Source organism: Erythrobacter sp. W36, from assembly GCF_057364935.1.
In genome coordinates this window covers 1,439,855-1,552,296 of the sequence record NZ_CP200281.1, presented here as the reverse complement: position 1 = coordinate 1,552,296, position 112,442 = coordinate 1,439,855, and the positions used below count along the sequence as shown (strand labels likewise).

105 protein-coding genes, 1 tRNA gene and 9 pseudogenes (2 of these 115 running past the window's edge) are annotated in these 112,442 nt (G+C 59.6%); 54 read left to right on the top strand and 61 right to left on the bottom strand.

The window, feature by feature from the left end:
• The 3 genes from apaG to AC0V6U_RS07580 form a co-directional block, all read left to right on the top strand.
• Window positions 1-140: the final stretch of a Co2+/Mg2+ efflux protein ApaG gene (gene apaG / locus AC0V6U_RS07590; protein ID WP_472638450.1), read on the top strand. Its footprint begins 265 nt before the window's first position; the window shows 140 of its 405 coding nt (coding positions 266-405); the start codon falls outside the window, past its left edge; the stop codon is at window positions 138-140.
• Between the two features lie 60 nt (window positions 141-200).
• Window positions 201-989, top strand: a complete 789-nt coding sequence (locus AC0V6U_RS07585) for a LysR family transcriptional regulator (RefSeq protein ID WP_472645557.1) — start codon at window positions 201-203, stop codon at window positions 987-989.
• Between the two features lie 63 nt (window positions 990-1,052).
• A complete protein-coding gene (locus AC0V6U_RS07580; protein ID WP_472645556.1) occupies window positions 1,053-1,571 on the top strand; it encodes a GNAT family N-acetyltransferase in 519 nt (172 codons plus the stop codon).
• A 136-nt stretch (window positions 1,572-1,707) separates the two neighbouring features.
• Here the strand turns inward: AC0V6U_RS07580 and AC0V6U_RS07575 are convergent, their stop codons facing one another.
• On the bottom strand, window positions 1,708-2,526 hold the full coding sequence (locus AC0V6U_RS07575) for a zinc-dependent alcohol dehydrogenase (protein WP_472645555.1): 819 nt from the start codon (window positions 2,524-2,526) through the stop codon (window positions 1,708-1,710).
• Window positions 2,423-2,758, bottom strand: coding sequence for an alcohol dehydrogenase catalytic domain-containing protein (locus AC0V6U_RS07570; protein WP_472645554.1), 336 nt, complete (start codon window positions 2,756-2,758; stop codon window positions 2,423-2,425). Before AC0V6U_RS07570 ends, AC0V6U_RS07575 begins: the two co-directional genes overlap by 104 nt.
• Before the next feature lie 249 nt (window positions 2,759-3,007).
• Here AC0V6U_RS07570 and AC0V6U_RS07565 point away from each other — a divergent pair, with 249 nt between their 5' ends.
• Both AC0V6U_RS07565 and AC0V6U_RS07560 read left to right on the top strand, forming a co-directional pair.
• Window positions 3,008-4,837, top strand: a complete 1,830-nt coding sequence (locus AC0V6U_RS07565; protein ID WP_486169418.1) for an SLC13 family permease — start codon at window positions 3,008-3,010, stop codon at window positions 4,835-4,837.
• A gap of 227 nt (window positions 4,838-5,064) precedes the next feature.
• Window positions 5,065-6,405, top strand: coding sequence for an amidohydrolase (locus tag AC0V6U_RS07560; protein ID WP_472645552.1), 1,341 nt, complete (start codon window positions 5,065-5,067; stop codon window positions 6,403-6,405).
• 137 nt (window positions 6,406-6,542) lie between these two features.
• On the opposite strand, the gene AC0V6U_RS07555 is transcribed toward AC0V6U_RS07560, so the two are convergent.
• Complete coding sequence (locus AC0V6U_RS07555) at window positions 6,543-6,722, bottom strand: hypothetical protein (RefSeq protein ID WP_472645551.1); 180 nt, start codon at window positions 6,720-6,722, stop codon at window positions 6,543-6,545.
• 134 nt (window positions 6,723-6,856) lie between these two features.
• A pseudogene (locus AC0V6U_RS07550) lies at window positions 6,857-8,456 on the bottom strand (isocitrate lyase).
• A 155-nt stretch (window positions 8,457-8,611) separates the two neighbouring features.
• Between AC0V6U_RS07550 and AC0V6U_RS07545 the strand changes: the two are divergent.
• The 6 genes and pseudogenes from AC0V6U_RS07545 to AC0V6U_RS07520 all read left to right on the top strand — a co-directional run.
• On the top strand, window positions 8,612-9,949 hold the full coding sequence (locus tag AC0V6U_RS07545) for a helix-turn-helix domain-containing protein (protein WP_472645550.1): 1,338 nt from the start codon (window positions 8,612-8,614) through the stop codon (window positions 9,947-9,949).
• A 167-nt stretch (window positions 9,950-10,116) separates the two neighbouring features.
• Window positions 10,117-11,502: a TIGR03013 family XrtA/PEP-CTERM system glycosyltransferase gene (locus AC0V6U_RS07540; protein ID WP_472645549.1), complete on the top strand. Its 1,386-nt coding sequence runs from the start codon at window positions 10,117-10,119 to the stop codon at window positions 11,500-11,502.
• Window positions 11,503-11,547: 45 nt separating this feature from the next.
• Complete coding sequence (gene prsK / locus AC0V6U_RS07535; protein ID WP_486169417.1) at window positions 11,548-13,635, top strand: XrtA/PEP-CTERM system histidine kinase PrsK; 2,088 nt, start codon at window positions 11,548-11,550, stop codon at window positions 13,633-13,635.
• Window positions 13,635-15,000 (top strand): annotated as a pseudogene (prsR, locus tag AC0V6U_RS07530) (PEP-CTERM-box response regulator transcription factor). The gene prsK and the pseudogene prsR overlap by 1 nt, the downstream one beginning before the upstream one ends.
• On the top strand, window positions 14,984-16,513 hold the full coding sequence (locus AC0V6U_RS07525) for a tetratricopeptide repeat protein (protein ID WP_472645547.1): 1,530 nt from the start codon (window positions 14,984-14,986) through the stop codon (window positions 16,511-16,513). Before prsR ends, AC0V6U_RS07525 begins: the two are co-directional and overlap by 17 nt.
• Window positions 16,464-17,372: pseudogene (locus AC0V6U_RS07520) on the top strand (bile acid:sodium symporter); the annotation flags it as partial. The gene AC0V6U_RS07525 and the pseudogene AC0V6U_RS07520, both read left to right, overlap by 50 nt.
• Window positions 17,373-17,534: 162 nt before the next feature.
• Here the strand turns inward: AC0V6U_RS07520 and panB are convergent.
• Entirely contained in the window at window positions 17,535-18,407 is an 873-nt protein-coding gene (panB, locus tag AC0V6U_RS07515) for a 3-methyl-2-oxobutanoate hydroxymethyltransferase (RefSeq protein WP_472645546.1), read from the bottom strand.
• Window positions 18,408-18,418: 11 nt separating this feature from the next.
• A complete protein-coding gene (locus AC0V6U_RS07510) occupies window positions 18,419-18,550 on the bottom strand; it encodes a hypothetical protein (protein WP_486169416.1) in 132 nt (43 codons plus the stop codon).
• 2 nt (window positions 18,551-18,552) lie between these two features.
• Here AC0V6U_RS07510 and AC0V6U_RS07505 point away from each other — a divergent pair, with 2 nt between their 5' ends.
• From AC0V6U_RS07505 to AC0V6U_RS07485, 5 genes are all read left to right on the top strand, one after another.
• A complete protein-coding gene (locus AC0V6U_RS07505; protein WP_472645545.1) occupies window positions 18,553-19,041 on the top strand; it encodes a hypothetical protein in 489 nt (162 codons plus the stop codon).
• Window positions 19,041-19,961 (top strand): sodium-dependent transporter, encoded by a 921-nt coding sequence (locus AC0V6U_RS07500; protein ID WP_472645544.1) that lies wholly within the window; start codon window positions 19,041-19,043, stop codon window positions 19,959-19,961. Before AC0V6U_RS07505 ends, AC0V6U_RS07500 begins: the two co-directional genes overlap by 1 nt.
• Before the next feature lie 120 nt (window positions 19,962-20,081).
• Complete coding sequence (locus AC0V6U_RS07495) at window positions 20,082-20,957, top strand: recA-like protein (RefSeq protein ID WP_472645543.1); 876 nt, start codon at window positions 20,082-20,084, stop codon at window positions 20,955-20,957.
• Window positions 20,851-22,497, top strand: a complete 1,647-nt coding sequence (locus tag AC0V6U_RS07490; protein WP_472645542.1) for a DUF6504 family protein — start codon at window positions 20,851-20,853, stop codon at window positions 22,495-22,497. Before AC0V6U_RS07495 ends, AC0V6U_RS07490 begins: the two co-directional genes overlap by 107 nt.
• A gap of 116 nt (window positions 22,498-22,613) precedes the next feature.
• The gene (locus tag AC0V6U_RS07485) at window positions 22,614-22,937 is read left to right on the top strand and encodes a PilZ domain-containing protein (RefSeq protein WP_472645541.1); all 324 of its coding nucleotides are present in this window, start codon (window positions 22,614-22,616) and stop codon (window positions 22,935-22,937) included.
• Between the two features lie 89 nt (window positions 22,938-23,026).
• On the opposite strand, the gene AC0V6U_RS07480 is transcribed toward AC0V6U_RS07485, so the two are convergent.
• Window positions 23,027-23,596 carry a phosphoribosyl-AMP cyclohydrolase gene (locus AC0V6U_RS07480; RefSeq protein WP_472645540.1) on the bottom strand — a complete coding sequence of 190 codons (570 nt, stop codon included), beginning with the start codon at window positions 23,594-23,596 and terminating at the stop codon, window positions 23,027-23,029.
• A gap of 293 nt (window positions 23,597-23,889) precedes the next feature.
• On the opposite strand from AC0V6U_RS07480, the gene AC0V6U_RS07475 reads away from it, so the two are divergent.
• The 5 genes from AC0V6U_RS07475 (at window position 23,890) to AC0V6U_RS07455 (ending at window position 31,152) form a co-directional block, all read left to right on the top strand.
• Entirely contained in the window at window positions 23,890-25,134 is a 1,245-nt protein-coding gene (locus AC0V6U_RS07475) for a putative DNA modification/repair radical SAM protein (protein WP_472645539.1), read from the top strand.
• Window positions 25,131-26,609, top strand: coding sequence for a UdgX family uracil-DNA binding protein (locus AC0V6U_RS07470; RefSeq protein ID WP_472645538.1), 1,479 nt, complete (start codon window positions 25,131-25,133; stop codon window positions 26,607-26,609). Before AC0V6U_RS07475 ends, AC0V6U_RS07470 begins: the two co-directional genes overlap by 4 nt.
• 90 nt (window positions 26,610-26,699) lie before the next feature.
• Window positions 26,700-30,401, top strand: a complete 3,702-nt coding sequence (locus AC0V6U_RS07465; RefSeq protein ID WP_472645537.1) for an error-prone DNA polymerase — start codon at window positions 26,700-26,702, stop codon at window positions 30,399-30,401.
• Between the two features lie 9 nt (window positions 30,402-30,410).
• Complete coding sequence (locus AC0V6U_RS07460) at window positions 30,411-30,944, top strand: extensin family protein (RefSeq protein ID WP_472645536.1); 534 nt, start codon at window positions 30,411-30,413, stop codon at window positions 30,942-30,944.
• Entirely contained in the window at window positions 30,889-31,152 is a 264-nt protein-coding gene (locus AC0V6U_RS07455) for an extensin-like domain-containing protein (RefSeq protein ID WP_472645535.1), read from the top strand. The genes AC0V6U_RS07460 and AC0V6U_RS07455 overlap by 56 nt, the downstream gene beginning before the upstream one ends.
• Here the strand turns inward: AC0V6U_RS07455 and phoB are convergent.
• From phoB to recJ, 8 genes and pseudogenes are all read right to left on the bottom strand, one after another.
• Window positions 31,149-31,838, bottom strand: a complete 690-nt coding sequence (gene phoB / locus AC0V6U_RS07450) for a phosphate regulon transcriptional regulator PhoB (protein ID WP_472645534.1) — start codon at window positions 31,836-31,838, stop codon at window positions 31,149-31,151. The two genes, AC0V6U_RS07455 and phoB, sit on opposite strands and share 4 nt — an antisense overlap.
• A gap of 100 nt (window positions 31,839-31,938) precedes the next feature.
• A complete protein-coding gene (gene phoU, locus AC0V6U_RS07445) occupies window positions 31,939-32,607 on the bottom strand; it encodes a phosphate signaling complex protein PhoU (RefSeq protein ID WP_472645533.1) in 669 nt (222 codons plus the stop codon).
• Window positions 32,608-33,354 carry a phosphate ABC transporter ATP-binding protein PstB gene (gene pstB, locus AC0V6U_RS07440; RefSeq protein WP_472645721.1) on the bottom strand — a complete coding sequence of 249 codons (747 nt, stop codon included), beginning with the start codon at window positions 33,352-33,354 and terminating at the stop codon, window positions 32,608-32,610.
• A 38-nt stretch (window positions 33,355-33,392) separates the two neighbouring features.
• Window positions 33,393-34,660, bottom strand: a pseudogene (gene pstA, locus AC0V6U_RS07435) (phosphate ABC transporter permease PstA).
• Entirely contained in the window at window positions 34,653-36,038 is a 1,386-nt protein-coding gene (gene pstC / locus AC0V6U_RS07430) for a phosphate ABC transporter permease subunit PstC (protein ID WP_472645532.1), read from the bottom strand. The pseudogene pstA and the gene pstC overlap by 8 nt, the downstream one beginning before the upstream one ends.
• Window positions 36,039-36,127: 89 nt before the next feature.
• Window positions 36,128-37,396, bottom strand: a complete 1,269-nt coding sequence (locus AC0V6U_RS07425) for a sensor histidine kinase (RefSeq protein ID WP_486169415.1) — start codon at window positions 37,394-37,396, stop codon at window positions 36,128-36,130.
• Window positions 37,397-37,493: 97 nt separating this feature from the next.
• Window positions 37,494-37,568: transfer RNA gene (locus AC0V6U_RS07420), tRNA-Glu, on the bottom strand.
• Window positions 37,569-37,663: 95 nt separating this feature from the next.
• On the bottom strand, window positions 37,664-39,451 hold the full coding sequence (recJ, locus tag AC0V6U_RS07415; RefSeq protein WP_472645530.1) for a single-stranded-DNA-specific exonuclease RecJ: 1,788 nt from the start codon (window positions 39,449-39,451) through the stop codon (window positions 37,664-37,666).
• A gap of 82 nt (window positions 39,452-39,533) precedes the next feature.
• Between recJ and AC0V6U_RS07410 the strand changes: the two genes are divergently transcribed.
• The 3 genes from AC0V6U_RS07410 to AC0V6U_RS07400 all read left to right on the top strand — a co-directional run bounded on the left by AC0V6U_RS07410 (window position 39,534) and on the right by AC0V6U_RS07400 (window position 41,528).
• Window positions 39,534-40,022, top strand: a complete 489-nt coding sequence (locus AC0V6U_RS07410) for a flavodoxin family protein (protein WP_472645529.1) — start codon at window positions 39,534-39,536, stop codon at window positions 40,020-40,022.
• A 201-nt stretch (window positions 40,023-40,223) separates the two neighbouring features.
• Window positions 40,224-40,967 carry a hypothetical protein gene (locus AC0V6U_RS07405; RefSeq protein ID WP_472645528.1) on the top strand — a complete coding sequence of 248 codons (744 nt, stop codon included), beginning with the start codon at window positions 40,224-40,226 and terminating at the stop codon, window positions 40,965-40,967.
• A 21-nt stretch (window positions 40,968-40,988) separates the two neighbouring features.
• Window positions 40,989-41,528, top strand: coding sequence for an AHH domain-containing protein (locus AC0V6U_RS07400; RefSeq protein ID WP_472645527.1), 540 nt, complete (start codon window positions 40,989-40,991; stop codon window positions 41,526-41,528).
• 12 nt (window positions 41,529-41,540) lie between these two features.
• Here AC0V6U_RS07400 and AC0V6U_RS07395 read toward each other — a convergent pair whose 3' ends face one another.
• The 3 genes from AC0V6U_RS07395 to AC0V6U_RS07385 all read right to left on the bottom strand — a co-directional run bounded on the left by AC0V6U_RS07395 (window position 41,541) and on the right by AC0V6U_RS07385 (window position 44,330).
• Entirely contained in the window at window positions 41,541-42,527 is a 987-nt protein-coding gene (locus tag AC0V6U_RS07395; RefSeq protein ID WP_472645526.1) for an NAD(P)H-dependent flavin oxidoreductase, read from the bottom strand.
• Window positions 42,528-42,672: 145 nt separating this feature from the next.
• Window positions 42,673-43,731 (bottom strand): amidohydrolase family protein, encoded by a 1,059-nt coding sequence (locus AC0V6U_RS07390; protein WP_472645525.1) that lies wholly within the window; start codon window positions 43,729-43,731, stop codon window positions 42,673-42,675.
• A gap of 269 nt (window positions 43,732-44,000) precedes the next feature.
• Window positions 44,001-44,330, bottom strand: coding sequence for a hypothetical protein (locus tag AC0V6U_RS07385; RefSeq protein WP_472645524.1), 330 nt, complete (start codon window positions 44,328-44,330; stop codon window positions 44,001-44,003).
• 173 nt (window positions 44,331-44,503) lie between these two features.
• Between AC0V6U_RS07385 and AC0V6U_RS07380 the strand changes: the two genes are divergently transcribed.
• Both AC0V6U_RS07380 and AC0V6U_RS07375 read left to right on the top strand, forming a co-directional pair.
• The gene (locus AC0V6U_RS07380) at window positions 44,504-45,685 is read left to right on the top strand and encodes a helix-turn-helix domain-containing protein (RefSeq protein WP_472645523.1); all 1,182 of its coding nucleotides are present in this window, start codon (window positions 44,504-44,506) and stop codon (window positions 45,683-45,685) included.
• Window positions 45,686-45,785: 100 nt separating this feature from the next.
• Window positions 45,786-47,174: a methyl-accepting chemotaxis protein gene (locus AC0V6U_RS07375; RefSeq protein WP_472645522.1), complete on the top strand. Its 1,389-nt coding sequence runs from the start codon at window positions 45,786-45,788 to the stop codon at window positions 47,172-47,174.
• A 12-nt stretch (window positions 47,175-47,186) separates the two neighbouring features.
• Here AC0V6U_RS07375 and AC0V6U_RS07370 read toward each other — a convergent pair whose 3' ends face one another.
• Both AC0V6U_RS07370 and leuA read right to left on the bottom strand, forming a co-directional pair.
• On the bottom strand, window positions 47,187-48,365 hold the full coding sequence (locus AC0V6U_RS07370) for a serine hydrolase domain-containing protein (RefSeq protein ID WP_472645521.1): 1,179 nt from the start codon (window positions 48,363-48,365) through the stop codon (window positions 47,187-47,189).
• A 27-nt stretch (window positions 48,366-48,392) separates the two neighbouring features.
• Window positions 48,393-50,066, bottom strand: a complete 1,674-nt coding sequence (gene leuA / locus AC0V6U_RS07365) for a 2-isopropylmalate synthase (RefSeq protein WP_472645520.1) — start codon at window positions 50,064-50,066, stop codon at window positions 48,393-48,395.
• Window positions 50,067-50,370: 304 nt separating this feature from the next.
• On the opposite strand from leuA, the gene AC0V6U_RS07360 reads away from it, so the two are divergent.
• Complete coding sequence (locus tag AC0V6U_RS07360; RefSeq protein ID WP_486169414.1) at window positions 50,371-50,916, top strand: YHS domain-containing (seleno)protein; 546 nt, start codon at window positions 50,371-50,373, stop codon at window positions 50,914-50,916.
• Between the two features lie 233 nt (window positions 50,917-51,149).
• Here AC0V6U_RS07360 and AC0V6U_RS07355 read toward each other — a convergent pair whose 3' ends face one another.
• The 3 genes from AC0V6U_RS07355 to AC0V6U_RS07345 all read right to left on the bottom strand — a co-directional run bounded on the left by AC0V6U_RS07355 (window position 51,150) and on the right by AC0V6U_RS07345 (window position 53,506).
• Window positions 51,150-51,662 carry a hypothetical protein gene (locus tag AC0V6U_RS07355; RefSeq protein ID WP_472645518.1) on the bottom strand — a complete coding sequence of 171 codons (513 nt, stop codon included), beginning with the start codon at window positions 51,660-51,662 and terminating at the stop codon, window positions 51,150-51,152.
• 96 nt (window positions 51,663-51,758) lie between these two features.
• Window positions 51,759-52,907 (bottom strand): alpha-hydroxy acid oxidase, encoded by a 1,149-nt coding sequence (locus tag AC0V6U_RS07350; protein ID WP_472645517.1) that lies wholly within the window; start codon window positions 52,905-52,907, stop codon window positions 51,759-51,761.
• Window positions 52,907-53,506, bottom strand: coding sequence for a DUF4329 domain-containing protein (locus tag AC0V6U_RS07345; RefSeq protein ID WP_472645516.1), 600 nt, complete (start codon window positions 53,504-53,506; stop codon window positions 52,907-52,909). Before AC0V6U_RS07345 ends, AC0V6U_RS07350 begins: the two co-directional genes overlap by 1 nt.
• Before the next feature lie 301 nt (window positions 53,507-53,807).
• On the opposite strand from AC0V6U_RS07345, the gene AC0V6U_RS07340 reads away from it, so the two are divergent.
• Both AC0V6U_RS07340 and AC0V6U_RS07335 read left to right on the top strand, forming a co-directional pair.
• Complete coding sequence (locus AC0V6U_RS07340; RefSeq protein ID WP_472645515.1) at window positions 53,808-54,284, top strand: YHS domain-containing (seleno)protein; 477 nt, start codon at window positions 53,808-53,810, stop codon at window positions 54,282-54,284.
• 521 nt (window positions 54,285-54,805) lie between these two features.
• Complete coding sequence (locus tag AC0V6U_RS07335) at window positions 54,806-55,468, top strand: DUF6969 family protein (RefSeq protein ID WP_472645514.1); 663 nt, start codon at window positions 54,806-54,808, stop codon at window positions 55,466-55,468.
• Between the two features lie 42 nt (window positions 55,469-55,510).
• On the opposite strand, the gene ilvC is transcribed toward AC0V6U_RS07335, so the two are convergent.
• The 4 genes and pseudogenes from ilvC to miaA all read right to left on the bottom strand — a co-directional run bounded on the left by ilvC (window position 55,511) and on the right by miaA (window position 60,193).
• Window positions 55,511-56,545 carry a ketol-acid reductoisomerase gene (gene ilvC, locus AC0V6U_RS07330; RefSeq protein ID WP_472645513.1) on the bottom strand — a complete coding sequence of 345 codons (1,035 nt, stop codon included), beginning with the start codon at window positions 56,543-56,545 and terminating at the stop codon, window positions 55,511-55,513.
• 121 nt (window positions 56,546-56,666) lie between these two features.
• The gene (gene ilvN / locus AC0V6U_RS07325; protein WP_472645512.1) at window positions 56,667-57,182 is read right to left on the bottom strand and encodes an acetolactate synthase small subunit; all 516 of its coding nucleotides are present in this window, start codon (window positions 57,180-57,182) and stop codon (window positions 56,667-56,669) included.
• A gap of 97 nt (window positions 57,183-57,279) precedes the next feature.
• Window positions 57,280-59,068: pseudogene (ilvB, locus tag AC0V6U_RS07320) on the bottom strand (biosynthetic-type acetolactate synthase large subunit).
• 177 nt (window positions 59,069-59,245) lie between these two features.
• A complete protein-coding gene (gene miaA / locus AC0V6U_RS07315) occupies window positions 59,246-60,193 on the bottom strand; it encodes a tRNA (adenosine(37)-N6)-dimethylallyltransferase MiaA (protein ID WP_472645511.1) in 948 nt (315 codons plus the stop codon).
• Here miaA and serB point away from each other — a divergent pair.
• Entirely contained in the window at window positions 60,186-61,064 is an 879-nt protein-coding gene (gene serB, locus AC0V6U_RS07310; protein ID WP_486169413.1) for a phosphoserine phosphatase SerB, read from the top strand. The two genes, miaA and serB, sit on opposite strands and share 8 nt — an antisense overlap.
• Before the next feature lie 159 nt (window positions 61,065-61,223).
• A complete protein-coding gene (locus AC0V6U_RS07305) occupies window positions 61,224-62,045 on the top strand; it encodes a Coq4 family protein (protein WP_472645509.1) in 822 nt (273 codons plus the stop codon).
• Between the two features lie 80 nt (window positions 62,046-62,125).
• Here the strand turns inward: AC0V6U_RS07305 and AC0V6U_RS07300 are convergent, their stop codons facing one another.
• Window positions 62,126-62,812, bottom strand: a complete 687-nt coding sequence (locus tag AC0V6U_RS07300; protein ID WP_472645508.1) for a nitroreductase family protein — start codon at window positions 62,810-62,812, stop codon at window positions 62,126-62,128.
• 132 nt (window positions 62,813-62,944) lie between these two features.
• On the opposite strand from AC0V6U_RS07300, the gene AC0V6U_RS07295 reads away from it, so the two are divergent.
• Window positions 62,945-63,742, top strand: a complete 798-nt coding sequence (locus AC0V6U_RS07295; RefSeq protein ID WP_472645507.1) for a Coq4 family protein — start codon at window positions 62,945-62,947, stop codon at window positions 63,740-63,742.
• On the opposite strand, the gene AC0V6U_RS07290 is transcribed toward AC0V6U_RS07295, so the two are convergent.
• From AC0V6U_RS07290 to AC0V6U_RS07265, 6 genes are all read right to left on the bottom strand, one after another.
• Window positions 63,739-64,980 (bottom strand): TCR/Tet family MFS transporter, encoded by a 1,242-nt coding sequence (locus tag AC0V6U_RS07290; protein WP_472645506.1) that lies wholly within the window; start codon window positions 64,978-64,980, stop codon window positions 63,739-63,741. The two genes, AC0V6U_RS07295 and AC0V6U_RS07290, sit on opposite strands and share 4 nt — an antisense overlap.
• Window positions 64,981-65,067: 87 nt before the next feature.
• Window positions 65,068-65,385 (bottom strand): hypothetical protein, encoded by a 318-nt coding sequence (locus AC0V6U_RS07285; protein ID WP_472645505.1) that lies wholly within the window; start codon window positions 65,383-65,385, stop codon window positions 65,068-65,070.
• 1 nt (window position 65,386) lies between these two features.
• The gene (locus AC0V6U_RS07280) at window positions 65,387-65,719 is read right to left on the bottom strand and encodes a DUF6122 family protein (RefSeq protein ID WP_472645504.1); all 333 of its coding nucleotides are present in this window, start codon (window positions 65,717-65,719) and stop codon (window positions 65,387-65,389) included.
• Between the two features lie 366 nt (window positions 65,720-66,085).
• Window positions 66,086-68,335: a phosphoribosylformylglycinamidine synthase subunit PurL gene (gene purL, locus AC0V6U_RS07275; RefSeq protein ID WP_472645503.1), complete on the bottom strand. Its 2,250-nt coding sequence runs from the start codon at window positions 68,333-68,335 to the stop codon at window positions 66,086-66,088.
• 15 nt (window positions 68,336-68,350) lie between these two features.
• The gene (locus AC0V6U_RS07270) at window positions 68,351-68,953 is read right to left on the bottom strand and encodes a metal-dependent hydrolase (protein ID WP_472645502.1); all 603 of its coding nucleotides are present in this window, start codon (window positions 68,951-68,953) and stop codon (window positions 68,351-68,353) included.
• Window positions 68,954-69,046: 93 nt separating this feature from the next.
• Window positions 69,047-69,460: a DUF2177 family protein gene (locus tag AC0V6U_RS07265; protein ID WP_472645501.1), complete on the bottom strand. Its 414-nt coding sequence runs from the start codon at window positions 69,458-69,460 to the stop codon at window positions 69,047-69,049.
• A gap of 51 nt (window positions 69,461-69,511) precedes the next feature.
• Between AC0V6U_RS07265 and AC0V6U_RS07260 the strand changes: the two genes are divergently transcribed.
• From AC0V6U_RS07260 to AC0V6U_RS07220, 9 genes and pseudogenes are all read left to right on the top strand, one after another.
• Window positions 69,512-69,832 carry an exodeoxyribonuclease VII small subunit gene (locus AC0V6U_RS07260; RefSeq protein WP_472645500.1) on the top strand — a complete coding sequence of 107 codons (321 nt, stop codon included), beginning with the start codon at window positions 69,512-69,514 and terminating at the stop codon, window positions 69,830-69,832.
• 12 nt (window positions 69,833-69,844) lie between these two features.
• Complete coding sequence (locus AC0V6U_RS07255) at window positions 69,845-70,750, top strand: polyprenyl synthetase family protein (protein ID WP_472645499.1); 906 nt, start codon at window positions 69,845-69,847, stop codon at window positions 70,748-70,750.
• 2 nt (window positions 70,751-70,752) lie between these two features.
• Window positions 70,753-71,265, top strand: coding sequence for a pantetheine-phosphate adenylyltransferase (coaD, locus tag AC0V6U_RS07250; protein WP_472645498.1), 513 nt, complete (start codon window positions 70,753-70,755; stop codon window positions 71,263-71,265).
• A 124-nt stretch (window positions 71,266-71,389) separates the two neighbouring features.
• Entirely contained in the window at window positions 71,390-72,106 is a 717-nt protein-coding gene (locus AC0V6U_RS07245; RefSeq protein ID WP_472645497.1) for a peptidylprolyl isomerase, read from the top strand.
• A gap of 56 nt (window positions 72,107-72,162) precedes the next feature.
• Window positions 72,163-73,198 (top strand): annotated as a pseudogene (gene queA / locus AC0V6U_RS07240) (tRNA preQ1(34) S-adenosylmethionine ribosyltransferase-isomerase QueA).
• Window positions 73,199-73,207: 9 nt separating this feature from the next.
• Window positions 73,208-74,152 (top strand): ABC transporter ATP-binding protein, encoded by a 945-nt coding sequence (locus tag AC0V6U_RS07235; RefSeq protein ID WP_472645496.1) that lies wholly within the window; start codon window positions 73,208-73,210, stop codon window positions 74,150-74,152.
• A complete protein-coding gene (locus AC0V6U_RS07230) occupies window positions 74,149-74,919 on the top strand; it encodes an ABC transporter permease (protein ID WP_472645495.1) in 771 nt (256 codons plus the stop codon). Before AC0V6U_RS07235 ends, AC0V6U_RS07230 begins: the two co-directional genes overlap by 4 nt.
• Before the next feature lie 22 nt (window positions 74,920-74,941).
• Window positions 74,942-76,075, top strand: a complete 1,134-nt coding sequence (gene tgt / locus AC0V6U_RS07225) for a tRNA guanosine(34) transglycosylase Tgt (RefSeq protein ID WP_472645494.1) — start codon at window positions 74,942-74,944, stop codon at window positions 76,073-76,075.
• Entirely contained in the window at window positions 76,075-76,392 is a 318-nt protein-coding gene (locus AC0V6U_RS07220) for a chorismate mutase (RefSeq protein WP_472645493.1), read from the top strand. Before tgt ends, AC0V6U_RS07220 begins: the two co-directional genes overlap by 1 nt.
• Here the strand turns inward: AC0V6U_RS07220 and AC0V6U_RS07215 are convergent.
• The 7 genes and pseudogenes from AC0V6U_RS07215 to rpiB all read right to left on the bottom strand — a co-directional run bounded on the left by AC0V6U_RS07215 (window position 76,389) and on the right by rpiB (window position 81,202).
• Entirely contained in the window at window positions 76,389-77,024 is a 636-nt protein-coding gene (locus tag AC0V6U_RS07215; protein WP_472645492.1) for an NAD(P)H-dependent oxidoreductase, read from the bottom strand. The two genes, AC0V6U_RS07220 and AC0V6U_RS07215, sit on opposite strands and share 4 nt — an antisense overlap.
• A 113-nt stretch (window positions 77,025-77,137) precedes the next feature.
• Window positions 77,138-77,752 (bottom strand): 30S ribosomal protein S4, encoded by a 615-nt coding sequence (gene rpsD, locus AC0V6U_RS07210; protein WP_472645491.1) that lies wholly within the window; start codon window positions 77,750-77,752, stop codon window positions 77,138-77,140.
• 199 nt (window positions 77,753-77,951) lie between these two features.
• Complete coding sequence (locus AC0V6U_RS07205) at window positions 77,952-78,689, bottom strand: RNA methyltransferase (protein ID WP_472645490.1); 738 nt, start codon at window positions 78,687-78,689, stop codon at window positions 77,952-77,954.
• Window positions 78,690-78,698: 9 nt separating this feature from the next.
• Window positions 78,699-79,176, bottom strand: a pseudogene (nrdR, locus tag AC0V6U_RS07200) (transcriptional regulator NrdR).
• Between the two features lie 9 nt (window positions 79,177-79,185).
• On the bottom strand, window positions 79,186-79,404 hold the full coding sequence (locus tag AC0V6U_RS07195) for a hypothetical protein (RefSeq protein WP_472645489.1): 219 nt from the start codon (window positions 79,402-79,404) through the stop codon (window positions 79,186-79,188).
• An 11-nt stretch (window positions 79,405-79,415) separates the two neighbouring features.
• Entirely contained in the window at window positions 79,416-80,726 is a 1,311-nt protein-coding gene (gene glyA / locus AC0V6U_RS07190) for a serine hydroxymethyltransferase (protein WP_472645488.1), read from the bottom strand.
• Entirely contained in the window at window positions 80,723-81,202 is a 480-nt protein-coding gene (gene rpiB / locus AC0V6U_RS07185) for a ribose 5-phosphate isomerase B (protein WP_472645487.1), read from the bottom strand. Before rpiB ends, glyA begins: the two co-directional genes overlap by 4 nt.
• A 165-nt stretch (window positions 81,203-81,367) precedes the next feature.
• On the opposite strand from rpiB, the gene AC0V6U_RS07180 reads away from it, so the two are divergent.
• The 3 genes from AC0V6U_RS07180 (at window position 81,368) to AC0V6U_RS07170 (ending at window position 85,025) form a co-directional block, all read left to right on the top strand.
• Window positions 81,368-82,276: a DUF1521 domain-containing protein gene (locus tag AC0V6U_RS07180; protein ID WP_472645486.1), complete on the top strand. Its 909-nt coding sequence runs from the start codon at window positions 81,368-81,370 to the stop codon at window positions 82,274-82,276.
• Window positions 82,277-82,430: 154 nt separating this feature from the next.
• Window positions 82,431-84,110 carry a M20/M25/M40 family metallo-hydrolase gene (locus tag AC0V6U_RS07175; protein WP_472645485.1) on the top strand — a complete coding sequence of 560 codons (1,680 nt, stop codon included), beginning with the start codon at window positions 82,431-82,433 and terminating at the stop codon, window positions 84,108-84,110.
• 117 nt (window positions 84,111-84,227) lie between these two features.
• On the top strand, window positions 84,228-85,025 hold the full coding sequence (locus AC0V6U_RS07170; RefSeq protein ID WP_472645484.1) for a hypothetical protein: 798 nt from the start codon (window positions 84,228-84,230) through the stop codon (window positions 85,023-85,025).
• A gap of 9 nt (window positions 85,026-85,034) precedes the next feature.
• Here the strand turns inward: AC0V6U_RS07170 and rpoD are convergent, their stop codons facing one another.
• The 3 genes from rpoD to AC0V6U_RS07155 form a co-directional block, all read right to left on the bottom strand.
• Window positions 85,035-87,056, bottom strand: a complete 2,022-nt coding sequence (rpoD, locus tag AC0V6U_RS07165; RefSeq protein WP_472645483.1) for an RNA polymerase sigma factor RpoD — start codon at window positions 87,054-87,056, stop codon at window positions 85,035-85,037.
• Between the two features lie 9 nt (window positions 87,057-87,065).
• Complete coding sequence (gene dnaG, locus AC0V6U_RS07160) at window positions 87,066-88,982, bottom strand: DNA primase (protein WP_472645482.1); 1,917 nt, start codon at window positions 88,980-88,982, stop codon at window positions 87,066-87,068.
• A 124-nt stretch (window positions 88,983-89,106) separates the two neighbouring features.
• Window positions 89,107-89,559 (bottom strand): GatB/YqeY domain-containing protein, encoded by a 453-nt coding sequence (locus tag AC0V6U_RS07155; RefSeq protein ID WP_472645720.1) that lies wholly within the window; start codon window positions 89,557-89,559, stop codon window positions 89,107-89,109.
• A gap of 142 nt (window positions 89,560-89,701) precedes the next feature.
• On the opposite strand from AC0V6U_RS07155, the gene carA reads away from it, so the two are divergent.
• The 6 genes and pseudogenes from carA (at window position 89,702) to greA (ending at window position 96,119) form a co-directional block, all read left to right on the top strand.
• Window positions 89,702-90,883 carry a glutamine-hydrolyzing carbamoyl-phosphate synthase small subunit gene (gene carA, locus AC0V6U_RS07150; protein ID WP_472645481.1) on the top strand — a complete coding sequence of 394 codons (1,182 nt, stop codon included), beginning with the start codon at window positions 89,702-89,704 and terminating at the stop codon, window positions 90,881-90,883.
• Window positions 90,883-91,200, top strand: a complete 318-nt coding sequence (locus tag AC0V6U_RS07145) for a hypothetical protein (RefSeq protein ID WP_472645480.1) — start codon at window positions 90,883-90,885, stop codon at window positions 91,198-91,200. The genes carA and AC0V6U_RS07145 overlap by 1 nt, the downstream gene beginning before the upstream one ends.
• Window positions 91,200-91,709 (top strand): hypothetical protein, encoded by a 510-nt coding sequence (locus AC0V6U_RS07140; protein ID WP_472645479.1) that lies wholly within the window; start codon window positions 91,200-91,202, stop codon window positions 91,707-91,709. Before AC0V6U_RS07145 ends, AC0V6U_RS07140 begins: the two co-directional genes overlap by 1 nt.
• 82 nt (window positions 91,710-91,791) lie before the next feature.
• On the top strand, window positions 91,792-92,121 hold the full coding sequence (locus tag AC0V6U_RS07135; RefSeq protein ID WP_472645478.1) for a hypothetical protein: 330 nt from the start codon (window positions 91,792-91,794) through the stop codon (window positions 92,119-92,121).
• A gap of 56 nt (window positions 92,122-92,177) precedes the next feature.
• Window positions 92,178-95,529: pseudogene (gene carB / locus AC0V6U_RS07130) on the top strand (carbamoyl-phosphate synthase large subunit).
• A gap of 113 nt (window positions 95,530-95,642) precedes the next feature.
• Window positions 95,643-96,119, top strand: a complete 477-nt coding sequence (gene greA, locus AC0V6U_RS07125) for a transcription elongation factor GreA (RefSeq protein ID WP_472645477.1) — start codon at window positions 95,643-95,645, stop codon at window positions 96,117-96,119.
• Between the two features lie 20 nt (window positions 96,120-96,139).
• Here greA and AC0V6U_RS07120 read toward each other — a convergent pair whose 3' ends face one another.
• From AC0V6U_RS07120 to AC0V6U_RS07095, 6 genes are all read right to left on the bottom strand, one after another.
• Window positions 96,140-96,628, bottom strand: coding sequence for a GNAT family N-acetyltransferase (locus AC0V6U_RS07120; protein WP_472645476.1), 489 nt, complete (start codon window positions 96,626-96,628; stop codon window positions 96,140-96,142).
• Window positions 96,629-96,657: 29 nt separating this feature from the next.
• Window positions 96,658-96,888 (bottom strand): DUF4170 domain-containing protein, encoded by a 231-nt coding sequence (locus AC0V6U_RS07115; RefSeq protein WP_472645475.1) that lies wholly within the window; start codon window positions 96,886-96,888, stop codon window positions 96,658-96,660.
• A 102-nt stretch (window positions 96,889-96,990) separates the two neighbouring features.
• Complete coding sequence (locus AC0V6U_RS07110; RefSeq protein WP_472645474.1) at window positions 96,991-97,554, bottom strand: hypothetical protein; 564 nt, start codon at window positions 97,552-97,554, stop codon at window positions 96,991-96,993.
• A complete protein-coding gene (locus AC0V6U_RS07105; protein ID WP_472645473.1) occupies window positions 97,547-97,972 on the bottom strand; it encodes a hypothetical protein in 426 nt (141 codons plus the stop codon). Before AC0V6U_RS07105 ends, AC0V6U_RS07110 begins: the two co-directional genes overlap by 8 nt.
• Window positions 97,969-98,454, bottom strand: coding sequence for a phage holin family protein (locus tag AC0V6U_RS07100; RefSeq protein ID WP_472645472.1), 486 nt, complete (start codon window positions 98,452-98,454; stop codon window positions 97,969-97,971). Before AC0V6U_RS07100 ends, AC0V6U_RS07105 begins: the two co-directional genes overlap by 4 nt.
• A 23-nt stretch (window positions 98,455-98,477) precedes the next feature.
• Window positions 98,478-99,125, bottom strand: a complete 648-nt coding sequence (locus tag AC0V6U_RS07095; RefSeq protein ID WP_472645471.1) for a hypothetical protein — start codon at window positions 99,123-99,125, stop codon at window positions 98,478-98,480.
• Between the two features lie 170 nt (window positions 99,126-99,295).
• Here AC0V6U_RS07095 and eno point away from each other — a divergent pair, with 170 nt between their 5' ends.
• Window positions 99,296-100,582 carry a phosphopyruvate hydratase gene (eno, locus tag AC0V6U_RS07090; protein ID WP_472645470.1) on the top strand — a complete coding sequence of 429 codons (1,287 nt, stop codon included), beginning with the start codon at window positions 99,296-99,298 and terminating at the stop codon, window positions 100,580-100,582.
• 37 nt (window positions 100,583-100,619) lie between these two features.
• On the opposite strand, the gene AC0V6U_RS07085 is transcribed toward eno, so the two are convergent.
• The 4 genes from AC0V6U_RS07085 to ribB form a co-directional block, all read right to left on the bottom strand.
• Window positions 100,620-100,949 (bottom strand): hypothetical protein, encoded by a 330-nt coding sequence (locus AC0V6U_RS07085; protein WP_486169412.1) that lies wholly within the window; start codon window positions 100,947-100,949, stop codon window positions 100,620-100,622.
• Complete coding sequence (locus AC0V6U_RS07080; RefSeq protein WP_472645468.1) at window positions 100,930-101,304, bottom strand: hypothetical protein; 375 nt, start codon at window positions 101,302-101,304, stop codon at window positions 100,930-100,932. Before AC0V6U_RS07080 ends, AC0V6U_RS07085 begins: the two co-directional genes overlap by 20 nt.
• Window positions 101,305-101,872: 568 nt before the next feature.
• On the bottom strand, window positions 101,873-102,295 hold the full coding sequence (gene ribH, locus AC0V6U_RS07075; protein WP_472645466.1) for a 6,7-dimethyl-8-ribityllumazine synthase: 423 nt from the start codon (window positions 102,293-102,295) through the stop codon (window positions 101,873-101,875).
• A gap of 5 nt (window positions 102,296-102,300) precedes the next feature.
• Entirely contained in the window at window positions 102,301-103,551 is a 1,251-nt protein-coding gene (ribB, locus tag AC0V6U_RS07070) for a 3,4-dihydroxy-2-butanone-4-phosphate synthase (protein WP_472645465.1), read from the bottom strand.
• Window positions 103,552-104,090: 539 nt separating this feature from the next.
• Here ribB and AC0V6U_RS07065 point away from each other — a divergent pair.
• The 3 genes and pseudogenes from AC0V6U_RS07065 (at window position 104,091) to AC0V6U_RS07055 (ending at window position 107,064) form a co-directional block, all read left to right on the top strand.
• Window positions 104,091-104,522 (top strand): hypothetical protein, encoded by a 432-nt coding sequence (locus AC0V6U_RS07065; RefSeq protein WP_472645464.1) that lies wholly within the window; start codon window positions 104,091-104,093, stop codon window positions 104,520-104,522.
• Window positions 104,419-105,333, top strand: a pseudogene (locus AC0V6U_RS07060) (YadA family autotransporter adhesin); the annotation flags it as partial. The gene AC0V6U_RS07065 and the pseudogene AC0V6U_RS07060, both read left to right, overlap by 104 nt.
• Window positions 105,334-105,363: 30 nt before the next feature.
• A complete protein-coding gene (locus AC0V6U_RS07055; protein ID WP_472645719.1) occupies window positions 105,364-107,064 on the top strand; it encodes a hypothetical protein in 1,701 nt (566 codons plus the stop codon).
• Window positions 107,065-107,166: 102 nt separating this feature from the next.
• Here the strand turns inward: AC0V6U_RS07055 and AC0V6U_RS07050 are convergent, their stop codons facing one another.
• The 7 genes in view from AC0V6U_RS07050 to AC0V6U_RS07020 are tightly spaced (at most 33 nt apart) and all read right to left on the bottom strand, a layout consistent with a single transcriptional unit that may run on beyond the window.
• The gene (locus AC0V6U_RS07050) at window positions 107,167-107,781 is read right to left on the bottom strand and encodes a VOC family protein (protein ID WP_472645463.1); all 615 of its coding nucleotides are present in this window, start codon (window positions 107,779-107,781) and stop codon (window positions 107,167-107,169) included.
• The gene (locus AC0V6U_RS07045) at window positions 107,778-108,962 is read right to left on the bottom strand and encodes a CaiB/BaiF CoA transferase family protein (protein WP_472645462.1); all 1,185 of its coding nucleotides are present in this window, start codon (window positions 108,960-108,962) and stop codon (window positions 107,778-107,780) included. The genes AC0V6U_RS07050 and AC0V6U_RS07045 overlap by 4 nt, the downstream gene beginning before the upstream one ends.
• A complete protein-coding gene (locus AC0V6U_RS07040; protein ID WP_472645461.1) occupies window positions 108,959-109,879 on the bottom strand; it encodes a hydroxymethylglutaryl-CoA lyase in 921 nt (306 codons plus the stop codon). The genes AC0V6U_RS07045 and AC0V6U_RS07040 overlap by 4 nt, the downstream gene beginning before the upstream one ends.
• On the bottom strand, window positions 109,876-110,496 hold the full coding sequence (leuD, locus tag AC0V6U_RS07035; protein ID WP_472645460.1) for a 3-isopropylmalate dehydratase small subunit: 621 nt from the start codon (window positions 110,494-110,496) through the stop codon (window positions 109,876-109,878). Before leuD ends, AC0V6U_RS07040 begins: the two co-directional genes overlap by 4 nt.
• On the bottom strand, window positions 110,493-111,875 hold the full coding sequence (locus AC0V6U_RS07030; protein WP_472645459.1) for a 3-isopropylmalate dehydratase large subunit: 1,383 nt from the start codon (window positions 111,873-111,875) through the stop codon (window positions 110,493-110,495). Before AC0V6U_RS07030 ends, leuD begins: the two co-directional genes overlap by 4 nt.
• A 33-nt stretch (window positions 111,876-111,908) precedes the next feature.
• On the bottom strand, window positions 111,909-112,418 hold the full coding sequence (locus tag AC0V6U_RS07025; protein WP_472645458.1) for a DUF3598 domain-containing protein: 510 nt from the start codon (window positions 112,416-112,418) through the stop codon (window positions 111,909-111,911).
• Window positions 112,415-112,442: the end of an alpha/beta fold hydrolase gene (locus tag AC0V6U_RS07020; protein WP_472645457.1), read on the bottom strand. 1,346 nt of this gene lie beyond the right edge of the window; 28 of the gene's 1,374 nt are visible here — the last part of the coding sequence; its start codon lies beyond the right edge, outside the window — the gene reads right to left on this strand; it ends in the stop codon at window positions 112,415-112,417. The genes AC0V6U_RS07025 and AC0V6U_RS07020 overlap by 4 nt, the downstream gene beginning before the upstream one ends.

Genomic DNA, 112,442 nt, shown 5'->3' with positions numbered 1-112,442 from the left:
ATGTCTCTGGCTGCCCGCTGACGACGCCGCATGGCTCGATGGAGGGTTTCTACACCTTCCTGCGCGGCGATGGATCGCCGATCGAAGTGCGCATCCCGTTCTTCCCGCTGGCCGCGCCTGAAACGGCGGATCGTTCCTAAGCATTAAGTGCGACGCGGCGTAAGCTTGCGCAGCTGCAAGTGGCTGGCTAGATCGGCTGCGTGAAACGGACCCATCTTCCATTGAATGCGCTGCGCGTTTACGATGCAGCGGCGCGGCATCTCTCCTTTACCCGAGCGGCAGACGAACTGGCGGTGACGCCGGCGGCCGTTGGCCAGCAGATCCGCGCGCTGGAGGATCACCTCGGCGTGGTGCTGTTCCGCCGGACCAGCAAGGGCTTGGAGTTGACGCCGGAAGGTGAGGCGGGGCTCGATCCGCTGAGAGAAGGCTTTTTGCAATTTGAGCAAAGCGTTCAGGCGATGCAGGCGGGCCAGGCATCCGATCGCTATACAATTGCGGTCCCGCGCGAGTTCTATGCGCAGTGGCTCGCCCCGCGCTTGGCGGAATTTCAGGCCGGGACGGACGGGGTGCAATATATCCTCGTTTCCGATGAGAATGCCGATTTTACCGAGGCGAACCTCGATCTGGCGATCCGTCTGGTCGATGGGCCCGGTGATCTGGAGGGCGCGCAATTGGCTCCGGCTCAGCGGGTGACAGTGGCCGCGCCGAATTGCCGCGATGCCTGGATCGATTGGCCGGGCGCGTCTCTGCCGGAGGAGACAAAGGCCTGCATCAAGGCCGGCAATCCCGGCCAAGCGCTGAGCTCTGCGCTGGCGGGAATGGGCCGCACAGTTTTGCCGCTGCCGCTAGTGGCGGAGGCCCTGGGCGATGGGCGGCTAGAAGCATTGGAGGAACCAAGCGAAAGCCAGCGGGCCTATTGGCTGCTCGCGCCGCTGCCGCAATGGCGACAGAAGAAGGTGAAAGCGTTGGTCGCGCATTTGAGCTCTTAGCTTCGGTTCCGAGCCACCCGCGCCCTTGCGGTTCGTGCTGCGAACCGGGATAGAGCTTCTGCCATGACCAATATTCCAATCATCACCACAACCCGCTTCACCATGCGGCCCTTGCGCGAGGCGGATACCGCCGCGCTGTTCCCGACCTTCGCGGATCAGCAGCAGAACCTCTATATGTCCCGCGCGCACTTCACCTCTGAGGCGGAGCTTTGGGGTTGGCTGGCCGACCCCGATTGGAATGGCCGCACATGGATCGCTGAAGACGACGAAGGCGCAGTCTTGGGCCGGTTTGTCGCTATGCCTGCGCATGAGAACGGCGTGCAGGAAATCGGCTATGTCACGGTCAAGCACCGCCAAGGTGAGGGCATCGCGCGCGAGTGCTCGGAAGTGCTTGTGAAGCACTTGCTACATGAGGGCGCGCGCAAGCTGATCGCTGAGGTGGATGTCGATAACGAGCCGTCGATCAAGGTGCTAGAACGCCTCGGCTTCACCCGCGAGGCGCATCTGCGCGAGCATGAAACGACGCATATCGGCCTGCGTGATATCCTGCTTTATGGGTTATTGAGTTCAGAGTTTTCTTAGCGCCTCAAGCGCTAAGCGCTCACATCCGTTCGCTAGGCTATCCTCGCTCACGCGATCAAAGATCGCATCGCTGCGGGCGGGCGGTCGCCCTTGCGGCGCTTCGCGCCGAACCATTCCAAGCCGGAATTCTCGGCAATTACCCAACATCAATCCTGAGCTTCAGCACGCCATCATCGCGGCTGTCGAACAGTTTATAGGCCTCTGCGCCTTCGCTGAGCGCGAAATGGTGACTGAACAATCCGTCCGCTTTCATCCGGCCGGATTGCACAAGTGGTACGAGATGCGGCCACATGTTTGTCACATCGCAAATGCCGCCGCGCACGGTGATATTCTTGAACATAATCAGCGGCAAAGGCAGAACATCATCGGGCTCTGGAATGCCGACAAAGCTGGCGTTTCCGCCGCGCGCGGTCAGCGGCAGCACCGCATTGATTGCGCCCTTCGCGCCGCTTGCTTCAAACACTGACTGAGCGCCGCGGCCGCTCGTCGCCTCCATCACTTGCGCGTGCAGCTCTGGGCCCGGAGCAAAGGCGGTTGCACCCAGTTTCTCCGCCATCTCGCGGCGAGCGGGCACGGGATCGATCGCGATCACCTGGCTTGCGCCGAGTAAGAACGCGAGCTCCACGCCGATCAGGCCAATCGGGCCAAGGCCAACCACGGCGACACTGCCGCCGGGCTTCGGATCGGCGCGCATCAGGCCGAAATAGGCGGTCGCCATGCCATCGGTCAGCAGCAGCGCCTGCTCTGTCGTCAGCCCATCGGTGGAGAACAGGGTCGCATCGGCATTGGGCACATTCACATATTCTGCCTGGCCGCCCTGCAGCTCTGTGCTGAGGCCAAAGGCGGTCGCTTTACGGCACGATGCGGCATTGCCCGTGCGGCAGGCGGAGCAACTGCCGCAGCCTGTTCCGCGCGGCGGCCAGCACTTTGTCCCCGACCTTAAAGCCGTGGACATCGCCGCCCGCCTCAACAACCTCGCCGATGAATTCATGCCCGACGCAAAACTTAGGGATATTAGAGCCATATTCGGTGTTGCCGATATGCGCGCCGTGATACATGTGCAGATCGCTGCCGCAGATTGAGCAGCTTTCCACTTTTAGAATGACGCTGTTGTCGCTGCGCAACTGCGGGTCGGCATAGCTTTCATAGCGAATGTCTCGCGGTCCGTTGAACACCAGCGCTTGCATTGAATTGTCTCTCCCAGAAGTCCGTTGGCTCTACCCATTGCCGGATCACGGACTGACCGCAAGGAGGATCACACCCATCGGCGCGCAGCGCCGCAAGGGCGACCGCCCGCCCGCAGCGATGCGATCTATGATCGCGTGAGCGAGGATAGCCGAGGCTGCGGATGCAGCCGCTGGCGCCTGAAGTCAAAACAGATATAGCGATTTCGCTTGATATTCTGCGCCACCTTTGGGAATTCACGCGCAACGAACATGCTGTCGCTTCCAACATATCACGCCATGGCTGCCATGGCCCTTACGGTCATGATGTTCGTCGGCTTTGTCCGCGGACGTATGTCGATTGAAATCGTCTCGCTGCTGACGATCGCGGTGATTGCGGTTGGCCTGTATTTCTTCCCTATCCCAACAATCGACCCGGTTACGGGCCTTGTTGAAGCGGGGAGCCCCACTGATGGGCTTGTCCTCGCATTCGGAGGGTTCGGACACTACGCGCTGATCACGATTTGCGCATTGATGGTGATGGGCAGGGGCCTGGTTGTCACCGGAGCCTTGGAGCCTGCCGCACGCGTTTTGGAACGGGTCTTTAAGATCAACCTCCAACTCGGCCTGCTCGTCTCGCTGTTAATCGTTCTGTTCCTGTCGATGTTCGTCAACAACACCCCAGTGCTCGTGTTGATGATCCCGATTTTCGCGGCGCTCGCCGCGCGCGGGGCCTTGCCCACTTCCAAAACTCTCATGCCGCTGAACGCCGCCTCACTGATCGGCGGGCTGGCGACTACGATTGGCACATCGACCAATATTCTGGTGGTCTCCATCGCGGTTGATCTGGGCATGCGCGAGATGGGCGTGTTTGATTTTACGCCGATTGTGCTGGGCGCGGCGCTGATCGCGCTGCCTTATATGTGGCTGGTGATGCCGCGCCTGCTGAAAGACAATAAGGTTGCAGCGGATCAGAATGTGCGGCGGTTCCACACTCGCCTGAGGATTGCTGGCGATAGCGATCTGATTGGTCAGGATGTCTCCGACATTCTGCCCAAGCTGCCCGACGGGATCATTTTTCATGGCGAGCAAAAGGGGCCAATTCAGCCCCAACAGCGCATCCATATCTCTGGCACGCATGAGGCGCTGGAGGATGCGGTTCGCGAGCTCAAAGGAGAGCTTGCGCCAAACTGGGTGCTCGACCGGATTAAGCGCAGTTCAGCGGCGCTGGGCAGCGATATTCTTGTCTTTGAGATGACTGTGACGGCGGATTCCCGTCTGATCACGCGGACATTGCCATCCTCTGGCATTGCCGATCTGTATGGTGTTGCGGTGCTGGGCATTCACCGGCCAGCGCGCGTTTTGGGCGGGCCGGATCAATATTCCGATGGCGGCGATCTGCGCATTACAGAGGGCGACGTGCTGCTCGTGATGGGCATTCAGGAAGATCTGGAGGCGTTTTCACGCGCAGACAGCCTGTTGATGCTGGACGGCGCTCGCGAGATGCCGCGCCGCTCCAAGGCTTTGCTGGCCGCCGCGATCATGGGCTTTTCCGTGTTCACCGCCGCGGTGGGGATCTTCCCGATTGCGATTTCTGCTCTGGCAGGCGCGATTTTGATGTTCGTCACCGGCTGCGTGAAGTTTGACCGAGTGGGCCGGGCGCTGTCCGGCCAAGTGATCGTGCTGGTCGCGGCCAGTATCGCGATTGGCCGGATTATCGATGAAAGCGGCGCTGCCGCCTGGCTGGGCGAGGCCCTGTCTCTGGGGCTGGTGCTGTTGCCGCCTGCCTTGGTGCTGGCCGCGATCATGGCATTCGTGACCGTGCTGACGAACTTTGCCTCCAACGCGACCGCCGCCACGGTGGGCACGCCGATTGCCTTTAGCATTGCGGCTCAGCTTGGCCTGCCGCCAGAGCCGCTGGTGCTGGCCGTGCTGTTCGGGTGCAACCTGTGTTACGCGACCCCGATTGCCTATCAGACCAACATGCTGATCATGGCAGAGGGGAATTATGACTTCGCCGATTATGTCCGCACCGGCGTTCCGTTGGTGGTGTTGATGGTGGCGACGTTGTCGGTCCTGCTCGCGATCACCTATGGTCTGTAGGTTCGGCCGATTGGCGATTTCCTACTGCGGTGAAAATATGCGACACCGCGCAGCATGATTTTGATGAGCCACTTTGCCGCGCGATTGATCGCTTTTTTCGATCAAACAGGCATGGTTCAATCGGATGGATTTTTGGCCTTAGACTGTGTTCCAGCTGCTCCAAGCGTGCTTCACGTGCGGCGAACGGAGCGCGGCGATGTTAGGGCAATCACAACGGGAGTGAGACGATGGTTCGGGTAATTCGGAAAAGCACGGCGGCACTGGGGCTGGTATTGGGCGCGGTGGCGCTGGCCGTGCCGGCGCAGGCGGACGAGCTGCGTGATGCGGTGGGCGAGGACATGCCGGGCCTGATGGAGCTCTACAAGGACCTGCACGCCAATCCGGAGCTGTCGTTTCAGGAGTTCGAGACCGCCAAGAAGCTGGCAGCCCGCGCGCGTGACCTCGGCTTTGAGGTGACAGAGGGCGTTGGCCAGACCGGCGTCGTCGCGGTGATGCGCAATGGCGAGGGGCCGACCGTGATGCTGCGCGCGGATATGGACGGCCTGCCGGTGACGGAGCAAACCGGGCTGCCCTATGCCTCTAAGGCGAAAGGCGTGCCGGCCTCTGGCATCGAGAGCGGCCTGATGCATGCCTGCGGGCACGATACGCATATGGCGGCCTGGATTGGCGCGGCGCAGCTGCTCGCCGAGCGTAAAGACGAATGGCAGGGCACTTTGGTCATGATCCTGCAACCGGCCGAAGAGCTGGGGCTGGGTGCGCTGGCGATGCTGGAAGATGGCCTGTTCACCCGCTTTCCAAAACCTGACTATGTGCTGGGCTTCCACGATGCCGCAGGCGCGCCAGCGGGCGCGATTGGCTATGCGAAGGGCTATGCGCTGGCGAATGTGGACAGCGTCGACATTACGGTGAAGGGCGTGGGCGGACACGGCGCCTATCCGCACACCACAAAGGACCCGATCGTGGTCGCAAGCAGCATTGTGATGCGCTTGCAGACCCTCGTCAGCCGCGAGAAGAACCCGCTTGATCCCGCCGTGGTCACCGTCGGCAGCTTCCTCGCGGGTGCAAAGCACAACATCATCCCTGATGAGGCGAAACTGCAGTTGACGGTGCGCTCTTACGGCGCGGAATCGCGTGCGGCTCTGCTCGAGGGGATTGAGCGGATCGCCAAGGCCGAGGCAATGGCGGCGGGCATGCCAGAGGACCGGATGCCGGTGGTGAGCGTGCAGGACCCGTATCTGCCCTCGACCTACAACACGCCGGAGTTCACCGAGCAGGTGATGGCAGGCCTGTCGGAGCGCTTTGGCGAGCGTGTGTTCGAGACCCCGCCAGTGATGGGCGGCGAGGATTTCGGCCAGTTCTACCTGGCTGATCCGGAGAACATCGAATCGCTGATCTTCTGGGTCGGCGGCGTGCCGCAGGACCAATGGGCGAAATCAGAGGCTGGCGAGCTTGAGCTGCCGTCGCTGCACTCGCCGTTCTGGGCGCCCGATGCGGAAGCCGTGATCTCCACCGCGACCGAGGCAATGACAGCGGCAACGCTCGATCTGCTGCCGCGTAAAGGAGGGTGATCGGCGCGTTGGAGAACGCATCGGCCTGCAAGGCCTGAGGCCAAACCCACATGTTACGGCCGCCAAAGCATCGCTGCTCTGACGGCCGTATTCTCCTCCCCAGGAGACTGGTAAACTGGGTACGCTAAACCGCTTTCCTACTCAGGCGCTGGTGCGTAAGTCCCGAGACGGTGATGCAATGCGTTGATCTTGGCGAGTTCGTCGCGATCTTCGGTGCTGCGAGCATGGCTTTCCAGAGCACGGCGCAGCAGCTTCATGTCGGCGGTTGAAAGCAGCGCGCGGGCGCGGGCTGGTTCTGGGCTGGTAGTGTCGGTCATTGTCACTCTCCTAGGCTGATGAGACTAAAGCTCTCTAAGCCTGTGGTTGGTTCCCGGCGAGGCGGACAAATCCGCCTCGCTAGGTGCTCGCCGCTCAATCAGGGCGCGGCGAACGGGTCCCCACAGGCTGCTGCTCAAGCAGCCGCGAACTGGTTCATAGTGTTGTCTTTACCGCCCGCTTTCAGGGCAGCCTCACCGGCGAAGTATTCCTTGTGATCATCGCCAATGTCAGAGCTCAGCCATGTTCTGGTGCTTCACGCAAGCGATGCCTTGACGGATCTCTTCGCGCTGAACGTTCTTGACGTAACCGAGCATGGCTTGCTCACCGAAGTACTCACGAGCGAGGTTATCAGTCGACAGCGCCGCGGTGTGATAGGTCGGCAAAGTGATGAGGTGGTGGAAGATGCCAGCACGCTTCGCAGCGTCAGCTTGGAAGGTGCGGATCTTCTCATCAGCCTCAATCGCCAGCTCGGTCGTATCATAGTCGATACTCATCAGTTTCTCACGCTCATAAGCGGATACGTCTTTGCCTTCTTTAGACCAAATATCATAGACTTGCTGGCGGAAGTTAAGCGTCCAATTGAAGCTGGGGCTATTGTTGTAGACCAGCTTCGCATTGGGAACGACTTCGCGGATCCGGTCCACCATGCCAGCAATTTGCTCTACATGCGGCTTCTCAGTTTCGATCCAAAGAAGGTCAGCGCCAGCCTGCAATGAGGTGATCCCATCAAGCACGCAGCGATCTTCGCCGGTGCCAGCGCGGAATTGGAACAGGTTGGAGGGCAGGCGCTTTGGACGCAGCAGCTTACCGCCGCGGCTCAAGAAAACGTCGCCATTCTGGATGTTTGCTGGATCAACCTCTTCGCAGTCGAGGAAGGAATTGTACTGATCGCCGAGGTCGCCTTCTTCTTTGGTGTAGGCGATCTGCTTGGTCAGGCCAGCGCCAAGGCTGTCTGTGCGAGCAACGATGATGCCGTCTTCGACCCCCATCTCGAGGAAGGCGTGGCGACAGGCGCGGATCTTCTGAGCGAAGTCCTCGTGCGGGACGGTAACCTTGCCGTCCTGGTGGCCGCACTGCTTCTCGTCAGAGACCTGGTTCTCGATTTGCAGAGCGCATGCGCCCGCTTCGATCATCTTCTTGGCCAGCAGATAAGTCGCCTCGGCATTGCCGAAGCCCGCATCAATGTCTGCGATGATCGGAACGACGTGCGTTTCGTAATTGTCGATCGCATGCTCAAGGCGCTTGGCCTCTACCTCGTCACCAGCTTCGCGCGCTGCATCAAGAGCGCGGAACATGCCGCCCAGCTCGCGAGCATCGGCTTGTTTAAGGAAGGTGTAGAGCTCTTCGATCAGCGCCGGAACGCTGGTCTTCTCATGCATGCTCTGATCGGGAAGAGGGCCAAACTCGCTGCGCAAGGCGGCGACCATCCAACCTGAGAGGTAGAGGTAGCGCTGTTTCGTGCTGCCGAAGTGTTTCTTGATCGAAATCATCTTCTGCTGCGCAATGAACCCGTGCCAGCAACCGAGCGACTGAGTGTATTTCGCAGGGTCCGCGTCATAGGCGTCCATATCGGCGCGCATGATTTTCGCGGTGTATTTTGCGATATCAAGTCCGGTGGGGAAGCGGTTTTGGATCGCCATGCGGGCGGTCGCTTCTGCATCAATAGCGCCCCAGCTTGGGCCGTTGGCGTTGATGGTTTGCTGCATTTTCGCGGTGGTTGCTTGATAAGTCATGTCTGTTCTTTCGGCTTCGTTATGGGGAGGGTTACGCCATTCTATATGCCGGACAGAGCCGCGATTCTCCAGTAAACCTTACAGACAATCGTGTCTGTATCGGCTCGAAATCGGTAATTCTTGTGTGAAGCTGTAAAGTAATTTACAACGCTGTTATGGCTGATAACTCCCTTCTCGCCGGTCCTGCTTTGCGTCGTTTGCGCAAGCGCGAGGGCCTCACCCAAGCCGCTATGGCGACCTCGCTGGGCATTTCGCCAAGCTATCTAAACCTTATTGAGCGCAACCAACGTCCGCTGTCCGCGCGTGTGCTGGTGCAGGTGATCGAGCGGTTCGACTTCGATCCGCGCAGCCTTCGCGAAGACGAGGCGATTGGCGGGCTAGATGGTCTGGCGCGCCGTCTTTCTGATGAGCGTTTCAGCGATCTGGGTATTGACCGGGAAGAGGTGCAGGAATTCCTTGCGGCTGCTCCTCAGGCCGCGGCGGCCTTTGCGCGCCTGTTTGATGCAGGCGGGGTTGTGGCGGCGCGCGGTGATGATCCTCAGCGTCAGGCCCGCGAGGCGGTGGAGCGTTGGCAGAACCATTTCTCCGACCTGGATCATGCAGCTGAGGATCTTGCCGATCAGCTCAGGCTGTCGCGCGCCGAAATCAGCGTGGCCTTAAACGAGCGCTTGCGCGAGCGGCACCGTCTGTCAGTGCGCATTCTGCCCGCTGAGGTGATCCCCGGCCAAGTGGCTCGGCTCGATCTGCACGCGCGCCAGCTGCAATTGTCTGAAATGCTGCCCGGCGCAGCCCGGCGGTTTCAAATTGCGCGGCAAGTCGGCGTGCTGGAGCAGCGCGAAGCAATCGACGCGGTCGTCGAGGGTGCTGGGCTGACCAGCCGCGAGGCGCGCGATGCCATGCGCAGCGCGGTCAGTGACTATGTCGCGGGCGCCTTGCTGATGCCATACGGCCGGTTCCTGAGAGCCTGCGAGCAAACCGGCTATGATCTTACCGTGTTGCAGCGGCGCTTTGCGGTCAATTTTGCGCAAGTTGCCCAGCGGCTTACGACCTTGCAACGTGTGGGCGAACGCGGCCTGCCGTTCTTTTCTGCACGGCTGGATCGTTCAGGTGAGCTTGCCGGGTTCAGCGCCGGGGCGAGCGGGGCGATGTTCCCACTCGATGGAGCGCGCTGGCCCGCCTGGGCGCCGTATTCGGCGTTTGAGCGCCCGGGTACACTGCTCACCCAGCCAGTGCTGTTCAGCGAAGGTGAAGCGGCGCCAAAGCACTGGTTCACCATGGCGCGCACGGTCGATGGCGACGGTGTTACTTGCTCGGCGCGCCAAGCGATTGTGCTGGGGTTAGAGGCGAGGTTTGCAGGTGAATTGGCGGAGGCGCGCGGTGTGTCATTGGCACAGGAAGACGCGGTGCCCTTAGGCGCGAATTGCTCACGCTGCGGCAGGCCGGATTGCCTAACCCCGCAAACTGCGCGTTTGGCGGCTCAGGCACGGGTTTGAGCTGCCCGCAACTAGGCGCAAACACGTAGTGCGTTCTTCACAAGTCATTAACCTTGTAAATCGGCGCATGACGCGGCTTTGAGGAAGCTCTGTAAAATTTACCGACACTTAAGGTCTCGCGCGTAAAGCCAAACTCGCAATTGCAATTACTGCGAGCTTAGAACCTGATGATCCGCTTGTTTAAGCACTATATCCCTCATGCTGTGCTGCTGCTCGGCCTGCTGGACTTTGCGCTTTTGGTGCTGGCCAGTGAGCTTGCTTGGCAGCTGCGTGCCTCGCAGATTGGGATGGATCCAGACCCTGTTGCAGGGCGCTGGCTGCCGCTGACCGGCTCAGCCGCCGTGGTGTGGATCGCAATGATCTCCGTGGGCGTTTACGGGCCCTATGCGCTGCGCAGTCTGCGGTTTGCTGGTGCGAGGTTGCTAGTCGCAATCAGTCTTGGGATCATTGCGCTGGCTGTCATCGACTTTGTGCTCGCCGCTGACACGTTCTGGCGCTCCACCCTGTTTTACACCATGTGTTTCGCCATCGGATTGCTGGTCGTGGACCGGATGTTCCTCAACAGTTTCCTCGGCTCATCGGCCTTTCGTCGTCGGGTGATGGTGCTTGGTGCGGGCGATAGGGCGCAGCGTCTTCGTGAGCTCGGCGATAAGCCCGAAACCGGCTTTGCGATTGTCTCCTACATCGCGATGAACGAGCCGGAGCGCGTAGTCGAAGAAGCGATTGCTCGTGAGGCGATCCATGACCTTGGCCGGTTTGTCGAAAACCTCGGTGTGAGTGAAGTGGTGCTTGCCTTGCAGGAACGGCGCAATGCGCTGCCGCTGCCGGATCTCTTACGGATCAAAACCAAGGGCGTGCACGTCAATGATTTCTCAAGTTTCCTCGAACGTGAAACGGGCCGAGTCGATCTGGACACGGTCAATCCCAGCTGGTTGATTTTCTCTGATGGGTTTTCGTCGGGCCGCGTTATTTCAAGCGCATTCAAGCGTATATTCGACATTCTTGCTAGCCTGGTTCTGCTGCTGCTGACCTTCCCAATCATCGCGATATTCGCTTTGCTGGTAAAGCTCGACAGCAAAGGACCTGCGTTCTTCAAGCAGGAACGTGTGGGCCTCTACGGCGAGCCATTCTACCTTATCAAGCTGCGCTCAATGCGCACGGATGCGGAAAAGGACGGCGCCAAATGGGCAGAAGAAAACGACCCTCGGATCACTCGCCTTGGGCGCTTCATCCGCAAGGTTCGCATCGATGAGCTGCCGCAAACATGGAGCGTGCTGAAAGGCAATATGAGCTTTGTCGGGCCGCGCCCCGAAGTGCCGAAATTTGTCGATGATCTACAGGAAGAAATCCCGTTTTACGGCGAGCGGCATATGGTCAAGCCTGGCATCACCGGTTGGGCCCAGATCAATTACCCGTACGGCGCATCGACCGAAGACAGCCGCAAGAAACTCGAATATGATCTCTATTATGCGAAGAACTACACGCCGTTTCTTGATTTGGTGATCCTGCTGCAAACCGTGCGCGTGGTGCTCTGGCCAGAGGGCGCACGCTGATGGCTGAGAGCGAACTTCTCACATTGATCAGCTTCGCAGGCTATCTTGCCGAGCGCGGTGTGCTGCGCGGTGGCGGCCCTGTGGGCGACGCGCAATGGAGATCGTTCGCGCTCTGACCGGGCGGCGGCGCTCAGCGCCATCGCCTTAACCGGGATTTGGTGCGCATTGGCCGCTGCCCAGGGACCTCTGGAGCCACTTGTTCGGCTGGCCGAGACGGCCCGCAATCTGGCGTGGATATTCCTGATCTTCCGCCTCTTCGCCAATGACGGACGCGACGAGAGTCTTAGGCCGACTAGGCCCGTAATCATCACTTTGGCTCTCGTTCAATTGCTTCAGCCAGTCCTGCTCTTGATCGAGGCGCGCGCAGCTCCCGGATCGACGGCGATTGATGTGGCATTTGAAGTGAGCGCAGCGCTCAACATGCTGGTTGCGATTGGTGCCCTAGTGCTGCTGCACAACCTTTATGTCGGTGCATCGATGGCCGCGCGCCGGGTCTTGCGCTGGAGCGGCGTCGCGCTTGCATGTCTGTGGGGCTATGATCTCAACCTTTACACAATCGCCTATCTTAGCGGTCAAGAACCCGGCCTGCTGCTCGCTCTGCGCGGGGTATTGTCGGGCGTTATGATCGGAGTGCTTGTGCTTGGGGCCAATGCCCGTAGCGCAGAGCTTGAATTCAGACCTTCGCGTGCGGTCACTTTCCAGACTTTGTCGCTCTTGGTCATCGGCTCCTACCTCGTCCTGATGATCTTTGTGACCAAGTCGCTCTCGATGTTGGGCGGCGATCTGGGCCGCGCGACGCAGGTGATCTTCCTCGCCTTGGCAGGCATGGCAGCGGTTCTTTGGTTGCCCTCAGAACGGGCCCGCGCGTGGCTGAGGGTGATGGCGACGAAGCACTTGTTTCAGCACCGCTATGACTACCGCGAGGAATGGCTGCGTTTCACACGCACCGTTGGCAGCGCGTCTGTTGGCGCAGGCGCATCGGGCATGCCGAGCTTCCAAGAGCGCGCGATCAAGGCGATTGCCGACATCACCGACAGTCCTGCAGGCCTGCTGCTTGCGCCCAATGAAGAGGCGCAATTGGAGCTGGTTGCGCGCTCCAACTGGCCGACCATCGCAGTGCCAGCGATCGCGGCAGACTATGAGCTGTCGAGCCTACTGGAACAGCACAATCACATCCTCGATCTGGATGATGTGCGCGCGGGCAATGACCATTTTGGCGAGGTTGCTCTGGTGCCTGAATGGCTGATCGAGGCCGAAGACGTGTGGGCGCTCGTCCCGCTTGTCCACTTTGACCGATTGGTTGGCACGATTGTGCTGGCGCGTCCGCGGATCGAACGGCGTCTCGATTGGGAGGATTACGATCTGCTCAAAGTCGTGGGACAACAGCTAGCGAGCTATCTGGCTGAGCAGTCAGGCCAGCAGGCACTGATGGAGGCGAGCCGGTTTGACGAGTTCAATCGCCGGATCGCCTTTGTGATGCACGATATCAAAAATCTGGCGAGCCAATTGTCGTTGCTCGCCCGCAATGCCGAAAAGCACGCGGACAACCCAGAGTTTCGGGCCGATATGCTCGTCACTCTGCGCAATTCATCGGACAAGCTCACCAATCTGCTCGCCCGCCTTGGCCGCTATGGATCTGGCCAATCGCAAGAACGCCGCTCGGTTGATCTCGCCGCCATGGCAAAGGGCCTCGCAAAGCGCTTTGAGGTGACGCATCCGCTGCAATTGACACGGGCTGATGCTGCGGTTGTGATGGCTGACAATGAGGGCCTCGAGCAGGCGATCATGCACCTCATCCAAAACGCGATTGATGCAAGTGATCCAGAAACCCCGATCTATCTCGACGTGTCGAGCGATGGCCTCAATGGTCAGTTCGACATCATCGATACCGGCTCCGGCATGTCGCCCGGCTTCATCCGCAACGGCCTGTTCAAACCCTTTGTCTCTTCGAAAGACGGCGGTTTCGGCATTGGCGCATTCGAGGCGCGCGAAATCGTGAAAGCGATGGGCGGGCGCGTGAATGTGGAATCGCGCGAAGGGCTGGGCACACGGTTCAGCATCATATTGCCGCTGCGCGAGGCGGCTGAAATTCTCGCGAAAGAAGAACAACCCAAATCAGGCGAGGTCGCATAATGGCCGACAAGAAACCCACCCTATTGATCGTCGAGGACGACGAGGGCCTGCAGGCTCAGCTCAAATGGGCCTATGACGATTTTGAAGTCGTGATTGCGGGCAATCGTGAGGCCGCCATTACGGCGCTGCGCAGCGAAATGCCCGCGGTTGTGACGCTCGACCTCGGCTTACCGCCTGATCCGGATGGCACGAGCGAAGGCTTTGCTGTGCTCGATGCAATCATGGAGCTGAAGCCTGATACCAAGGTGATCGTGGCCAGCGGCCATGGCGCGCGGGAAAGCGCGCTGCAGGCGATTGAACGCGGCGCTTATGATTTTTATCAAAAGCCGGTTGATATCGAAGCGCTCGGCCTGATCGTTCGCCGCGCCTACAATTTGCATTTGATCGAACAGGAAAACCGCCGTCTGGTCGCTAGCGCTGGCGAGGAAAAGACGGTGCTTGGCCGTTTGATCACAGGCGCGCCTGAAATGGTGAAAGTGGCGCGCACGATTGAGCGCGTGGCGAGCACCAGCGTCTCTGTCATGCTGCTGGGCGCAAGCGGGACTGGCAAGGAGCTGCTCGCGCAAGGGCTGCATGATGCGAGTGACCGCGCGAACGGTCCGTTTGTCGCCATCAATTGCGCTGCGATCCCAGAGAACCTGCTCGAAAGTGAGCTGTTCGGGCACGAAAAGGGCGCGTTTACAGGCGCGGTCAAGACCACTGAAGGTAAGATCGAAAGCGCGGATGGCGGCACGCTGTTCCTCGACGAGGTTGGCGATATCCCGCTGCCTTTGCAGGTCAAATTGCTGCGGTTCTTGCAGGAGCGCACGATTGAGCGGATTGGCGGGCGCAAACAGATCGAGGTGAACACCCGGATCGTCTGCGCCACCCACCAAGACCTTGAGAACATGATTGGCGAGGGCACATTCCGCGAGGATCTGTTCTATCGTCTGGCAGAGATCGTTGTGCGTATCCCGAACCTGGCCGAGCGGCACGGGGATGCGATCTTGCTAGCCAAGGCTTTCCTCAAGCGCTTCTCTACCGAGATGAACCCAGCGGTCACGGGCTTTGGTCCTGATGCGCTGGCCTCGATTGACGCGCATGATTGGCCCGGCAATGTCCGCGAACTGGAAAACCGTGTGAAGCGCGCGGTCATCATGGCCGATGGCAAGCTGGTGAACGCTGAGGACCTCGATTTTGACAGCGGCGAAGAGGAAGATGCCGAAGTGCTGAACCTCAAGGCGGCGCGTGAGCAATCGGACCGCCGGGTTATCCGCCATGCATTGGCGCGCAGCGAGGGCAATATCTCAAGCACAGCCAAACTGCTCGGGATCAGTGCGGCCGACTTTGTACGACCTGCTCAAGCAATATGATTTGCAGGCCTAAATCTGGCCTTAGAACCCTTGCGCTGGGCTGGCTGCTGGCCGGGTGCGCACTGGCGCTGGGTGGCTGCTCGCTAACCAGCGAAGAGGACAGTGCGCCCGCTGAAGCCGCGATTGAAGGCAGCGATGAATTTGTCGCTTTGATCAAAGATGCGCGCGCAGCGATGCGTGACAGCGATCTGCCGCAAGTGGGCGGGTTGCTTGATCAGGCGTTCGCAATCGACGCGGAAAACCCCGCGCTGTGGGTTGCAATTGCCCGTCTGCGGTTTCGCGGCGGGGAGCATTTGCCCGCGTTGGAGGCAGCAGAGCGGGCGCTAGAGCTAGGTCCGCAATCATCACTGGCGCTGCATTTGCGCGCGCAAATGGTGCGCGATGCGCATGGCCTATCGGACGCATTGCCATGGTTTGAGGCCGCGCATGAAGCGGCACCTGAAGACGCAGAAATCCTAGCCGATCTGGCTGCGACCTTGGGGGATTTGGGCCGCAATCGCGACATGCTGGCGGCTGTTCGCAAGCTCGCCAAAGTGGATCCCAAGCATCCTAAGGTGCACTATCTTCAAGCGCTGTTGGCGGCGCGGGCTGACAAACCGATCCTCGCGCGCTCTTTGCTGGAACGCAGCGGGATGGTTAGCCGCAATGTCCCGGCGGCGCTGCTGCTCGATGGACTGATTGATCTCAATGAAAATGCCTATGACAGCGCGGCTTTGAAGCTGAGCGCCTTGGCAGAGCGGCAACCGGGCAATGTCCGGCTTCTAGAGCTGGCCGCGCTGGCTCTGCTTCGCGGAGAGCGTGAGGCTGAATTGGTTGAGCGCTTTGCCCCGCGCACGGCCTCGCTGGATGCATCGCCATACTTACTCAGCATAGTTGGGCGGGCATATGAGCGGCTGGGCGACCGAGAAGCGGCGGCACCGCTGCTGGAGCGGGCGGCAGAAGGGCGCGTTCGGGGACTCGTGGTGCTCGGCAGCACAGCAGGTGGCAGAGCGGTTTTGCCTGCGCCAACGCGGCAGCTGCGCGATATGATTGCGCAGAATGACCTCACCGGTGCCGCGCGGCTCGCCAACTCGCTGCGCCGTCAGTTTCCAGGATCGGCTGATGTGCATTCGCTGATTGGGGACGTTGGCCTTGCGGTGAATGATCCGGAGCAAGCGCTGGAGCTCTACCAAGTGGCCGCGCAAATTCGCAGGCCATGGCCACTAACCCAGCGGATTATTGCGGCCTACCGGATAACTGGCGACGATATTGCGGCAGACACGCTGCTGGTGCGCCACCTTGCTGGCGAGCCGAACAATGCGGAGGCGGTGCTGATGCTGGCAGAGCGCAGCGCAGCAGCAGAGGACTGGCTGAGAGTGGCAGTGTTGCTCGACTATGCGATTGATCTGGGTGCGGGTAACGACCCGCATTTGCTGGTCCTCCGGGCGGCGGCTGCGCGCGGGCTGGAGCGTGACAGCGAGAAGCGGGGCTTTGCGAATGCCGCGGAGAGCCTGCGTCCGGGCGCCTTTGCGCCGCCAGCAGAGTAAGAGCGTAGTCCCCTCGACAAAGGGCAAAGGGGCGGGCAGAGCGCGCGCGATGAAATCGCGACTATCCCTATTGGCCGATCCGATGATTGCCGTGCTGATCTTGACGACGGTTCTCGCTTTGGTGCTGCCAGCGGCTGGAGAGCTGCGCGAAACCGCTCAGACGGTGTCGAACACGGGTATCTTCATTCTGTTTCTGGTCAATGGAATGCGGATAGCCCGCGGCGAGATTGCGCGGGGACTGGCCAATTGGCGCTTCTTCGGCCCGCTGTTCCTCTGGGTGTTTGGGGCGATGGCGCTTTCGGGCCTTGGCTTTTCGCTGCTCGCGCAGTGGGCCTTGCCGCCGCTGGTCGCGCTGGGTTTCCTCTATCTCGGCACATTGCCATCCACCATCCAATCGGCGACCTCTTACACCAGCCTTGCAGGCGGAAATGTCGCTCTATCTGTGGTCGGTGCGGCGCTGATCAATATTGCCGGCGTCTTCCTCACCGCGCCATTGTTCGCGGCATTGGGAGGCGGCAGCGCGGCGGACATTGGCAGCGAGACGATTGTGCGCATCGGCCTGATCTTGATCCTGCCATTTATGATTGGTCAAGCGCTGCAAGGCTGGACAATCGGCTGGCTCAAAGAACGCAAGGCCCAAGTCGCCTGGCTCGACCGGATGGTGATCGGTATTGCGGTCTATGTCGCCTTTTCGGGTGCGGTTGAGCAAGGGCTGGCGACCATGTTTGGCTTTGCTGAATGGGCCGCATTGCTCGGCCTGGTCATTGCGTTCTTGATCGTCGGCACGGGCGGAGCATGGCTCACAGGCGGGCTATTGCGCTACCCCCGAGTAGACCGGATCGCGTTTCTGTTCGCCGGAGCGCAAAAGAGCGTCGCCATCGGCGCGCCGCTCGCCGCGATCCTGTTTCCGCCCAATGCCGCTCGGCTTCGTAATCGCGCCGCTGCTGCTGTATCATCTGCTGCAGCTGGTGTGGGCCGCGCCCTTGGCCAGCATGCTTGCAGGCCGTCAGGAAAGCGCGGCCTAGCTCTTCGGCTGGTACGTTTGCTCAGCGGTCGGGAAACTGCGCGCGCGCACTTCCTCGGCATAGGTCGCAACCGTCTTGTCGATCACTTCGGCAATGTTTTCATAGCGTTTTACAAAGCGCGGCACGCGTTCAAACATGCCCAGCATGTCTTCGGTGACCAACACTTGGCCATCGCATTGCGCCGAGGCTCCGATGCCGATCACGGGCACTTCGAGTGACTGGGTGAGCGATATGGCGATCGGCTCAATCACGCCTTCAACGACGACGGAGAAAGCACCGGCCTCCTCCAGCGCCTTGCCATCAGCGATAATCTTCTCATGCTCGTGCTGGCTGCGACCGCGCGCAGCATATCCGCCGAGAACATTGACCGCCTGCGGGGTCAGGCCCACATGGCCCATCACAGGCATTCCTCGGTTGGAGAGGAAAGCGACCGTCTCGGCCATCGCTTCGCCGCCTTCAAGCTTGACAGCGGCGCATCCTGTTTCGGCCATGATCCGGCTGGCTGTGTCGAAAGCTTGCTCTTTTGACCCCTCGTAAGAGCCAAACGGCATATCGACCACGACAACGCTGTGATAGCTGCCACGCACGACCGCTGCGCCATGCGCGATCATCATTTCTGGCGTCACTGGCAGGGTGGAATCGAGCCCGTAGATCACTTGGCCCAGCGAATCTCCGACCAGCAGCATGTCGCAATGCGTATCCAGCAATTGCGCCTGACGCGCGGTGTATGCGGTGAGCATCACCAGCGGTTCTTTGGTTGTGCCGTCCTTCTTGTGGTCGCGAATGCGCGGCACAGTGAGGCGTTTCCTCGGCTTAGGCGTGGGAGTGGCGCGGCTCGTGCTCGTATCAAGCTGAAATGTAGTCGACATGGCGCTAGTCTCTAGCCGCGCGATGCAGGCTTGGCAAAGCCCGCCGTGGAGCGTTTGTAAGAGGCGTTTACGCCGCCGCAATTTTCTTGCATGACTTGCGCATAACAATTTGCGCCGGATCGGCGCGTGAGAGGGTAATACATAAATGGTTGCTTCTTCCGGTTCGAGCGCGCGTGAGGGTTGGTCTTCGCGCACAGCCTTTATTCTGGCCGCAGTGGGGTCGGCCGTTGGCCTCGGAAACATGTGGCGCTTCCCCGCTGAGGCGGGCGAGAATGGCGGCGGGGCTTTTGTTCTTTTCTACATTTTCTGTGTGTTGCTGATCGGTCTACCTGTTTTGCTGTCTGAAGTGCTGGTTGGCCGCCATGGTCAGGCCTCTGCGCCAGAAAGCGTGCGACGTGTGGCGGCGGATTCCGGGGCTTCGAAGGGCTGGGGCATTATTGGCTCAATGGGCGTTTTTGCCGCCTTCCTGATCCTCAGTTTCTACTGCGTCGTGGGCGGATGGGTGCTGTATTATATCGGCGTCTTTGCGAGCGATCTGGTGCAAACAGGCCTTGCCGCAGCGGCGCTTTTGAAGGGCGCGCTGCGAGCGATATCGAAGGGCTGCTGCCCGGATTGTTCGGCAATGGCGGCCTAATGGTTGGGCTCAACCTTGGCTTTCTGGCGCTGACCCTGTTTTTCGTGGCGCGCGGTATTTCCAGCGGGATCGAGTGGGTGGCGGTGTATCTGATGCCGCTGTTCTTCGTGCTGTTCCTGGCGATCACGATCTACGGCGCATTCACCGGTGAGTTCAGCCAAGCGGTGAGCTACCTTTTCACTTTCGATTTCTCCAAATTGACCGGTGAAGTCATGCTGGCGGCGGTGGGCCAGGCGTTCTTCTCATTGTCGCTCGGTGTGGCTGGGATGATGACTTATGGCGCCTATGCCAGCCGCGAGACGAACCTGGGCAAAACCTCAGGGATCATCGCGGGCGCAGATACGGCGGTTGCTTTGCTCGCTGGTCTGGCGATTTTCCCAATTGTGTTCGCTGCTGGTCTTTCCGCCAGCGCCGGGCCGGGCCTGATGTTTGCGTCTCTGCCAGTTGCTTTTCAGCAGATGCCATTTGGTTCGCTGATCGGCCTATTGTTCTTCATCATGATCTTCTTTGCGGCGCTGACGAGCTCAGTTTCCTTGATGGAGGCACCGACCGCGTACACGCTTGAGAAATTCAAGCTGCCGCGTCCGGTTGCGACCGCAATTGTCGGCGTAGGTGCAGCGGTATTGGGTATCCTATCGGCATTGTCCTTCAATGAAATGGCTGATTTCCGGCCGCTGGCGTTCATCCCGATCTTTGCTGAGGCGAATTTCTTTGATGCGCTGGACGGTGTCACGGCGAAGCTGTTCATGCCGATTGGCGCGATCCTGACCTGTATCTTTGTTGGCTGGATCGCGGATGCGCGGTTGATCGATGATGAGAACGGGCTCGACGGGCTGCTCCACCAGATCTGGCGCATTCTCGTGCGCTTTGTTTGCCCGATCGTGCTGACCATCATTTTGGCGTTCGGCCTGTTTGGCTAGGCATTAGGGGGAGGGCGGCCTGACCGGCTGTTCTCCCCCATTGCAATCTTTTCGGCATTGTGGAACATAATAAGAACAGGCGAGTCGTTCTAAGCGACCCGCTTGGGCAAAGATGTTCCTATGACCAGTGCTGCAAACCCCTCCAGAGCGACCGCGCTCCATAGCCCTTCTGTGGGCACTGCCGTGTCCGGCGTCTCTTCGGCGCGCCTGTCGGTTGGGATGGCGGCCTGCGCCGCGCTCAAGCCCGTCCGGGCGAGCGATATCCTCGCACAATCGCGTCGCCGCGAGGCGCGCTGGCGGCCGGGTCTCTCGGCAGCATCTCATTCAGAGGTGTTCGCCAGCGCTCAGGATGCGAGCGGGGCGGGTGCGGCATTGGCGCTGGCCCGCGACGCTTTGGCGGCTCAGGCAAGGGCGCAGCGCAGCGACCCGCTGGCAGAGGTGGATGATCAGCGTCAGATCCTGTGGGTGCAAGACCGCGAGGCGATCCGCTTAACCGGGCGGCCCTATGCGCAGGGTCTGCCGCCTGATCTGCGCCGCCGGGTGATCCATGTGGCGGCAAAGAGCGCTCAAGATGCGCTGTTTGCGTTGGAGGAGGGGCTGCGCTGCCGCGATCTTGCATTTGTGATGGGAGAGATTGCCGGCAATCCGCGCGCGCTCGATTTCACCGCATCGCGCCGCCTTAGCCTCGCGGCGGAAAAGCATGGGGTGCCGCTGTGGCTGGTGCGGCTTGATGCGAGCGCTGACCTGTCCTCTGCGCGCATGCGCTGGCGAGTGGAGGCCGCGCCATCAGCTGCACCGCGCTGGAATGCGGACGCGCCCGGCGATTCAGCCTGGCAGGCGGAATTGTTCCGCGCCCGCATGCATCCCCCCGGAGAATGGATTTTGAGCGATGAGAAAGGAAACCTGCGAGCAACAGAGCCCCGCAAACACACCGCCGCGGCGGATATTGGCAATCTGGCTCGCCCAACTGTCGGTCGATCGCTGGCGGCGCTGTAACGCGATTGCGCGCGGGGAGGGCGCCGATGCAGTACCCACCGCTCTGATTACAGAAACCGCGCATGGCCCGCGCATTGATGCGGTCAATGATCTGGGGCGCGCCGCAGGGGCTGCTCCCGGCATGATGCTGGCTGATGCGCGCACATTGTGCCCGGATATCGCGGTTGCGCCGTCTGATCAGACGGGAGACCTCGACTTTCTGGAGAAGCTCGCCCTATGGGCTCAGCGTTGGGGGCCGTGGAGCGCGCTCGATCCGCCCGATGGAGTGCTGGTCGATGTGAGCGGGGCTGCTCATCTGTTTGGCGGAGAGGTCCGGCTGCTCGAAGATGTGCACACGGCCTGCGCAGCGCGGGGACTGGCCGCACGCGCTGCGATTGCTCCCACAGCGGGCGCAGCATGGGCGCTGGCGCATTTTGGAGCGAAAACGGGCAGTTCTGAGCTGATACTGGCGTGTCAGGACGATGCGATGCGGATACTCGCCGATCTGCCGGTTGCCGCTCTGCGTCTCGATCCGAATGTGCTCACCGTGCTTCGGCGTTTGGGGCTCAAATCTCTGGGGGATCTCGCCGCAATCGCCAAGGGCGGCTCTGGCTTTGATGGCAATGTCAGCGAAGCCTCTGGTCGGGATGCTTTGAAACGCCGTTTTCGCAGCAAGTCGCCCACTGCAAATCCCTTGATCCGGCTCGATCAATTGCTGGGCAAAGTGCCAGAGCCATTGCTGCCCGTGATCGCGCAGACCATGCCTCTGGTTCAGCGGCGCTTGATGGAGCCGATCCGTCATCGCAGCCTGCTCGATCAGGTGCTGTCCGATCTCGCCGCAGATATGGCGCGCGAGCTGGAGGGCAAAGGCGAAGGCGCGCGCAGGCTCGAGCTTGGGCTGTGGCGGGTCGATGGCGAAGTGTTGGTGCGAAAGCTGGAATTGGCGGCGGCCACCCGCGACGCGGCGCATATTACCCGGCTGTTCACCAACAAACTTGAGGATATTGACGCCGGTTTCGGGATTGAGATTGTGCGCCTGCGGGCTAGCTGGTCAGAACCGCTGGCATTGGGGCAGGGCGATATTGAAACCGCTGCTGAGCAGCACGGCACATCGCTGGCCGCCTGCATTGACCGGCTGAAGGTGCGGCTTGGCCCAGAGGCGGTGCGACGGCCGATCCCGCACGCCAGCCATATTCCCGAGCGCGCGCAGGTCTGGGTGCCCCCGCTTGAGCATCAGGCGGCTTCGCAAGATACATTAGAATTCTACCGCAGACCATTAAAAATGCTTGATAAAGCAGAGGTCATTTCTGTGCTTTACGCCTCGCCTGATGGCTATCCTCAGCGATTTCGCTGGCGCGGAAAAGTGCGCGAAGTGGTGCGCGTAGAGGGGCCTGAACGGATTGCGCCCGAGTGGTGGCGGGAGCGCTCCAGCGTGCGTTTACGCGATTATTACCGGATCGAAGATGCCAAGGGGCAGCGCTATTGGATCTATCGCCACGGCCTCGCTGATGATGGGCGCGGAGGTATGCCTGCATGGTATTTGCAGGGGCTGTGCGCCTAGCTCTCTGGCTACTCAGCGCCGCCTAAGCATGCGCGGCGTTAACTGTGTCTTGTGCGCTCCCTCAACGCCTCGGTTATTATTCGTTTACGGTTTTTGGCTACGTAGGCAGCATGAACATGCACAGCATCCCTCGTACGGCCGATAGAAAGCCGCTTAGCCTGATGGTCAAAAGCCGCGTTCGCTCGCGCGTGGTGTTTGTTGATCTGATCGACATCTCCGAAGGGGGCTGCAAGATCAAAGCCAAGTCTGGCTTTGCTAGCATCGGCGACCGAGTGGTGATGAAGGTTGATGGTATCAACGCGCCAATGGGAACAATCGCCTGGGTTGAAGGCGAGTTCGCTGGTGTTGCCTTTGAAGGCCAGATGCACGCAGCGATCATTGATCACCTATGCAAGCAGAACGGCGTCAGCCTGAGCGATTTCGATCCGGGCAAAAAGTAAGCCCGCGCTTCAAATCTCACCATCGCTAAACGCAAAAAGGGCCGATGCCGCTAGGCACCGACCCCATTCAGCGTGTCAATTTTGAGCGATTAGCTCGGATTGAAAGGCAGTGAGCTGTGGTGAAGAACGATCTTCAGCTCGCCATTTTCGTCTTTTTCATAGGCGAATGAATACTCAACTTTGGTCTCGTTTCCATCGGTGCCGGTGAAGAAGTAATTGCCCATGGCAACCGCCATATCGCCATCTTCGTCGATCACGGTGCCGTTATTTTCCCAGCGCACTGCGGTGTAAGGGGCGATCGCGAAACCGCCATCTTCAGTGCCTTCGGTGCCTACGAAATAGCTGAGCGCTTCATCGAAGCTCTCGCGGAACTGATCTTCAGCGGCCAAAGTCGGCTTGAACAGGATCGTCGCGTCATCGCCGTAAGCATAGTGGGTGTTGATGTGCTCTTCAGCGCGTGCGCGGAAATCGCCTTCTTCGGTGAAGGTCGCGCCGATGGCGACGATGCCTTCGCCCCATGCTTGCTGAGCGGCTTCTACTTCTGCTGCAGTGATTGGGTTGCTGTCGGAACCGTCGGCCGAAGCAGTCGCAGTCTCGCCGCAAGCTGCCAGTGTCAGAGCGCTTGCTCCGAGTACAGAAACACAAACAAACTTCTTCATTTCATACTCCCTTGCGGGGGAGCGTGGCGCCCCCGTCATAGATGCGCGGTCATGGCCGCATGTTACCGTCCGACATCACGAGCACGATTGCTCGCCAGAGGGGCCCGGACTTGTGCAAAATACTCACTACGGCTGAGGAGGTTCCCGTATCGGAGCGTTTTTGTCTGATTTCTTTTATGAGCGGCGGATATCGACCCTCAGTGAGGCATCGCTACTCGTTCGATTTGCGGTTGCAAATTCCGCACTATTACTGAGCTCAATTAGAACATATAAGGAACAAAAGGGATGTTCCGATGGCTCAAAAATCGCTCTTAGAAAAGCTCGAGATTCTCGCTGATGCGGCGAAATATGATGCCTCTTGCGCGTCTTCGGGGACGGCGAAAAAGAACTCGCTGGGCGGCAAAGGGATCGGATCGACCGAGGGGATGGGCATTTGCCACGCCTATGCGCCAGATGGCCGGTGCATTTCATTGCTCAAAATATTGCTGACCAATCACTGCATTTTCGATTGCCACTACTGCATCAACCGCAAAAGCTCGAATGTGCGGCGTGCGCGCTTCACCCCGCAAGAGGTTGCGGACCTGACGCTCAATTTTTACCGGCGCAATTATATCGAGGGACTGTTCCTCTCATCGGGCATTATCAAAAGCTCCAATTTCACGATGGAGCAGATGGTCGAGGCCGCTCGCATCCTGCGCGAGGAGTATGATTTTCGCGGCTACATTCACTTAAAGACCATTCCCGAGGCGGATCCGGAGCTGGTGCGCCAGGCGGGGCTGTATGCTGATCGGGTCTCCATCAATGTCGAATTGCCAACGACCAGCGGTCTGACCCGCCTCGCGCCTGATAAAGACGAGCGGCAGATCGAAGGCGCGATTGCCAAGACGAAGGACGACATCATCGAGGCAAAGGATGCGCGCAAACGCTTTCGCCACGCACCGCGCTTTGCCCCGGCGGGCCAATCGACCCAGATGATCGTCGGTGCGGACCGGGCGTCTGATGCGGATATCGTTGGCAAGGCGAGCCAGCTTTACGATTCCTTTGGTTTGCGCCGGGTCTATTACAGCGCCTTTTCGCCCATTCCCGATGCCAGCGCGGTTTTGCCGTTGCAACGCCCGCCCTTGCTGCGTGAGCACCGGCTGTATCAATCTGACTGGCTGATGCGGTTTTATGGCTATGCGCCGGGCGAGGTGTGCGAGGCGACGGATGCGGATGGCAATCTGCCGCTCGATATTGATCCGAAGCTTGCCTGGGCGCTCAAATTTCGCGGGACATTCCCGGTGGATGTGAACCGCGCGGGCAAAGAGATGCTGCTGCGCGTGCCAGGGTTGGGGCCGACAGCGGTGCGGCGCATCATTGCTGCACGGCGGCACCGGACCCTGCGGCTTGATGACGTGGCGCGGCTGACCCAATCGATCGCCAAGGTGCGCCCCTTTATTACCGCGCTTGATTGGCGCCCGACGACGCTGACAGACCGGGCGGATTTGCGCAGCCTGCTCGCGCCTAAGCAGGAACAGCTGGAGCTGTTTGCATCATGAGCGGGCAGGCCCTCTCAACACGGGCGCCGTCCATGGGCGCGCATTACGCTGTGCAATTGCCAGCTCCGGATGATTTTGCGTTTTGGCGGGACCAGGCGCGTGCGCTGGTCCAATGCGAAGTGCCTCCAGACAGAGTCTCTTGGATCGAGCCAGGTGGGACGGGCGATCTGTTTGCGCAAAACGGCGCTTCCGGGCTAGCCAAGCGTCTGCCCGTGCCAGATCGAGATTCCCGGCCTGCGCGGGCGAGCAAGCGGTTCCTGAGCCTAGCGCGCAATGCGGCGCTGCATTCCGATCCAGAACGCTTTGCGCTGCTCTACCGTCTGCTGTGGCGGCTTCAGAGCAATCCGCGCATGATGGAGGACAAGACCGACCTCGATGTGCGCCGGGTGGAGGAGCTCGACAAGTCGGTGCGCCGCGACAGCCACAAAATGCACGCCTTTGTCCGCTTTCGCCAAGTTGAGGATGGTGCGGGTGGCGAGCATTATGTCGCTTGGTTTGAGCCGGATCATCATATCGTGCGCGCCAATGCGGGCTTTTTCATGCGGCGCTTTGCCAACATGAATTGGTCGATCCTGACCCCGCGCGGCTGCCTCCATTGGGATGGTGAGACCATGCGGGAAAGCGGCCCCGCGCAGCGCAGCGATGCGCCGGATGGCGATCCAGTGGAGGAGCTGTGGAAGTCGTATTACGCATCGATCTTCAATCCGGCGCGGCTGAAAGTCGGTGCGATGCTGTCTGAAATGCCGAAGAAATACTGGAAGAACATGCCGGAGGCTGCACTCATTCCCGACCTGATCGCCGGGGCGCAGGCACGCGAGGCGAACATGGTGGCAGCCGGAACGCGCGAGGCGCGTGAACTCCCGGATAGCCTGGCTGAGCTGGCTGAGGCGGCCCGCAATTGCCGCGACTGCCCGATCGCCGATTGCGGGACGCGCGCGGTTATGGGCGAGGGCGCACAGCGCGCGCCGCTGATGATCGTTGGCGAGCAGCCGGGCGATCAGGAAGATCTGGCGGGCAGGCCGTTTGTGGGGCCAGCGGGCCAATTGCTGGATGCAGCTTTGGCGCAGGCCGGGATTGATCGCAGCGCCGCCTATGTCACCAATGCGGTGAAGCATTTCAAGTTCGTCCAGCGGGGCAAGCGGCGCATTCACCAGACCCCGACAGCCAAAGAGATCGACACCTGCCGTTGGTGGCTGGAGAGCGAACGGGCAATTGTGAAACCGCGCGTCATACTGGCCCTGGGCGCATCGGCGGCGCGCGGGTTGCTGGGCAAGACGGTGAGCCTGAAGGCTGCGCGCGGAGCTCCTATCATGCTCGAGGATAAAGCGGAGCTGTGGGTCACCGCGCATCCGGCCTATTTGCTGCGCTTGGACGGTGAGGCGCGCGCAGAGCAAGCAGCTTTGTTTGCCGCTGACCTGGCAGCAGTCAACGCGCGGTTAGAAGAGCTGGGGGAATTCCATTCCCGCTCGCCCTGAGCTTGCCCGAAGGGTTGTCTTTCTCTTCTGGCGTGGTGCTCGAAGAAGGCAGTCCTTCGGGCAAGCTCAGGACGAACGGAGTCCTGAGTTATGCCTGACGCCCCTCTCACCCCAGACAAACGGACAATTGAGCTCGACCCCGATCTGATCAGCGCGCCGGATCGCGCAGCATTCGTCGAACTCGGATTGGTCAGCTGTTTCAGCTTTCTGCGCGGTGCGTCCGATGCGGTGGACCTCACCATGACGGCCCGCACGCTCGGCTATGATGCCATCGGGATTGCGGATGTGAATTCTTTCGCCGGCGTGGTGCGGGTCCACAGCGAGGCGAAGACGCTCAAACTGCGGCCCGTCATCGGCACCCGCATCGAAACGGCCGAGGGTCTCGCGTTTCTGGCATACCCTAAAAACCGCGCGGCTTACGGGCGGCTATGCCGCCTGATCAGCGCCGGACGGATGCAGACACTCGGCGGTGAATGGCAGGACAAGGGCGTGTGCGAGATCGACCTTGCGATGCTGTCTCAGCATTCTGAGGATGTGCAATTGATCCTGCTGCCGCCGGGTGATTTGGCGAGCGAATTTACGATAAAGGTGATGAGCAACATCATCCCCTTTCGTCACCCCGGACTTGATCCGGGGTCCAGCTGCTTTTCCGAACAGGAAGCAGAAAAAGCGGGATCCCAGCTTGGAGGCCTGGATGACGAGGTAAGAGGGACTTTGCCTGAGCTTCTCCCTCATCTCATCACTCAGATTCCCACGCTCGGTCACATCGCAGCCAGCTATCTCTACCGCGGCGAGGACGTGGCACGGATTGACCGGTTGGACGCTCTGGCGCGGGCCAATGGCCTGATGCTGCTCGCCACCAATGATGTGCATTACCACGCGCCTCAGCGCCGACCCTTGCAAGATGTGATGACCGCGATCCGGCACAAGGTGAAGGTCGCCGAGGCGGGGCATTTGCTGCACGGCAATGGCGAGCGTTACCTTAAGCCGCCGCAAGAGATGCAGCGGCTGTTTGCCCGCTGGCCGCATGCCATTCGCGCCGCGCGCGAGGTGGCGGATGCTTGCGAGTTCAGCCTTGATGAACTGCGCTATGAATATCCGGAGGAGATCTATCCGCAGGGCATGACACCGCAGGCGTTCCTCGAAAGCGAGACGCAGCGCGGGGCAGAGCGGCGCTATCCATCCGGCGTGCCTGATGCTGTGCGCCAAACATTGGAGCGCGAGCTTGCACTGATCGGCAAGCTTGATCTGGCGCGCTATTTTCTCACTATCAAAGACATCGTCGATTACGCGCGCAGTGTTGACCCGCCGATCCTGTGCCAGGGGCGCGGCAGTGCAGCCAATTCGGCGGTCTGCTATTGCCTGGAAATCACCAGCGTTGACCCGGCAAAGCATCAGCTCTTGTTCGACCGCTTCATCTCTGAAGAGCGCAAGGAACCGCCTGATATCGACGTCGATTTCGAGCACGAACGGCGCGAGGAGGTGATCCAATATATCTATGAGAAATATGGCCGACACCGCGCTGGATTGACCGCGACGGTCATCCATTATCGCCCGCGCATGGCAATCCGCGAGGTTGGCAAAGCGATGGGTCTGTCAGAGGATGTCACCAGCGCGCTCGCCCGCACGGTGTGGGGCGGGCATGGGCGCGAGATTGGCGAGGCGCATGTCGAGGAGATCGGCATGAAGCTAGACGATCCGCATTTGCGCCGCGTGCTGGCGCTGACCGAGCAGATGATCGGCATGCCGCGCCATCTGTCGCAGCATGTCGGCGGCTTTATCCTCACCGAAGGCGCGCTGACGGAGACCGTCCCCATCGGTAATGGCGCGATGCCGGATCGCAGTTTCATCGAATGGGACAAGGACGATATCGAGGCGCTCGGCATTCTGAAGGTTGATGTGCTGGCGCTGGGGATGCTGACCTGCATCAAGAAATGCCTTGATCTGCTGGAGGATCACCATGGCCGTAGCCTGACGCTGGCCACGGTGCCGCGCGAGGATCCAGAAACCTATGCAATGCTGCGCAAGGGGGATTCGCTGGGCGTGTTTCAGGTCGAAAGCCGCGCGCAGATGAACATGCTGCCGCGCCTGCGCCCGCGCGAATTTTATGATCTTGTGATCCAGGTCGCGATTGTGCGCCCCGGCCCGATCCAGGGCGATATGGTGCACCCTTATTTGAAACGCCGCCGGGGCGCTGAGCCGGTACAAATCCCCGCTCCATCGCCCCAGCATGGCCCGCCGGATGAGCTTTCTTCTATTTTGGAGCGCACTTTGGGTGTGCCGATCTTTCAGGAGCAGGCGATGAAGATTGCGCTCGATGCAGCGAAGTTTTCATCCACTGAAGCCAATCGATTGCGCAAGGCGATGGCGACTTTTCGCAGCCGCGGCATGGTGCATGAGCTGGAGGATATGATGGTCGGGCGAATGGTCGAACGCGGCTATGATCCAGACTTTGCAGAACGCTGCTTCAATCAGATCAAGGGCTTTGGCGAATACGGCTTTCCAGAGAGTCATGCCGCCAGTTTTGCGCATTTGGTCTATGTCTCAAGCTGGCTCAAATGCCATTTCCCGGCGGCCTTTGCCTGCGGTCTGCTCAACTCGCAGCCGATGGGTTTCTATGCTCCAGCTCAGATCGTGCGCGATGCGCGTGAGCACGGCGTTGCGGTGCTGCCCGCTGATGTGAATGACAGCGAATGGGATTGCACGCTTGAGCTGCGTACGGGCTGCACATCCGTGCACCCCTCAGCCGAAGCCACCCGCTCCCTCCACCCTTCCACCCGGAGCCTACCGGGAGATCATCCGGGTGGAAGGGTGGAGGGAGCGGGCGGCTTCGGTGCGAGCGATAGCGAGCCGCAGAATAGGGGCCGTCTCGATAAGCATATCGCGCTGCGGCTTGGGCTGCGGCAGGTTGATGGTCTGCCCGAACATGTCGCGGCGAATTTGATCGCAGCACGAGAGCAGGGCGGGGCGTTCAAAGATGTCGCGGAATTGCAGGAGCGTGCGCACCTTTCGTCGGCGCATATTGAACGGCTTGCGAGCGCGGATTGCTTCACCTCACTTGGCCTTTCACGCAGGCAGGCCCTGTGGGATGCGCGCAGCCTTATTGCCGCGCCTGATCTCCCCCTGTTCAAGGCCGCTGCTGAGCGAGATGAGGGTGCAGAACGCAGCGCCACTCAATTGCCACAAATGCCGTTGTCAGAAGAAGTGGTGGCAGATTATCAGACCACGCGCCTCAGCCTAAAAGCGCATCCGATGTCGTTCCTGCGCCCCAGCTTGGCAGAGCGCGGGTTCGTGCGGGCCAGCGAGCTCAGAGACCGAAAGTTCCGCAGCATGGTTCAGGTCGCCGGCGTGGTCCTGATCCGGCAGCGACCGGGCAGCGCCAAGGGCGTGTGCTTTATCACGCTGGAGGATGAGACCGGCGTGGTGAACCTGGTCGTGTGGCCTGATCTTAAGGAAAAACAGCGCCGCGTGGTGATGGGCGCACGCTTGATGGAGGTGCGCGGGCGTGTCGAATATGATGATGAGGTGATCCATGTGATCGCGCACCATATGACTGACGCGACAGAGGCTTTGTACGGCCTATCAGACGATATGCTGAACGCTCCGGTCGCGCGGGCGGATCACGTGAACTCCCCACTGGTTAGCCGCAAACCGCCAGCGGAAAAGCCTGCGCTGAAAACGCGCGATATGATTGACGAATTGCCGCCCAGCACCGCGCTGGGGCAAACTCCAAACGTCACGGGCCATCCGCGAGGCCATCGGATATTGCCGAAGTCGCGCGACTTCCACTAAGACCTTGATATGCCTCGCAAGCGCAAACTCACCAAAATCAGCCGCCGTATCGGACAATTCCGCAGGGAACGGCGTTTCATTCTGCTCGCGATCATCGCGACCGTATTTTTCGCAGGATGGAGCTGGCTGAAAGCGCATCCACAGCATGATCCCACAGCACCACTTGATCTGCGCCACCCGATTGGCTGGGCAACGGCAGGAAAACTAGCGGCGCTGAAAGACGATGTGCCGCAGTGCCGCTCTGTGCTGGAGCGGAGCGCGGTCGCCTTTGATGCGCTGCCGACGACGGGTGAGGGGGCTTGTGCCCGGCCTGATCGTACCCAGTTGAGCACCTTTCCGCTAGCGCCCGATACGCCAGCCGTGACTTGCCCGGTGGCCACCGGCTTGGAGATGTGGCGTGAGCGCAGCGTAGAGCCTGCTGCGGCTGAAATACTAGACAGCGAGCTTGCTACAATCGAGCATCTGGGGGCATTCAATTGCCGCACGGATGCGCGGTGGCAGTTCAAACGCCTGGAGCGAACATGCAACCGCCAATGCGATTGATATTGCGGGATTTACTCTGGCGGATGGCCGAACAATCAGCGTGCTTCGCGATTGGCCAGAAGACAGCGATGAAGCACGCTTCCTGCGCGAGGTACGCGATGGCGCATGCGGGGTCTTCGCGACCGTCCTATCGCCGGATTACAACGCCGCCCATGCTGACCATTTCCATTTTGACCAGGCCTCGCGCTGGTCGGGCGTGTGCCGCTAGACCGCTTCCATCGCGTAGCCAGCAGAGCGGACTGTGCGGATCGGATCTTTTGCGCCCTCAACCTCGATGGCTTTGCGCAATCGGCGAATGTGCACATCAACCGTACGCAGTTCGATATCTGAGCCCGTGCCCCAAACGCCGTCGAGCAATTGTCCGCGGCTGAACACGCGGCCTGGGCTTTCCATAAAGAACTTCAGCAAGCGGTATTCGGTTGGGCCAAGTTGCAGTGACTGCCCGCCGCGCATGACCTTATGCGCGACCGGATCGAGCAGGATATCGCCGACCTCGACAGTCTCGTCGGCCAAGGCAGGGCGAATGCGCCGCATCACCGCAGCCACCCGGGCCAGCAATTCGCGCGGGCTGAATGGCTTGGTCAAATAGTCGTCCGCGCCCGTATCGAGGCCCCGCACGCGGTCGTCCTCGGCCTCTCGGGCGGTCAGCATGATGATTGGGACATGCGCGGTCTGCTTATCGCGGCGCAGCCTGCGGCAAACCTCAATCCCGCTGGTGCCCTCGATCATCCAGTCAAGGATTACAAGATCAGGCACATCCTCGCTCGCCAGCATCAATGCCTCGTCGCCGTCGCTGGTTGAGCGGACGTCATAGCCTTCGTTCTGGAAACGATATTCGAGCAGCTCCGACAAAGCCGGATCGTCTTCGACCAATAGCAGTTTAGTAGCAGACATGTCTGAGAACCCTCCCGTTCCCAAGGATGCGATACGGCGTACTATCTGTCACTTTCACTACAACTTCGCGTCATTTGTGAAAGAATTGTCAGCTTGCGTCCTACTGGTCGTCGTCCGGCGGATATTCGCCGGTCGCGGCGTAATGCACCATCTCAGCAACATTGGTGGCGTGATCGCCGATCCGCTCCAGATTGCGGGCTACGAATAGCAGCTGCGCCGCGCTGGAAATGGTCGCAGGGTTCTCCACCATGTGACTCACTAGGTTGCGGAAAATGCTGTTGTAAAATGCATCAACCTTAGCGTCGGTTGCGATCACTTCGCGGGCCAGATCTGGGTCGCGCGCAGCGTAAGCCGTCAGCACATCGTGCACCATTTCGCTTGCCACTTCGCCCATGGCGGGCAGCAGAGTGAGCGGTTCGAACCGGTCTTTGCCGTCAATCTCGCCCACGCGCTTTGCGATGTTTTTCGAATAGTCGCCAATGCGCTCAACCACGCCTGCGATTTTCAGCGCAGCAATCACTTCGCGCAAATCATCCGCCATCGGCGCGCGCAGGGCAATGATCCGCACTGAGAGCTTGTCGACTTCGGCTTCAAGCGCGTCGATCTTCTTGTCGTTCTTGACGACTTTCTTGGCGAGCTCTTGGTCGCCGCGTACCAGAGCATCGAGCGCGCCCTGAATGGCGACCTCTGCAAGACCGCCCATCTCAGCGATCAGACCGCGAAGCCGGGTGATGTCCTCGTCAAAGGCTTTGACTGTATGTTCTGCCATTTAACCGTACCGTCCCGTGATGTAGTCTTGAGTGCGCTTTTCTATCGGGTTGGTGAAAATATCGGAAGTCGGCCCGTATTCGACCATTTTGCCCAGGTGGAAAAAGGCGGTGCGCTGAGAAACGCGCGCGGCCTGCTGCATGGAGTGAGTGACGATCACGATCGCATAGCGACCGGATAGTTCGTCGATCAGTTCTTCGATTTTGGCGGTCGCGATGGGGTCGAGCGCAGAGCACGGCTCGTCCATCAGGATGACCTCTGGATCAACCGCAATGGCGCGCGCGATGCACAGGCGCTGCTGCTGACCGCCGGAAAGGGCGGTGCCAGATTCGTCGAGGCGGTCCTTTACCTCGTCCCACAAGCCAGCGCGGGTGAGGGACTTTTCGACCACTTCGTCAACGTCCGGCTTCTTTTCCGCCAGGCCATGAATTTTCGGGCCGTAAGCGATGTTTTCGTAAATCGATTTTGGAAACGGATTTGGTTTCTGGAACACCATGCCGACGCGCGCGCGCAGCTGAACCACGTCCATCGCATTGCCGTGAATGTCTTCATCTTCCAGCTCAATTGTGCCGGTAACCCGCGCAACCGGAATGGTGTCATTCATACGGTTGAAGCAGCGCAGGAAGGTCGATTTGCCGCAACCAGACGGCCCGATAAAGGCCGTGACATAGTCGGGTGAAATGTCGATCGACACCTCATCAATGGCTTTCTTGTCGCCATAAAAGACCGACACATCACGCGCGCGCATCTTTGCGTTCGTGTCTACCAATTTCTCGTGAATGACAGTCACCAGGTCTTCTCGAATTTGTTGCGGAGGTAAATGGCGAGGCCGTTCATCAACAGGAGGAACAGCAGAAGCACAATGATAGCCGCACTTGTCCGTTCGACAAAGCCGCGGTCGATTTCATCGGACCAGAGGAAGATTTGCACCGGCAAGACGGTCATGCCGGCGATGTGAAGCCATCCGGCGGTGTCGCCACGAAGGCGCGCATGCCGATCATCAGCAGCGGCGCTGTTTCACCCAAAGCGCGTGCCATGCCGATAATCGTACCGGTCAGCATGCCGGGCAGGGCCAGCGGGAGGACGTGATGGAACACCACCTGGACAGGTGAGGCACCAATGGCGAGCGCACCGTCGCGGATCGATGGCGGCACCGCCTTAATCGCGTTGCGGCCCGAAATGACGATCACTGGCATGGTCATCAGCGCCAAGGTCATACCGCCGATCAGCGGCGCGGACCTCAAGTTCGGAAATAAGGTGAGGAACACTGCTAGCCCGAGCAAGCCAAAGATGATTGAGGGCACGGCCGCGAGGTTGTTGATCGACACCTCAATAATGTCGGTCCATCGGTTCTTAGGCGCATATTCCTCTAAATAGAGCGCGGCGAGTACACCGATGGGAAACGCCAGCAGCAGCGTGATCGTCATCGTCAGGATTGAGCCTTTGAGCGCGCCCCAAATGCCCACTTGCTGCGGGCTGGTCGCATCGCTGCGGGTCATGAACCCGGCGTCCCAATTCTTGGACAGCTTGCCATCGCTCACCAGCTGCTGGGCGAGCGCCTGCATCTCGGCAGAGCCTTCACCCGATAGACCAGAGGCTAGATCAGAGGATGCGGGCAGGTCGAAGGTGTGAGAACCGCGGATCAATGAAGGGTTGCCGATCAGATCACTGGCGACATCGCGCCAGGCCTCATCACTGATTTCTGCTGCGCCAGCCTCACCGAGCTCTCGCTCAGCATAGAACTCCACCACCGCGCGCAGGCCCTGCGTTTCGAGCGACTGGAGTGCGCCCGGAGAGCTGAGCGATTGCGCATCGCCCGTCAAACCTGCCTCGGCAAAGTCAATCGGCACGGCCAGCTCTGCGCGCTGAAACCCGCCAATCCCATTCATCAGCATATTGCCGAGTAGGAAGATCAATACCGCAACGGAAAAGACAATCGCACTCAGCCCGAGCGCACGGAAACGCCGCTCAGAACGGTAGCGCTGCTCGATCCGCTTGGCGAATTCCGGTGTGCGGGTTGGGTGCACCAGTTCTGGATTGGCGGTATCAGTCATAGGCCTCTCGGAAGCGTTTGACGACGCGAAGAGCGATAAAGTTGAGCGCCAGCGTGACCATGAAGAGGACAAAACCAAGCGCAAAGGCGCTGAGCGTGGCCGGGTGATCAAAGCTGCCTTCTCCGGTCAGCATTTTGACGATCTGCACGGTGACGGTGGTCATTCGCTCGAGCGGATTGACTGTCAAATTGGCTGCGGTCGAGGCGGCCATCACCACGATCATTGTCTCACCAATCGCGCGGCTGACGGCCAGCATCACGCCCGCGACAATGCCGGGTAGGGCGGCAGGAAACAGCACGCGGCGAATGGTCTCTGATTGGGTTGCTCCCATCGCCAGGCTGCCATCGCGCATGGCGCTAGGCACGGCGGCAATCGAATCGTCGGCCATGGACGATACGAACGGTATGATCATCACGCCCATCACGACGCCAGCGGCCAGCGCGCTTTCTGTCGAAGCGCCGGAAATACCGACCGCGACCGCCATGTCGCGGATAGCCGGGGCAACTGTAAGCGCGGCGAAATAGCCATAGACCACTGTCGGGACGCCCGCGAGAATCTCAAGCGCAGGTTTTACCCATGCGCGCAGTTTCGGGTTGGCATATTGCGTGAGGTAAATCGCGCTCATCAGCCCCAGCGGGATCGCGACAATCATGGCGATGATCGCACCGATAAAGATTGTGCCCCAGAACAGCGGTATCGCACCGTAACGCGTGCCATCGGCCGCTTCGGGATTGCTCATCGGGTCCGGGCCCCAGAACGAGCCGAACAGGAAGTCGATGGGCGACACCATGCCGAAGAAACGCACTGTCTCGAATACGAGGCTCGCAAAAATGCCGAATGTCGTCAGGATCGCGACCAGCGAGGCGAGCAGCAATACGATCATCACCGTGCGCTCTACCCGGGTCCGGGCGCGGAAATCTGGTTTGACCCGCAGGAACGCATAGGCACCGCCAGCAAAGGCGATCATCACTGTGACCACCAGACCGATCAAATTGTAATGCGAAATCGCCTCGCGGAATGGCTCGATCAGAGCCTCCGCATCAGAATTGAACACGCCTTGCGCGCTGCCGGTGGCAACGGCGCGGGCCTCGGAAAGGATCGAATCGCGCTGGAACCCGAAGGAGGGTAGGCCTTCCGCACCGGGCGATGCCAGCACAGTTTGCATCACCAGCTGCGGGGCTAGGAAAGACCACAACGCGATGAACGCCAGCACGGGCAGAACAACCCAAACGGCAACATACCATGCATGATAGGTTGGGCGCGCGACCAGACGCACATTGGCGTCGGCCTTTTGGAAGCTCCACGCCTTCGCACGGCCCGCCAGCCACCCGGCAAGGCCGAGGCCAATAGCAATCAGGATAAGCGTAATCGGCGACATTTCTTAGCCCTGTTTACCCCTGAGAATCGCTACAGGTTCAGCACCAAATTGAGTGCCTGCGCCCGCGATGTTGAAGAAATAAGACAAATTCATGACAGCGAATTGGAGGCATCGGACTGGTCTGCTGAGCGCCCCTTGATATCGCTGTCTTTTGTGCCCTGCTCCGGTTGATTATTTTCTTGTGTTTCGAGCGGGATTCGCACGATCACCTGAGTGCCTTGACCCAATTCGCTCTCAATTTCGAGCCTTCCGCGGTGACGCTCCACAATATGTTTTACAATCGCGAGGCCCAGTCCCGTTCCGCCGGAGGCTCGGCTGCGTCCTGGATCGGTGCGGTAAAAGCGGCGGGTTAGGTGCGGCAAATGTTCGGGCGGGATGCCTTCGCCAGTGTTGGTAACTGTCAGTCGGGCCTGCTGCATGTCTTTGGAGCGGACGAGGTCTACGGCAACCGGCCCGTCCTCTGCGCCGTATTTCATCGCATTATCAACGAGGTTGCGCACCAATTGCTCGAGCTGCTGCATATCGCCGCGAATATGGACCGTCTCAAATTTGCCAAGCTGTAGCCGTTCGAGCCGCTCAGCGCCTGCCGCGTCGCGCGCCGCGCGGGCTACGATTGGTGCGAGTTCCATGAGCTCGCTCGGCCTATCGTGCTTTTCTGCCTCGATCCGAGAGAGCGACATCAAGTCGGACACCAATGCCTGCATGCGATTGGCCTCGCGTTGGATTGTGCCGAGAAACTTCTGCGGAATTGGCGAATCGAGCGTCTCTGTGCCTTCGCTGAGCGTTTCAGCGTAGCCAATGATGCCGGCCAGCGGGGTGCGCAGTTCGTGGCTGGCATTGGCGACGAAGTCGGTATGCGCGCGGCTAATGTCGGCCTCAGCTGTTTTGTTGATCAACTCGATCACCGCTAGGTTTTCGTCAATCGCCTGACGATTGATCTGCCAAATGTCGCGCCGCCTTACTAGGCCGCGCACAACCGCGCGTCCGCTGCGCCCCTTTGACAGCAGCGAAATCGCCTTTGGCTGGCGAAAGGCCATGCGCGCGTCCTGCCCGACGACATGCTGGCCCAGCATTTTGCGCGCGGTGCGATTGGCGATGGCGATAGTGTTGTTTTCTGTAACGAGCAGAGGCGTCGCCGAGTTCTCGATCAGATTGCGCATCGCGTCCTGGGTAATCGGCGCTTCAGTCCTCGTATTGGGCGGATCGGGCGCGTCTGAGGTGGCGAGCACCAAAGAGCCGAGCCATAAGAGCAAGGCCGCACAAGCAACGATCAGGTCCACGCCCAGCAGCAACAAAGCGACAAACGTCACCAGCGCCAAAAGCGCGCTCACCGGAGGGATTGAGTGTTGGCTGCCCATCGCGATTTCGCCTGTAACCCCAAGCGAGTAGCGTGGGAAGGGGACAGCACGATTTGCGCCGAAAATCGGCGTTTAAAACTCCGGTTCTGTAAGGAGGTGGTGACCCCTACGGGAATCGAACCCGTGTTTCAGCCGTGAAAGGGCCGCGTCCTAACCGCTAGACGAAGGGGCCACACTTGTGTGCGAGGCCGCGCATCTAGTGGGGTAGTGGTTGGCGGTCAAGCCTGTAATCGAAGAACTTTGGCGTTTCTGGGCGGTTTCTTACAATCAATCGGCAAAGGCAGCGTCTTCGAGGTGCAATTCTGCCGCAGGACGCGGCCCCCAATCATCAATCTTTGCGCGCCCAGCGAGATGGAATCGGCGCCCCTTTGATCGGTGGATCAGGGTCTGCGCCATTTCGGTTTCCGCTGCGCGAAAGGCGATGGCTTTAAACGATTTGCCATCTTCGCCCGCCGCGATCAGGCGAAGATGATCCTTGCCAACGATATCGGCTTTAATGATGCGCACCGGGCCCACCGCCAGACGCGGTGCGGGCCAGCCAACCCCGTAAGGGCCCGCCGCCTCCAGCGTCTCGACCAGCTCTGGCGTCAATCCGCCGGGCGCAACCGACAGATCGAGTTGCATGCGCTGGCCCAGGCGAGCGCGCTCAATATCCTTGGCGAGGCGAGTGTCGAGGAATTCTGCGAATGCGGCGAGCTTGTCATTATCGATCGTGAGACCGGCTGCCATGGCATGTCCGCCGCCCGCGACCAGCAGGCCTTCCTCACGCGCTGCAATGATCGCCGCGCCCAGATCAACGCCGCTGATTGACCGGCCCGAGCCTTTGCCTTGTCCCTCTGTTTCGTCGCGAGCGATGACGATCGCAGGGCGGCCGGTCTTTTCCTTTATGCGTCCGGCGACAATGCCGATCACGCCCGGATGCCAGCCATCTCCGGAAAGCACGTGGACCGCATGATTGTGCTGCCCCTCAAGCTGCCGCTCGGCTTCCTCCTGAACTTCGGCCTCAATGGCGCGGCGCTCTTCATTCAGCTGGCTTAGCTGTTCCGCGATGGCGCGCGCTTCCTCTGGGTCGCTTGTCGTCAGCAGTTTCACGCCCAATGTCGATTCGCCAATTCGCCCGCCTGCATTGATCCGAGGGCCAAGCGCAAAGCCCAGGTCGCTTGCTTGCGGCGCGCGTTTAAGGCGGCTCGCGTCCATTAGGGCTGCCATGCCGATCCGCTCACGGCGTGCGAGAACTTTGAGCCCTTGCGCAACGAAAGCGCGGTTGAGACCGTGCAGCGCGGCGACATCGGCCACAGTGCCCAGCGCCACCAGATCGAGCAGCGCAATCAGGTCGGGTTCTTTGCGGTCCTTGAAATAGCCCTCGCTGCGCAGGTTTCTGACCAGTGCAATCGCGAGCAGAAATGCGACCCCGACGGCGGCCAAATGTCCATGTGCAGCGGCAAGGTCGTTCTCGTCCAGCCTATTCGGGTTCACCAAAGCGGTGGTTGGCGGCAATTCGGCGCCGCATTTGTGATGATCGACGACAATCACATCCACGCCTTCATCGCGCGCCATGCCCAGCGCTTCATAGGCCATCGCGCCGCAATCGACCGTTATGATCAGGCTAGACCCCGAACGCGCCAGCTTGACCAAGGCTTCGCCGCTAGGGCCGTAACCCTCAAGCAAGCGGTCTGGGATGTAATATCCGGCCTCCACATCAAGATCGCGCAGCAGCTGAACCAGCAAGGCCGAGCTGGTAGCGCCATCGACGTCATAATCGCCGTAAATTGTGATCTGCTCTCCGCTGAGCACGGCTTTGGCGATCCGCGAGGCTGCGCTCTCCATGTCATTAAACTCGGATGGATCCGGCAGAAAATCGCGCATGGTGGGCTTTGCGTGGCGCGCCACATCCTCACGCGCGACGCCTCGGGTAAGTAGCAATTGCGTGAGGATATCATTCGTCAGCGTATTGGCCTCAGCGCCCAGCTCCATATTGCCGCCGCGCCACTGCCAGGCGCGCTCTGAGAGAGAAGACGCGACGCCCAAGACGTGAGAGATTGTGGGAGATGCCATGCTGCGATGCTTAGCCGATTGTTTCGCTGCGTGACAGCGCCACTGATTGACAATCGACAGCCCGCTCGCTTGGAGTGAGCCCATGGAAAACAACGCTCCGCTTCTCATCATCTGGCACAGCCGCACAGGGGCCAGCGAGGCCATGGCAAAAGCGGCGGCCAACGGAGCGGGCGAGGGCGGCGTGCTTTTGAGGGCGCAGGACGTGACGAGTGCCGATTTGCTTTCAGCAGGCGGTTACATCTTTGCCTGTCCAGAGAATCTCGCGGCGATGAGCGGGGCGATGAAAGAGATGTTCGACGCAAATTTTTATGACGTGCTCGGACAGATTGAAGGCAGGCCCTATGCCAGCATCATTGCCGCTGGATCGGACGGGGAAGGGGCGCAGCGCCAGCTGGATAGGATCGCAACTGGCTGGCGGCTGAAACGGGTCGCTGATCCGATGATTGTGAACTTCTCAGCCCAGACCCCGCAAGAAATTGCTGCAGTAAAACAAGTGCCAAAGGAAGTTCTGGAGCAATCACGCGCTTTGGGCGAGGCAATGTCCGAAGGACTGCAACTGGGGGTTTTCTGACCGGTTGTGTGGCTTTCCCCGATCAAAACCAAAACTAGACTCGACGATGACTAAGAAACAAGTCACTATCATGCTGCAAACGATCTGAAATTTCGCGCCGGGACGAGGAAGGGGGCCGGGATAGTCGATCAAGACCGACAAGCTGGCTCTCCGGGCCTGTATCTGCTGTTTGCGACGGGCAAGCGGCCGGATCGCGCCGCTATGAAGGAATTCTTCGCGGCGCAGAGCACTGTGCTGCTGTCCCACGATCCTTGCGATGCGACGCCGCTGCAATTGGTGGATGCCGATCATGTGCAGTCGGACAAGCCAGCCGATTTTGCCAATCCTGAGGCGCAAGAGCACGCCTGGATGGAGCTGCTGCGCGAAGGGCTGACCTTTGATCTGGAGGGCATTGCGCCTGGGCCAGCGTCTGAATTTCCTGAAATTGAGCATCGCTTTGATTTGGAGCAGGCGCCCAACGGTTTCCGCTTTGATGCGATGCGTATCGCCGTGGGGCAACATCTGTCGGGCGGGGAGCGCTCGCTGCCGATCATGCGCGGCATGGTGGGGCTTGCGCGTGATTTGACGCACCACTTTGACGATGTTGAGGCCGTTGTCTGGTCTCCATCGAAGAGCGCCATCGGGCGCCAATATTTCGAATCTGTTTCGACAGCATGGATTGAAGGTGGGTCTTTCCCAGCATTGGGCCTGACGGCTTTCCGCGAGACGATCGACGGGGCGCTGCAAACAGTGGGGCTCGACTATTGGATTGGTCAGGAATTGCGGATCGAACCGCCGCTCGCCGACGGCAAGGTTACTGCCACCAGGCTGGGTGTGCGGTTGGTCAATCAATTGATCTTGGTTGGCGGGCTGAATGAGAGTGAGCGGATTGTCGCGCCAGACGGCAGCCGCTTGATCATGCGCCCATCGAAGAACAGCAAATTTGTGAGGGTTTGGCGCGAATAGGACGCGGCTAGAGGGGGCTACATGCACGGCAATATCGGGCCAGCGCATGCGCCTGCGCTGGCGAAGCGACGCGCGGTCATCCCGTTCCGATCGGTCAATCGCCGCAGACAGCCGGGATATGATGCGGGTCTGCAGCGGCACCATTTGCTACCTCGCCAATTGCTGCGGCGTGACTGTTTTGGCCATCTGTTTGCCGAAGTAAGCCGCACAGCGATAGGCTTTGACGATTTCCGCGCGAACGGCCTGCTGCTGCCAGCCAATGAAGACGCGACGGTGCGCACGGGAATGCCGCTGCATCGCGGTCCGCATCGCCATTACAACGAGATGGTGATGGAGCGCGTTGGCCGGATTGAGCAAAGCTGGGCCGAGACCCGCCTTCACGATCCTGAGGCCGCTTTCATCGAGGCGCTGATGCGCCTGCAACTGCTGCAAAGCGCGCTGCGCACTTACCTGCTCAGTCAGAAGCGCAAGCTGCTGCTCAACCGCAAGGACCCACTAGGCAGCGGCTATGACTTCACAGAACTCGACATGATGGCCGAGCAGCTGTGGAAGGCGACCTAGCCAAGTGTCCCGTCAGTCAGCCCAGCGAGTATAGTCCGACTTGGTGAGCAGCGCCGCTTTTGCCGCGTGGTACTCAGCCTCGAACTTGCTCACCATGTCCTCAACCGAGTCGACAGCCTTGATTGCGCCGACGCCTTGTCCAGAACCCCAGATGTCTTTCCACGCCTTCGCTTTGGTGTTGCCGCCGCTGCCGAAATTCATCTTGGACGGATCGCTTTCCGGCAAGTTGTCCGGGTCAAGCCCGGCCTTTTCGATCGAGCTGCGCAGGTAGTTGCCGTGCACGCCGGTGAACAGGTTGGAGTAGACGATCCCGTCCGCTGATCCCTCAACGATGCCTTCCTTATAGGCTTGGTCGGCGTTTGCCTCTTTGGTCGCGATGAAGGCGCTACCCGCATAGCCGAAGTCTGCGCCCATCGCTTGAGCCGACAGGATCGAGGCGCCGTTTGCAATCGAGCCCGACAGCGCGACCAACCCGTCGAACCACTCGCGGATTTCTTGCATCAAGGCGAAGGGCGAGAGCGTACCAGCATGGCCGCCAGCGCCAGCGGCTACCGGGATCAGGCCATCTGCGCCTTTCTCGATAGCTTTATTGGCAAAGCGGTTGTTGATCACATCATGCATTGTGATGCCGCCCCAATTGCGCACAGCATCGAAGATCTCCGTACGCGCGCCGAGCGAGGTGATGACCAGCGGCACTTGCCATTTCTCACAGGTTGCCATGTCGGCCATGACGCGGTCGTTCGACTTGTGCACGATCTGGTTGACGGCAAACGGCGCGGCTGGCCGGTCCGGGTTCTCGCGGTTGTGCTTGGCCAGCTCTTCGGTGATCTGGTGCAGCCATTCGTCGAGCAGCGTCTGCGGACGCGCATTGAGCGCAGGGAAGCTGCCGATGATCCCGGCCTTACACTGAGCGATCACCAGTTCCGGGCCAGAGACGATGAACAGGGGCGAGCCGATCAGAGGCAAGCGCAGGCGATCAAAGGGAGCGGGAAGAGACATCAATTTCTCCGTCAATGCGGTCGTGGTTTCAGGCAGTTAGTCTGCGTTTCTACGCTCAGTCCATAGCGCCGGTTCCCGCCCTGTCGAGCGCCAAGCGCAGCCGGGCCGCGTCCAGCCCCCTTTGCCGTAGCGGAATGCGATGCAATCAAGCGCTAAGGACCTCTTCAATGCCATAGAAGCGCGCGGCATTTCCGGCATAAAGCGCGGCCTTCTCATCCGCGCTTGCGCCCGCTGTGATCCGCTTGAACGCGTTCCACAGCACCGGATAGGTCGCGCCCCAGCGATCGACCGGATAGTTGCTTTCAAACATGGCGCGCTGCGGCCCAAAGGCTTCAATGCAGGTCTCGATATAGGGCTTCCACATGGCCGCGAGCTCTTCCGACCCAACACCAGCGGCGGGGCCTTCCTCAGGCATCGCGCAATTGTGCATCGCCAGCCCGCCGAGCTTCACCATCACATTGGGGCATTTGCCAAGCTCGATGATGTTGCTGCGCCAGATATCGAAGCGCTCTTCCAGCTTGCCTGCGTAGCTCGCCGAGCCAAGCGGTGTGCCGCAATGGTCGAGGCAGATCGGTTGGTCTGGGAAGGCGCGCGCAAGGTCGATCACACCGGGCAATTGCGGCTCCAGGATCCACGCATCGAATGTGAGCCCGCGTTTCCCAAGTTCAGCGAAGCCTGCGCGGAAGCTCGCATTACGGTACAGCTCTGGAGGCGCGTGGAACGGAGGGCCGAGCACGTCCGGGTCCGCATCCCAAGCGCCCTGATGGCGGATGCCCTTGAACCGGCTGCTGTCGCGCGTCCCGCCCGCCTCGATCAGGGCATCGAGCACTGGGCCAGCGCCTTCACCCAGCAGCATGTTGGCATGGCCGATGATCCCAGCACAGGCGCGCAAGGGGCCGTAGAGCCCGCTCGCCGATTGCGCCGCAACGCCGTTCACATACTCAACCTCGCCGACCGGTTTCAGGTCTTCGCCAAGCGCCGCATTGTAGAACGCGCCGCATTCCATGAAGACGGTGGCGATGACGTTGTGCCCTGTTTGCACGTCTGCATGTAGCTGATCGAAGGTGTAATGCGCCGCATCCACCAGCGTTTCGATGAAGCGATGCCGCGGTTCTGGGAACATCGGCATCATCGGCCGCAGGTCCCACAGGTGATGATGCGGATCGATGATCGGCAGATCGGGCTCAAGTATCGCTTCACTCATTGCATTGTCTCTCCCTTGAGCCTTGGCCCCTTGAGCTCAGGCATAGCCACTCCGTTCGCCGCACGCAAAGCACGTTTGGAACGACTGGAACACAGTCTTGGGCCAAAAAAGCAATCGATCACAGCGCCGCCATTTGATCGGTTTTTCCGATTAGTCAGCGGCGTGCTCAGATTGCTCATCAGGCAGGCATAGCGGCCCGGGCAAGGGTAGGAAACGCTGCTCTATGTCACCCGCCCGTATTCGCAGCGCAGGAGAGACATGCACTTTGCCTATTTGTTGGCCACTCGCTGCTGCTGGCTTGCATATTTGAGCTCAATTTTCGCGAGCGTATCGGCCTTCAATTTGCGTGTGCAGGCCGAGATGTAATCGCGGCGTGAGACGGCCTGGCCAATGCTCCGATTGGCGAGAGCCGCGCAATGCGCGCGCGCCTCTTTGCTCAATCGCTTCATCATCGCCTCGCTGTTGTTGAGGTTCGTCATCGCCGCTGGATCAACGCGGAATGCGAATGCATCGCGGTTCTGCGGATCCGCTTGAGCCGACAGTTGGACACTGGATGTCAGCGCTAAAGCAGCAAGGGCAGTTTTGTAAAAAGTCTTCATTTTCAGCTCCTTTGTTAGGGGAGCCTCAAACAAGCGCACCGGAGCCATACGCGTCGTCTTTTCACGCAGGCACGGACGTTTTCGATGTCCTTGCCTAACGGTGTGGACATCGCCGCCTTTTGCTTTTCGCAACGGTTATTATGTGTGAAACGAACGTTCAGGAGGGTTCGGTTTTGAGCAAGACAGTGATCCTTGCATTGGCAGTGGCAACGCTCGCGCAAACGTTTTTCTGCATCTCGATCCTGATTGTGAAATCGATGGAATCGCGCAACCATTTGCTGCTTGCTGGCATCTTTGTCGCGATCTGCTTTTCGTCGGGCGGCCCGGTGGTAGAGGCGTTCGCGCCCAATTACCTGCACCTCTTTTACCATTTTACCCTGCCAGCCTATCTCTCGATCACGCCGATATTGTGGTTCTACACGTGCTGGCTGACGGCGGAGCAGGCCTGGTCATTTGAGCGCAAGCATCTTGTCCATCTGATCCCGGCGGCAATCGCTCTTTTCGTTGTGGCCATTCCGGTCGCCTTTGGATGGGTCGGAAACAATCCCGATCCGCATCAAATGGGTTTGGTTCCGCTGCTCTTTTACGGCTTTGTCGGCATCGTCTCCTACGGGCTGCTGTTTTTCTGGCCCATACAGTCGGCCATCTATGTGTTTCGCATTTACAAGCGGGTCGCAGCGTACCGGATCCGCTTGAAAGAGTACTTTGCCAGTGACGAGGGACGCGGGCTCAGCTGGCTGACCGCTTTCCTGGCGGTCTTTGGACTGGCTTGGCTGGCTGCGCTCGCCACGATCTTGCGCCAGAATGTGTTCGGCGCGGAAATCATGTCGCGTGAATTGGGCAGCGCTCTGTTCCTGGTTTTGGTCTGGACTCTGGGCCTGTGGGGCCTGTCGCAAAGGCCGGGATTTGAGGGAAACTACCTCGAAGATGAGCACGATGATGGGCAGGATCAGGGTGAGAGTGACGGCGCGGGAGAGGAGGGCGCTCAGCAAAAGTATAAGCGCTCTGCCTTGGACGAGGATCAGGCGAAGCGGATTGCGGGTAAGATTGAGGTCGCAATGGCAAAAGACAAAATCTATCTCGACCCCAGCCTGTCGCTCAACAAGCTCTCGCGGCACTTAATGGTGTCCCCCAATCACATTTCGCAAACGCTTAATGAAACGGTGGGTGAGTGCTTCTTCGACTATGTGAATGGCTGGCGGATCAGAGAGGCGCAGCCGCGCATTCTGGAGGGCAAGGACACGATCCTGGCGATTGCGCTGGATGTAGGCTTCAATGCTCGCTCGTCCTTCTACAAGGCGTTCAAGCGTGAGACCGGCAAGACGCCGAGTGACTATCGCAAAACAGCCGCGTGAACACAGCGCCTCAGGGGGAAACCATAGGGGGCCCCATCAAGACGCTTAATCAAACTTTGCGAAGGCTTGGCAGCGACGCAATCGAGCCAGGACCACAGCGATGTATCATACCAAGATTGACCCAGTGAATGCGCGGCTGGCGCGGCTGCAGGTTTATGAAATCAATGACCCTGATAAGCCTGTTTACCACCGGCTCAGCAACATCCTGAGCGAGACGGTGTCGCAAACCGCGGCAATCTATGTCGATCAATATGCAAAAATCATGGGCCTGGTCTTCAACAGCGAAGCCCGCGACTATTACATCAAGGATGTCACCCGGCATCTGCTCGTCAAATACCGCCCGCCTTATGACGAGGCATGGATCAGCCGCTGTGAAGACATTGCCGAGCTGGTCTACACCTCTCGCACCGATCCGGCGGCGCATCTGGGCGCGCTCAGCGTCTCGCAGCAGTTTGAATTGCGCACAGTATTCGAAGCGGCTGAGAGCCTGGAGGATGGCATATCGCTGGTGACGGAGCTCAGCCGGCTTTACACCTTGGATGCTGAGATCATGCTGACCAAAAACCAGCAATGCCGCGAGCGTCAGCATTACAAATGGGTCGCCAAACAGACGGAAATGTTTCGCGCAGCGGTTAGCGATGCGGTGGAGCGCGCGGCTGAACAGAGCGCGGAGAGCAATCGCAAAGCTGATCAGGCGAGCAATTTGATCCGCGACCTGCGCGCCTTAGCCGATGAAGTGTCCATTGCCTCGAGCGAGTCTGCCGCCGCCATGGGCGATGCGGCCAATACGGCGGGCAGCTTGCGCGTAACTCTGGACGATATGACCTGCGAACTGTCGCGCGCCTCGCAATCCTTGGGCGCCGCCACCCAGGTCGCGGAGGAAACGCACCAGACCGTTGATGATCTCACCACGCAAACCGCATCGATCCAATCGATCGCGCAGATGATCCAATCGATCACCTCGCAAACCAGTATTCTGGCCCTGAACGCCCGGATCGAAGCGGCAAGGGCGGGCGAGGCCGGGCGCGGGTTCTCTGTCGTCGCGAGCGAGATTAAAGGCCTGTCAGAGCAAACCGCCAAAGCGACCGAAGACATTGTTTCGCGATTGGGCGGGATCGAAAAGGCCAGCGACCGCGCGCTCGATGCGAACCGCACGATGCATGAGACATTCGGCACGGTGCGCGATTTGACTCAATCCGTCTGCAACGAGGTGACGCTGCAAGGCACAACGGTGACAAAGATCGCGGCGAGCGTCGATGAAACATCGCTGAGCGCGCGGTCATCGAGCGAAGCGGTTCAGCGCATTCGCGAGCTGGTCGATGGGATCGACAAAGAGATGACCGCCGCCACCAGTCTGACCAGCGATTTGAACGCGCAGATTTCAAACCTGCAAGCAGGCGCTGATGAGTTCTTGCAGAGCCTATCGCTCAACGCTGCGCAGGGCGCGATCGACAATCGGCGATACGACGCCACAAAAGTGCGCGCCTAAGCCGGCTTCAGGTCAGCGTTCTAGCAAGACCTTGCCAATCGCTCGGTTAAGCTCAGCTGCGTTGGCAGTGTTGCCTAGCGAGACGACAATACGGCGGGGCTTCTCCGCAGAAGCTGGGCGCGCCATGAAGAGCGCGCGATATCCTGCATTGGCGCCCGTGTGCCAGATGTCCGCGATGCCCCCATCTCCATCGGGAGTGAGCATGACGCCAAAGCCATAGTTCGTGCCCGGCATGAAATCCGTTTCGGCCTCTGGAGTGAGCATGGCCCTGGCAATCTCGGTTGGGATTGGGTTTTCTTCTCCGGCGGCGGCGTCAAGCAATGCTGCGGCGAAGCGGGCATAGTCCTCTGAAGTGGACCATAGGCCTGCGGCGGCTTTCTCTGGATAGACGTGCCAGCTGTTTTCGATGGCACTGAAAACCCCTTGCGTGGGCGCAAATCCGGAGTCAGCTCCAACCACGGTCAGCGGCGCGATATCTGCCTCGTCCAGGGGCTGAACAAATGTGCTTTGCGCCATGCCAAGCGGGCTGAGTAGCAGCTCATCAGCGATTGCCTCGAAGCTCTGGCCGGTGGTGTCTTCCGCCCACAATTGCGCGATCGTGTAGCCGCCGCCTGAATAGCGAAATTCGCCTGGGACGCCGTCAAACGCCAGTTGAGATTCGAAAATGCGCGGTGGCGCTTCAATGACATCAGCAGTGCTGAGCAGAGCGCTGTCACGCGGATAGCCGGGATAACCCGATTGCGATGCGCCGGTCGTGTGCGACAGAAGCTGGCGCAGGGTAACGGGTCTGCCGCCGCCCTCAAGGGAGGCAATGTCCACTGAGGTAATCTGTCCGCGTATGTCATCGTCTAGGCCGACGCCTTGCTGCTCAGCCAGGACCAGAATGACCGTGGCAGCGACCGCTTTGGAAAGGCTGGCGACCTGCATCAGCCCGCCTTGTCTGGCGCGTCCGAAATAGTGGCTTTGCGGTTCTTCGCCAGCATCAAGCACCGTCACGCTGAGCGCCGTTACGCCGAGGTTCTCCGCCTCTGCTGCGATGAGCTCTTGAATGCCTTCTGGCTCAGCATCAGTGAGTTTTTGCTCAAATGCAGGATCGAGTGAAGGCTCGAAAAGACTCGCGATGCCGAGGCCCGCAGCGGGCAAGAGGATGACTGCGAGCAATCCCGCAATCACGATCTTCCATTTCGACATTGCGTTCCCCCCGCGTGCTCGTGAGCCTTACTTCAACGCCGAATTCGCCGCGCTTAGAACAGCGCGCACGCTGGCGGTTGAGACGTCTTCGTCGATGCCAACGCCCCAAATGGTGCGTCCGCCGCTTTCGCATTGGAGGTAAGCGGCGGCGCGGGCATCGCGGCCAGAACCCAGCGCGTGCTCGGTGTAGTCGAGCACTTTGAGGTCCAGACCGAAGTTCTCCTCCAGCGTGGTGAGCACGCTGGAGATGAGGCCATTGCCGCGCCCGCTGACGCTTTGCTCTTGCCCGGCAACGGTGATCGTCCCGGCAAAGATCCGTGTGCCATCGCCGGTGCGGCTTTCCTCATAGCGAACCAGCTGAAAATGCTTGTTGGCGGTCTGAACATGATAGGCGGCTTTGAACGCCTCCCAAATGTCGGCTGCGTTGAGCTCGCGTCCCAATTCGTCGGCCATGTTTTGCACGTGACTGCTGAAATCGGCCTGCATTTTCTTGGGCAGTTTGAGGCCCTGGTCTTGTTCCAGCACCCAGGCGAACCCGCCTTTGCCGCTTTGCGAATTAACGCGGATAACGGCTTCGTAATTGCGGCCCAGATCAGCGGGATCGATTGGCAGATAAGGTACGCGCCAGCTTTCGTCGTTCTGGGTGCCGCGCGCCTCAAAGCCCTTCTTGATCGCGTCCTGATGGCTGCCAGAAAAGGCGGTGAAGACCAGTTCGCCGCCATAGGGATGGCGTTCGTGGACGGGCAGATCGTTGCAATATTCCACCGTCTCGATCACGCGGTCGATGTCAGAGAAATCGAGGCCGGGATCGATCCCCTGCGTGTACATATTGAGCGCGACGGTGACGAGGCAGCAATTGCCGGTTCGCTCGCCATTGCCGAACAGGCATCCCTCGACCCGGTCCGCGCCCGCCATCAATCCCAGCTCCGCCGCCGCGACGCCGGTGCCGCGGTCATTGTGAGTGTGCAGGCTGATCACTGCGCTGTCGCGGTTCGGCAGATTGCGGCAGAAATATTCGATCTGGTCGGCGTAGATATTGGGCGTTGCCGCCTCAACCGTGGCGGGCAGATTGAGGATGATCGGCTTGTCCGGAGTGGGCGAGAGCACACCCATCACCGCCTCACACACCTCAATGCTGAAATCCAATTCAGCGGTAGAGAATGTCTCGGGCGAATATTGGAAATGCCAGTCCGTATCGGGCCGCGCGCCAGCTTCGTCGCGCATCACCTTGGCCCCGGCGACGGCGATCTCGCGCACTTCGTCTTTCGACATGCGGAACACGATATCGCGCCATGCGGGCGAGACAGCGTTGTAGAGGTGGATAATCGCCGCGCGCGCTCCGGATAGGCTTTCAAACGAGGTGCGGATCAAATCCTCGCGGCTCTGCGTCAGCACCTGGACCAACACGTCTTCGGGAATGCGGTCTGACTTTACCAGGCCTGAGATAAAGTCGAACTCGGTCGCGCCCGCGCTGGGAAAGCCGACCTCAATCTCTTTCACCCCGATCTCAATCAGCAGATCGAAAAAGCGGTTCTTCTTCACCGCATCCATTGGATCGATGATCGACTGATTGCCATCGCGCAGATCGGTGGAAAGCCAGCGCGGCGGCGCGGTGATCTGCTGCGCGGGCCATTGCCGGTCGGGCAAGTTAATCTGCGGGAAGGGGCGGTATTTTCGCGAAGGCTGGTTGAGCATGGGCATGATGGCGCGGCTTTCGTGTGCTTGTGAGTGCCGTTGGGCAGCTGAATTTTACGACTGTTGGCGGGTTTGCTTGGCTTCCCTTGGGCGCTGCGCATGCCCGGCCGGGAGCATACGTCAGGTCACGCCCAAGGGCGCGTAAGTCGTAGGAGTAGCTGCGTGCGTGTTCGCGTCATGATTAACTGCATCGCGCAGAATGGCGCGCAAGGCAAGTATCAAGGAATTTTCACATAGCTGTAACCGATGGTTGCATGCGCGCGAACACAAGGGCATCGTGTCACGAAGGCACAAAATAGGAGAACCCCCAATGCGTAAATCACTATTTGCAATTGCTTTAATGGCCACCGTCGCAGCCTGCGGCGCGCCAGCAGAAGAAGCTCAAACCCCTGACGTTGCAGAAGCAACCGAGAACGCCAGCCTGTTCGCTGATCTCGGCGGTGAAGCAGCAAACCCAATCCACACTGCGGCCAAGGGCGATACCCTGGCTGTGAGCGGCTATGACACCGTCAGCTATTTCGAAGGCGACGGCGTTCCAGTTGAAGGCTCAGAAGAATTCACCGTGCGTTACGAAGGCTATGACTATCGTTTCGCCAGCGCAGAAAACGCTGAGAAGTTTCAGGCTGAGCCAGCCAAATATGCACCAGCATATGGCGGATATTGTGCCTGGGCGATCGGCGCGAACGATGCGCTCGCACCGGGTGACCCCAACGTCTATGAAATCGTTGATGGCAAGCTGTACTTGAACTTCAACGAGAGCGTTCAAGAGAATTGGCAAAAAGACATCCCAGGCTTTATCGAAGCTGGCGATGTGAACTACCCGACTCACTCAGCGGATGAACATTTCACCGACTAAGCGAGATTGTCTCGAACATTTCAAAACCCCGTCGGAGCGATCCGGCGGGGTTTTTGTTTGTGTTTCGCCGGGCCTTCGCCAGCCCGCACCCTCCACCCTTCCACCCGGATCGTATCCGAAACTATTCCGGGTGGAAGGGTGGAGGGTGCGGGCGGCTTGGTCGCATCAACAAAGGATGCCGGTCGCCCTTGCGGTCGCTGCGCGACCGAAATATTTTGGATTTCTGCTCGCCGCTATCCGCAGCGCGCGTCGCGGATCACCCCGGTGTTGTCGATCATTACATTGAGGCGCGATGAGGTGGGATCCGGATTGATGAAAGTAGAACCGGGGATCACAAAGCGCACTTCGTTTTGAGAGCCGACCGCGGCGACGATTTCAGCCCGCGTTGCTTGATCGGCGTTTCGTCCAAGGAATGGCGCGACCGCAGGCGCTCCGCAGATGGAGGCATTGGGATCGCTTGCGGTCCCCGGAACGGACGGTCCGCCGGTGGTGCTGACAGGCTCAGAATAGGTGATGCTCGGCCGGATCGATGCCTTTGCAGGTGCCGCGCCATTTTCGCCATCGGCCGCTGTACTGGCTTCTGGATCACCCGCTGTTTCATCACTCGCGGCGGGAGGGGCAGGCGGACCTTTGATCCGCGCCGCAAATTCATCGGCTTGGCTCGCGCCCTGATTTGGCTCCGACGCGCCGCACGCCGCAATCACCAGCGTGGATGCCGTCAGAATTGCAAACCTTAGCTTTGTCATGATCGGCCTTATTGATCTTACATATTCTCGCCCGAGCACAGGCGCGTTTGACGTTTCGGTTTCGTGACAGGCTGCAATGCGCCGGTCAATGCGCCGCTATCTCCAGCGCAGGCGATCCTCTGTCAACTGATCCACACTGGTCACACCCATCAGGCGCATGCCGCGCTCAATCTCGTCCTTTAGAATGCCGATCGCGCGCTCGGTCCCGTCCCGCCCGGCTGCCGCCAGCGCATAGAGGTACAGCCGCCCGCCAGATGCTGCACTCGCGCCTGCGCAAACGGCTTTTAACGCATGGGTTCCGCGCCGCACGCCGCCATCACAAATGATCTCAATCTCACCGCCAACCGCATCTACGATCTCGCGCAATTGATCGAAGGGGGCGCGGCTGCCGTCCAATTGCCGCCCGCCGTGGTTGGAGATCATGATCGCATCCGCGCCCATGTCGACCGCACGCTGGGCGTCGCCTGCGCTCATCACGCCTTTCAGCACAAATTTGCCGCCCCAATCGGCGCGGATGCTGGCCGCGGTGTCCCAATCCATTGAGGTGTCGAGCATGGTGTTGAAGTATTCTGCAATGCTCACCGCTTTGCTCGATCCCTCGCTCACATGCGTGTCGAGATTGGGCAGGGCAAACTTTTCGCGCAGCAGATAATCCAGCGTCCAGCGCGGACGCGTTGCATAGCTCCAAATGCTGGCCGGGGTGAAGCGGGGCGGGGTGGTGAAGCCGCTGCGCAGGCACCGCTCGCGCTTGCCCGATACGATCGTGTCCACCGTCAGCGCCAGCGCATCAAAACCGGAGGCCTGACAGCGCTGGATCATGCTGGCGTTAAGGCCTTTGTCCTTGTGGACGTAGAGCTGAAACAGCTTGGGTCCGCTGGTCAGCGCGGCGATGTCTTCAATGCTGCGCGTTGCCAGGCTGGAGATGCCAAACCACAGGCCATATTTCTCCGCCGCTTTCGCGACCGCCGTCTCGCCCTGCCAATGAAAGGCGCGCTGCACGGCGGTGGGCGACAGCATCAGCGGCAGCGCAGATTTGCGGCCCAGCAAAGTGCAGCTGGTGTCGATCGTCTCAACCCCGGCGAGCACATCAGGCACCAGATCGCAGGCATCATAGGCGCTGGTGTTGCGCGCCTTGGTCAGCTCATCATCAGCGGCGCCATCGATGTAATCGAACACAGGGAAGGGCAGACGCGCCTTCGCCAGCTTTCGAAAGTCCTCGATATTATGACAATCAGACAGCCGCATCAGCAATCAAAGCTCTCATAACTCTGCCGCCGATTAAGCTCCCACACGGTGTAGCTTTCCGCCGGTTGAGCCGCGTCGCAGCGGACATAGTTCGGATCGGCAGGCAGGCAGCTTTCACCGCAGATCATTTCGGTCGCCTCATCCTGCCAATCAATATGCCACATGCGGCCGCCCGGCGTCGAAACATAGCCATCGATGCGGTCAGCAATGTCGCCTTCCAGATCAATGGTGGAGGGCACCTCGCTGTCATACTCATCATTATAGCTGCCGTGGGTGTGGAACGATGCGACTGCGAATTTCTCTGGATTGGACACCCATTGGAAGCTGCAGGTTGCAGCATCGCCTTCAAAGATGTCGGATACGCTCAGTTGTCCGTCTTCATCCTCCAGCATCAATCCGCACAGCTCTCGCTTTTCTTCGAATGACCGGCGCTGCAGATTGGCGAGGGTGGATTTGGCCAGCGAGTCGAGTTGTTCCTGCGACGCGGTCGGCTCGCGAACGGCGTATGGCCCTCTGAAAGTATCTGTCGCTGTGCCGAAAACAACCACGACCCAGGCGATGCCGCATGCCGCATAGGCGAGGTGAAGGGGTTTTGGCATGCGCATTGTTACCCCCTCAGTGACGGCTCAACTTCTCTTTGTCTAGCAGGGCTTTGCTGCGCGCCTATACGCAATATTCTGTGCCCGCCGCACGGGCGGATTTCGAAAAATTTCAATTTTTTTTGCGGCCAGTGAAACCAAACCTCGCAAGCGCGCGAACTCCATTATGTGCGCGGCCACTGGGCCAAACATCAGATGTCAGAAAGCGAACCGGTCCCCCCTTACGGTTCAATTTTTGACCCTCCCTGTCCCTGGCTCTGAGCCCGGTGGCCGCGACACAAAGTTATTTTGGAGAACCCCGATGAAGTTTAAATTTCTAGCCATCGCAGCAGCATTCGCCGCTCCCCTCGCAATCGCAATTCCAGCCCAAGCAGACGGCGGCATCTTTGTCGGTGTCGAAGGTCAAAGCATCGCAGTCAGCGGCTATGACACGGTCAGCTATTTCCAAGGAAATGGTGTTCCAGTGAAGGGCGATGCGCGCTTCATGGTCAAGCATGACGGCGCAGAATGGCTCTTTTCCAGCCAAGCCAATGCCGACAAGTTTAAAGAAAACCCCGCCGCTTTCGCCCCGCAATATGGCGGCCACTGTGCCTGGGCGATGAGTCGCGGTTCGCTCGCACCAGGTGACCCCACGCTCTACAAAATTGAAGGCGGCAAGCTCTACCTCAACTTCAACCGCAATGTTCAGCAAACATGGTTGAGCGATATCACTGGCTTTATTGCCAAGTCTGATCCGGCTTGGGCCAAAATTCCCGAGGGCCAGCGCTTCGGCGATTGATCCGGCCGGGACACGCAATCTCCCACCCGCACTATAACTACTCCCTAAATACTCCCACGAAAGGAATATTCTACCATGTCTAACTCTAAGAACCTCGCCCGTATGTTGATGGTTGCAGGCGGCCTCGCCGTTGCATCGACCAGTGCGCCAGCGCTTGCTGATGCTCCATGTGGCCCACGCGCCAGCAGCTCTTCGAACTTCAGCAATTACAACCCATGCCGCGCTGCGAAGAAGTCTAAGAAGGCCCGCAAGACCAAGGCGTCTAAATCATGTGCGGCTAGCCCGTGCGCAGCAAATCCATGCGCGGCTGACCCGTGTGCCGCCAACCCGTGCGCAGCCAACCCATGCGCCGCTAATCCTTGTGCAGCAAACCCCTGCGCAGCCAACCCTTGCGCGCCTAAAGCCTAAGGCGTGCATATAGTGTGGCCGGGGACGCACCCTCCTAGCGAACCCGGTCACATTTGCTCTTGAGAGGTGCCGTCCCACTGCGGGGGCGGCATCTCGCCACTAGGACGATGATCATGACGGACCGCCTCACTCACACGCAATACGCCGACATGCTGCTCGCCAGCACAGAGGCGATGTTTGCTAGCGGCAAACCGCTCATGAGCCGAATTTTGCCGGAAGACGGCATTGCTGAGCTGTGGGAGCATTACCCAGAGGGCGATGTTGTGAACGGCCCGGCTGGCAGCCGCTATTTCTACCACTGCCACCCGCCCGGCGAACGCGCCGAAGGTGAGCATGGCCATTTCCACCTGTTTTTTGACCGATCAGCGATGCCCGGTGGCACTGTCCCGCTGATCGCTGCACCTGTGGACCCGCGTAGTGAGCCGCGCGCCGACGTGGTGCATATCGCCGCTTTGGCAATCTCTGAGCAAGGGCTGCCGCTGCAATGGTTCGGCACCAATCGCTGGGTCACCGACGAATGGCTCTATCCCGCCTATGCGGTGATCGCGATGTTGGATCAGTTTGACCTGCGCGGGCCCAATGGCGACCCGCTGGTGAATGAATGGCTGACTGCAATGGTCGGTCTGGCCCGCGAAGAGATCGCAGAGCTGCTGCACGCCCGCGACGACATGCTGCGCGAGGCGGATATGCACGGGCAAGTCCACGGCGAAGACCGCGCGGTTGAGATAACCAGCGCGGCCCCGATTTCGCTTGAGCGTTTGCTCGAACCTGCCTGAGGTAGCCAGGGCCGCGCATTCCCGCGCAGCCCCAAGCTGTGCTTAGTTCTTCGACTTATCGACCAGCTTGTTCGCGCTGATCCATGGCATCATCGCGCGCAGTTCCGCCCCGGTCTTCTCGATCAGATGCGCTTCTGCGGCCTTGCGGCTGGCCTTCAGCTCTGGCTGACCCGCGCGGTTATCCAGCACGAAGTCTTTTACAAACCGGCCTGACTGAATGTCAGCCAGCACGCGCTTCATTTCCGCCTTGGTCTCATCAGTGATGATACGCGGGCCGGTTTTGATGTCGCCATATTCGGCCGTGTTGCTGATCGAATAACGCATGTTGGCGATCCCGCCTTCATACAGCAGATCAACGATCAGTTTGGTTTCGTGCAGACACTCAAAATAGGCCATTTCTGGGGCGTATCCGGCCTCCGTCAGGGTTTCAAAACCGGCCTGGATCAAGTGCGTGATCCCGCCGCAAAGAACGGCTTGCTCACCGAACAGATCGGTCTCGCACTCTTCCTTGAAATTGGTTTCGATCACGCCGCTGCGGCCGCCGCCCATGGCGCTGGCATAGGACAAGGCGAGCGATTTCGCATAGCCGTTGCCGCCGCTGCTGGTGCCTTCCTGATGCACAGCGATCAGGCAGGGGACGCCGCCGCCGCGCTCATATTCGCTGCGCACGGTGTGACCCGGGCCCTTTGGCGCGATCATGATCACGTCGATGTCCGCTGGCGGCTCGATCAGACCAAAGTGAATGTTGAGACCGTGAGCAAAGGCGAGCGCGCTGCCCGGCTTCATGTGCCCGGCCATATCATCGGCCCAGATCGCGGCTTGATGCTCATCGGGTGCAAGAACCATCACGAGGTCAGCCCATTCAGCCGCCTCGGTGTTGTTCATCACCTTAAAGCCAGCGGCCTCTGCCTTGGCCCGCGTGGCGGAGCCTTCGCGCAGCGCCACGGCGACTTCTTTCACGCCGCTGTCGCGCAGGTTTTGCGCATGGGCATGGCCTTGGCTGCCATAGCCGAGGATCGCGACCTTCTTGTTCTGGATCAGATCAAGATCAGCGTCGGCGTCGTAATAGACTTTCATTGTTTCTCTTCTTCTTCCTACGTCATCCCAGCGAACGCTGGGATCTAGGGCCTTTTAAGCATGGCCCCGGTTGCCTGAGATGCCAGCTCTCGCTGGCATGACGAAAATTATATGTTGGCGGTCAGGAGCCTTCGGCTCCGCGTAGCATTCCCACAATCCCTGACCGGCCGACCTCGACCAGGCCGAGTTCGCGCATCAGGGCGATGAAACTGTTAATTTTGTCCGGTGCGCCAGTCAGCTCGAATACGAAGCTTTCTGTGGTGGTGTCGACCACGCTGGCGCGGAAGATATCGGCCACGCGCAAGGCCTCAACCCGCGCCTCGCCAGTGCCGGTGACCTTGATCAGCGCCAGCTCGCGCTCAACATGCGGACCAGCGGTGGTGAGGTCGACGACGCCGTGGACTGGCACGAGCCGATCCAACTGCGCTTCGATCTGATCGATCACTTGCGGCGGGCCGCCGGTCACAATCGTGATCCGGCTGATCGCGTGGTCAGCCGAGATATCGGCCACCGTCAGGCTGTCGATGTTATACCCGCGCGCGGTGAAAAGCCCGGTGATCTTTGCCAGAATACCGGGCTCATTATCGACCGTAACAGTGAGGACGTGCCGCTCGGCATTGTCGTGCGCAATTTTCATTTTGATACCTCATCCGTTCGCATCGAGCGAAGTCGAGATGCGGTGGCGCGGCGTGTCTCGACTGCGCTCGACACGAACGGCATTGCTGAGAATTCCATCAGACCAGCGCCTTCGCTTCGTCGTCCATGGTGCCTTCGTGCGCATCGCCATAGAGCAGCATTTCGGTGTGCGCCGCGCCCGATGGAATCATCGGCAAACAGTTCGCGTCTTTGGCAACCATGCAATCGACAATCACCGGACCATCGGCGGCCAGCATCGCCTCGATGCCCGCGTCCAATTCGCTTTCCTCGGTGATGCGAATGCCGGTCCAGCCATAGGCCTCTGCCAGCTTCACAAAGTCAGGCAGGCTGTCGGAATAGCTGTTGGAATAGCGGCTTTCATAGGTCAATTCCTGCCACTGGCGGACCATGCCCATATATTCATTGTTGAGGATGAAGATCTTGACCGGCAGGCGGTATTGGCTCGCCGTTCCAAGCTCTTGAATATTCATCTGAATGCTTGCCTCGCCGGCAATATCAATCACCAGCGCATCGGGGCAGCCCAGCTGCGCGCCAATCGCCGCTGGCATACCATAACCCATGGTGCCAAGCCCGCCGCTGGTGAGCCATTTGTTCGGCTGTTCAAATCCGAAATATTGCGCCGCCCACATCTGGTGCTGACCAACCTCGGTGGTGATGATCGGGTCGCGTTTGTGGGTGAGGGCGTGCAGCCGCTCGACCGCCTTTTGCGGCATGATCGCGCTTGGATCTTTGGCTGATTTTTCCGGATAGGCGAGGCATTCGCGCGCGCGCCATCCGGCAATGCGGGCCTTCCATTCGCCCAGGTCCTGCGGCTTTCGCGCGCCCCAGCTCTCGATCATTTGACCCAGCACAGTAGAACAATCGCCAACTATGCCGAGCTCAACTGGGACAACTTTATTGATCGAGCTGCGATCAATATCGATGTGTATCTTCTTGGAATCAGGCGAAAATGCATCGAGCCTGCCGGTGACGCGGTCATCAAAGCGCGCGCCGATGCAGACCATAACATCGGCCTTGTTCATCGCCAGATTGGCTTCATAGGTGCCGTGCATCCCGAGCATGCCGAGCCAGTCGGGATGCTCCGAAGGAAACGCGCCGAGCCCCATCAAAGTGGAGGTGACCGGCGCGCCGGTGATGTCCTGCAATTGGCGCAGCAGCCGGGTCGCCTCTGGCCCGGAATTGATAACTCCGCCGCCGGTGTAGAAAACTGGGCGTTCTGCCGCCGCAATCATCTCAACCGCTTCGATCACTTGTTCAGCAGGTGCCGCCATTTGCGGTGCATAGCGGTGCGATGCGGTAAGCTTGGCTGCGATCTTGCGCGAAGGCACGGCGATCTGAACATCCTTGGGGATGTCGACCACAACCGGGCCGGGACGCCCGGTGGTAGCGATGCGAAACGCCTCTTCCAAAACGGACTGAAGCTCTGCCGGATCTTTGACCAGATAATTGTGCTTTGTGCAGTGGCGCGTGATGCCGACGGTGTCCGCCTCTTGAAAGGCGTCGGTGCCGATCAGGCCGGTTGGAACCTGGCCGGTAATGACGACCATTGGGATCGAGATCCATATAGGCATCGGCAATCCCGGTAACGGCATTGGTCGCGCCGGGGCCCGAGGTGACCAAAACCACGCCCGGCTTGCCAGTGGCGCGGGCATAGCCCTCTGCTGCATGTGCAGCCCCGGCCTCGTGCCGGACAAGGATGTGGCGCAGCCGCTCATCGCCAAACAGCTCATCATAAATCGGCAGAACAGCGCCGCCGGGATAGCCGAATACGAACTCAACGCCTTGATCCACCAGGCATTGTGTCAGGATCGCAGCGCCTGATTGCTGGTCGGTTTTGAGATGGTCGGGGTGGGGATGGTCCGACACGTGTACTTCCTTCTCGGTCTTGCTTGGCTCAGGCGCGGTTTGCATGCCTGGCCGCATGGCTGAATTCACTCTGCTCGTTTTAACGCGCACTTGTATCAATAAACGAGGCCCGGCGCAGCGATAATGCGTCGGGCCTGATGAGAGCCTGCTATGAGTTATAATCTATCGTGTCAACGATTAAAAACGTAATAATGATGCAAATATCTCGCCTACATCAACATTTTTAGATTCGGAACGCACCCAATCTTGCGGCGATTGATTGCGGAACCACGTATATTGCCGCTTTGCGTAATTGCGGGTCGCCTGCGCGCCCGCGGCGATCACGTCGGGGATCATGATGTGGCCGTGGAGGTAATCGGAGATCTCTGGCACGCCAATCGCCCGCATCATCGGCAGTCCCAGATCAAGCTTACGCTTGAGCAGAACCTCGACCTCTTCAATCGCGCCGTGTTCCAGCATCAGGCCAAACCGGCGATCGCAGCGATCATAGAGCCATTCGCGCGGCGGCAGCATCACCAGCGGATGCAGAGTGATGTCCTCAGCAATCCCGCCGGTCTTGGCATTGTGCCAATCGCTTAAGGACGTGCCTGTGGATCGCACCACCTCCAGCGCGCGGGCGATGCGCTGGCTGTCACCCGGGGCCAGCATCAGCGCGCGCTCCGGGTCTTCGATCTTCAACGCGCTGTAGGCGCCTTCGGTCGGCAGGGCGCGCACATGGCGGCGGATTTCGGGATCAATTTCCGGGATCGGGGCAATGCCATCTAGCAGGATGTTCATATACATGCCGGTGCCGCCGACCAGGATCGGCACCGCACCCTTCGCATGGCAATCCGTGATTTCTGCGCGCGCTTTGCTGGCCCAATCGGCCGCCGAGCAGGCCTGCGATCCGTCCCATGTGCCGAAAAGGCGGTGCTCTATGCCTTCCATTTCCTCCTCGCTCGGGCGCGCGGATAGCACTTGCAGATCGGCATAGACCTGCGCGCTGTCGGCATTGATCACAATCCCGGTCTTGCCCGCCTCCGCCAGCGCCTTTGCAAGGGCAATTGCAACCGCGCTCTTGCCGCTGGCGGTCGGCCCTGCAATGAGCGCGACTGGATTCAAATCAGGAGTATCACTTTTGCTCATCGCCCGGCTGATAGCAGACAACGCGCAGCTTGAAACACGTCTTGTGGAGGGGCCAGAATGGCTCGCCGCTGCGGACGCGGAATTTTCGCTCACTCAGCTGGATGATGACCTGCACGAATTGGAGTGGGGATCCGAAAATGATCCCTCGCTGCTGCCGCGTGTGCTCGACGAGGTGCTGAAACCTGAGGCCGCGCTGATCAGCGACCAAGGCTTTGACCTGCCGGACGTGTTCGTCTCGGATATGGATTCGACCATGATTGGGCAGGAATGCATTGATGAGCTGGCGGATTACGCCGGGATCAAGCCGCAAATCGCCGGGATTACAGAGCGCGCGATGCAGGGCGAGCTCGATTTTGAAGACGCGCTGCGAGAGCGGGTGAAACTGCTCGCTGGGCTGGACGAAGGCGCAATCGCGCAGTGCCTGGCGGAGCGGATTACGCCGACACCGGGCGCTGCGACGTTGGTTGCGACCCTGCTGGAGCAGGATTGCCGCACCGTGCTGGTCACTGGAGGGTTTCACCATTTCGCCGATGCGGTGGCGGAGCAATTGGGCTTTGAGCGCGTGGTTGGCAATGTTCTGGAGGTGGAGGGCGGCAAGCTAACCGGGCGTCTCGCGGGGCCGGTCACCGATGCCGAGACCAAGGCGCGGGTGCTGCGCGAAGAGGTCGCCAAGGCGGGGCAGGGGGCGCTCAGCCTCGCCACGGGCGACGGGGCGAATGATATCCCGATGATCCAGGCCGCCACCTACGGGTTTGCCTACAGGGCGAAGCCAAAGGCGCGCGCCGCCGCGAATGGGCGGATCGATGGCGGTGACCTGACCGCCATTTTGACCCTGCTCGGCATACCGCAAGACGATTGGGTTGAGGGCTGAGCTTTCGCCGCCGGGCGCGATAGGGTGAGGCCAAAGCGGGCCGAGTAACACGTCTTTACAAATTTAGGTCTTGATTTGGGACTGACTTTACGTTATTTACACTAATGTAAGTAAGCATCGGTATCACCCCAATACCGCAACCGAATAAGGCCCGCACTGATGACCACCACCGCTCGTGAATATGCCGCAGACGGCACTGTCCTGCGTCACCCTGACCGTCCGCAGCCGAAATATTCATTGCCCAAGGCCATCGGACATTTCCGTAATTTGATGCGGGACAAGGAAAACACGAGCGAGGTCTTCAAGATTTTCGAGGCTCTCCCGCCGAAAGACTACGTTGAGCGCGTGCGGAATTTCGCGCTGAGTGAACGCGGCGAGGAATTGCGCGCGAGCGAGCCAAGTCTGCCAGAAATTCTCGATGATCATGCCGCGATCCGCAAAACGCCCAAGGGCAGCCTGGGGCATGCATACTGCGACTTTATGGAGCGCGAGGGGCTATCAGCCGCTGGATTGGTTGCAGAATTCGACAAGATGGGGCGGCCCAAATATGACGACCTCACGCATTGGTATCTGTCCCGTTCGCGCGATACGCATGATCTGTTTCACATCCTGACCGGCTACGGCCGCGATGCTTTGGGCGAGCAATGCGTCCTGCTGTTCACTCATGGTCAGAGCCCGAGCCACGGCCATCTGCTGATCGGTTATGCCGGGGCAATGAACATCAAAAAGCAGGTTTGGGGCAGCAAGGCGCCGGTCATTGGTGCGGTCAATCAGGCGCGCCGCACCGGCACGGGCGCTCCCAGACTGATCGAGCAATCGATCCGCGATCTGCTGGCGATGGACCTCAATGAAGTGCGCGCAATGCTCAAAATTCCAGAGCCGAGCGTCTACCGCGAATGCCACCGCATCTGGCGCGAAGAGGGCATTGATCCATACGACATGCTGGCCAGCGAAAACACGCCGGAAGCGGTTGCTGCATAGTCCTAGGTGAGTCCCCGCGAAGGCGGGGACCTCTCTTGAACCGAACGAGACTCCCGCCTGCGCGGGAGTTCACAATCAGCTCAGAGCCAGCTGGCGATCTGGCTCAGCGGCTTTTTCTTTAGCGCATGAGCGGGCACAGTGGCATCCGCGCTGGGCCGGCCGACGACCACAATCATCAGCGGCTTTTCCCATTCGGGGCGCTCGCACGCCTCGCGCAGGAAGCCCATCGGCGATGGCGTGTGGGTTAACGTCGAACAGCCACCTTCATGCAGCGCCGCGATCAGCATTCCGCAGGCAATCCCGACGCTTTCATTGACGTAGTAATTCTGCGTCTTGCCGTCCTCTTCGATCCCGCCTTTGCGCTGAGCAAAGACGACGATCAGGTACGGTGCGGTTTCGAGAAACGGCTTGTCGGCATCGGTTCCAAGGTCGCTTAGCGCATCGAGCCATTCGTCGCTTGCCTTGGGCTTATCGCCATCTTCGCCGTAGAACCGCTTTTCCTCTTCCTCCGCCGCCAAACGAATGGCGCGCTTCTTCTCTGGGGAGGTCACCACCGCGAAATGCCACGGTTGGTGATTGGCGCCATTGGGCGCAGTGCCAGCGGCCTCAATCGCGGCCTCGATCACTTCGCGCGGCACCGGCTCATCGGAGAAATAGCGGCAGGAACGGCGCTCTTTCAATCGGTCGCGGAGGCTCTGCGCGCGGGCAATTGCCTCATCGGCGGGGATGGCGGGCAGGTGATAGGGAACGGTATCGTGGTCTTTCATAATGAACCTATTGCGCGTTGGCGCGGCAAAGGAAAGAGGCGAGTGCAGACACTACTAACACCAATGTAGGTTGCATTTGATGAACCTATTTGTCATAAGGTGATTGCGACTCGAAAAAAGCGGAGCAAACTCATGAACTGGCTCGACCTTCCACTGCTGCACCCGGACCGTGATATTACAGGGTTTCGCCCGTTTAAGGCGCTGAGCCATTTCCGTAAGCTGGTGGCGGATAAGGAAGACACGAAGCAGGTTTTCCATATCATTGATGCGCTGAAAGGCCGCAAGGTTCAGGCTCAGGCAGAGGAGTTCCTCAAATCCCCCAATGCGCGTGGTTTCATGCTGCGCGAGAGCGTTCTGCCGGTCGCCGATATGCTGGATGATCACAGCCGCTGGGACGATTGCGGGCCAAACACCGTCGCGCAGCATTACATCCGCTTTATGAAGCGCGAGGGCCTGACCGCGAATGGTCTGGTGGAGGAAAGCTATGCCTGGCGCCCGCGTGAGGAACGCCCAGAGGATCAGGTTGAATGGTATATCAGCCGCCTGCGCGATACCCATGATCTGTTTCACATCCTCACCGGCTATGGCCGCGATGCCTTGGGTGAAGCAGCACTGCTTGGCTTTAGCTATGAGCAGAACCACAATCTCGGCGTGAAATTCATCGCCTATGCCGCCGCGCGCCAGATCAAGAAGGTGACGGAAACGAAGGCCCCGCTCTATGACGCGATCCGCGAGGGACGCGATCTGGGCAAGGCCGCCGCCACTCTGGCGCATATGGATGTCGAGGCGGTGATGCGCGAAGACATTGATGTGGTCCGCAAGATGCTGAGCATCGGTGAGCCGGTGATCTATCGCCAATGCCTGGCCCAGCTGGATGCGGAAGGTTTTGCAGAGCAAAACCTCGGCCTCTCAGAGGTGCAAGCGGCCTAAGACTGAGCGGCTTCAACATTCGGGTTGGGCGTTATCTTACGGATCGTCCAAGCCGCCAGCAGCACTCCGATCAGCAGTAATGCCGCCGCCACCAGATAGGGCGCGCCGGGGAAATAGACGCCTTGCCCGTCGGCAAAGGCTCCGAACACCCCGGTCATCAGGATCGGTCCGAAAATGCTGGTGATGCTCATGGTGCTGGCAACCGCGCCTTGCAGCTCCCCCTGTGCATCCTCATCGACCCGCTCGCTCATCATCTGTTGCAGCGCGGGGAAGGTGAGGCCGCCCAGGCCGCCGATGACTACGCCCAGCACCATGACCCAGCTGGCCGACGCAAAGGCGAACAGATAATAGGCCGGCATCGAGATGAAGAAGCCGAGCATTGCGGTGCGTTCCGGCCCGATCCGCGCGATCACTCGACCCGTCAGGCCGCCTTGAATGACCACCAGAATGACGCCGAACAGCGCGACGCTCAGCCCGATTTCGATCTCACTCCATTCGAACACCAATTTGGTGTGATAGGCCCAGACCGACATTTGCGATTGGCCCGCCATCTGGGTGAAGAAGATCACCAATAGAAAGCCCATAACCACCGGCAGGCGGCTCATCTGGATCAGCGTGCCGAGCGGGTTTGCGCGTTTTAGTGTGAAGGCGCGGCGGCGTTCTACGGGCAGGGTTTCCTTCAGCAGAAAATAGCCCGCAACCGCTCCGCCAATTGCCAGCGCGGCAGCGATGATAAAGGGCAGGCGCACATCCACGCTGCCCAGCAAGCCGCCGATGGCCGGGCCGACGACAAAGCCGCTCGCGCCCGCACCGCCCATAATGCCGAAATATTTGCCCCGCTCCGCTGGCGAGGCGACATCGGCGATGCAGGAATTCGCGGCGGCCCAGCTCGCCCCCATGATCCCGGCCATGATCCGCCCCAGAAACAGCCAGAACAAAGTCGGCGCCCAGGCCATAATCGCGTAATCGAGGCCGAGGATGAACAATGTCACCAGCAACACCGGGCGGCGCCCAAAGCTGTCGGAAAGGCCGCCGATGATTGGCGCAAACAGAAATTGCATCAGTGCATAGGCAAACAGCAGCCAGCCGCCGATTTCTGCGGTGCGGTCGACGCTTTCGCCGGTCAGCTCCTCCAGCAGATCTGGCAGGACAGGGATGATCAGCCCGATCCCAACCATGTCGATAAACACGATCAGCGCGACAAAGATCAGCGTCGATGTGGGGCGCGGTGCGTTCATCGATCGGCTTTCGGGATGACGAATTTCAGACCCGACCAGACCGCATCAACGGCGCATTTCTTGATGTCGACAAAGCCTGAGGCCAGGCTAGGCGCGCTGGACCGCAGCCTGATCGAGCGCCGTCTCGCGGCCCGAGCCTTTCTTCGGCCAGCTGACCCAAACCTGCCCATCTTTTGCGATTTTCTGGCGCAGCTGCGCGAGCTTGGCAGTCAGATCGCTCTCTTCGGTGACAAAGATATGCGCGGCGCCCAGGCCTTCGGCTGGTTCAGCGATGAAATGCAGGTCGAGGCCATATTCCCTGATCTCGTCCATGATGCTGGCTGGCATGGCGTCAAACCAGCAGGTCTGCCCATCGCGCAGGGTCAGCTTCTTGGCGAGCGGTGTTCCTGAATAGCCAGCGGTCATGTCACCACATTTGCATCATACAATCGCCATAGTCGACCGCGAGATGCCACATTGCGCCAATGCCGAGCGCGCGAACCCACCATCGCGCTTTGGGTAAAGCGATCATTGCGGCGTAAAGCCCCGCGCCGACCCAGCCGTGCAGATAGTGGAAACCAATGCTGCAGCGGTTCGGATCAAAGATCGGATCGGCCAGCAAATGGTCGAGATCGATCAGGTTGGCGCTGGCAATTACTAGCCCTGCGCGCAGCCAATTCTCGCGCCAGATCAGCCAGCCGATTGCGAACGGGACGAGCCAATGCCCGCCGTAGTGGAGGATGGGTTGGAGGAGGCCCAACTATGCTATCTCGTCACTCCCGCGAACGCGGGAGTCTAAATTGTCAGCGGTACTATTTCGCCTTGGATTCCCGCTTTCGCGGGAATGACGAAGGGGTGGTTTCTCTCCTCTACCCACTTCCTCGGCGTCACCCCGGACTTGATCCGGGGTCCATCCCCATCGCCAAGCTTGCGAACAGTGCGCTGGCGATGGATGCTGAACCAAGTTCAGCATGACGGGGGATTGGGTTCGTTCACCCCTCCATCCAGTCGTATAATCGTCATCGCGAGGAGGCCAATTGGCCGACGCGGCGATCCAGATTGCGGCGGAAGAGAGATGGATTGCCGCGCCTTGCTGGCGCAAGGCTCGCAATGACGAGTGGGGTCATCACCCCTCCATCCAGTCGCGGAAGAAGCTGGCGTGGGCCTCGCGGAGGTCGGCAAGGGGGACCCGATATTCTTGATTGTCAACGTCAGACAGTAAAATATCAGCCCCAGACACTCGGCCTAGAGTTTCTAAGTTCAGGCTGCTGTTTTCTAGTTCGGCATAGATCGCCTTCTGGTCTTTCCCGGTAAGCAAGTAGGTTCCTTGCTGTTCGCCGAAAGGCTCCAAAAATGCATGATCGAGTATATCGACATTGCATCCAATATTTCCAGCGAGCGCCATCTCCGCAATTGCGACCATGGCCCCCCCATCTGAAATGTCGTGGACCGAATTCACAAGGCCTTTGCCGATCAGGGCTAAGATTTTCTCGCCAACTTGTCGTTCTAGATCAAGGTCGACCAAAGGTGGTTGGCCTGCCTCTGCTCCCTGAACTTCTCTCAACCACAATGACTGCCCAAGCATTTGTTTTGGAGGGACGATCTTTGCCCCCCTTAGGATAAACAGGAAGTCGCCCTCATTCTTAAACCCCATCGTCATCATCTTCGAATAATCGTTGATAATGCCGACCCCGCCGATGGCTGGGGTGGGGAGGATTGCGCTGCCGCCGCCGGTTGCCTTGCTTTCGTTATAGAGCGAGACGTTCCCCGAAACGATTGGGAAGTCGAGCGCGCGGCAGGCGTCGCCCATACCTTCCAGAGCGTGGACGAATTGCGCCATGATCTCGGGCCGCTGCGGGTTCGCGAAGTTCAGGCAATTGGTCACGGCGAGTGGCCGCGCGCCGACGGCGCATAGGTTGCGATACGCCTCCGCAATCGCCTGTTTGCCGCCTTCATATGGGTCGGCATAGACATAGCGCGGGGTGCAATCGGTGGTCAGCGCCAGCGCCTTTTTCGTACCATGCACGCGCACAACGCCCGCATCGCCGCCCGTTTGCAGCGTGTCGCCCATCACCTGACTGTCATATTGCTCCGAAATCCAGCGGCGGCTGGCAAGCGCGGGGCTGGCCATCAGCTTGAGCAAATCCGCGCCGATATCCGTGCTTTCTGGCACATCATCCAGCGGCTTGACCTTGGCCCAGGCCTTGTATTCTTCCTTGGAGAGATAGGGCCGCTCATATTCCGGCGCGTCGGCGGCCAGTGGGCCCAGCGGTATGTCGCAGACAACTTCGCCGCCCCATTCCAGCACCATATGGCGGGTGTCGGTCACTTCGCCGATGACGGCAAAGTCGAGCTCCCACTTCTTAAAGATTGCGGCCGCCATCTCTTCCTTGCCGGGCTTCAGCACCATGAGCATCCGCTCCTGGCTCTCGCTCAGCATCATTTCGTAGGGTGTCATGCCCTCTTCGCGGCACGGGACCATATCCATGTTGAGGCGGATGCCCGCCTTGCCATTGGTCGCCATTTCTACGGACGACGATGTGAGGCCCGCGGCCCCCATATCCTGAATTGCGACGATGGCGTCGGTGGCCATCAGCTCAAGGCACGCCTCGATCAGCAGCTTTTCCGTGAACGGATCGCCCACCTGCACGGTGGGCCGCTTCGCCTCTGCGTCTTCTTCAAAGTCCGCGCTGGCCATGGTCGCGCCGTGGATGCCATCGCGCCCGGTCTTTGACCCGACATAGACGATCGGATTACCGACGCCTGTCGCGGCGGAATAGAAGATCTTATCCGTATCCGCGACGCCGACGGTCATCGCATTGACCAGAATATTGCCGTCATAGGCTGGGTGGAAATTGGTCTCGCCGCATACGGTCGGCACGCCGACGCAATTGCCATATCCGCCGATGCCGGCAACCACGCCCTTCACCAAATGCTGCATCTTGGGATGCTCTGGCCGTCCAAAGCGCAGCGCATTGGCATTCGCCACCGGGCGCGCGCCCATCGTGAAGACATCGCGCAGGATCCCGCCAACGCCGGTCGCCGCGCCTTGGTATGGCTCAATATAGGACGGGTGGTTGTGGCTCTCCATTTTGAAGATCGCCGCCTGGCCATCGCCAATATCGATCACGCCAGCATTCTCACCGGGGCCGCAAATCACCCACGGGGCTTCTGTCGGCAGCTTCTTCAAATGGAAGCGCGAACTCTTATAGCTGCAATGCTCCGACCACATCACGGAAAAGATGCCCAGCTCCACCATATTGGGCACGCGGCCCAGGCTTTTCAGGACCTGTTCGTACTCCTCAGGCGAGAAGCCGTGCTGCTCGACAATTTCGGGTGTGATTTCGGGTGCGCTGGCTTGTGATGAATCGCTCATGCACGGCGCTTTAATTCACTCGCTTGGGGCCGCCAAGCCTCCACGCCGAATGTGCCAGCGGTTATGCCCGACCCACCACGCCAGCGCCGTTGTGACGGCAAAGGCGATCAGGGCCTGAGCATAGAGCGCCATATTCGCCTCCGTCGGGGCGGGGCCGAACCAATTGACCATCTGCATCAGCAGCAGCACACCCAGCAAGATCAGCGGCGGGCCGACCGGGCCGCGCGTGCGCTTCACATAGATCATGAACGCACCAATGGTGATCAGCAGCTCCAGCGGCATGGCGATCTGAGGGTAATTCCACAGGCCAAGGCCGTACGCCTTTGGCCCGCCAGCGATGGTCATATCCGGCGCATGGGTCAGCCAATCGAGCACCCAGTGCGACAGGACGACAAAGGCGGTCAGAACCCCGCCAAAGAAATTACGCTGAAAAACCATCACGATAATCGCGAAGACGGCCGCCCATATCGCGGTGCCTAATAAGGAATGCGTGAAGGGCATATGATAGAGGTCAAACGGCACCATCACCGTCGCATCCGGATCCACCCGCATTTTCTCCACGCCCGCCATGGCCAGCGCGAAAAAGCCCCAATCGACCAATTGCGCCGCGATAAACAAAGTGCCCAGCCGCGGTGATCGCGGTGAGATGGCTGCGGCGGCAAACAGCCGGCGCGAAGTGACCGATAAACATGGGTGCCCCTTATCCCGATTTTACCGCGCGGATTTCTGCGTGAATTTCAACGTGACGAATGCCGCTATAGAGCTCGCCGTGCCGGTTGCAAACGCGCCCCAGATGATATCCAGCACTGTGACATGCGTCGCCCACACCTTGAACACCGCCTGGCTGGTAAGATCAAACGTCGCATAACATAGCGCGCCCAGCAGCGCCCCGTTGAGTGTAGCACTCGCTACTTTGCCGCTGGTGAGCGCTGGCTTTACGCCGAACCACACCATGCCGGCGACATAAAGGAAGTAGAACGCGGCCGCCGCGCCGACATTGATGCTGTCCGCCATCAGCTCGCCAATATTGGGCTGATAGAGGTTCGCTCCCGCCCAATTCAGCCACATCGCATCCAGCACGCCAAATGCGAGCGCCGCCGTGATGTAGGCAATGAACCACTTCATTTGATTTCCCCGTTTCATGCGCAGCCTTGACCGGGCGCGCCGCGCGGGTCAATGCTCCGCGCTCCGCGAGCCGGGGTCAAAACCCGCTTTCTAATCAATTTGTGGTCTTACGAGGGACAGATCATCGAAAACGCGCCCGAACTTTCCGAAATGAGCTTTGAACAGGCGCTCAGCGCGCTGGAAACCATCGTCCAGCAATTGGAGCGCGGCGATGTGCCGCTCGACGAATCCATTGCTTTGTATGAGCGCGGCGAGAAGCTGCGCGAGGCGTGCCAAAAGCGGCTCGATACGGCGAGCGCGCGGATCGAGAAGATCGTGACCAACCGCGATGGCGCCGCCGCCGGCACTGAGCCGCTCGACGCGCAGCAATAGGAGCGGCTGCGCGTGGGGGATAAAGCAAACTTGCTGGCCGATCAGCTAAAGCGGGTTCAGGGCGAGATCGATTCCGTTTTCGATGCCTTTTTGCCTGTTCCGCCCGATACGCGCGCCCGGCTGGTCGAGGCGATGCGTTACGCGGCGATTGGCGGCGGCAAAAGGGTGCGCCCGCTGTTGCTGGTGAGCACGGCGGAATTGTTCGGCGTCGACCGCACAGCCGCCCTGCGCGCTGGCTGCGCGGTGGAGGCGATCCACGTCTATTCGCTGATCCATGACGATCTACCCTGCATGGATGACGATGACCTGCGCCATGGCAAGCCGACCGTGCACAAGGTGTTCGACGAGGCGACCGCTGTGCTGGCGGGCGATGCTCTGCACGCGCTGGCGTTTGAAATTCTCGCCGATCAGGACACCAGCGCCGATCCTTTTACCCGCAGCGAGCTGATGATGACGCTGGGCACAGCCAGCGGAATGAAGGGCATGGCGGGCGGCCAGATGATGGATATGGTCGCCGATGACGAGGGGATCGAATACGATCTTCACTCAATCACCCGGCTTCAGCAGCTTAAAACCGGCGCTTTGCTGGCCGCATCGGTGGAAATGGGCGCAATCATGGGCAAAGTCGCCCCGGAAGGCCGCGCGCATTTACGGGCGTATTCCCGCGATATTGGCCTGGCGTTCCAGATTGCCGATGACCTGCTCGATGTGAGCGGGGACGAGGCGAAAGCGGGCAAGGCGCTGCGCAAGGACGAGAGCCAAGGCAAGCAGACATTTGTGACCCTGATGGGCGCGGAAAAGGCACGCGAACAGGCGAGCGCGCTGGTGGATCAGGCGATAGGCCACCTCGCGAGTTATGGCGAAGAGGCAGAGACGCTGCGAGCACTCGCGCGCTTTGTGGTTGAGAGGGATCGGTAGACATGAGTGAACGCATCGGAATTTATCCCGGGACCTTTGACCCGATCACTCTGGGCCATGCCGATATCATCCGGCGCGGGGCAAAGTTGGTTGATAAGCTTATCATTGGAGTCACGACCAACCCCTCCAAAAACCCTATGTTTTCGACCGAGGAACGCTTCGCCATGGTCGAGCGTGAGGTTGCGAATATGGGCGTGAGCAATGTCGAGGTGGTGGGTTTCAACGCGCTGCTCGTCAAATTCGCGCAAAAGCAGGGCGCGCGGGTAATTATCCGCGGACTGCGCGCGGTGGCGGATTTTGAATACGAATATCAAATGGCGGGCATGAACCAGCAGCTCGATGAGAATATCGAGACGGTGTTCCTGATGGCGGATGTCTCGCTCCAACCGATCGCATCGAAACTAGTGAAGGAAATCGCGCTATATGGCGGAGATATAACGCCTTTCGTGAACAATGAGGTGCGCGAGGAAGTGAATGCCCGCGTCAAGGAAATCGGCCTTAAGGGCGATTACTAGAACCGTCACACTGCCGCGCGTTCACGCTTAGCTGTCGATGGGGCGTCACTCATTCATTGAAGTGTCAGGCACGCGTGGTTAAACAGCGCGGGCAACACACAAATTACCCGGAAAAACGACCTTCATGATCTTTCGTAAACTACTGTGCGCCTCCGCCTCTCTTGCGCTGCTTGCCGCGCCTCAGGCCGTCTTTGCTCAGGACGCCGAGCCGGAGGGCGAAGCGCCAGCGGCAGAGGCCGAGACTGAGGCCGCTGAGCCTGCCGAACGGCAAGTCTACACGCCGGTGAGCTTCGATATGAACGAGGATCCCGACAACGTCTGGCTGCTCGACCTGTCGAATGGTGAACGCGTGGCGATCCGTTTGCAAAAAGACTGGGCGCCGAACCATGTCGAGCGGATCAAAACGTTGACCCGCCAGGGGTTCTACGACGGGATCATTTTCCACCGCGTGATTGAGGGCTTTATGGCTCAGGGCGGCGATCCGACCGGTACGGGCCAGGGCGGCTCTGAATTGCCTGACCTCAAGGCAGAATTTAACCCGATGCCGCATGTTCGCGGCAGTCTGGCGATGGCGCGCGCAACCTCGGAAGACAGCGCGAACAGCCAGTTCTTCATCGTGTTCTATCCGCGTTTCAGCCTAGACAAGCGCTACACCAATCTCGGCCGCGTGATCAGCAATATGGCCAGCGTCGATGCGATCAATCGCGGCGAGCCGCCTACCGAGCCCACCCGCATTCTTCAGGCATCGCTTGCCAGCGACAACAAGCCGCAGGTCATGCCGACCGCACCAGCGGTAGAAGAAGAGATCACTGCCGACGCTCTAAGCGCGCCGCTCAGCTAAAGATCTGGGGCTAGTTTTTCTTTCCGCATGGCGCGCTCGCGGCTAAGGCCCCGCCGATGCGTGTTGATTTATTCGATTTCGACCTTCCGCAAGATCTGATTGCGCTGCGCCCGGTGCGCCCGCGCGATGCGGCGCGCATGCTTGTGGCGCGGGGGGATGAGCCCTTTGCCGATAAGGGCGTTCGCGATCTGCAAAGCCTGTTGAACGCGGGCGATGTGCTGGTGTTTAACGACACCCGCGTGATCCCGGCCCAGCTGGAGGGGCGGCGCGCAGGCGGAGAGGCCAAGATCGGCGCAACTCTGCACAAGCGGATCGATCTGCGCCGCTGGCAGGCCTTCATCCGCAATGCAAAACGCGTGAAAGAGGGCGATCAGCTGGTGTTTGGCGGCGGCGTCACCGCCATTGCCGAGGCGCGTCATGCCGATGGCAGCCTCACTTTGATGTTCGAAGGCGAAGAGCCAGTCGAGGTGCTGCTGGAGCGGGCAGGGCGCATGCCTTTGCCGCCCTACATTGCGGGGAAGCGCGGGGTCGATGAACAAGACCTCAAAGACTATCAAACCATGTTCGCCGCCGAAGATGGCGCGGTTGCTGCGCCCACGGCTTCGCTGCATTTCACGCCTGAGCTGGTCGAGGCGATCGATGCGGCGGGGATCGGGCGAGAGACGCTGACCCTGCATGTTGGCGCTGGCACATTTCTGCCCGTGAAGGCGGACGACACTGATGACCATCAAATGCACAGCGAATTCGGCCGGATAGAGGCCGATGTTGCCGAGCGCCTGAACGCCGCGCGCGCGGCCGCATGGGCGAGTGATCGCGGTCGGCACCACTTCTCTGCGTCTGCTGGAAAGCGCGGCGCGGGCCGACGGCCAGATCGAGGCATTTGCTGGCGACACCGACATCTTCATCACGCCCGGATATGAGTTTCGCGCGGTCGATGGCCTGATGACCAATTTTCACCTACCAAAATCGACGCTGATGATGCTGGTTAGCGCGCTGATGGGGCGGGACCGGATGATGGCGGTCTATGCCCATGCAATTGAAAACAAATATCGCTTCTACTCTTATGGTGACTCGTCCCTGCTGCTGCCGTAACCAAGGGGCATGCAAGAACCCATTCTCTCCATCGCAGGCCTGAGCAAGGTGTATTCCGGGGGCGTAAAGGCGCTCGATGATGTTGATCTGGAGATCCGCAAGGGCGAGATTTTTGCTCTGCTGGGGCCGAACGGAGCGGGTAAGACGACGCTGATCGGCGCGGTATGCGGATTGGTGCGGCCAAGCGGCGGTGTGATCACCGCATTCGGCCACGATCTGAAGAGCGACTGGCGCAGTGCGCGCGCGCGAATTGGCTTGGTCCCGCAAGAGCTTAGCACCGACATGTTCGAGACAGTTGAGCGCGCGGTCAGCTATTCACGCGGCCTGTTCGGCCATGCCCCTGACAAAGTGCGCATCCACGAAATTCTGCGCTCGCTCAGCCTTTATGAAAAGCGCAGCTCGCAAATTCGCGAGCTATCCGGCGGCATGAAACGCCGCGTGCTGATCGCCAAAGCGCTGGCGCATGAGCCAGAGCTGTTATTCTTGGACGAGCCCACCGCCGGGGTCGATGTCGAGCTGCGCAAAGACATGTGGGAGCAGATCAGCGCGCTGCGCGAGCGCGGGACCACGATCATTCTCACCACCCATTACATTGAAGAGGCTGAGGAAATGGCCGACCGCGTTGGTATTATTCGCGGCGGCAAGATCCTGATGGTGGATGACAAGGCCTCAATGATGAAGCGGCTTGGCCGGACAGAGGCGGTGCTGCAACTGGCCGAGCCTTTGTCTGAGCTACCGCCCAGCATTGCCGCGTTTCCACTCGAACTCAGCGCAGACGGGCGCGAGCTGTGCTTTCGCGGCGGTGATGGGACGGGCAAGGGCCGCCAGCAGGTTGCCGACCTCACCAAAGCGCTGATCGCCGTGGGAATTGATTTCACTGGCATCGACATTCGCGAGAGCTCGCTGGAGGATATCTTCGTCTCGCTCCTGACCGAGCAGGAGGAGCCAGCATGATTGGGTTCAACGTCCGTGGCACTTGGTCGATCTATAAGCGCGAGGTCATGCGCTCCTTGCGCACCGCGTTTCAGTCGATCCTCTCGCCTGTGCTCACCACGTCGCTTTACTTCATCGTGTTCGGCACGGTCATCGGCGCGCGGATGGAGCCGGTTGACGGGGTGGCTTACGGCGCCTTCATAATTCCCGGCCTGCTCATGCTAACCCTGTTGGGAGAGACCACCAGCAATTCCAGCTTTGGCATCTATATGCCGCGCTTCACCGGCACGATCTACGAGCTGCTCTCCGCGCCGGTTGGCGTGGCAGAGACGCTGATCGGGTTTGTGGGGGCGGCGGCGACTAAGGGGCTGATCCTTGCCGCCATCATCCTCGTCACGGCGACATTCTTTGTCGACTACCAGATCAAATTTCCACTGTTCGCCGCGCTCTACATCATGCTGATCGCGGCGAGTTTCTCTCTGTTCGGCTTTATTCTCGGCATTTGGGCAGATGGGTTTGAAAAGCTTGGGATTATCCCGCTGCTCATTCTCACCCCGCTGACATTTCTGGGCGGCACGTTTTATTCGATCGATGATCTGCCAGAGCCTTGGAATTCGGTCGCATTGGCCAATCCCATTGCCTTCCTGGTCAGCGGGCTGCGCTGGACCTTTTATGGCACCTCGGATGTGCCGATTGCCTTGTCGCTCGGCCTAACGCTCGGGTTCTTGGCGGTTTGCACGGCAATTATCGCATTCATCTTCAAGACTGGCTGGCGCTTGCGAGAGTGACGCGCTAGGCGCTGCGCGACTTATGACCGAGCGTTTCAAATTCAGCATCGCCGCCACCGACGGCAAGGCGCGCACCGGCAGCATTCAGATGCAGCGCGGCACCATCGCGACGCCTGCATTCATGCCGGTTGGCACGGCGGCCACCGTAAAGGCGATGAAGCCGGAGAGCGTGCGCGCGCTGGGCGCAGATATTATCCTTGGCAACACCTATCACCTGATGCTGCGCCCCGGTGCGGAGCGGGTCGCGAAATTGGGCGGATTGCACAAGTTCATGAATTGGGATCGCCCGATCCTGACCGACAGCGGCGGTTATCAGGTGATGAGCCTGTCCGACCTGCGCAAGCTGACCGAGGAGGGCGTGGAGTTCCGTAGCCATATCGATGGCTCCAAACACATGCTCACCCCAGAACGCTCGATGGAAATTCAGCGCCTGCTGGGCAGCGATATTGTGATGGCGTTTGATGAATGCCCGCGCGCCGACCGTCCGCGCGAGGAAATCGCCGCCAGCATGGAGCTGTCCATGCGCTGGGCCAAGCGCAGCCGCGACGGATTTGACAGCGGCGGCGAGCACGCCGCGCGCTCAGCTCTGTTCGGCATTCAGCAGGGCGCTCTTGATGAAGAACTGCGCAAGATCAGCGCTGAGAAGCTCACTGACATCGGCTTTGATGGTTATGCGGTCGGCGGTCTGGCCGTGGGCGAGGGGCAAGAGGCGATGTTCGGCGTGCTTGATTATGCGCCGGGCCACCTGCCTGAGGATAAGCCGCGCTACTTGATGGGCGTTGGTAAGCCAGACGATCTGGTCGGCGCGGTGGAGCGCGGGATCGATATGTTTGACTGCGTGCTGCCCACGCGTTCGGGCCGCAATGGCCAGGCGTTCACCTGGAACGGCGCGATTAACCTGCGCAATGCCCGCTTTGCCGAAGACACTGGCCCGCTGGATGAGCGCTGCGAATGCCCGACCTGCAGCACCTATTCGCTGGCCTATTTGCACCATTTGCAAAAATCAGGAGAGATCCTGGGCGCGATGCTCGTGACTGAGCACAATCTTGCCTTCTACCAAAGCTTGATGAAGGCGATGCGCGGTGCCATTGCGGGCGGAACATTCTCTGCCTTTGCCGCTGATTTTCGGCGCGATTATCTGAAAGATCGTAAGTGATGTCCAAAGCTCCCGACGCCAAAGCCCCTGAGGATTGCGCGAGCATGACTGAAGTGCGCGAAGGCGTGGATGCGACCGACCGCGAGTTGGTGGCTCTGCTGGAGCGGCGCTTTGGCTATATGCGGGCGGCGGCCCGGATTAAGCCCAGCCGCGATGCGGTGCGCGATGAAGGGCGCAAAGCGAGCGTGATTGCTGCCGCTGTGGCCGAAGCAGAAGCGCGCGGCCTGCCGGGCGATGTCATCGGCGACATTTGGGAACGCCTGGTCGAAGGCTCGATCGCTTACGAATTTGACGAATGGGACCGCACGCGGACCTAGGTCTCAGTTCGGTTAAGGAAACGCTCAAGGCGTAACTCCTTCTTCTCCGCGTTCTTCGTCTTAATTGATCGTGCCATTTTTTCGATCTGGCGATGCCATTTCATCTCATTCTTTTCGGCGCCGCCATTTTTTATAGGTCCGCACGCCAATACGCGCACAGGCTTGAAACCGACGAAGCCCAGCACTTGCTTTTTCCAGCGTTTGACGATTGCATTTCCATACAGCAGCCGCAGAAAAAATGGAGGTGTGTCCATGGTCACGATCATATCAGCTGAGCGCCCTTGCATATGCCCATCCCAAAGCGAGCTGTTTTTTCGGTACGAAAACATAAAGCCGGGCAGAAAGAGACGATCAAGAAGCCCCTTCAGTTCAGCTGGTTCGCTTCCCCACCACATTGGAAACGCCACCACCAGGTGATCGCACTGATCGATTTGAGCCGCCAGCTGCTCAAGATCCGGTTCCCAGTCAGTTCGTTTTTTATAGCCATGCTTCAGGTTCGGTCCGAAGGCTAAGTCGCGAAGAGCAATGCGAGTTACCTGTGCATTGCTCGGGATTGACCGCTGATAATGATCGAGGAGGCTGGTCGAAAAGCGACCTTGGTCGGGATGTCCGTCCAACATCAGCACATGCATAGAGCGCTCTCCATTACAACACATAGATTGTGCGCCTCATTCCACCAAAAGAAAAGGGCGGCCCGCTCCGTTGAAGGAGGGGACCGCCCTGTTTCTTATCGGATGTTCGCGGATTAGCGCGAGTAGAACTCGACCACGAGGTTTGGTTCCATCGTTACCGGGTAAGGCACTTCGTCGAGCTTCGGTACGCGGGTGAAAGTGATCTTGTCGGTGCCGTCAGGCGCGACATAATCAGGAATATCACGCTCTGGCAGGCTTTGCGCCTCGATAACCAGCGCCATTTCCTTGGCTTTCGCGCCGAGGCTGATCACGTCGCCCACATCGCAGCGGCGGCTGGCGATGTTACACTTTACGCCGTTCACGAGAATGTGACCGTGGCTGACGATTTGACGGGCGGCAAAGATCGTTGGCGCGAATTTCGCGCGGTAAACGATCATGTCGAGACGGCGCTCAAGCAGGCCGATCAGGTTCTGGCCGGTGTCGCCTTTGATTTTGGTCGCATCTTTATAGGTGCTGCGGAACTGCTTCTCAGTGACATCGCCGTAGTAGCCTTTGAGCTTCTGCTTCGCGCGCAGCTGAAGGCCGAAATCGCTCATCTTGCTCTTGCGACGCTGACCGTGTTGGCCAGGACCGTAAGAACGCTTGTTCACTGGTGAGTTTGGACGACCCCAGATGTTTTCACCCATCCGGCGGTCAAGTTTATGCTTCGAGCTGGTACGCTTCGTCATAGATACATCTTTCAAATTGCATGAGCCGCCCCAGTGGCGACCGTTTAACCCGGCATCGCTCCGCTTGAGATGTCTCAAACGCGGCTACCGCTTCACCGGGGTGCGGAGCCAATTTGCGAAGGCGCGCGAATAGCAGGATTGCGGGGCGCGTCAAGCCTTTGTCGCCGCTTCGGCGCCCCGTATTTGCCGCGCGTTTGGCCTAGGGATCGCGCCGCGTCCGCCCGAGCGAAGACAAGACCCCACGCAAGGTGCGGATTTCCAGGTGGTTCCACCCCGGCTTGGTCAGCACATTGCGCAAGGTTTGCGCGGTGGCCTCGCGCCGTGGCTCGGGCAGGAAATAGCCCTTTGGCTCCAGCAATTGCTCAAAGTGCCCGACCAATCCATCGAGCTCTTCTTGCGGGGCAGGGGGCAGCAGATCCTCTTGCGGTGGCTGAGCAAGGCCAGCCTCGCTGCGGACCACTTTTGACCATTCGTAAGCGCACAGGATCACTGCTTGTGCGAGATTGAGCGAGCCAAATTCCGGATTGATTGGCACTGTGAGGATGCTGCGCGCTAGGCCTACGTCTTCGGTTGCCAAGCCGGAGGCCTCGCGTCCGAATAAAATGGCGCTGCGCCCGCTCTGGGCCTTGATCTCGCGTGCGGCCTCATCGGGCGTCACCACCGGCTTTGAAACGCCGCGTTTGCGCACAGTCGTGGCATAGATATTCGCGCAATCGGCCACCGCTTCCTCAGTGCTGGCGAAGACCTGAGCTTGCTCCAGCACAATGTCCGCGCCAGCCGCCGTGGGGCCAGCGGCGGGATTGGGCCAGCCATCGCGCGGATCGACTAGGCGCATCTCGGTCAGCCCGAAATTGAGCATGGCGCGCGCGGCGTGTCCGATGTTCTCGCCCATTTGCGGGCGGACCAGGACGATGATGGGCTGGTTGTTGCTGGACATGCGCGCGGATCAGTCCTGCGCCGCTTCCTGCACGGTGCTGGCAAATTCCTCAAAATCGCGCGCTTCTGAAAAGTCGCGGTAGACCGAGGCGAAGCGGATATAGGCGACGCTGTCGATCTGCTTCAGCCCCTCCATCACCATCTCACCGATCTTGGCAGAGGGCACCTCGGCATCGCCGCGCGGTTTCGACTTGGCGCTGAATACCGGAGACCAACCGGTCGATCCGGTCCTGTGTCACGCCGCGTTTGCGGCAGGCGAGCGAGACGGAGCGTTCCAGCTTGTCCCGGTCAAACGGCTCGCGGCGTTCCTCCTGACCGTCATCGCCTGCTTTGACGATCACGATTTCGCGCAATTGCACGCGTTCAAAGGTGGTGAAGCGCGCGCCGCAGCTGGAGCATTGACGCCGGCGCCGGGTCGCGGTTGCGTCCTCGGTCGGGCGGCTGTCCTTAACCTGGCTGTCGTCGTTCGCGCAAAAGGGGCAGCGCATGGTTCGGGGCTACTTCTTGATACGATTGTAAAAGGCGATGCCAGCGCCAGCAGCAAGGCCGAGCGGCAGGCTGATCACGGGCAGGATTGCACCGGCAACCGCACCAATCGCTGCGCCGGTCAGCACGGGCTTGGTCGAAGGGTGCTTCATCCCTTCCTTGGCCATGCCGGAAAGTTCAGCCTTGGTATCGTCAATCCAGTCAGGACCGTCATCTTGCGGGGTGCTCATGGATTTGGCCCTCACATACCCGGATAGACAGGGAAGGCGGAGCAAAGCTCGCTGACGCGGGCGCGAACGCTTTCCTCAACCTGCGCATCGCCCTCTGGGCCGTTCTTCGAGAGACCATCGACGACTTCTGCGATCAGCTTGCCAACCGTGCGGAACTCAAGCGGGCCAAAGCCGCGTGTTGTGCCCGCTGGTGTGCCCAGACGGATGCCGCTGGTCACGAATGGCGAACGTGTGTCAAACGGGATGCCGTTCTTGTTACAGGTGAGCCAAGCGCGGTCGAGACCAGCCTCGGCAGCCTTTCCGGTCACGTCTTTCGCCGTCAGATCAACCAGCATGGAGTGGTTGTCCGTGCCGCCAGATACGATCCGCAGGCCGTTCTCCTCAAGGCTAGCAGCCAGTGCGCGGGCGTTTTCAACGATCCGGTGCGCATAGGTTTTGAACTCGGGCTGCAATGCCTCGCGGAAAGCCACCGCTTTACCGGCCACCACATGCATCAACGGGCCGCCTTGCAGGCCGGGGAACACCGCCATGTTCAGCGGCTTGGTCAGATTCTCATCGTTCCACAGGATAATGCCAGAACGCGGACCGCGCAGGCTCTTATGCGTGGTCGAGGTGACGATGTCGCAATGCGGGAATGGCGATGGGTGCGCGCCGCCTGCAACGAGGCCAGAGATGTGGCTCATGTCGCACAGCAGATAGGCGCCCACCTCATCGGCGATTTCGCGGAAAGCACCGAAGTCCCAGGTGCGCGAATAGGCCGTGCCGCCGCAGATGATCAGCTTTGGCTTGTGCTCGCGCGCCGTGGCCGCCACTGCGTCCATATCGATCAGCTCATCACCCTCGGTCACGCCGTAACTGACCGGGTTGAACCATTTGCCGCTCATATTGACAGGCGAGCCGTGGGTCAGGTGACCGCCCGAATTGAGATCAAGGCCCATGAAGGTGTCGCCCGGCTCTAGCAGAGCGAGAAACACGGCCTGGTTCATCTGGCTGCCGCTGTTCGGCTGAACATTGGCAAAATTACAGCCAAACAATTGCTTGGCGCGCTCAATGGCCAGTGTTTCAACCTGATCGGCATAGTCGCAGCCGCCATAGTAGCGCTTGCCCGGATAGCCTTCGGCATATTTGTTGGTGAAAACACTGCCGGTAGCTTCCAGCACCGCGCGGCTGGCGATGTTCTCACTCGCGATCAGCTCAATCTTGTCGCGCTGGCGGGCGAGTTCGCTGGTGACAGCGGCTGCGATTTCCGGGTCAGCGGCGGCGAGATCATCGTTCCAGAAGCCGTCCATCACGGGCAGAACGTCAGAAGGGGCAGTGCTCATTGGTGGGTCTCGATTCGTGTCGTCTGGATGGGCGGGGTGCCGAGTTTGGCAACGCGGCGCTGATGCCGACCAGCGGGATCATCAGCGTCGGCGAATTCTGTTTCTAGGAAGGTCGCGATGCAGCTCTTGGCCATCTCAATGCCGGTCAGCCGCGCACCCAGCGCAATGGCATTGGCATTGTTGTGTTCGCGCGCGAGGGCAGCGGACAGCGGCTCTGACACCAGCGCGCAGCGTACACCAGGATGGCGATTTACGCTGATTGAAATGCCAATGCCCGATCCGCACAGGGCGATGCCGCGCTCGACGGTTCCCTCCGCGACGACTTCCGCCAATTTATAGCCATAGTCCGGGTAGTCGACGCTCTCACCCGCCGCCGGGCCAAGGTCGGCCACCTCATGGCCTTCTTCGATGAGCCATTCGGCGATTTCCGCTTTCATTTCGGTCGCGGCGTGATCTGATGCAATTGCTATACGCATGGGGGCTGATTTAGTGGCTCGCGCGCCCGATGACTAGGCCCACCAAGCGGCTTTTCCGGCGGCTTCCCCAAATCTATGCGTTTTGCAGAGGTGATCTACGCGAAACGCAGAGTGCAACTCCCTTGGCAATGTGGGAGAGAGCGACCGCAATATAGGGGAATTGCAATGATCAACCCGGATGGCGGCGGTTTGTCCGTCATCACGCGCCTGATGAGCCCGCTCCTTTCTGAGGACGCGGTGCAAATTTCGCCCGATATCTCTGGCCAATTCCAAGACCCGCTGGGCGCCGGACGCTTTGCTTCGGCCACCACGCCGGAATTGATGGTCGCGCGCTGTTATACCGACTGCGACCCTGGCGCAGACTTCCATCCTCCACCACTGGCGAAGGCAAGCCCAACCAGCGCGGGTCCAGAACCTGTGCAAGAATGGATAGCGAAGACCACGGGGGAAGGGCGCGCTGAGCTGCAATTGGGTGATGGCTACACTCTCAATTTTGATGAGCGATCCAGCGAGATTGAAGTCTTCAACGCGAACACAAGTGAATACACGAGGATCTGGGGTGATCCGCACATCGGTGGCGATGGAATACGGGCGTTCGACTTTTGGGGGACGACCACGTTCAAGCTTGAAAACGGTGCGAAGATCACGATCAAGACCGAGAAATGGGACGAGAATCCCAACGCCTATGTTGCGCGCAAAGTCGTGATCACAAAAGGGCACAATGCGGTGGTCATTGATGGCATTAGCCAAAATCAGCTTGGCGACCTTTCACTACAGATATCAAAAGAGGGTTATGCCCTCGATAGGCAGCACCGCGATGGATATCTCCTGCAGGAGAATGTGGAAGGGATCGGCTGGCGCTCAGTTTCTACTGGAGAGATCGCGACCCAAGAAGACTTGGATGCTACCCGCATTGGCGGCCAATTGGGGCCTGGGAGTCGATGGCTTTTCTGGGCACAAACACTACCACTCTTCAGCGAGTTTATCATGTATGAAGGGCTGGCCAATTTCACTGCTGAGCTGGGCGATGATGCGGAGGATACTTGGGAACGCAAGCCGCGAGTTCATTGCTAGACCGCGTTCTGCATTGCGAATTCTTAGCTCCCTTTGGAGAACGGGCGCTTTCTTAGCTCTGGCATGATGCGGGCCTGAGGCACGTCGCCCTTGGCTTTTCCCGCAAGATACTGAAGAAGCTTGCGCATCGCTTGGAAAAGGCAGGGGGAATTGAATGCGCTGGCTGACATTGGCTGTGACTGCTCTGATCGGCATTGCGCTGGCGATTTTGGGCACCACGCCGCAATCCCCGGCCAGAATCGACAGCGATGAGGCGAGCTTTTCTGCTGAGCGGGCGATAGAGCACGTGCGGGTTATCGCCGCAGAGCCGCACCCGACCGGTTCCGCCGCCAATGCGAAAGTGCGGGAGTATTTGGCAGCTGAGCTGGAGGAGCTGGGCGCGGAGGTTTCGCTAGTTGAAGGGCCGGTGCCAGAGCGAAGCTTGGCACGATTTGGCCGGTGGAGCGGCGAGGCGCCTGACGCGCTGACACTGACCAATGTAATCGGCGTAATACCTGGACGAGACCGTTCAAAGCCCGCCATCGCTCTGATGGCGCATCACGACACAGTCTGGGGATCGCCCGGAGCCTCCGATGACACAGCAGGTGTTGCGAGCATTTTGGAGTCGGTTCGCGCGATTACCAGCCAGGGGCAATCCGCGCGCGATATCGTCGTGTTGTTTACCGATGGCGAGGAGCTGGGCCTGCTCGGCGCGCAGCAATTCATCGATGAAAATCCGCTGGCGGACCGGGTCGGCGCGATCATCAATCTGGAGGCGCGCGGTGCGGGTGGACGCACGACCCTGTTCCAAACCTCGAAAGACAATGGCGCAGCGATTGAGCTCTATGCCGATGCCGTCTCGCGGCCCGGCGGGTCTTCGTTGGCGACCTTTGTTTACGAGGTTCTGCCCAATGACACCGATCTGACGCCTGCGCTCACGCGGCCATATGTGGCTTACAACCTGTCATTTATTGGCAGGCCAGGCCTGTATCACTCTCCCAAGGCCACGCCGGAGAACCTGGATCAGGGCGCGGTGCAGGATATGGGAGTTCAGACGCTTGAGCTGACGCTGGCGCTCGCCAATGCGGATGCTCTGCCAGAGGCGGCGGAGGATCGCACGTTCTTCGATGTGTTCGGAATTTTCCTGCTGCATTACGGCACGGTCGTTGGCTGGGTGCTGTTCGTAATGACTGCCTCGCTGCATGTGAATTGCTTGCGGATGAATTCGCCGGGTGGCTGGTGGAGGAGCCTGGCCGCATCGGCGGTGGTGATCCTGGGCGGCGGGCTCACGCTTTACACGTTCAATGCGATTTCAGGGCAGGGGGCTGGCGAGGGCATCTATTACGACCGTCTGGCTGCAATCCCGATGCTGGAGGCGCAGGCGCTGTTGATCTGTATCGCAGCTCTCGCGGTCAGCGCGCCATTGTGGGCGGGGCGGCGCGGGAGCATTGTGGGCGTTCTGATCGCTCTCGCCATGCAGATATTCGTCCCCACCACTGCGTTTCTGGTGGTCTGGCCGCTGCTGCTCGCTGGAATTCTTGGGGTGGTGACGGGCAAGTCTGATGGAGCAATCACGAAAGTGGTCGCGGCGCTCTGCGGCGGAGTGGTGCTGGGACTGATGCTGCAGTTTGGACATCAATTTATGCAAGGTGTCGGGCCGGATGTACCGATGGTGGTGGCTCTGCTCGCGGCTTTGTTGGTGCCGGTGCTCGGCCCTCTAATCCCGGCGGTGAATGCAAAACGCTGCTTTGTGATAGCGGGCGCCTGCCTAGTCGGCGCGCTCGCGATTGCGACCTGGGTGCGGTTTGACCCGGTCGCCGATACGGTGCCGCTTTACGATTCAATGAAGGGCTAGAGGTGTTGAGGTATTAGTGCAAATCGTTAGCTAAAAATTAGTTATTGGAAGAAGTTAATTTTCTATTACATTGATTTTAGAAATATTTGGCGATTCGTCGATTTTCTAAGGGGGGTTATGAAAAAAATTATCTTTTCTATAATTGCATCTGCATCTTTCGTATTATCTGGTTGTTCATCAATTCCTGCTCCTGGAGTAGGGCAAATACCTATGAGACCATTGGATAGAAATGGCTTCAAAAAAATATCAGACCGGCATTCCAATGCTGTCTGCGTTGCTAATAAAGCTGGTTGCCCTGCGAGTGGCGTTATACCCGGTTCGTGGCTAGAAGTAATTGAACGGTGTGAGTCTACCAGTGCTGCTGTAGCCGTTCATGCACGCTGTGTGAGAGATAGAAACGTTATTTTGAACTCTTTGCTATATGTCGTAGACAATAACTATTCGAATTATGAGGGCAATATAATCGCTGGGAATGCCAAGCGCAATTTTGCGTTTGGTACTCTGGATACGGTCCTAGGTTTTGCTGACATCGTTACAGAAAACGTAGATGCTCTTCGAGCGTTGACTGCAGTCCAAACTTTTGCCGGTACAACTAACACACTAGTCTCAAAAGAGTTCTATTTTGAGCAAACAATCCCTGCCTTGGTCAAAGCAATGCGTAGCGATAGGGCAGACATACTCGCGGATATTACTGTTGGTCTGAAGAAAAGTGCGTATGATGACTATCCGCTGTCGAGAGGTTTGCGCGATATCAATAGGTATTACCGCGCAGGCACTCTTTCTTCTGCAATCCTAGAGCTTGATAGTCTAGCGGGTGAAGCAGAGGTAAAATCAAAAATAAAGGCAAGATGTGCTCAAACGTCTAACAACGTGAGTCTTGCTGATGTCGATGATTGTGTCTCTGATTCAGATTAATTTATTGGATCACTGATCCAGGAACGAGCGCATCTTACGCGACCGGCTTGGGTGCTTGAGCTTGCGCAGCGCCTTCGCCTCGATCTGACGGATGCGTTCGCGGGTCACGCTGAACTGCTGACCCACTTCTTCCAAAGTGTGGTCGGTGTTCATGCCGATGCCAAAGCGCATCCGCAGCACGCGCTCCTCACGCGGGGTCAGCGATGCGAGCACGCGGGTGACGGTTTCCTTGAGGTTTGCCTGGATCGCGGCATCCACAGGGATGATCGCGTTCTTATCCTCGATGAAATCACCCAGGTGCGAATCTTCCTCATCGCCAATTGGCGTTTCGAGGCTGATCGGTTCCTTGGCGATTTTCATCACCTTGCGCACTTTTTCCAGCGGCATGGACAGACGCGCTGCCATTTCCTCTGGGGTCGGCTCGCGGCCTTCCTCGTGCAGGAATTGCCGCGATGTGCGCACCAGCTTGTTGATCGTCTCGATCATATGGACCGGAATACGGATCGTGCGCGCTTGGTCGGCGATCGAACGGGTGATCGCCTGACGAATCCACCATGTAGCGTAGGTCGAAAATTTGTAGCCGCGGCGATATTCAAACTTATCAACCGCCTTCATCAGGCCGATGTTACCTTCTTGAATAAGATCAAGGAATTGCAGGCCGCGATTGGTGTATTTCTTGGCGATAGAGATCACCAGACGAAGGTTGGCTTCCACCATTTCCTTCTTGGCGATGCGCGCCTCACGCTCGCCCTTTTGCACCATGTTCACGATGCGGCGGAATTCCGGCAAAGCCATACCAGTGTTGGCGGCAATATCGGTGATTTCGGTGCGAATACGCTCAACCGCTGCGCCTTCTTTCTCAACGAAAGCGGCCCATTTCTTATCTTTCTTCGCGTTCGCCTTGATCCAGCTGTCGTCGAGCTCATTGCCGACATAGCTTTTGAGGAAGTCGATCCGCTTAATCTTGTGACGCTCTGCCAGACGCAGCATCTGGCCGCCCAGCGCGGTCAGGCGGCGGTTAAAGGCGTAGAGATTGTCGACCAGGAATTCGATCTTGGTCGCGTGGAACTGCATGCTTTCGACTTCCGCCGTCAGCTCTTCGCCCAGCTTTTCGTATTTGTTCTCTTTGGCCTTCGGAAATTCATTGCCAGCCGCCAGAGTGTCGACCCGCTCAGCCTGAAGTTTTTCAAAGGTTTTGAATAGCTTGGTGATGCGGGCAAAACGCTCGATCGCGTCCGGCTTAAGCGTGGCTTCCATCTGCGCGAGCGAAAGAGTGTTGTCCTCTTCCTCTTCTTCTTCGCGCTTGGAGCTGCCTTCTTCGCCCTCTTCATCCTCGTCGGATGTTTCGTCGCTGTCGTCGTCATCATCGTCGCGGATAGTTGGGCCAGCGGTCTCTTCAGAGATTTCGCCGTCGTCATCATCCTCGGCGCCCTCTGCCATTTTGTCGGCAGGCGGCTCTTTGGAAAGCATCGCGTCTAGATCGAGGATCTCGCGCAGCTGCATTTCTTCGTTGTTGAGCGCCTCGGACCAATGGATGATCGCGTGGAACGTGATCGGGCTTTCGCACAGGCCGATGATCATCATGTCGCGCCCAGCTTCGATCCGCTTGGCAATTGCGATCTCACCTTCGCGGCTGAGCAATTCCACCGCGCCCATTTCGCGCAGGTACATGCGAACAGGGTCATCGGTGCGCTCGCCCGTGCCGGTCTTCTTGACCGCTGCAGCAGGCGCTTTCTTGGCGTCTTTCTTCTCGTCGCCAACCTGCATCTCAGCCACTTCGGCTTCTTGCTCGGCTTCGGCCTCAGCCTCTTCGTCGTTCTCGACGATTTGAACGCCCATTTCCGACAAAGCGGTTTGGATATCCTCAATCTGATCCGGGCTCATTTCACCAGACGGCAAAGCTTCATTGAGCTCATCATAAGTGATGTAGCCCTTTTTCTTCGCCTTGGTCATGAGCTTCTTAACTGACGCCTCGTTGAGGTCGATCAGTGGAGCATCTTCTTTATCTTGCGCTTTAGCTTTTGAAGCCATGGATCTCAATTAGTCCGTTCTAAAGTCGCTCGCCGGATCGTCATCTGGCGTCGAGGTTAAATCTGTTGTCGCCGCTTGTGCGGCCTTGCGGCGCCCGAAGGCCTTCAATCGATCATTCAATAATGTCTGGCTTTGTCGTAACCGGGCTTGCTCAGCCATCGATCCTTCAGGGTCTTCGTCAAACCTAGCGATGGTTGCCAATAGCGCAGCATCCAGCGCAGGTCTTTCGACCAGTAACGACACAGCTTCAGCCAATTCCTCGCTCGCATCACTCGGTGTGGTGCCTTCTCTGAGGAAAGCATAACGACTATCGTCCGGTGGGGCGGGAAGGCCTTGCGCCTCTGATATGGCGTTTGTGCCCCCCGAATCAAGCGTTTCTGCAAGTTCGAACAAGGATTCCACCAGATCATTTGTTTTCGGGTCGAGTTGGGCGAGCCGTGTGAGCGCCTCTGAGTGGCGTGAAATCTCGTTTGGATGGCGGACAAGGCCTGCGATTACGGCGCGCGATAGAGCGTCCCGCATCCCGCCGGACATGGCGCGTTGCAACTGGCCGCGCGCCTCAGCCGACAGGGTTGGATTGCGCGGTTTGCCAAAGCCCTGGCTGCCGCCTCCGCTGCGCCAGTTTGAGTTTGAGCCACCGCGTTGTTCTCTGGGCGGGAAGGCAAATGCGGAATAACGGTCAAGCAATTCGCGGCGGTAGAGGGCCGCAATGTCTCCGTGCCCGATGGTGTCGACATGATCGAGCAAGCGTTTCTTGAGGCCCGCCTTGGCCTCGGGGCTGTCCAGCGGCTGCGCATCGCGTTCAAATTGCCACAAAGTCTCCAGCAGGCTGGCGGGTTCGCTCAGCAATTTCTCCATCGCCTGCGGGCCGCTTTTCGCGATCAGATCGTCCGGGTCCATGCCGCTGGGTAGGCGCACAATGTTGAGCGAACGCCCCGGCGCGAGCATCGGCAAAGCGCGGCCAATCGCGCGCATCGCCGCCTTTTGCCCCGCATTGTCGCCGTCAAAGCACAGGGTCGGCACCTCGACCATGCGCCACAGCATTTCCAACTGCATCTCAGTGAGCGCCGTGCCGAGCGGGGCGACGGCGTCCTCAAACCCTGCCTGCGCCAGTGCGACGACATCCATATAGCCCTCGACCACGATCACTCGGTTCGTTTGCCGAGAGGCGGGGGAGGCGCGGTGCAGGTTGTAAAGCGTGCGGCCCTTGTCGAACAACGGGGTGTCCGGCGAATTGAGGTATTTCGCAATGCCTTCACGCTTGCCTAAGATACGCCCGCCAAAGGCGATCACCCGCCCGCGCGCGTCCTGGATCGGCAGCATGATGCGGCCCCGGAAGCGGTCATATTTGGTGCCATCATCGGTGGCGATCCGCATGCCGGTCTCAACCAGCACTGTCTCGTCAAATTTGGATAGCGCACCAGCGAGCGCCTGCTTGTTTTCCGGAGCGTAGCCGAAGCCGAATTCATCCAGCACTTTGCGGGTGAGGCCGCGGCCTTTCAAATATTCCTGAGCCTCGCGTACCTCTGCGCTCGATCCGCTGCGCAGATTGTCCATGAACCATTGCTGCGCATCGGTGGTCACATCGATCAGGCTGGCGCGCTTTTCCGCTTTCTTTGCTGCCACAGGGTCTGGCGCTGGGACTTCCATCCCGGCCTCGGCCGCCAATTCCTTCACCGCATCCATAAAGCCCATGCCGCGCTGGTCAGTCATCCACCGGATCACATCGCCATGCGCGCCGCAGCCAAAGCAGTGGTAGAAGCCCTTTTGATCATTGACCGTAAAGCTGGGCGATTTCTCGTCGTGAAACGGGCAGCACGCCTTCCACTCGCGCCCGGCCTTTTGCAGCTTGTCCGTGCGCATGATGACCGTTGACAGCGTCACACGCGCGCGCAGTTCGTCCAGCCATTGCGGGGAAAGTGCCATGCGTTCTTATGACTCCCTAGTCCCGTTCGTGTCGAGCGATATTGACCGAATACACGTGCGTCACCTGTGCATCACCCGCTCGACATGAACGGGATGGTTTTCGTTCTCGTACAGCGGGCTGGATCTAAGAAAGCGCTGCCTTCACCAGCCCGCTGGCCATTCCGCCATCGAGCAGCGCGCCGTGGCGCTTTTTCAGCTCGCCCATGACCCGGCCCATATCTTTCATGCTGTCCGCGCCAAGCTCGTCCTTGATCGCGGCGATGGCGGCGGCGGTTTCTTCCTCGCTCATCATCGTCGGCAGGAATTCCTCGATAATGCTGAGCTCCGCCTGTTCCTTCGCGGCCAGTTCCGCGCGTCCGCCATCTTCATACATCGTGATCGATTCGCGCCGCTGCTTTGCCATTTTTTGCAGGACTGACGTCACCAGCTCATCATCCGGCACTTCTTTATTGGAGGTGCGCAGCTCAATATCGCGGTCCTTAATCTTGGCGGAGATCTGGCGCAGAGTTGCTGTACGCTCCTTTTCGCCTGCCTTCATCGCGGAAATCGTAGCGGCTTTGATGGTGTCGCGCATTATGTGGTCTTTCTTGTGGATGGTTTGAGCCAACCGGCTCTTTAGCTGAGATATGGGCCCTGACATAGGTTGACGCGGGCGAGGTGCAAGCTTAGCCCGTGGGTCTTAGCGACATTGCTGGAAACCCACTGACTCGGAGCGCCCTATGGCCGACACCGCATCTTCTCGCGCGCAACCCACCGGCGCGACGGGAGTCCTTGTTCTGGCCGATGGTTCGGTGATCTGGGGACGCGGCTTTGGCGCCGCCGGTGAAAGTGTCGGCGAGGTCTGCTTCAACACGGCGATGACCGGCTATCAAGAAGTGATGACCGATCCCAGCTATGCGGCGCAGATCGTGACGTTCACTTTCCCGCATATCGGCAATGTCGGAACCAATGGCGAAGACATTGAAAGCCAGGTGGAGGGCGCGGTTGGCTGCGTCGTGCGCGAGGATGTGACGGAACCCTCAAACTTCCGCTCCGCTGAACGCTTTACCGAATGGATGACGGCCAATGGCAAGATCGGGCTGGCGGGGGTTGATACCCGCGCGCTGACGCGCCGCATCCGCCTGTCCGGCGCTCCCAATGCCGTAATCGCGCATTCGCCCAGCGGCACGTTCGACATTCCCGCATTGATCAAGCGCGCGCAGGATTGGGCTGGGCTAGAGGGCATGGACCTCGCCAGCCGCGTCTCTCGCGAGGCGCAAGAAAACTGGGAAGGCGGATATTGGCGACTGGGGCACGGCTATGGCCGCGCGGCGTTTGACGCGACCCCGCATGTGGTCGCGATTGATTACGGGGCGAAGGACAACATCTTCCGCAATCTGGTGCGGGCCGGCGCAAAAGTGACCGTGGTGCCCGCACAGACCTCGCTGGAGGATATCCTCGCGTTGTCTCCTGATGGCGTGTTCCTTTCGAACGGGCCGGGCGATCCTGCGGCAACCGGCGAATTTGCGGTGCCGGTGATCAAGGCTCTGCTGGAGCGCGACATGCCGCTGTTCGGCATTTGCTTAGGCCATCAGATGCTGGCGCTGGCCGCGGGCGCGAAGACGGTGAAGATGCACCAGGGACACCGCGGCGCAAACCACCCGGTTCAGCGGGTTGGCGAAGGCTGGGGCGAGACGCTCGAGCTGGTCGAAATCACCAGCATGAACCACGGTTTTGCGGTGGATGCCAATAGCCTGCCCGATACCCTTGAGCAGACGCACGTATCGCTGTTCGATGGCTCCAATTGCGGGATCGCAGTGAAAGGCAAACGCGCATTTGGCGTGCAATACCACCCAGAGGCCTCGCCGGGCCCGCAAGACAGCTTCTACCTGTTTGAGAAATTCGTCGGGGGTCTGGGGTGATGCTCCGCGCAATAACTAGCGGTTTTGCAGTGCTCGCTCTCGCGGCCTGCTCCAACCCGGCCAGCGATCTTGCGCATCAGGGCGAGGAGCAACCGCTCAATCGCGCGCAGTATGACTATATCATCGCCGAATGCGAGCTGGCCGATGCCAGCTTTGGCACGGACAGTTTTGGCCGCTCGCAAATCGTGCTCAGCAGCCTGCGCGACAATGATGCGATGGTGAACATGATTGTCTGCGTGAAGGGCCAAATCAAAGAGCTCAATGCCGAAGCAACGATCAAGCTGCCCGATGGCCAGATGCAGGTGCCGTCCTTCTGATGCGCCCTGCGCGCGCCTTTCTTGCCGCGATGGCGATGCTGCCCCTTGCGGCGTGCGAGAACCCATTCGCAGACAAAGACTGGCGCGAGGTTGAAGAGACCGCTGAGGAATGCGCCGCGCGCCTGTCTGGCAAGCTGGAAGTGAAGCAATTGCTCGAAGCGGCCGAGGGGCAGGTGGTCCCGACCTATGCTTTCGACATTACCAAAATGGAGCTGATGGCGATCAATGAAATGATTGTGCCAGCCTCCGGGGACTCGCGCGGCTCACTGCGGACGTCCGCCTTTGGCGCGACCGCGCCACCTGTCGCGGCCTTTATGGAGCTGAGCGTAACGGAGGACGGCGCGTTTTATTTCGGCGAAGATCCCTCGCTCTACCGCGTGCGAGGCAAGGCGCTGCCGGGTGATCAGGTGCTTGCCACGGGATGCGCCATGCAAAAGCCGGGTATGCGACTGATCAGTTTCAAGCTGCAGAGCTCGAGCGGCGGTAGCGCCGATGGCGGGGGCGTCTAACTCATGTTCAGCCATACTAAACTCTTGCTCTCCTGCACCTGCGCGGCAGTGCTTGCCAGCGGTTCTGCCTGCGCCGCGCCGCATGAAGCAGAAACAATATCTGATCGAAGACTATGACGCGGCGAAGCATGATGATGCTATCCCGGCCACCGCGCGTTATCAGATCGAAATTTACTCTGGCGGAGGCATCCCCGGAACAGCGGGTGCAGGCCAATATTACCGCGAGCCGAAGAAAGTGCTCCAGGCGATTGTTGACCAGTGCCAGCTTGGCCGGACGATCTATTCGCAAGCGACAGATGGCGTTTCATTGCTCACAATCGTCGACCCGAAACTCTCGGAAGAGAAGGTCGCCTGTATCCGCTCAGCCGAAGATGTCGGCTTACGCCTAAGAATTTGGGGCACCAACGGATGATCACCGCCGCCATGCCTCTCACCCACCACAACCATCCTTTTAAGGGTCACGCCTAGATGCCCAAACGCAGCGACATATCCTCCATCCTCGTCATTGGTGCAGGGCCGATCATCATCGGCCAGGCATGCGAGTTCGATTACTCGGGCACTCAGGCGATTAAGGCGCTGAAAGAGGAGGGGTACCGGGTCATTCTGGTCAATTCCAATCCGGCCACGATCATGACCGATCCGGAATTCGCCGATCGCACTTATGTGGAGCCGATCACGCCAGAGATCGTCACCAAGATCATTGAGAAAGAGCGCGCGGCGCATCCCGATGAGAAAATGGCCTTGCTGCCGACGATGGGCGGGCAAACCGCACTTAACTGCGCGCTCGCGCTGGATGCGGATGGCACGTTGGAGAAATTCGGCGTTGAGATGATCGGCGCAAAGGCGGATGCGATCGATAAGGCGGAGAACCGCCAGCGCTTCCGAGATGCGATGGATTCCATTGGCCTAGAAAGCGCACGCAGCGGGGTTGCCAACACGCTGGAGGAAGCACGCGAAATTCTGGAGCGCACTGGCCTGCCATCGATCATCCGGCCCAGCTTTACGCTTGGCGGCACGGGCGGCGGCATCGCCTATAACAAGGCGGAGTTCGACAAGATCGTCTCCGAAGGGCTCGACGCATCGCCCACCACCGAGGTTCTGATCGAGGAATCGCTGCTCGGCTGGAAAGAATATGAGATGGAGGTCGTGCGCGACCGCAAGGACAATTGCATCATCATCTGCTCGATTGAGAATGTCGATGCGATGGGCGTGCACACCGGCGACAGCATCACGGTCGCCCCGGCGCTGACGCTGACCGATAAAGAATATCAGATCATGCGCACCGCATCCTTGAACGTACTGCGCGAGATTGGCGTGGAAACCGGTGGGTCGAACGTGCAGTTTGCGGTCAATCCTAAGGATGGCCGCCTGATCGTGATCGAGATGAACCCGCGCGTGTCGCGCTCATCCGCACTGGCTTCCAAAGCCACCGGCTTTCCAATTGCCCGCGTCGCGGCGAAACTGGCGGTGGGATACACGCTGGATGAGATCACCAACGAGATCACCGGCGCGACCCCGGCCAGTTTTGAGCCGACGATTGACTATGTCGTCACGAAGATCCCGCGCTTTGCGTTTGAGAAATTCAAAGGGGCAGAGGCGAAGCTATCGACCGCGATGAAATCGGTCGGCGAAGTGATGGCGATTGGCCGCAACTTCCAGGAATCCATGCAAAAGGCTTTGCGCGGACTGGAAACGGGCCTCGACGGGTTCAACCGCGTTCGCGAGTTGGAAGGGGTGAGCCGCGATGTCGTCACCGCCGCGCTTAGCCAGCGCACACCCGACCGCCTGCTGAACGTTGCTCAGGCGATGCGCGAGGGCATGACGCCGGAAGAAACTCAGCCGATCACCGGATATGACATGTGGTTCCTGCGCCAGATTGAGGCGATTGTCGCGGCAGAGAATGGCATTGCTCAAAATGGCCTGCCACAAGATGCAGACGGGCTGCGCGCTCTGAAGGCGATGGGCTTTTCCGACAAGCGGCTGGCGACTTTGGCGGTGCGTTCTGTCGGGGTTGCGGGCGGCATGGCCGAGACGCAGGCTAAGCGCAGCGGGTTGCTGCATGATGCATTGCACGCGATGGCTGGGGCGACCAGCGAAGACGAAGTGCGAGCGCTGCGCGAGCGGCTTGGCGTGCGCCCGGTGTTTAAGCGGATCGACAGCTGCGCCGCCGAATTTGAGGCGATCACGCCCTATATGTACTCGACCTATGAGGCGCCGACATTCGGAGAGCCGGAGTGCGAGGCGGCGCCGTCAGACCGCAAAAAGATCGTTATTCTGGGCGGCGGTCCCAACCGGATCGGGCAGGGGATCGAGTTCGATTATTGCTGCGTCCACGCCTGTTTCGCGCTGGAAGAGGTCGGGTTTGAGACCATTATGGTCAATTGCAATCCAGAGACCGTCTCGACCGATTACGACACATCGGACCGGCTGTATTTCGAGCCGCTGACAGCCGAAGATGTGCTTGAGATTTTGCGGGTCGAGCAATCCACCGGAGAGCTAGTGGGTGTGATCGTGCAGTTTGGTGGGCAAACCCCACTGAAACTCGCTCAGGCGCTCGAAGATGCCGGTATTCCGATCCTCGGCACATCGCCTGATGCGATTGATCTGGCCGAAGACCGCGAACGCTTTGCCAAGCTGGTCAACAAACTCAACCTGAAACAGCCAGCCAATGGCATTGCGCGCAGCCGCGATGAAGCCGCCGCTGTCGCCGCGCATATTGGCTATCCGGTGCTGCTGAGACCATCCTATGTGCTGGGCGGACGGGCGATGGAAATCGTCGATTCCGAGGCGCAGCTTGATGATTACATCAACACTGCGGTTAATGTGTCCGGCGAGAGCCCGGTGCTGATCGACCAATATCTGCGCGATGCGATCGAATGCGATGTCGATGCTTTGTGCGATGGCGAAGAAGTTCGCGTCGCCGCCGTGATGCAGCATATCGAAGAGGCGGGCGTGCATTCCGGCGACAGCGCCTGCACACTGCCGCCATATTCGCTGCCGCCAGAAACCATCGCTGAAATGGAGCGTCAGGCAGAGGCTCTGGCATTTGCGCTGGGCGTGCGCGGCCTGATGAACATTCAATTCGCGGTCAAGGAAGAGGGCGACAAGCAGGTCGTCTATCTGATCGAAGTGAACCCGCGCGCCAGCCGCACGGTGCCGTTCGTTGCCAAAGCCATCGGTCAGCCGGTCGCCAAGATCGCCGCGCGCGTGATGGCGGGCGAGAAACTGGCAGACTTCCCCCTTCCGCCGCGACTTGCCTTATATGGCGATCAAAGAGGCGGTCTTCCCATTCGCCCGCTTCCCAGGCGCGGACCCGATCCTGACCCCGGAAATGAAATCAACCGGCGAAGTGATGGGCATCGACACCAATTTCGAGGCCGCCTTCCTCAAATCGCAATTGGGCGCAGGCATGACCCTGCCACGCGAAGGCACTTTGTTTGTCTCGGTCAAGAACAGCGACAAGAGCGTGATCGTACCCGCTGTGCGCGGCATGATCGACAAGGGCTTCAAAGTGGTCGCGACTGGCGGCACTCAGACCTATCTGGCTGAGCAGGGCCTTGCGGTTGAGAAGGTCAACAAAGTCGCAGAAGGCCAGCCGCATATCGTCGACAAAATCATCGATGGCGAGATTGCGCTCATCTTCAACACCACCGAGGGTTGGCAATCGCTGCGGGACTCCAAATCGATCCGCGCCACCGCTCTTGAAAAGAAGGTTCCGTACTACACAACGGCCACCGCATCGAAGGCTGCGGCGGCGGCAATTGGCGCTGTAAAGCCAAGCCAGCTTGAAGTCCGCGCATTGCAGGACTATTATAGCTGAGTAATACAGCGAAGTTTCCCGACATTTCGATGCAATCTCGCCGCCTCGGCAGAAGCGGTGATGCATGAAATGACCCATAATTTCGGGCGCTTACGCCAATAGAAAGAGACGGAATGGCGACGATGGAAAAAGTTCCAATGCTGGCTGAGGGCTATGAGCGGCTAACCGCCGATCTGAAGGCTTTGCGTGATGAACGCCCGAAAATTGTTGATGCGATTGAGGAAGCTCGTGCGCATGGCGATCTTTCGGAGAATGCCGAATATCACGCGGCGAAAGAGCGCCAGGGCCAAGTTGAAGCCATGATTGGCGATATCGAGAGCAAGGTTAGCCGTGCTCAGATTATCGACCCAGCGACGCTTACGGGCGACAAAATTGTGTTCGGCGCGACTGTCACTTTGCTCGACGATGATGACAAGCCTATCAAGTACCAGATCGTGGGTGAGACCGAGGCTGATGCCGCCGCTGGCCGCATTTCGTTCAGCTCGCCATTGGCGCGCGCTCTCATCGGTAAGCAGGTCGAAGACGAGATCGAAGTGACGGTGCCGTCTGGCGACAAGTTCTACCTCGTGAACAAGATCGAATTCATCTAAGTCTTGCGGGTGAAGCTGCTCTAGTCGAGCGGCTTTTCCATCGCGAAATTGTGGATTGGCACGCCGTCTATTTCAAAGTCACGGCGATGCTGAACCACGTAGCCTGCACGCTCAAACGCGGCGCGGGCGAGTTCGCTCGCCTCAGTAAAGAGCCGGAAGGTGCCTTGCTCGCGTGCGTGTGTTTCCGCAGCGCTCAGAACCGCTTCGGCTAGGCCGCGTCGCGTGCGGTCCGGGTGGCAATAGAGGTGATCGAGGTGGCCGCCGTCCTCCGCTGAAATCTCCAGCAGCGAATAGGCCTGAGCCACATCATCAGCGTCAGCAGCGATGAAGATCGCCGCATCCGCCGCCACGCGTTCGCGAAACCGTTCGCCGCCAGGCACGCGGCCCGCCCAAGCGTCTATCTGCTCAGGCGAATAGCCTCGAGGGCCAATCGCGAGGATCGCGGCCTGCATGATCTCAGCGAGCCGATCCGCATCGGCATCGCGGTATGGACGGATGGTGTATTCCACCGCGCTTTGACCTCGCCCTTGTGAGGGGCTTAGGCGTCGGGCGTGAGCAGCTGGTGGATGTGCACCACCACATATTTCATCTCAGCATCATCGACGGTGCGCTGAGCCTGGGCGCGCCATGCCTCTTCAGCGGCGTCATAGCTGCTGAACACGCCGACAACGTGGATGCTTTCCGGATCAGCGAACTCGATCCCGCGAGGGTCGGTTACGCGGCCACCCATGACGAGGTGGAGCTTCTGGGTTGGAGTGGTTTCTTCCATGTTTGGCGCCTTTCCTTGGGGAGCAAGAATATCTCCGCGCGCCTTAAAGCAAGCGTGGCTGGGCGCAAGTCCTGCGCATTAACACTCGGAGCGACGTGCGGCTTAGCGGGTGACACGGCCCTTGATGTCACGCACCGCGCGCTCTGCTTTGCGCGTTGCTCGGCGAGAGATCGCACGCGTCGTGTCGCTGGCGCTGCCTACCACATGGCCAGCATCGCGTTTCAGCTCGCGGGCTTTGGCGGTGCCAGCATCGCTCAGGTCTTCGATCGCATCCTGCCCGCTTTGCGCGGCATCCATCGCGCTATCGATGGCCTTGATCCCATAAGCGATCACCGCGTCGCCGATTAGCGAGAGCACCTCGTTGCTGCGCTTTTTGGCACCATTGAGAGATGCGGTTTTGACGCTCTCTACGCCTTTCTTCGCGCCGCTAACTGCGCCCTTGGCGGCCTTCCCAGCCACGCGGCGGCCCGGCTTCGTCATCATGCCAATCGCCAGGCCCGCTGCGACCGCGCCGCCAATCGCCACGGCGGGGTTCTTCTTGATGAACTCACCCGCTGCGCTCGCCGCCTCTGCCGCATCATCGCCGATGGTCCGCTTTGCATTGCGGCGCTCGCTGGCTTCGATTTTGGCGCGCAGCTCGTCGCGCTTGTCGCCTGTGTCAGTCATTGTCGTCTCCGCGTATTGTCTCGCTGAGCGCATCCTCGGGGGAAAGGGCTGCGTCTTCTGCGGCTATCTCAATCTCGGCGATTGCTTCGCCATCATCCAAGGTGTCGTCCTCGAGGTCTTCACCGTCTTCGTCCGCGCCAATCAGCTCCAAGCCCAGCCCCTCGAGGATAGGGCCGCGCGCAAACCACAGGGCGATTGCGCCAAACAAGGCTGCGATAATCCCGCGATTATCGCTCGCCGCTTCGCCAGCATCGCCCAGCGCGTCTTTCGCGCCAGTGCCAATGCGGCGGACGGTGCGCTCTGCCAGCCCCTTGCCGGACAGGCCGGTTTTGAGGTGAGTGATGTCGTCCTTGAGCGCGGCGAGGGCGGCGTTGCGCAGCTCGCGGTCTTCAAGGAATTGCTTATCGAGCTTGCTCATGCCTCGTCATCGCCTTTGAACAGCGCGACTAGACCCAGGGCATTGCTGCGAACCAGCAGCAGCAAGCCGATCACACCGAGCAGCAGGACACCGACGACGATACCAATCGCGCCCCAGATCGTGACCAAAGGCTCCAGCGCAATGACCATACCAACCGCCAGGGCGATAAACATCAAATGCAGCAGGATGAGCGCCAGGATCGCAAAGACCAGCGCGCCGCCGACCTTACGACCGGCCAGGCCTGCGCGCCGTTTTTGGAACGCAAGCTCCGCCTCGGCATAGGTGCGCCCATCATCAATCAGCGCAGCGATCTCTTCTGTCAGAGATTCGCTGAATTCATCGTCATCTGTGTTGTCGGGCAGGGGGGTGTCAGCGTCATCAGGCACAGCCTCGCCCTCCACCGGGCTCAGGCCCGCTGGCGTAGCATCCGGGTGAGGATTTTCATCCTCTCCCAGACGGTCTGGCTGTTCCTCATCACGCATGCACAGCCCCTTGCAAGCGCAGATTAATCGTTAGAGCCGCGGAACATGCGCGCGATCAGGAAGCCTGCGACGGCGGCCAGACCAACGGCAACGCCGGGGCTCTTGCGGACCATTTCGCGGGCGTCTTCGCCCAGCTCGTCCACGCTCTTCGCGTCGAGCTTCGCTGAGGCTTCGACCAGTGTGCGCGATGCCTTACGGGCGTAATCGCCATATTGCTCGCCGAAACGCTCATCGATTTGAGCGGCCGTATCACCAACAACGCGGCCAACTGATGCGATTGCGTCGCTGGTTGCGGCCTTGCCATCCGTGGCCAGTTCGCTCGCCTTGGTTTTGGCTTGATCGCCATAAGCCTTGGCGTCTGCCACCAAATCGTCACTCTTATTCATTGCATTCTCCCGGTAAGATCCAGCGCGTGTCTCAGCCTCGGCGCGCAGTGCGGCTGCGCCTGCTTTGGCCTCTTCTAGCGCTGCGTTAAAGCGGCTTTTCGCCTCAGTACGGTGCTCGCTGCCAGTTTCAACCGGCACGGCAGGCATTTTCTCAGCTGATTTCGCGGTCGCGCCGGTTTTCTTCGGTGCCGCCTTCTTGGCAGTGGCTGCCTTCTTCGCCGGAGCCTTCTTAGCCGTGGTCTTGCCGCTCTTTGCGGCGGGTTTGGATTTCTTTGCGTCAGCCATAGGTCTGTTTTGATCCTCCAGATACGTATTCACGGCAGATGTGTAGGGGCACATCCGCTTCAATAGTCCAACGCGCCTTGCGCGGAATTGATCCGAAGCATAGAGCGCATTTGCTCCCATTATATGGGGGTGTCTTAGTAATATACAACACATTCTCTCCGGAGCAAAACATGACTGCGATTATCGATCTGCACGGCCGCGAAATTCTGGACAGCCGGGGTAACCCAACCGTTGAAGTGGATGTGTTGCTGGACGACGGCAGCTTTGGCCGGGCTGCGGTGCCTTCTGGGGCATCGACGGGCGCCTATGAAGCGGTTGAGCTGAGAGACGGCGATGCGGCGCGTTACAAGGGCAAAGGCGTGCTGAAAGCGGTCGATGCGGTGAACGGCGAAATCGCAGAGATGCTGGACGGCCTGCACGCCGAGGATCAGCGCGATATCGACATGGCGATGATCGCTTTGGACGGCACAGAGAACAAGGGCCGCCTCGGCGCAAACGCGATCCTTGGTGTCAGCCTGGCCGTGGCGAAAGCGGCCGCGAATGCGCGCGGCCTGCCGCTGTTCTCCTACCTCGGCGGGGTTTCGGCCCATCGTCTGCCCGTGCCGATGATGAACATCATCAATGGCGGCGAGCACGCAGACAATCCGATCGATATCCAGGAATTCATGGTGATGCCGGTCGGCGCGCCGACCTTGGCCGAGGCGGTGCGCTGGGGCTCTGAGATTTTCCACACGCTCAAGAAGGGCCTGTCCGACAAGGGCCTGGCGACATCCGTCGGCGATGAAGGCGGCTTTGCCCCTGATCTGGCGAGCACGCGTGCGGCGCTTGATTTCATCATGGCTTCGGTTGAACAGGCCGGGTTTACCCCTGGCAAAGACGTGGTCCTCGCGCTCGATTGCGCTGCGACCGAGTTTTACCGCGACGGCAAATACGAAATCTCGGGCGAGGGCGTGTCGCTCGATGGTCCGGGCATGGCCGACTATCTGGCGAAACTGTGCGCAGACTATCCGATCCGCTCCATCGAAGACGGCATGGATGAAGACGACTTTGACGGCTGGGCGGCTCTGACGCAGGCGGTTGGCGACAAAGTTCAACTGGTCGGCGATGATCTGTTCGTGACCAATCCGGCGCGTTTGGAAATGGGCATTGCGAAGGGTCTGGCAAACTCGCTGCTGGTGAAGGTCAATCAGATCGGCACGCTCACCGAAACGCTGGCTGCGGTCGATATGGCGCACCGCGCGAGCTACACCTCTGTGATGAGCCACCGCTCTGGCGAGACCGAGGATTCCACTATTGCGGACCTGGCCGTTGCGACCAATTGCGGTCAGATTAAAACGGGCTCGCTCGCGCGCTCTGACCGGCTCGCAAAGTACAACCAGCTGATCCGGATTGAGGAAGAGCTGGGCGCGAGCGCAGCCTATGCGGGAATGGGCTGTTTTGGTTCGCTGAGCGCTTAAACCTCGCAGCAATGGGGTGGATGCGTGGGTGCGGTGGCTAAGCCGCGCCGCGCTTCACCGCCTCTTCGAAATAGCGGTCCATCGATTTTAGGCCCGTGTCGCTGAGGCGCACCAAAACGCGGCGCTGATCCTCTGGGTCTTGCTCGCGCAGGATGAGGCCTTGTTCCGCCAGCACGCCGAGCCAGCGCAGCCCAGTGGTAGGCGGCGCAGCAGAGCCGATGCAGGCGCTGGAGACAGAGACGGACTTATCGTCGACATGCGCGACGTAGAGGTCGAGCAGGATGTCCCACGCGGGCTCCCCAAACAGGTCTGGATCACCGAAGAAGGTTCCCCGCGTGCGGCGCACATCATAGGCCTTGCGCGCCATGAGCGCATAGCTGCGCTCGGCGTGCTGATAGGTCGGCTGGAGAGTTCTGAGGCGCATCTGGGGTGGGGGTAGTGGTGCCTCCATTCCAAGCGCTAGCATTTGCGCTGGCCCCGCCAGTCGCACTGGCAAGCGAAGCGAAAGCGGCGGCCTGGTCGCCGGAGCGCAATTGCTCTGCGATGGCGATCAATTGGTCAGCAACGGGGGTGAGATCACCATTGGACTGCGGCGCGTTCGTCTGGGGTCGGTCCGCGCTGCCGAAAGGCGCAGGCTCAGCCGCACTACCTTGATCGCTCAGGTCGCTGTCTGTCACACGGTGTTCGGACATGTCGCCGTCCGACATATCGCGATCTGACATGTCGCGATCTGACAAAGGTGATCTGCGAGCCCCATCCATGGTCAGCTCGGCGCAGCTTTAGAAAGAGATGTGAAACTCGGCCGAACCAAGCAATCCTCCTTGCACATATGGGCTTGAAGATTGGTTGAACGGTTTGCCCCCGGTCGCCCTGTTTTGCCCTTAAGTCCCTCCATAATGGAGTCGAAGGCATTTGGCTTTACGTGTGACTACGCATGTGGGCGTTTGGGGGGCTTTGGTCCTTCTATTCCTGACATGAAATCCATGCGCAGTTTCGTGATCGCGGCATCCACATGTGCAGCAGCAATAAATGCGCCGATCCGGTCCAGATGCGATAGCTGCGCCTCTAGCGTCATGATAATCGGCGCAATCTCAGCTTGGATTGCGTTCTCTTGAGCGGTCAAAACTAAACGATCCCAATTTGAAGGTCATCTTCGGCGTCTCGCGCCCTTCAACGCGCGCCGAATTGATGGCTGCTAATTCAACCTAATGCCTTCATAAAATCTACAGAGGGAAACTACGTAGTTTTCGCCCTGTAATTCGAGATTGGGACAGCTTTTTGCCTGGCCGATCAGCGCGGGAACCGCTCCGTCAGTTCTAGCAGAGCCAGCGCCGCTTTCGCCGCTTCGCCGCCCTTATCCTTGGCCGCGGGGTTGGCCCGTTCCAGCGCTTGCGCTTCGTTCTCGGTGGTGATGATGCCATTGCCGATTGGAATACCATCCATGGTCAGCGCCATGATCGCCCGCGCGCTTTCCCCAGCTACGATCTCAAAGTGATAGGTTTCGCCGCGGATCACCACGCCGATTGCGACAAAGGCGTCATAGCCTCCGCCTTCCACCGCGAGCGCAATCGCGCCTGGGATTTCGAGCGCTCCGGGCACGGTCAGCACTTCTGCCTCATGCCCCGCGGCCTCAATCGCGGCCTTCGCGCCAGCGATCAGCATGTCATTAAGATGCGCATAGAAACGCGCTTCGACGATCAGAATGCGGGCCATAGTGTTTACTCCGGAATGGGGTGGTGCCCGACGATGTTCAGGCCATAGCCTTCGATCGCCACGACATTGGGCTGTGAATTGGATAGCAGGATCATATCATCCACGCCCAGATCGGCGAGGATTTGCGAACCGATGCCGACATTGCGATTGGCTTCATCGGCTGTGTATTCGCCGCTCGATCCGACCCGGCCGGTCAGGATCACAATGATGCCAGAGCCGTGCTCACCAATTGCCTGCATTGCGCGTTGTAAAGTGCGTTTGCGCGGGCCGGGCTGGCCCAGCACATCGTCAAACACCGAGATTGGATGCACGCGGGCGAGGGTGGCCTCACCAGGTTGAATATGGCCTTTTTGCAAGACGTATGCCTCGTTGTCGGAGACTGTGTTGCGATAGGTGATCATGCGCCACTGGCCACCATAGTCCGAATCGAACGCGCGCTCGCCCAGCCGCTCGACCAGATGATCGTTGCGCATCCGGTAAGCGATGAGATCGCGGATCGTCCCGATTTTGAGATCATGCTTGCGCGCGAATGCGACCAGATCATCAAGCCGCGCCATCGAGCCATCATCGTTCATGATTTCGCAAATCACGCCGCTGGGGTTGAGGCCAGCGAGGCGCGAGATGTCCACCGCCGCCTCGGTATGGCCTGCGCGCACCAGCACGCCGCCATCGCGCGCGGTCAGCGGAAAGACATGGCCGGGCGTGACGATGTCGTCCGGTCCCTTGGTTGCATCAATCGCAACCGAGACGGTGCGCGCTCGGTCCGCTGCAGAGATGCCGGTGGTCACGCCTTCCTTTGCCTCGATCGAGATCGTGAAAGCGGTCTGCATGCTTTCCTTATTGTTGCGGCTCATGGGCTCCAGGCCCAGCTGATCGACCCGCGCCTTATCGAGCGACAGGCAGATGAGGCCGCGTCCGTGGGTCGCCATGAAGTTGATCGCAGCCGGCGTTGCCATTTGCGCCGGGATGATCAGATCGCCTTCGTTTTCGCGGTCTTCATCGTCGACCAGGATGTACATCTTGCCATTGCGCGCTTCGTCGATGATCTCTTCGATCCCGACCAAAACGGGGCGCTCGTCATTGGCGTCAAGGAACGCCTCCAGCTTGGCCAGCGTCTCTGTCGTGGGGTTCCAGTCCTCATCCGCGCAATCGCGTAGAGTGTTGGCATGTAGGCCAGCGGCGCGGGCAAGGCCGGCTTTGGTCATCTCGCCATTTTCGACGAGTGTGCGAACGCGTGTGATTGTTGATGTGCTCATATTTGCCAGATATCACATTTCAATGTGATTGCAAGGTCAGCGATGTGCCCTGTGGAACACATTTGCGTTTTTCGAATCTGTGACTTTTGCGCAAAAACGCTTGTTTCCAGCGGTTTGCGCGCAAAGTGCAACGTGACGTTGTGACTTTTGGGATTTGAGCGCGTTTGGCGCGTTCCAGGCGCGCGCAATAATGCCCCGTGCGTCACAAACACGCCGCCGATATTGACTGACACTCACGATGTGAAAGAGCCGCGATCTAGCTAGCGGATGCGGCGCAAGTAGGAAATTCCAATTGCCCAAGCGCCCATATCGTCCACCTCAAGAATGACTATTGGATCATTCTGGTAATGAATACGCATTAGTCCATAGGCTCTACTTGTAGTTCGGCTCCAAAATGGCAAATTGCGAGCCGGATCGTAGTTTGGATTCGGGGAGCTGAACACTGGGGGCATCGGCGGGGGCGTTTCGCTTGCCGTTTCAATACATCTGCGATTGCAGAATCGCGATTTGCCTCCATCGGCCAAGGATGGAGTAGAATTATGCGTTATACATTGATGGCAGCAGCGGCATTGGGAGCAATTGCCGTGGGAATGGGCTCTGCAGACACGGCGCGCGCCGATGATTGCTTGCTTGACCGTGACGATGATGGAGTTGTCGACGCCGCTACTGACAACGATGGCGGGGCCAATTCAAACGATGATGACACTTCGCTCGCTTGCGGCGTTGGGGCGACGGCAACTGGTTCCGGCTCAACTGCCATAGGTGGTTCAGCCAATGCCGTGGCGGATGCGATTGCGTTGGGCAGCGATACGGAGGCGTCGGGCGTTGGTTCAATCGCCATTGGTTCAGACACTGCAGGCACAGGAAATGTGGGCACAATTGCTAAGCGGTACACAGACAATCACTATTGGAGCAGAGGCTCGAAGCTACGCCGATTATGGTGTCACAATCGGCGGAGACTTAAACGGTGATGGTCTCGGGGCTTCAGCGGGTTCGACTGGAGCGGTCGCAATTGGTGCTGACTCAACAGTCGTAAGTATCAACTCGGTAGCAATTGGTGCAAATTCGGTAGCTGACTTAAACAACAGCGTGTCAGTGGGTAGTGACACCAATCGCCGTGTGATTACAAGTGTCGCGGATGGCTTTCGTGATGATCATGCGGTAACGCTTGGACAGCTAAATACAGCTTTAGGGAACCTCGGTAGTGTTACAGGCTTTGCCATTAATGTAACTGAGGGGCTAGGTCCTAGCGCCGATGGATTTGGTGCGCTTGCCATTGGTGAGCTGAGCAATGTCAGCGGATCTGAAGGTGTCGCGATTGGCGCAAGTTCTGGTGCCTTCGGCAGCCAAGCAACAGCTGTGGGCGCGTTCGCTGGAGCGAGTGGCATGGGAGCGGCTGCTTTTGGCAGTAGCGCACAGGCGAGCGGGGATACATCAGTCGCGTTCGGAGGTTCCGCTTCGGCTAGCCAGATAGATAGCGTTGCTATCGGACCGAGAAGCAGCGCCGAAGCCCAAGGCGCAATTGCAATCGGTGCAGACTCTAGTGCCAACGAGGCTAACACTGTCTCAGTCGGGAACAACTTCTTGCAGCGCCGAATTGCGAATGTCGCTGCCGGGACAGCGGATACCGATGCGGTAAATGTGGGTCAGTTGAACGCAGCGCTAGCGGAACAAGGTTCTCAAATTGATCTTAACTCAACTGGCAACGCTGCAAGCGCCACTGGCACTGACTCGCTAGCGATTGGATCCAATGTTAGCGCCACCGCTACAGGGTCTCTTGCGATCGGAGTTGACAGTGCTGATTCGAGCGGTTTGCTGACTTTTGCCGGGGCACCCAATTCGGTCGCCATTGGCACGGGCGCTCAGTCTCAAGGTCAGGGTTCAGTGGCGCTCGGAGCTGGTTCATCAGTCTTTGATGACAACACCGTTTCAGTAGGAAATGACACTCTGAAACGCCGCATTGTCAACGTGGCCGATGGCTTCGCGGCGACAGATGCAGTAAACCGGGGACAGCTTGATGCAGCCATCGCCAGCACGGGAGCCGCGAACGTAGACGTTAATGCAGTTGGTGGTTCCAATCAGGCAACTGGGATTAATGCCATAGCCTTAGGTACAAATGCGCGCGCCCTTGCCAATGGGGCCATCGTCATCGGGGGTGATGCTAGCGGGAATGCGAATGAAACCCGAGCGGATGGACAAGGCAGCATTGCAATTGGTAGCCTCGCACGATCTCAGTTCGGTGACGGCAGTATCGCGATAGGTCAGAACGCGACCACATTGGGAAGTAATTCAACTGCTCTCGGGACGGGCTCATCTTCCTCTGGACCGAATACGGTGAGCCTTGGATCGGGAAGTTCCAGTGGTGTAGGTCAGTCAACTGCTGTGGGCGCGGATGCGGTTGCGAATGCAGAGGGCAGTTTTGCCGGTGCCGCCAGAGCGAGCGCGACTGGCGATAGGAGTATTGCTCTGGGTGTGGATACCAGTTCGGCCGGCACGTCCTCGATTGCGATTGGCGGTGACGGTGCGGATGAAGATGAGCTTGGCGCTCAGGCAACGGCCTCTTTTGCTGCGGCGTTGGGATCGGATGCGGTGGCCAGCGGGTTTGGCTCCAGCGCTTTTGGTGTGAATGCACAAAGCACGCGGACCTTCTCGGCGGCCTTTGGTCGCAACTCCGCTGCCACGGCTAACAATGCGGTTGCCTTTGGTAATGCTGCGACCGCGAGCGGCGCATCGGCGATGGCTCTTGGCAGGGCTGCAGAAGCGAGCGGAACAATCTCTATCGCGGTTGGGCGGCTTGCTAATGCTTCGGGAGAAGCTTCAGCGGCGATCGGCGCAGAGGCAGCCGCAGCGGGGCTTGATGCTACAGCCATTGGCGCGACTGCGAATGCAAGCGGCGGGCGGACAACAGCGATTGGCTTTGCGGCAGATGCAACGGGGGTGAATTCCACAGCAGTGGGCCGCGGGGCGAGTGCAGGCTTTGCCAGCTCGACAGCGATTGGCCGCGATGCGACGACCACAGCAGGAAACCAAGTGACGCTGGGCGGGGTAGGCAGTTCGGTACGGATCGGCGATATCGCTGCATCCACAGATGCACAGGTGGGCCCGGTTGATGCGGTTACAGTGGACGCCAACGGCACTTTGGGCCGTCAGAGCGTTGCGACAGCAGCCTCGGTCGACAATGTTCGCGTTGCGCTTAACGCAGTCGCCCAAGTCTCCACTGCGCAATTCGATGCGCTCAGCGGGCGGGTGCGGGACCTTGATTTCCGTCTTGAGGAGCTGAGCGACAGCACCAGCGGCGGGATCGCAGCCGCCGCCGCGCTTGGCAGCGCCATTGCCATGCCGGACAAGGCCTTCACCATCGCAGGCAACATCGCGACGTACCGCGGTCAGCAAGGCTTTGCCGCAAGCTTTACCGGCCGCGTGAACGAGAGCTTTGCAATCGGAGCCGGGGTTGCTGGCAACACAGGCGATGGCGCGGTGGTCGCTCAAGCAGGTGTCGCCTTCGGGTTCTAAGTCTTAACAATAGAAGCAAATCGAGAAGTGAAGGGCGGGGCTGTTAAGTCCCGCCTTTTGCTATTGGTTTCTAGAATGAGCCGCGATCCGGCTAGCGGAAACTCAGTTCAGCAGCTGATTGATTTCGACCGCTACGCCGTTGGGGTCGAAGACATTGCATCCTCGCACATTGATGTCTGGCCGACCATCGCGCCCAGGATAGACTTGCAAACGGATTGGCCCCGTCATCGTCACACCTTCGATCTTGGTCGCTGCTTCGCATGCCTTTTCGGCATCATCGGTGTTGACCACTAAGAACGCGGTCCCGGGTGCAAGCCGTGTTGGATAGGGATCGTCCACTCCTTCTAGTTCAGGCTCAAAGGGGTCGAGTAGGCCAACCCAACCAATGTATGGGTCGTTGCCATTGAGCAGCACCAGGCGGGCTTTGTTGCCCGGCTCGCCTACCGGCAGGTTCACGCCCGACAATTCCACAACCGTGTCGTAATTGATCTCTAGGCCCAGCGCGCCTTGGTAAAATTCGAGGCTGCGCTCCATATCGCGCACGACGATGGACGCGCGGCGGATATCTGTGGGCAAGCGTTCACTTACATCGACGCCTTCCATCGCGCGGTTTGCCGCCTGGGGTGAGCCCTCGTTCGCAGCTTCCTCGCTCGCGGGACCAGCGCCGCTGCAGCCAGCGACTGCCGCGGTTGCTAGGGCAATTCCAAATATTCTCATTTGCTTTCCCCCACTGCGCCTGTTTCGATGAGCGCGTCCATCTTGCCTGCGTCATAGCCGAGGCCTTCCAGCACAGCGCGTGCATCCTTGCCCGGCGTTGGCAGCCGCTGCGGAGCACCGATCCGCTTGCCGTCCATTTCCAGCGGAATGGTGGGCAGGCGCACCTCGGTGCCATTGTCGAGGGTTACGTCTTCAAGCCCGCCTTGGTTGAGGTGCGGATCGTCAAACATGTCCTCAGGCTTACCAATCGGCGCGAAGGGTAGCCCGCTGCCATCGAGCTTACCGATGACCTCAGCGGCGGTCATTCCCCCGATCAGAGTGCGGATTTGCGGCAGGATCTGATCGCGGGCCTGAACGCGGGCATTATTTTCGCGCAGGGCCTCGTCGGCCCACAGGTCATCGAGGCCGAACAGCTTGCAGAATTTCTCCCACAAGGCGTCGGTGACCACGCCGATGAAAACCGGCTCGTCCTTGGTCTCAAACACGTCATAGATCGCCCAGGCTGACACGCGCGCGGGCATTGGCGCGGCGGGCGTGCCGGTAACGGCGTATTGCGCCATGTGCTGACCGACGAGATAGATCGTCGTTTCAAACAGGCTGGCGGTAACTTTTTGCCCCTTACCAGTGCGGTGGCGCTGTTCAAGCGCGGCAAGAATGCCGATCACGCCGAACATGCCGCCGGTGACATCGATCACGCTGGCGCCTGCGCGGGTCGGCTTGCCCGGTTGGCCGGTCATGTATGCGAGCCCGCCCATCATTTGCGCGACTTCATCGAGTGCGGTGCGGTTTTCATAAGGGCCGGGAAGGAAGCCCTTTTCGCTACAGTAAATCAGGCCGGGATTGCCTGCAGAGCACTCCTCATAGCTGAGGCCAAGCCGGTCGAGAGCGCCGGGCCGGAAATTCTCAACCAGCACATCGGCTTTTGCGATCAGGTCTTTGGCAACGGCGATGCCGTCTTCGCTTTTAAGGTCGAGGCAGATTGATTGCTTGCCGCGATTGTACATCGGGAAATAGCCAGAGCCTGAGCCCATCAAGCGGCGCGTGCGGTCGCCGCCAATCGGCTCCACTCGGACTATCTCTGCGCCCAGACCGGCGAGGATATGGCCGACCGTTGGCCCCATCACCATGTGGGTAAACTCGACGACGGTGATCCCGGCCAGAGGCTGCGGAGAATCGCTCATGCGGCGGCCCTTTCTTTGTAATCCAGCATTGGCCCGGCATCGGGCGTGAAGCCATAAAGCGGCTCGCCCGGCAGTGCTTCTTCGACGATTGCGCGCACTTTCAGCAGGGCTTCCAGATCGATCCCGGTTTTAAGCCCCATGGAATTGAGCATCAGTACCAGATCTTCGGTAACCAGATTGCCCGATGCGCCGGGTGCGAATGGGCAGCCGCCAAGACCGCCCAGTGAGGAATCAAATGTGGTGATGCCTTCTTCTAGACCTGCAACAACATTGGCGAGGCCCAGGCCGCGCGTGTTGTGAAGGTGCAGGGTGGTGAGCATGTCATCGCCGACCGCTGCCTTCACCTTGCGGGTAAGGCGGCGGACTTGTGCGGGGTCGGCATAGCCGGTGGTGTCTGACAGGCTGAACTCCATTGCGCCGGCTTCGGCAGCTTGTTCTGCTAGGCGCACGACCTGATCTTCGCTCACGGCACCCTCCATTGTGCAGCCGAAGGCAGTGGAAAGGCCGACGGCAAAATGGATGCCGTGTTCGCGGGCGATCTCGGCTGATGAGCGGATTTCTTCCAGCATGGCCGGGTGATCTTTGCGCACGTTCTTGATGGAATGCGTCTCGCTCATCGAGAACGGAATGCTCATCCCATCCACGCCCGCTTCAGCAGCGAAGCCAGCGCCTTTGGCATTGGGCACGAGCGCGACAACGTTGAGGCCGTCGATGCCTTTCGCAAAGGCAACCAGTTCCGGAGTGTCGGCCATCTGCGGGAGCAGTTTGGCGGGCACGAAGCTGCCCACTTCGATCTCCTTAACCCCAGCGGCGGCCTCGGCAGCGATCCAGCGCTTCTTCGCCTCCAGCGGCATGACCCGGTCAATCGATTGCAGGCCGTCGCGCGGTCCCACTTCGGAAATGAGGATGTCTGTCATGTTGAATGCTCCAGATAGACCCACGGCCGCGCGGCTTTATCGCTGGCCGTCCAGTTCGTGATCGCTTGCGCTTGGGTCAAGGTCAGATCGATCGCATCGAGCCCTTCGGCCAGCATTTGCTTGGCCTCGGGATCGATGTCGAAGGAATATGTGGCATCGCCGCAGGTAACGCTTTGCGCAGCGAGATCGACGGTGACCTCGCGTCCGCTTAAGGCCTCCAGCGCGCTGCGGTCTAAGGTGATCGGCAGGATGAAATTGCGGATGCAATTGCCGTAAAAGATTGGCGCGAAGCTCTCTGCTATCACCACCTTGATACCGTATTCGGCGAGCGCCCAAACGGCATGTTCGCGGCTGGACCCGCAGCCGAAGTTTGCGCCGCTGAGCAGGATGGACGCACCGCGAAACTTGGGCTGGTTGAGCACGAAATCCGGGTTTTCTGTGCGCGCATCGGCGTCGGAATATCGCCACGGCGCAAACAATCCATCGGCAAGCCCGGTGCGCCCCGTGCTGCGCATTTCGCGGCTGGGGATGATCGCATCGGTGTCGACATTGTCCCGTAGTGCTCCCGCATCCAGCGGGGCGGCAATACCGGCGAGGCGCTGAGGAAAGGCGCTCATGCGGTCGCCTCCTCTTGGCGCATATAGTCGCGCGGATCGGCGATCGCTCCGGCAAGGGCGCTGGCGGCGACGGTTTCTGGCGAGGCGATGTGGGTCTTGATCCCGGGACCTTGGCGCCCTTCGAAATTGCGATTGGTGCTGCTGATGGTGCGGCTTCCTTCGGGAAAGCCTTCGCCGCCAGCGTAAAAGCACAGGCTGCATCCGCTCATGCGCCATTCAAAGCCTGCGGAAATGAAGACCTTGTCGAGCCCTTCGGCCTCAGCTTGGCGCTTTACTGAGAGTGAGCCGGGCACAACCATCGCCTTCTTAATCGAGGGAGCGATTGTGCGTCCATCGAGCAGGCGCGCGGCGCGGCGCAGATCGGAAATCCGGCTGTTGGTGCAGCTGCCAATGAAGGCAACATCGATGGGCGTTCCGGCCAGCGGCGCTCCTGCATCAAGGCCAGTGTATTCATGCGCACGGGCCGGGCCGTTCGGAACGGTGCCATCGACCGGGATCGTGTGTTCGGGGCTGGTGCCCCAGCTGACCATTGGCGAGATAGCGCTCGCATCAATCACAATCTCTTGATCGAATGCCGCATCGTCGTCGCTCTTCAGTCTGGACCAATAAGGATCGTCGAAATGCGCGGGGGCATAGGTACGCCCGGCGAGATATTCATAGGTCTTGGCATCGGGCGCGATCAGGCCCGTCATGGCGCTGAACTCGGTCGCCATGTTGCACAGGGTCATGCGCGCTTCCATGTCCATTGCGCGCACGGCCTCGCCGGCAAACTCCACGACATGGCCAGCGCCGCCGCCGGCGCCATGAGCGGCGATCAGCGTCAGGATCATGTCCTTTGCCGTGACGCCCGATTGCAGCGTCCCATCAAAGGTCACGCGCATCGTCTTGGGCTGTTCCAGCCGCAATGTGCCGGTCACCATGGCGTGCTCTGCCTCAGATGATCCAATGCCCCATGCAAGCGCTCCGAACGCACCCTGCGTGCAGGTGTGGCTGTCCGGCGCGACCAGTGTGACGCCGGGCAAGACAATGCCCTGTTCCGGCGAGATCACATGGACGATCCCTTGGTCGCGATCGTTGACATCAAACAGAGTGATCCCGGCCGCTTTGCAGGCGGCGCGGGTCTCTGTGATGAAGCCTTCGCCGCCTCGCATCAACGTGCTGTCTCCGCGTCCGGGGCGGGTGTCGACGATATGATCCATCACCGCAAAGACGCGGCCCGGGTCAAGCACAGCGCGGCCCATTTCCGCCATCCGCTTGAGCGCGGCTGCGCCGGTGCGCTCGTGCAGGAACACGCGGTCAATCGCGATCAGAGTCGAGCCGCCAGCGGTTTGCGCAGCCGCATGCGTCTCCCAGATCTTTTCAAACAGCGTGTGTCCCATGGTGGCTTTCTATCCGGCCTTGTCTTGCCAGACTTATCCGGCGGCCTTCATCTCTGCATCAATGGCGCGCCAATCCTTCGTCACAAAGTGCTCTTGGATTGCCGTGCGTGTTTCCAGCATTCCGTTGCGGATCCAGTGCCATGTGCGGCAGCGGTTCTGACCGTCATCGGAGATTTGGATTTGCTCGTAGAGGTAGAGCGATGGATCACCAGTGCGCTGCCAATAAAGCATCATGGTGCGGTTATATTCGTCGAGCGGAACGGGGGCGGCCCAGCCTTGGATCAGCTCATTGTCCCACCAGATCCGGCCATCGCGGTAGGTCGCAGGGAAATCGCGCACCTCGGTTTTGCCATCAGCCCATGTGTAATGATTGGTCTGGTGATAGGGGATGTCGTCTTCGCCCGTCATCCGGCACAGCAGGCGGCTGGCGTGCTGATCAATCAGCTCGTCTTTCGCGTTGAAATATGTGTAGGTGCCGTCCCACACGCCTTCGTGGCGGGCCAGCAACTGCATGTTTTCGGAAAACTCAGCGTAAGTCGTCATTGTGGAGCTCCATTGTTGTCGGTC

Coding starts and splice junctions, on each gene's coding strand:
- AC0V6U_RS07375 (WP_472645522.1), top strand. CDS start 45,786: ATGTATCATACCAAGATTGACCCAGTGAATGCGCGGCTGGCGCGGCTG.
- AC0V6U_RS07370 (WP_472645521.1), bottom strand. CDS start 48,365: ATGTCGAAATGGAAGATCGTGATTGCGGGATTGCTCGCAGTCATCCTC.
- AC0V6U_RS07285 (WP_472645505.1), bottom strand. CDS start 65,385: ATGACCGCTGGCTATTCAGGAACACCGCTCGCCAAGAAGCTGACCCTG.
- AC0V6U_RS07025 (WP_472645458.1), bottom strand. CDS start 112,418: ATGACGACTTACGCTGAGTTTTCCGAAAACATGCAGTTGCTGGCCCGC.
- AC0V6U_RS07305 (WP_472645509.1), top strand. CDS start 61,224: ATGACCACCACCGCTCGTGAATATGCCGCAGACGGCACTGTCCTGCGT.
- AC0V6U_RS07265 (WP_472645501.1), bottom strand. CDS start 69,460: ATGAAGTGGTTCATTGCCTACATCACGGCGGCGCTCGCATTTGGCGTG.
- AC0V6U_RS07145 (WP_472645480.1), top strand. CDS start 90,883: ATGCTCCGCGCAATAACTAGCGGTTTTGCAGTGCTCGCTCTCGCGGCC.
- AC0V6U_RS07180 (WP_472645486.1), top strand. CDS start 81,368: ATGATCAACCCGGATGGCGGCGGTTTGTCCGTCATCACGCGCCTGATG.
- AC0V6U_RS07220 (WP_472645493.1), top strand. CDS start 76,075: ATGTCCAAAGCTCCCGACGCCAAAGCCCCTGAGGATTGCGCGAGCATG.
- AC0V6U_RS07475 (WP_472645539.1), top strand. CDS start 23,890: ATGGCTCAAAAATCGCTCTTAGAAAAGCTCGAGATTCTCGCTGATGCG.
- AC0V6U_RS07570 (WP_472645554.1), bottom strand. CDS start 2,758: ATGCAAGCGCTGGTGTTCAACGGACCGCGAGACATTCGCTATGAAAGC.
- AC0V6U_RS07580 (WP_472645556.1), top strand. CDS start 1,053: ATGACCAATATTCCAATCATCACCACAACCCGCTTCACCATGCGGCCC.
- pstB (WP_472645721.1), bottom strand. CDS start 33,354: ATGCGCGCGCGTGATGTGTCGGTCTTTTATGGCGACAAGAAAGCCATT.
- AC0V6U_RS07215 (WP_472645492.1), bottom strand. CDS start 77,024: ATGCATGTGCTGATGTTGGACGGACATCCCGACCAAGGTCGCTTTTCG.
- AC0V6U_RS07080 (WP_472645468.1), bottom strand. CDS start 101,304: ATGTCAGATCGCGATATGTCGGACGGCGACATGTCCGAACACCGTGTG.
- AC0V6U_RS07140 (WP_472645479.1), top strand. CDS start 91,200: ATGCGCCCTGCGCGCGCCTTTCTTGCCGCGATGGCGATGCTGCCCCTT.
- phoB (WP_472645534.1), bottom strand. CDS start 31,838: ATGTCTGCTACTAAACTGCTATTGGTCGAAGACGATCCGGCTTTGTCG.
- AC0V6U_RS07540 (WP_472645549.1), top strand. CDS start 10,117: ATGATCCGCTTGTTTAAGCACTATATCCCTCATGCTGTGCTGCTGCTC.
- AC0V6U_RS07555 (WP_472645551.1), bottom strand. CDS start 6,722: ATGACCGACACTACCAGCCCAGAACCAGCCCGCGCCCGCGCGCTGCTT.
- coaD (WP_472645498.1), top strand. CDS start 70,753: ATGAGTGAACGCATCGGAATTTATCCCGGGACCTTTGACCCGATCACT.
- ilvN (WP_472645512.1), bottom strand. CDS start 57,182: ATGAAAATTGCGCACGACAATGCCGAGCGGCACGTCCTCACTGTTACG.
- AC0V6U_RS07045 (WP_472645462.1), bottom strand. CDS start 108,962: ATGAGCGATTCTCCGCAGCCTCTGGCCGGGATCACCGTCGTCGAGTTT.
- AC0V6U_RS07115 (WP_472645475.1), bottom strand. CDS start 96,888: ATGGAAGAAACCACTCCAACCCAGAAGCTCCACCTCGTCATGGGTGGC.
- AC0V6U_RS07460 (WP_472645536.1), top strand. CDS start 30,411: ATGCCTCGCAAGCGCAAACTCACCAAAATCAGCCGCCGTATCGGACAA.
- rpiB (WP_472645487.1), bottom strand. CDS start 81,202: ATGCGTATAGCAATTGCATCAGATCACGCCGCGACCGAAATGAAAGCG.
- tgt (WP_472645494.1), top strand. CDS start 74,942: ATGACCGAGCGTTTCAAATTCAGCATCGCCGCCACCGACGGCAAGGCG.
- AC0V6U_RS07345 (WP_472645516.1), bottom strand. CDS start 53,506: ATGCCAAAACCCCTTCACCTCGCCTATGCGGCATGCGGCATCGCCTGG.
- leuD (WP_472645460.1), bottom strand. CDS start 110,496: ATGAGCGCCTTTCCTCAGCGCCTCGCCGGTATTGCCGCCCCGCTGGAT.
- AC0V6U_RS07545 (WP_472645550.1), top strand. CDS start 8,612: ATGGCTGATAACTCCCTTCTCGCCGGTCCTGCTTTGCGTCGTTTGCGC.
- AC0V6U_RS07100 (WP_472645472.1), bottom strand. CDS start 98,454: ATGCGTGATGAGGAACAGCCAGACCGTCTGGGAGAGGATGAAAATCCT.
- AC0V6U_RS07410 (WP_472645529.1), top strand. CDS start 39,534: ATGGAAAACAACGCTCCGCTTCTCATCATCTGGCACAGCCGCACAGGG.
- AC0V6U_RS07135 (WP_472645478.1), top strand. CDS start 91,792: ATGAAGCAGAAACAATATCTGATCGAAGACTATGACGCGGCGAAGCAT.
- AC0V6U_RS07340 (WP_472645515.1), top strand. CDS start 53,808: ATGAAGTTTAAATTTCTAGCCATCGCAGCAGCATTCGCCGCTCCCCTC.
- dnaG (WP_472645482.1), bottom strand. CDS start 88,982: ATGGCACTTTCCCCGCAATGGCTGGACGAACTGCGCGCGCGTGTGACG.
- AC0V6U_RS07040 (WP_472645461.1), bottom strand. CDS start 109,879: ATGACAGACATCCTCATTTCCGAAGTGGGACCGCGCGACGGCCTGCAA.
- AC0V6U_RS07065 (WP_472645464.1), top strand. CDS start 104,091: ATGCGTTATACATTGATGGCAGCAGCGGCATTGGGAGCAATTGCCGTG.
- AC0V6U_RS07565 (WP_486169418.1), top strand. CDS start 3,008: ATGCTGTCGCTTCCAACATATCACGCCATGGCTGCCATGGCCCTTACG.
- AC0V6U_RS07260 (WP_472645500.1), top strand. CDS start 69,512: ATGCTCCGCGCTCCGCGAGCCGGGGTCAAAACCCGCTTTCTAATCAAT.
- AC0V6U_RS07300 (WP_472645508.1), bottom strand. CDS start 62,812: ATGAAAGACCACGATACCGTTCCCTATCACCTGCCCGCCATCCCCGCC.
- AC0V6U_RS07030 (WP_472645459.1), bottom strand. CDS start 111,875: ATGGGACACACGCTGTTTGAAAAGATCTGGGAGACGCATGCGGCTGCG.
- AC0V6U_RS07455 (WP_472645535.1), top strand. CDS start 30,889: ATGCGCGGTGGCAGTTCAAACGCCTGGAGCGAACATGCAACCGCCAAT.
- ribH (WP_472645466.1), bottom strand. CDS start 102,295: ATGGCCCGCATTCTGATCGTCGAAGCGCGTTTCTATGCGCATCTTAAT.
- eno (WP_472645470.1), top strand. CDS start 99,296: ATGACTGCGATTATCGATCTGCACGGCCGCGAAATTCTGGACAGCCGG.
- panB (WP_472645546.1), bottom strand. CDS start 18,407: ATGTCGACTACATTTCAGCTTGATACGAGCACGAGCCGCGCCACTCCC.
- AC0V6U_RS07360 (WP_486169414.1), top strand. CDS start 50,371: ATGCGTAAATCACTATTTGCAATTGCTTTAATGGCCACCGTCGCAGCC.
- AC0V6U_RS07470 (WP_472645538.1), top strand. CDS start 25,131: ATGAGCGGGCAGGCCCTCTCAACACGGGCGCCGTCCATGGGCGCGCAT.
- rpsD (WP_472645491.1), bottom strand. CDS start 77,752: ATGACGAAGCGTACCAGCTCGAAGCATAAACTTGACCGCCGGATGGGT.
- AC0V6U_RS07050 (WP_472645463.1), bottom strand. CDS start 107,781: ATGAGAATATTTGGAATTGCCCTAGCAACCGCGGCAGTCGCTGGCTGC.
- AC0V6U_RS07195 (WP_472645489.1), bottom strand. CDS start 79,404: ATGAGCACCCCGCAAGATGACGGTCCTGACTGGATTGACGATACCAAG.
- AC0V6U_RS07510 (WP_486169416.1), bottom strand. CDS start 18,550: ATGTATTACCCTCTCACGCGCCGATCCGGCGCAAATTGTTATGCGCAA.
- AC0V6U_RS07235 (WP_472645496.1), top strand. CDS start 73,208: ATGCAAGAACCCATTCTCTCCATCGCAGGCCTGAGCAAGGTGTATTCC.
- AC0V6U_RS07405 (WP_472645528.1), top strand. CDS start 40,224: ATGAAGGAATTCTTCGCGGCGCAGAGCACTGTGCTGCTGTCCCACGAT.
- miaA (WP_472645511.1), bottom strand. CDS start 60,193: ATGAGCAAAAGTGATACTCCTGATTTGAATCCAGTCGCGCTCATTGCA.
- AC0V6U_RS07110 (WP_472645474.1), bottom strand. CDS start 97,554: ATGACTGACACAGGCGACAAGCGCGACGAGCTGCGCGCCAAAATCGAA.
- AC0V6U_RS07575 (WP_472645555.1), bottom strand. CDS start 2,526: ATGTCCACGGCTTTAAGGTCGGGGACAAAGTGCTGGCCGCCGCGCGGA.
- AC0V6U_RS07095 (WP_472645471.1), bottom strand. CDS start 99,125: ATGGCTGACGCAAAGAAATCCAAACCCGCCGCAAAGAGCGGCAAGACC.
- carA (WP_472645481.1), top strand. CDS start 89,702: ATGGCCGACACCGCATCTTCTCGCGCGCAACCCACCGGCGCGACGGGA.
- AC0V6U_RS07560 (WP_472645552.1), top strand. CDS start 5,065: ATGGTTCGGGTAATTCGGAAAAGCACGGCGGCACTGGGGCTGGTATTG.
- AC0V6U_RS07105 (WP_472645473.1), bottom strand. CDS start 97,972: ATGAGCAAGCTCGATAAGCAATTCCTTGAAGACCGCGAGCTGCGCAAC.
- AC0V6U_RS07395 (WP_472645526.1), bottom strand. CDS start 42,527: ATGTCTCTTCCCGCTCCCTTTGATCGCCTGCGCTTGCCTCTGATCGGC.
- ribB (WP_472645465.1), bottom strand. CDS start 103,551: ATGAGCACATCAACAATCACACGCGTTCGCACACTCGTCGAAAATGGC.
- AC0V6U_RS07525 (WP_472645547.1), top strand. CDS start 14,984: ATGATTTGCAGGCCTAAATCTGGCCTTAGAACCCTTGCGCTGGGCTGG.
- leuA (WP_472645520.1), bottom strand. CDS start 50,066: ATGCCCATGCTCAACCAGCCTTCGCGAAAATACCGCCCCTTCCCGCAG.
- ilvC (WP_472645513.1), bottom strand. CDS start 56,545: ATGAAAGTCTATTACGACGCCGACGCTGATCTTGATCTGATCCAGAAC.
- AC0V6U_RS07465 (WP_472645537.1), top strand. CDS start 26,700: ATGCCTGACGCCCCTCTCACCCCAGACAAACGGACAATTGAGCTCGAC.
- AC0V6U_RS07290 (WP_472645506.1), bottom strand. CDS start 64,980: ATGAACGCACCGCGCCCCACATCGACGCTGATCTTTGTCGCGCTGATC.
- AC0V6U_RS07170 (WP_472645484.1), top strand. CDS start 84,228: ATGAAAAAAATTATCTTTTCTATAATTGCATCTGCATCTTTCGTATTA.
- AC0V6U_RS07425 (WP_486169415.1), bottom strand. CDS start 37,396: ATGGGCAGCCAACACTCAATCCCTCCGGTGAGCGCGCTTTTGGCGCTG.
- AC0V6U_RS07385 (WP_472645524.1), bottom strand. CDS start 44,330: ATGAAGACTTTTTACAAAACTGCCCTTGCTGCTTTAGCGCTGACATCC.
- purL (WP_472645503.1), bottom strand. CDS start 68,335: ATGAGCGATTCATCACAAGCCAGCGCACCCGAAATCACACCCGAAATT.
- AC0V6U_RS07335 (WP_472645514.1), top strand. CDS start 54,806: ATGACGGACCGCCTCACTCACACGCAATACGCCGACATGCTGCTCGCC.
- pstC (WP_472645532.1), bottom strand. CDS start 36,038: ATGTCGCCGATTACGCTTATCCTGATTGCTATTGGCCTCGGCCTTGCC.
- recJ (WP_472645530.1), bottom strand. CDS start 39,451: ATGGCATCTCCCACAATCTCTCACGTCTTGGGCGTCGCGTCTTCTCTC.
- AC0V6U_RS07295 (WP_472645507.1), top strand. CDS start 62,945: ATGAACTGGCTCGACCTTCCACTGCTGCACCCGGACCGTGATATTACA.
- AC0V6U_RS07245 (WP_472645497.1), top strand. CDS start 71,390: ATGATCTTTCGTAAACTACTGTGCGCCTCCGCCTCTCTTGCGCTGCTT.
- AC0V6U_RS07485 (WP_472645541.1), top strand. CDS start 22,614: ATGCACAGCATCCCTCGTACGGCCGATAGAAAGCCGCTTAGCCTGATG.
- AC0V6U_RS07230 (WP_472645495.1), top strand. CDS start 74,149: ATGATTGGGTTCAACGTCCGTGGCACTTGGTCGATCTATAAGCGCGAG.
- AC0V6U_RS07480 (WP_472645540.1), bottom strand. CDS start 23,596: ATGAAGAAGTTTGTTTGTGTTTCTGTACTCGGAGCAAGCGCTCTGACA.
- AC0V6U_RS07085 (WP_486169412.1), bottom strand. CDS start 100,949: ATGGCGCGCAAGGCCTATGATGTGCGCCGCACGCGGGGAACCTTCTTC.
- AC0V6U_RS07490 (WP_472645542.1), top strand. CDS start 20,851: ATGAGAAAGGAAACCTGCGAGCAACAGAGCCCCGCAAACACACCGCCG.
- AC0V6U_RS07495 (WP_472645543.1), top strand. CDS start 20,082: ATGACCAGTGCTGCAAACCCCTCCAGAGCGACCGCGCTCCATAGCCCT.
- rpoD (WP_472645483.1), bottom strand. CDS start 87,056: ATGGCTTCAAAAGCTAAAGCGCAAGATAAAGAAGATGCTCCACTGATC.
- AC0V6U_RS07390 (WP_472645525.1), bottom strand. CDS start 43,731: ATGAGTGAAGCGATACTTGAGCCCGATCTGCCGATCATCGATCCGCAT.
- phoU (WP_472645533.1), bottom strand. CDS start 32,607: ATGGCAGAACATACAGTCAAAGCCTTTGACGAGGACATCACCCGGCTT.
- AC0V6U_RS07400 (WP_472645527.1), top strand. CDS start 40,989: ATGCACGGCAATATCGGGCCAGCGCATGCGCCTGCGCTGGCGAAGCGA.
- AC0V6U_RS07505 (WP_472645545.1), top strand. CDS start 18,553: ATGGTTGCTTCTTCCGGTTCGAGCGCGCGTGAGGGTTGGTCTTCGCGC.
- AC0V6U_RS07355 (WP_472645518.1), bottom strand. CDS start 51,662: ATGACAAAGCTAAGGTTTGCAATTCTGACGGCATCCACGCTGGTGATT.
- AC0V6U_RS07205 (WP_472645490.1), bottom strand. CDS start 78,689: ATGTCCAGCAACAACCAGCCCATCATCGTCCTGGTCCGCCCGCAAATG.
- AC0V6U_RS07500 (WP_472645544.1), top strand. CDS start 19,041: ATGGTTGGGCTCAACCTTGGCTTTCTGGCGCTGACCCTGTTTTTCGTG.
- AC0V6U_RS07175 (WP_472645485.1), top strand. CDS start 82,431: ATGCGCTGGCTGACATTGGCTGTGACTGCTCTGATCGGCATTGCGCTG.
- greA (WP_472645477.1), top strand. CDS start 95,643: ATGGCGACGATGGAAAAAGTTCCAATGCTGGCTGAGGGCTATGAGCGG.
- glyA (WP_472645488.1), bottom strand. CDS start 80,726: ATGAGCACTGCCCCTTCTGACGTTCTGCCCGTGATGGACGGCTTCTGG.
- AC0V6U_RS07350 (WP_472645517.1), bottom strand. CDS start 52,907: ATGCGGCTGTCTGATTGTCATAATATCGAGGACTTTCGAAAGCTGGCG.